Annotated in this window: 106 protein-coding genes and 1 pseudogene (1 of these 107 cut by a window edge); 66 read left to right on the forward strand and 41 right to left on the reverse strand. The window is 72.0% G+C overall.

Annotation, left to right across the window (positions count from 1 at the left end):
* Positions 1-200: 200 nt before the first annotated feature.
* The 3 genes and pseudogenes from Q7A36_RS03575 to Q7A36_RS03585 all read right to left on the reverse strand — a co-directional run.
* Positions 201-359: pseudogene (locus Q7A36_RS03575) on the reverse strand (transposase); the annotation flags it as partial.
* Between the two features lie 116 nt (positions 360-475).
* Complete coding sequence (locus Q7A36_RS03580; RefSeq protein WP_305102285.1) at positions 476-1,264, reverse strand: aldolase; 789 nt, start codon at positions 1,262-1,264, stop codon at positions 476-478.
* A 37-nt stretch (positions 1,265-1,301) separates the two neighbouring features.
* Entirely contained in the window at positions 1,302-1,571 is a 270-nt protein-coding gene (locus Q7A36_RS03585) for a hypothetical protein (RefSeq protein ID WP_305102286.1), read from the reverse strand.
* A gap of 79 nt (positions 1,572-1,650) precedes the next feature.
* Between Q7A36_RS03585 and Q7A36_RS03590 the strand changes: the two genes are divergently transcribed.
* Genes Q7A36_RS03590 through Q7A36_RS03600 form a run of 3 tightly spaced genes read left to right on the forward strand, consistent with a single transcriptional unit; the run spans position 1,651 to position 3,888 of the window.
* A complete protein-coding gene (locus Q7A36_RS03590) occupies positions 1,651-2,073 on the forward strand; it encodes a VOC family protein (RefSeq protein WP_305102287.1) in 423 nt (140 codons plus the stop codon).
* A gap of 43 nt (positions 2,074-2,116) precedes the next feature.
* Complete coding sequence (locus tag Q7A36_RS03595; protein ID WP_305102288.1) at positions 2,117-2,908, forward strand: enoyl-CoA hydratase/isomerase family protein; 792 nt, start codon at positions 2,117-2,119, stop codon at positions 2,906-2,908.
* 11 nt (positions 2,909-2,919) lie between these two features.
* Entirely contained in the window at positions 2,920-3,888 is a 969-nt protein-coding gene (locus Q7A36_RS03600) for a tripartite tricarboxylate transporter substrate-binding protein (RefSeq protein WP_305102289.1), read from the forward strand.
* Positions 3,889-4,060: 172 nt separating this feature from the next.
* Here Q7A36_RS03600 and Q7A36_RS03605 read toward each other — a convergent pair whose 3' ends face one another.
* Positions 4,061-4,897, reverse strand: coding sequence for an NAD(P)-dependent oxidoreductase (locus tag Q7A36_RS03605; RefSeq protein ID WP_305102290.1), 837 nt, complete (start codon positions 4,895-4,897; stop codon positions 4,061-4,063).
* 47 nt (positions 4,898-4,944) lie between these two features.
* Between Q7A36_RS03605 and Q7A36_RS03610 the strand changes: the two genes are divergently transcribed.
* The 11 genes from Q7A36_RS03610 (at position 4,945) to Q7A36_RS03660 (ending at position 15,036) form a co-directional block, all read left to right on the forward strand.
* Entirely contained in the window at positions 4,945-5,844 is a 900-nt protein-coding gene (locus tag Q7A36_RS03610) for an ABC transporter substrate-binding protein (RefSeq protein ID WP_305102291.1), read from the forward strand.
* A complete protein-coding gene (locus Q7A36_RS03615; RefSeq protein WP_305102292.1) occupies positions 5,844-6,584 on the forward strand; it encodes a maleate cis-trans isomerase family protein in 741 nt (246 codons plus the stop codon). Before Q7A36_RS03610 ends, Q7A36_RS03615 begins: the two co-directional genes overlap by 1 nt.
* An 84-nt stretch (positions 6,585-6,668) precedes the next feature.
* Complete coding sequence (locus tag Q7A36_RS03620; RefSeq protein WP_305102293.1) at positions 6,669-7,526, forward strand: hypothetical protein; 858 nt, start codon at positions 6,669-6,671, stop codon at positions 7,524-7,526.
* 116 nt (positions 7,527-7,642) lie between these two features.
* Complete coding sequence (locus Q7A36_RS03625) at positions 7,643-8,812, forward strand: CaiB/BaiF CoA transferase family protein (protein ID WP_305102573.1); 1,170 nt, start codon at positions 7,643-7,645, stop codon at positions 8,810-8,812.
* A 10-nt stretch (positions 8,813-8,822) separates the two neighbouring features.
* A complete protein-coding gene (locus Q7A36_RS03630) occupies positions 8,823-9,695 on the forward strand; it encodes an HpcH/HpaI aldolase/citrate lyase family protein (RefSeq protein ID WP_305102294.1) in 873 nt (290 codons plus the stop codon).
* Between the two features lie 14 nt (positions 9,696-9,709).
* Positions 9,710-10,987: a fumarylacetoacetase gene (gene fahA, locus Q7A36_RS03635; RefSeq protein ID WP_305102295.1), complete on the forward strand. Its 1,278-nt coding sequence runs from the start codon at positions 9,710-9,712 to the stop codon at positions 10,985-10,987.
* Positions 10,984-12,126, forward strand: a complete 1,143-nt coding sequence (locus Q7A36_RS03640) for a CaiB/BaiF CoA transferase family protein (RefSeq protein ID WP_305102296.1) — start codon at positions 10,984-10,986, stop codon at positions 12,124-12,126. Before fahA ends, Q7A36_RS03640 begins: the two co-directional genes overlap by 4 nt.
* A 51-nt stretch (positions 12,127-12,177) precedes the next feature.
* Positions 12,178-12,540, forward strand: coding sequence for a nuclear transport factor 2 family protein (locus Q7A36_RS03645; RefSeq protein WP_305102297.1), 363 nt, complete (start codon positions 12,178-12,180; stop codon positions 12,538-12,540).
* A gap of 5 nt (positions 12,541-12,545) precedes the next feature.
* A complete protein-coding gene (locus Q7A36_RS03650) occupies positions 12,546-12,947 on the forward strand; it encodes a hypothetical protein (RefSeq protein ID WP_305102298.1) in 402 nt (133 codons plus the stop codon).
* Positions 12,948-12,986: 39 nt separating this feature from the next.
* Positions 12,987-14,042 (forward strand): Ldh family oxidoreductase, encoded by a 1,056-nt coding sequence (locus tag Q7A36_RS03655; protein WP_305102299.1) that lies wholly within the window; start codon positions 12,987-12,989, stop codon positions 14,040-14,042.
* 28 nt (positions 14,043-14,070) lie between these two features.
* Entirely contained in the window at positions 14,071-15,036 is a 966-nt protein-coding gene (locus Q7A36_RS03660) for a Bug family tripartite tricarboxylate transporter substrate binding protein (protein WP_305102300.1), read from the forward strand.
* Positions 15,037-15,040: 4 nt separating this feature from the next.
* Here Q7A36_RS03660 and Q7A36_RS03665 read toward each other — a convergent pair whose 3' ends face one another.
* The 3 genes from Q7A36_RS03665 to Q7A36_RS03675 all read right to left on the reverse strand — a co-directional run bounded on the left by Q7A36_RS03665 (position 15,041) and on the right by Q7A36_RS03675 (position 18,102).
* The gene (locus Q7A36_RS03665; RefSeq protein WP_305102301.1) at positions 15,041-15,430 is read right to left on the reverse strand and encodes a hypothetical protein; all 390 of its coding nucleotides are present in this window, start codon (positions 15,428-15,430) and stop codon (positions 15,041-15,043) included.
* 77 nt (positions 15,431-15,507) lie between these two features.
* The gene (argH, locus tag Q7A36_RS03670) at positions 15,508-17,013 is read right to left on the reverse strand and encodes an argininosuccinate lyase (protein ID WP_305102302.1); all 1,506 of its coding nucleotides are present in this window, start codon (positions 17,011-17,013) and stop codon (positions 15,508-15,510) included.
* Positions 17,014-17,055: 42 nt separating this feature from the next.
* Entirely contained in the window at positions 17,056-18,102 is a 1,047-nt protein-coding gene (locus tag Q7A36_RS03675; RefSeq protein WP_305102303.1) for a glycosyltransferase, read from the reverse strand.
* 282 nt (positions 18,103-18,384) lie between these two features.
* Between Q7A36_RS03675 and Q7A36_RS03680 the strand changes: the two genes are divergently transcribed.
* Complete coding sequence (locus Q7A36_RS03680; protein ID WP_305102304.1) at positions 18,385-19,506, forward strand: mandelate racemase/muconate lactonizing enzyme family protein; 1,122 nt, start codon at positions 18,385-18,387, stop codon at positions 19,504-19,506.
* A 69-nt stretch (positions 19,507-19,575) separates the two neighbouring features.
* Here Q7A36_RS03680 and Q7A36_RS03685 read toward each other — a convergent pair whose 3' ends face one another.
* The gene (locus Q7A36_RS03685) at positions 19,576-20,031 is read right to left on the reverse strand and encodes a MaoC family dehydratase (RefSeq protein ID WP_305102305.1); all 456 of its coding nucleotides are present in this window, start codon (positions 20,029-20,031) and stop codon (positions 19,576-19,578) included.
* Between the two features lie 85 nt (positions 20,032-20,116).
* Here Q7A36_RS03685 and Q7A36_RS03690 point away from each other — a divergent pair, with 85 nt between their 5' ends.
* Complete coding sequence (locus tag Q7A36_RS03690) at positions 20,117-20,830, forward strand: metallophosphoesterase family protein (protein ID WP_305102306.1); 714 nt, start codon at positions 20,117-20,119, stop codon at positions 20,828-20,830.
* 54 nt (positions 20,831-20,884) lie between these two features.
* The gene (locus tag Q7A36_RS03695) at positions 20,885-22,147 is read left to right on the forward strand and encodes a serine hydrolase domain-containing protein (protein WP_305102307.1); all 1,263 of its coding nucleotides are present in this window, start codon (positions 20,885-20,887) and stop codon (positions 22,145-22,147) included.
* Positions 22,148-22,204: 57 nt separating this feature from the next.
* On the opposite strand, the gene Q7A36_RS03700 is transcribed toward Q7A36_RS03695, so the two are convergent.
* The gene (locus Q7A36_RS03700; protein ID WP_305102308.1) at positions 22,205-22,573 is read right to left on the reverse strand and encodes a hypothetical protein; all 369 of its coding nucleotides are present in this window, start codon (positions 22,571-22,573) and stop codon (positions 22,205-22,207) included.
* Positions 22,574-22,816: 243 nt separating this feature from the next.
* Positions 22,817-23,716, reverse strand: a complete 900-nt coding sequence (locus Q7A36_RS03705; RefSeq protein WP_305102309.1) for a DMT family transporter — start codon at positions 23,714-23,716, stop codon at positions 22,817-22,819.
* Positions 23,717-23,973: 257 nt separating this feature from the next.
* Here Q7A36_RS03705 and Q7A36_RS03710 point away from each other — a divergent pair, with 257 nt between their 5' ends.
* On the forward strand, positions 23,974-26,421 hold the full coding sequence (locus Q7A36_RS03710) for a helicase-related protein (RefSeq protein ID WP_370655628.1): 2,448 nt from the start codon (positions 23,974-23,976) through the stop codon (positions 26,419-26,421).
* 141 nt (positions 26,422-26,562) lie between these two features.
* Complete coding sequence (locus Q7A36_RS03715; protein ID WP_305102310.1) at positions 26,563-28,251, forward strand: DEAD/DEAH box helicase; 1,689 nt, start codon at positions 26,563-26,565, stop codon at positions 28,249-28,251.
* A gap of 117 nt (positions 28,252-28,368) precedes the next feature.
* On the opposite strand, the gene Q7A36_RS03720 is transcribed toward Q7A36_RS03715, so the two are convergent.
* The gene (locus Q7A36_RS03720) at positions 28,369-29,430 is read right to left on the reverse strand and encodes an alpha/beta fold hydrolase (protein WP_305102311.1); all 1,062 of its coding nucleotides are present in this window, start codon (positions 29,428-29,430) and stop codon (positions 28,369-28,371) included.
* Positions 29,431-29,515: 85 nt separating this feature from the next.
* Between Q7A36_RS03720 and Q7A36_RS03725 the strand changes: the two genes are divergently transcribed.
* The gene (locus Q7A36_RS03725) at positions 29,516-30,130 is read left to right on the forward strand and encodes a glutathione S-transferase family protein (protein ID WP_305102312.1); all 615 of its coding nucleotides are present in this window, start codon (positions 29,516-29,518) and stop codon (positions 30,128-30,130) included.
* A gap of 50 nt (positions 30,131-30,180) precedes the next feature.
* The gene (locus Q7A36_RS03730) at positions 30,181-31,068 is read left to right on the forward strand and encodes a polysaccharide deacetylase family protein (RefSeq protein WP_305102313.1); all 888 of its coding nucleotides are present in this window, start codon (positions 30,181-30,183) and stop codon (positions 31,066-31,068) included.
* 3 nt (positions 31,069-31,071) lie between these two features.
* Here the strand turns inward: Q7A36_RS03730 and Q7A36_RS03735 are convergent, their stop codons facing one another.
* The 10 genes from Q7A36_RS03735 to Q7A36_RS03780 all read right to left on the reverse strand — a co-directional run bounded on the left by Q7A36_RS03735 (position 31,072) and on the right by Q7A36_RS03780 (position 41,036).
* Complete coding sequence (locus tag Q7A36_RS03735) at positions 31,072-31,860, reverse strand: SDR family NAD(P)-dependent oxidoreductase (RefSeq protein WP_305102314.1); 789 nt, start codon at positions 31,858-31,860, stop codon at positions 31,072-31,074.
* Complete coding sequence (locus tag Q7A36_RS03740) at positions 31,857-32,540, reverse strand: amino acid ABC transporter permease (RefSeq protein ID WP_305102315.1); 684 nt, start codon at positions 32,538-32,540, stop codon at positions 31,857-31,859. The genes Q7A36_RS03735 and Q7A36_RS03740 overlap by 4 nt, the downstream gene beginning before the upstream one ends.
* The gene (locus Q7A36_RS03745; protein WP_305102316.1) at positions 32,537-33,208 is read right to left on the reverse strand and encodes an amino acid ABC transporter permease; all 672 of its coding nucleotides are present in this window, start codon (positions 33,206-33,208) and stop codon (positions 32,537-32,539) included. Before Q7A36_RS03745 ends, Q7A36_RS03740 begins: the two co-directional genes overlap by 4 nt.
* A gap of 10 nt (positions 33,209-33,218) precedes the next feature.
* On the reverse strand, positions 33,219-34,064 hold the full coding sequence (locus tag Q7A36_RS03750) for an ABC transporter substrate-binding protein (RefSeq protein ID WP_305102317.1): 846 nt from the start codon (positions 34,062-34,064) through the stop codon (positions 33,219-33,221).
* Between the two features lie 76 nt (positions 34,065-34,140).
* A complete protein-coding gene (gene hemC, locus Q7A36_RS03755; RefSeq protein ID WP_305102318.1) occupies positions 34,141-35,142 on the reverse strand; it encodes a hydroxymethylbilane synthase in 1,002 nt (333 codons plus the stop codon).
* A gap of 19 nt (positions 35,143-35,161) precedes the next feature.
* Positions 35,162-36,349 carry a geranylgeranyl diphosphate reductase gene (locus Q7A36_RS03760; protein WP_305102319.1) on the reverse strand — a complete coding sequence of 396 codons (1,188 nt, stop codon included), beginning with the start codon at positions 36,347-36,349 and terminating at the stop codon, positions 35,162-35,164.
* An 11-nt stretch (positions 36,350-36,360) separates the two neighbouring features.
* Positions 36,361-37,695, reverse strand: a complete 1,335-nt coding sequence (locus tag Q7A36_RS03765) for a BCD family MFS transporter (RefSeq protein ID WP_305102320.1) — start codon at positions 37,693-37,695, stop codon at positions 36,361-36,363.
* 35 nt (positions 37,696-37,730) lie between these two features.
* On the reverse strand, positions 37,731-38,621 hold the full coding sequence (gene chlG / locus Q7A36_RS03770) for a chlorophyll synthase ChlG (RefSeq protein WP_305102321.1): 891 nt from the start codon (positions 38,619-38,621) through the stop codon (positions 37,731-37,733).
* 6 nt (positions 38,622-38,627) lie between these two features.
* Positions 38,628-40,058, reverse strand: a complete 1,431-nt coding sequence (gene ppsR / locus Q7A36_RS03775; protein WP_305102322.1) for a transcriptional regulator PpsR — start codon at positions 40,056-40,058, stop codon at positions 38,628-38,630.
* A gap of 57 nt (positions 40,059-40,115) precedes the next feature.
* Positions 40,116-41,036, reverse strand: coding sequence for a cobalamin B12-binding domain-containing protein (locus Q7A36_RS03780; protein WP_305102323.1), 921 nt, complete (start codon positions 41,034-41,036; stop codon positions 40,116-40,118).
* Positions 41,037-41,292: 256 nt separating this feature from the next.
* Between Q7A36_RS03780 and bchF the strand changes: the two genes are divergently transcribed.
* The 17 genes from bchF (at position 41,293) to Q7A36_RS03865 (ending at position 58,020) form a co-directional block, all read left to right on the forward strand.
* Complete coding sequence (gene bchF / locus Q7A36_RS03785; RefSeq protein ID WP_305102324.1) at positions 41,293-41,880, forward strand: 2-vinyl bacteriochlorophyllide hydratase; 588 nt, start codon at positions 41,293-41,295, stop codon at positions 41,878-41,880.
* Positions 41,877-43,154, forward strand: a complete 1,278-nt coding sequence (locus tag Q7A36_RS03790) for a ferredoxin:protochlorophyllide reductase (ATP-dependent) subunit N (protein ID WP_305102325.1) — start codon at positions 41,877-41,879, stop codon at positions 43,152-43,154. Before bchF ends, Q7A36_RS03790 begins: the two co-directional genes overlap by 4 nt.
* A 4-nt stretch (positions 43,155-43,158) precedes the next feature.
* Positions 43,159-44,739 (forward strand): ferredoxin:protochlorophyllide reductase (ATP-dependent) subunit B, encoded by a 1,581-nt coding sequence (gene bchB, locus Q7A36_RS03795; RefSeq protein WP_305102326.1) that lies wholly within the window; start codon positions 43,159-43,161, stop codon positions 44,737-44,739.
* 9 nt (positions 44,740-44,748) lie between these two features.
* A complete protein-coding gene (bchL, locus tag Q7A36_RS03800; protein WP_305102327.1) occupies positions 44,749-45,663 on the forward strand; it encodes a ferredoxin:protochlorophyllide reductase (ATP-dependent) iron-sulfur ATP-binding protein in 915 nt (304 codons plus the stop codon).
* A gap of 10 nt (positions 45,664-45,673) precedes the next feature.
* A complete protein-coding gene (locus Q7A36_RS03805; RefSeq protein WP_305102328.1) occupies positions 45,674-47,098 on the forward strand; it encodes an MFS transporter in 1,425 nt (474 codons plus the stop codon).
* Between the two features lie 19 nt (positions 47,099-47,117).
* Positions 47,118-47,891, forward strand: coding sequence for a photosynthetic reaction center subunit H (puhA, locus tag Q7A36_RS03810; RefSeq protein WP_305102329.1), 774 nt, complete (start codon positions 47,118-47,120; stop codon positions 47,889-47,891).
* Positions 47,888-48,544, forward strand: a complete 657-nt coding sequence (puhB, locus tag Q7A36_RS03815; RefSeq protein WP_305102330.1) for a photosynthetic complex putative assembly protein PuhB — start codon at positions 47,888-47,890, stop codon at positions 48,542-48,544. The genes puhA and puhB overlap by 4 nt, the downstream gene beginning before the upstream one ends.
* Positions 48,545-48,560: 16 nt before the next feature.
* Complete coding sequence (gene puhC, locus Q7A36_RS03820; protein ID WP_305102331.1) at positions 48,561-49,013, forward strand: photosynthetic complex assembly protein PuhC; 453 nt, start codon at positions 48,561-48,563, stop codon at positions 49,011-49,013.
* A gap of 1 nt (position 49,014) precedes the next feature.
* Positions 49,015-49,323 (forward strand): hypothetical protein, encoded by a 309-nt coding sequence (locus Q7A36_RS03825; RefSeq protein WP_305102332.1) that lies wholly within the window; start codon positions 49,015-49,017, stop codon positions 49,321-49,323.
* Complete coding sequence (gene acsF, locus Q7A36_RS03830) at positions 49,320-50,393, forward strand: magnesium-protoporphyrin IX monomethyl ester (oxidative) cyclase (protein ID WP_305102333.1); 1,074 nt, start codon at positions 49,320-49,322, stop codon at positions 50,391-50,393. The genes Q7A36_RS03825 and acsF overlap by 4 nt, the downstream gene beginning before the upstream one ends.
* Before the next feature lie 6 nt (positions 50,394-50,399).
* Positions 50,400-51,242, forward strand: coding sequence for a putative photosynthetic complex assembly protein PuhE (puhE, locus tag Q7A36_RS03835; RefSeq protein WP_305102334.1), 843 nt, complete (start codon positions 50,400-50,402; stop codon positions 51,240-51,242).
* A 77-nt stretch (positions 51,243-51,319) separates the two neighbouring features.
* Positions 51,320-52,531: a 5-aminolevulinate synthase gene (hemA, locus tag Q7A36_RS03840; protein WP_305102335.1), complete on the forward strand. Its 1,212-nt coding sequence runs from the start codon at positions 51,320-51,322 to the stop codon at positions 52,529-52,531.
* 125 nt (positions 52,532-52,656) lie between these two features.
* Positions 52,657-52,920 (forward strand): high-potential iron-sulfur protein, encoded by a 264-nt coding sequence (locus Q7A36_RS03845; RefSeq protein WP_305102336.1) that lies wholly within the window; start codon positions 52,657-52,659, stop codon positions 52,918-52,920.
* Positions 52,921-52,999: 79 nt separating this feature from the next.
* Complete coding sequence (gene bchI, locus Q7A36_RS03850) at positions 53,000-54,031, forward strand: magnesium chelatase ATPase subunit I (protein WP_305102337.1); 1,032 nt, start codon at positions 53,000-53,002, stop codon at positions 54,029-54,031.
* Positions 54,028-55,821: a magnesium chelatase subunit D gene (locus Q7A36_RS03855; protein ID WP_305102338.1), complete on the forward strand. Its 1,794-nt coding sequence runs from the start codon at positions 54,028-54,030 to the stop codon at positions 55,819-55,821. The genes bchI and Q7A36_RS03855 overlap by 4 nt, the downstream gene beginning before the upstream one ends.
* 10 nt (positions 55,822-55,831) lie before the next feature.
* Positions 55,832-56,704 (forward strand): alpha/beta fold hydrolase BchO, encoded by an 873-nt coding sequence (gene bchO, locus Q7A36_RS03860; RefSeq protein WP_305102339.1) that lies wholly within the window; start codon positions 55,832-55,834, stop codon positions 56,702-56,704.
* A complete protein-coding gene (locus tag Q7A36_RS03865) occupies positions 56,701-58,020 on the forward strand; it encodes a DUF3422 family protein (RefSeq protein WP_305102340.1) in 1,320 nt (439 codons plus the stop codon). The genes bchO and Q7A36_RS03865 overlap by 4 nt, the downstream gene beginning before the upstream one ends.
* 52 nt (positions 58,021-58,072) lie before the next feature.
* Here Q7A36_RS03865 and Q7A36_RS03870 read toward each other — a convergent pair whose 3' ends face one another.
* The gene (locus Q7A36_RS03870; RefSeq protein ID WP_305102341.1) at positions 58,073-59,587 is read right to left on the reverse strand and encodes an alpha/beta hydrolase family protein; all 1,515 of its coding nucleotides are present in this window, start codon (positions 59,585-59,587) and stop codon (positions 58,073-58,075) included.
* Between the two features lie 125 nt (positions 59,588-59,712).
* On the opposite strand from Q7A36_RS03870, the gene Q7A36_RS03875 reads away from it, so the two are divergent.
* The 4 genes from Q7A36_RS03875 to bchJ all read left to right on the forward strand — a co-directional run bounded on the left by Q7A36_RS03875 (position 59,713) and on the right by bchJ (position 63,831).
* Entirely contained in the window at positions 59,713-60,777 is a 1,065-nt protein-coding gene (locus Q7A36_RS03875; RefSeq protein ID WP_305102342.1) for a phytoene/squalene synthase family protein, read from the forward strand.
* Positions 60,778-60,859: 82 nt separating this feature from the next.
* The gene (locus Q7A36_RS03880) at positions 60,860-61,420 is read left to right on the forward strand and encodes a TspO/MBR family protein (protein ID WP_305102343.1); all 561 of its coding nucleotides are present in this window, start codon (positions 60,860-60,862) and stop codon (positions 61,418-61,420) included.
* A 97-nt stretch (positions 61,421-61,517) separates the two neighbouring features.
* Positions 61,518-63,212 carry a magnesium-protoporphyrin IX monomethyl ester anaerobic oxidative cyclase gene (gene bchE / locus Q7A36_RS03885; RefSeq protein WP_305102344.1) on the forward strand — a complete coding sequence of 565 codons (1,695 nt, stop codon included), beginning with the start codon at positions 61,518-61,520 and terminating at the stop codon, positions 63,210-63,212.
* Position 63,213: 1 nt separating this feature from the next.
* Positions 63,214-63,831, forward strand: a complete 618-nt coding sequence (bchJ, locus tag Q7A36_RS03890; RefSeq protein ID WP_305102345.1) for a bacteriochlorophyll 4-vinyl reductase — start codon at positions 63,214-63,216, stop codon at positions 63,829-63,831.
* A gap of 19 nt (positions 63,832-63,850) precedes the next feature.
* Here the strand turns inward: bchJ and Q7A36_RS03895 are convergent, their stop codons facing one another.
* A complete protein-coding gene (locus tag Q7A36_RS03895; protein WP_305102346.1) occupies positions 63,851-64,642 on the reverse strand; it encodes a DUF2189 domain-containing protein in 792 nt (263 codons plus the stop codon).
* Between the two features lie 254 nt (positions 64,643-64,896).
* On the opposite strand from Q7A36_RS03895, the gene Q7A36_RS03900 reads away from it, so the two are divergent.
* The 12 genes from Q7A36_RS03900 (at position 64,897) to Q7A36_RS03955 (ending at position 76,921) form a co-directional block, all read left to right on the forward strand.
* Positions 64,897-65,766: a polyprenyl synthetase family protein gene (locus Q7A36_RS03900; RefSeq protein ID WP_305102347.1), complete on the forward strand. Its 870-nt coding sequence runs from the start codon at positions 64,897-64,899 to the stop codon at positions 65,764-65,766.
* Positions 65,767-65,796: 30 nt separating this feature from the next.
* Complete coding sequence (locus Q7A36_RS03905) at positions 65,797-66,918, forward strand: methyltransferase (RefSeq protein WP_305102348.1); 1,122 nt, start codon at positions 65,797-65,799, stop codon at positions 66,916-66,918.
* An 81-nt stretch (positions 66,919-66,999) separates the two neighbouring features.
* Positions 67,000-67,953, forward strand: coding sequence for a chlorophyll synthesis pathway protein BchC (gene bchC / locus Q7A36_RS03910; RefSeq protein ID WP_305102349.1), 954 nt, complete (start codon positions 67,000-67,002; stop codon positions 67,951-67,953).
* Positions 67,950-68,969 (forward strand): chlorophyllide a reductase iron protein subunit X, encoded by a 1,020-nt coding sequence (locus tag Q7A36_RS03915; protein WP_305102350.1) that lies wholly within the window; start codon positions 67,950-67,952, stop codon positions 68,967-68,969. Before bchC ends, Q7A36_RS03915 begins: the two co-directional genes overlap by 4 nt.
* A 3-nt stretch (positions 68,970-68,972) precedes the next feature.
* Positions 68,973-70,478: a chlorophyllide a reductase subunit Y gene (bchY, locus tag Q7A36_RS03920; RefSeq protein WP_305102351.1), complete on the forward strand. Its 1,506-nt coding sequence runs from the start codon at positions 68,973-68,975 to the stop codon at positions 70,476-70,478.
* Between the two features lie 164 nt (positions 70,479-70,642).
* Positions 70,643-72,091: a chlorophyllide a reductase subunit Z gene (gene bchZ / locus Q7A36_RS03925; RefSeq protein WP_305102352.1), complete on the forward strand. Its 1,449-nt coding sequence runs from the start codon at positions 70,643-70,645 to the stop codon at positions 72,089-72,091.
* A gap of 157 nt (positions 72,092-72,248) precedes the next feature.
* On the forward strand, positions 72,249-72,434 hold the full coding sequence (locus tag Q7A36_RS03930) for a M14 family metallopeptidase (protein ID WP_305102353.1): 186 nt from the start codon (positions 72,249-72,251) through the stop codon (positions 72,432-72,434).
* Between the two features lie 56 nt (positions 72,435-72,490).
* Entirely contained in the window at positions 72,491-72,691 is a 201-nt protein-coding gene (gene pufA / locus Q7A36_RS03935) for a light-harvesting antenna LH1, alpha subunit (protein ID WP_305102354.1), read from the forward strand.
* A gap of 115 nt (positions 72,692-72,806) precedes the next feature.
* The gene (gene pufL / locus Q7A36_RS03940; RefSeq protein WP_305102355.1) at positions 72,807-73,631 is read left to right on the forward strand and encodes a photosynthetic reaction center subunit L; all 825 of its coding nucleotides are present in this window, start codon (positions 72,807-72,809) and stop codon (positions 73,629-73,631) included.
* A gap of 18 nt (positions 73,632-73,649) precedes the next feature.
* Complete coding sequence (gene pufM, locus Q7A36_RS03945) at positions 73,650-74,633, forward strand: photosynthetic reaction center subunit M (protein ID WP_305102356.1); 984 nt, start codon at positions 73,650-73,652, stop codon at positions 74,631-74,633.
* The gene (pufC, locus tag Q7A36_RS03950; protein ID WP_305102357.1) at positions 74,630-75,706 is read left to right on the forward strand and encodes a photosynthetic reaction center cytochrome PufC; all 1,077 of its coding nucleotides are present in this window, start codon (positions 74,630-74,632) and stop codon (positions 75,704-75,706) included. Before pufM ends, pufC begins: the two co-directional genes overlap by 4 nt.
* Positions 75,707-75,934: 228 nt before the next feature.
* Entirely contained in the window at positions 75,935-76,921 is a 987-nt protein-coding gene (locus Q7A36_RS03955; protein WP_305102358.1) for a c-type cytochrome, read from the forward strand.
* 90 nt (positions 76,922-77,011) lie between these two features.
* Here Q7A36_RS03955 and Q7A36_RS03960 read toward each other — a convergent pair whose 3' ends face one another.
* Together Q7A36_RS03960 and Q7A36_RS03965 are read right to left on the reverse strand one after the other, a co-directional pair.
* The gene (locus Q7A36_RS03960; protein WP_305102359.1) at positions 77,012-78,196 is read right to left on the reverse strand and encodes a vWA domain-containing protein; all 1,185 of its coding nucleotides are present in this window, start codon (positions 78,194-78,196) and stop codon (positions 77,012-77,014) included.
* Between the two features lie 141 nt (positions 78,197-78,337).
* On the reverse strand, positions 78,338-79,186 hold the full coding sequence (locus Q7A36_RS03965) for an AAA family ATPase (protein WP_305102360.1): 849 nt from the start codon (positions 79,184-79,186) through the stop codon (positions 78,338-78,340).
* Between the two features lie 94 nt (positions 79,187-79,280).
* Between Q7A36_RS03965 and Q7A36_RS03970 the strand changes: the two genes are divergently transcribed.
* The gene (locus tag Q7A36_RS03970; RefSeq protein ID WP_305102361.1) at positions 79,281-79,838 is read left to right on the forward strand and encodes a DUF1003 domain-containing protein; all 558 of its coding nucleotides are present in this window, start codon (positions 79,281-79,283) and stop codon (positions 79,836-79,838) included.
* Between the two features lie 133 nt (positions 79,839-79,971).
* Here Q7A36_RS03970 and Q7A36_RS03975 read toward each other — a convergent pair whose 3' ends face one another.
* The 3 genes from Q7A36_RS03975 to Q7A36_RS03985 are packed head-to-tail and all read right to left on the reverse strand — an operon-like array spanning position 79,972 to position 83,004.
* Positions 79,972-80,961, reverse strand: a complete 990-nt coding sequence (locus Q7A36_RS03975) for a Bug family tripartite tricarboxylate transporter substrate binding protein (protein ID WP_305102362.1) — start codon at positions 80,959-80,961, stop codon at positions 79,972-79,974.
* Positions 80,962-81,017: 56 nt separating this feature from the next.
* Positions 81,018-82,529 carry a tripartite tricarboxylate transporter permease gene (locus tag Q7A36_RS03980; RefSeq protein WP_305102363.1) on the reverse strand — a complete coding sequence of 504 codons (1,512 nt, stop codon included), beginning with the start codon at positions 82,527-82,529 and terminating at the stop codon, positions 81,018-81,020.
* Between the two features lie 7 nt (positions 82,530-82,536).
* Positions 82,537-83,004: a tripartite tricarboxylate transporter TctB family protein gene (locus tag Q7A36_RS03985; RefSeq protein WP_305102364.1), complete on the reverse strand. Its 468-nt coding sequence runs from the start codon at positions 83,002-83,004 to the stop codon at positions 82,537-82,539.
* Positions 83,005-83,167: 163 nt separating this feature from the next.
* On the opposite strand from Q7A36_RS03985, the gene Q7A36_RS03990 reads away from it, so the two are divergent.
* Positions 83,168-84,124: an AAA family ATPase gene (locus tag Q7A36_RS03990; RefSeq protein ID WP_305102365.1), complete on the forward strand. Its 957-nt coding sequence runs from the start codon at positions 83,168-83,170 to the stop codon at positions 84,122-84,124.
* The gene (locus tag Q7A36_RS03995; RefSeq protein ID WP_305102366.1) at positions 84,124-85,485 is read left to right on the forward strand and encodes a VWA domain-containing protein; all 1,362 of its coding nucleotides are present in this window, start codon (positions 84,124-84,126) and stop codon (positions 85,483-85,485) included. Before Q7A36_RS03990 ends, Q7A36_RS03995 begins: the two co-directional genes overlap by 1 nt.
* Positions 85,486-85,549: 64 nt before the next feature.
* Here the strand turns inward: Q7A36_RS03995 and Q7A36_RS04000 are convergent, their stop codons facing one another.
* Positions 85,550-86,848, reverse strand: a complete 1,299-nt coding sequence (locus tag Q7A36_RS04000; protein ID WP_305102367.1) for an alpha-hydroxy acid oxidase — start codon at positions 86,846-86,848, stop codon at positions 85,550-85,552.
* A gap of 179 nt (positions 86,849-87,027) precedes the next feature.
* Between Q7A36_RS04000 and Q7A36_RS04005 the strand changes: the two genes are divergently transcribed.
* On the forward strand, positions 87,028-87,660 hold the full coding sequence (locus tag Q7A36_RS04005) for a hypothetical protein (protein WP_305102368.1): 633 nt from the start codon (positions 87,028-87,030) through the stop codon (positions 87,658-87,660).
* 18 nt (positions 87,661-87,678) lie between these two features.
* Here the strand turns inward: Q7A36_RS04005 and Q7A36_RS04010 are convergent, their stop codons facing one another.
* The 4 genes from Q7A36_RS04010 to Q7A36_RS04025 all read right to left on the reverse strand — a co-directional run bounded on the left by Q7A36_RS04010 (position 87,679) and on the right by Q7A36_RS04025 (position 92,431).
* On the reverse strand, positions 87,679-89,358 hold the full coding sequence (locus Q7A36_RS04010; protein ID WP_305102369.1) for a thiamine pyrophosphate-binding protein: 1,680 nt from the start codon (positions 89,356-89,358) through the stop codon (positions 87,679-87,681).
* A 28-nt stretch (positions 89,359-89,386) separates the two neighbouring features.
* Positions 89,387-90,571 (reverse strand): acyl-CoA dehydrogenase family protein, encoded by a 1,185-nt coding sequence (locus Q7A36_RS04015; protein WP_305102370.1) that lies wholly within the window; start codon positions 90,569-90,571, stop codon positions 89,387-89,389.
* Positions 90,572-90,666: 95 nt separating this feature from the next.
* Positions 90,667-91,656, reverse strand: a complete 990-nt coding sequence (locus Q7A36_RS04020; RefSeq protein WP_305102371.1) for an isopenicillin N synthase family dioxygenase — start codon at positions 91,654-91,656, stop codon at positions 90,667-90,669.
* An 85-nt stretch (positions 91,657-91,741) separates the two neighbouring features.
* Positions 91,742-92,431 (reverse strand): alpha/beta fold hydrolase, encoded by a 690-nt coding sequence (locus tag Q7A36_RS04025; protein WP_305102372.1) that lies wholly within the window; start codon positions 92,429-92,431, stop codon positions 91,742-91,744.
* A gap of 104 nt (positions 92,432-92,535) precedes the next feature.
* On the opposite strand from Q7A36_RS04025, the gene Q7A36_RS04030 reads away from it, so the two are divergent.
* Both Q7A36_RS04030 and Q7A36_RS04035 read left to right on the forward strand, forming a co-directional pair.
* Entirely contained in the window at positions 92,536-94,242 is a 1,707-nt protein-coding gene (locus Q7A36_RS04030; protein ID WP_305102373.1) for an N-acyl-D-amino-acid deacylase family protein, read from the forward strand.
* Positions 94,243-94,290: 48 nt separating this feature from the next.
* Positions 94,291-95,487: a Zn-dependent hydrolase gene (locus Q7A36_RS04035; protein ID WP_305102374.1), complete on the forward strand. Its 1,197-nt coding sequence runs from the start codon at positions 94,291-94,293 to the stop codon at positions 95,485-95,487.
* Between the two features lie 153 nt (positions 95,488-95,640).
* On the opposite strand, the gene Q7A36_RS04040 is transcribed toward Q7A36_RS04035, so the two are convergent.
* Positions 95,641-97,974, reverse strand: coding sequence for a xanthine dehydrogenase family protein molybdopterin-binding subunit (locus tag Q7A36_RS04040; protein WP_305102375.1), 2,334 nt, complete (start codon positions 97,972-97,974; stop codon positions 95,641-95,643).
* 86 nt (positions 97,975-98,060) lie between these two features.
* On the opposite strand from Q7A36_RS04040, the gene Q7A36_RS04045 reads away from it, so the two are divergent.
* On the forward strand, positions 98,061-98,669 hold the full coding sequence (locus tag Q7A36_RS04045) for a TetR/AcrR family transcriptional regulator (RefSeq protein WP_305102376.1): 609 nt from the start codon (positions 98,061-98,063) through the stop codon (positions 98,667-98,669).
* On the opposite strand, the gene Q7A36_RS04050 is transcribed toward Q7A36_RS04045, so the two are convergent.
* From Q7A36_RS04050 to Q7A36_RS04060, 3 genes are read right to left on the reverse strand one after another with little or no spacing between them, the layout of a single operon-like run.
* Positions 98,670-99,923: a cytochrome P450 gene (locus Q7A36_RS04050; protein ID WP_305102377.1), complete on the reverse strand. Its 1,254-nt coding sequence runs from the start codon at positions 99,921-99,923 to the stop codon at positions 98,670-98,672.
* Positions 99,924-99,942: 19 nt separating this feature from the next.
* Positions 99,943-100,263, reverse strand: a complete 321-nt coding sequence (locus Q7A36_RS04055) for a 2Fe-2S iron-sulfur cluster-binding protein (protein ID WP_305102378.1) — start codon at positions 100,261-100,263, stop codon at positions 99,943-99,945.
* Between the two features lie 25 nt (positions 100,264-100,288).
* Complete coding sequence (locus tag Q7A36_RS04060; protein WP_305102379.1) at positions 100,289-101,521, reverse strand: NAD(P)/FAD-dependent oxidoreductase; 1,233 nt, start codon at positions 101,519-101,521, stop codon at positions 100,289-100,291.
* A gap of 188 nt (positions 101,522-101,709) precedes the next feature.
* On the opposite strand from Q7A36_RS04060, the gene Q7A36_RS04065 reads away from it, so the two are divergent.
* Both Q7A36_RS04065 and Q7A36_RS04070 read left to right on the forward strand, forming a co-directional pair.
* Positions 101,710-102,045: a response regulator gene (locus Q7A36_RS04065; RefSeq protein WP_305102380.1), complete on the forward strand. Its 336-nt coding sequence runs from the start codon at positions 101,710-101,712 to the stop codon at positions 102,043-102,045.
* A gap of 80 nt (positions 102,046-102,125) precedes the next feature.
* Complete coding sequence (locus Q7A36_RS04070) at positions 102,126-104,063, forward strand: PAS domain-containing protein (protein ID WP_305102381.1); 1,938 nt, start codon at positions 102,126-102,128, stop codon at positions 104,061-104,063.
* Here the strand turns inward: Q7A36_RS04070 and Q7A36_RS04075 are convergent, their stop codons facing one another.
* The 4 genes from Q7A36_RS04075 to Q7A36_RS04090 form a co-directional block, all read right to left on the reverse strand.
* Positions 104,064-105,077 (reverse strand): alpha/beta fold hydrolase, encoded by a 1,014-nt coding sequence (locus tag Q7A36_RS04075; RefSeq protein WP_305102382.1) that lies wholly within the window; start codon positions 105,075-105,077, stop codon positions 104,064-104,066. It abuts the gene before it with no gap.
* On the reverse strand, positions 105,074-105,958 hold the full coding sequence (locus Q7A36_RS04080) for a fatty acid desaturase (protein WP_305102383.1): 885 nt from the start codon (positions 105,956-105,958) through the stop codon (positions 105,074-105,076). Before Q7A36_RS04080 ends, Q7A36_RS04075 begins: the two co-directional genes overlap by 4 nt.
* Before the next feature lie 2 nt (positions 105,959-105,960).
* Positions 105,961-106,725, reverse strand: a complete 765-nt coding sequence (allE, locus tag Q7A36_RS04085) for a (S)-ureidoglycine aminohydrolase (RefSeq protein WP_305102384.1) — start codon at positions 106,723-106,725, stop codon at positions 105,961-105,963.
* Positions 106,726-106,841: 116 nt separating this feature from the next.
* Positions 106,842-108,608, reverse strand: a complete 1,767-nt coding sequence (locus tag Q7A36_RS04090; protein ID WP_305102385.1) for a thiamine pyrophosphate-dependent enzyme — start codon at positions 108,606-108,608, stop codon at positions 106,842-106,844.
* Between the two features lie 181 nt (positions 108,609-108,789).
* Between Q7A36_RS04090 and Q7A36_RS04095 the strand changes: the two genes are divergently transcribed.
* The 3 genes in view from Q7A36_RS04095 to Q7A36_RS04105 are tightly spaced (at most 58 nt apart) and all read left to right on the forward strand, a layout consistent with a single transcriptional unit that may run on beyond the window.
* Positions 108,790-109,491 (forward strand): isochorismatase family cysteine hydrolase, encoded by a 702-nt coding sequence (locus tag Q7A36_RS04095; RefSeq protein WP_305102386.1) that lies wholly within the window; start codon positions 108,790-108,792, stop codon positions 109,489-109,491.
* Positions 109,492-109,549: 58 nt separating this feature from the next.
* On the forward strand, positions 109,550-110,542 hold the full coding sequence (locus Q7A36_RS04100; RefSeq protein WP_305102387.1) for an asparaginase: 993 nt from the start codon (positions 109,550-109,552) through the stop codon (positions 110,540-110,542).
* A gap of 26 nt (positions 110,543-110,568) precedes the next feature.
* Positions 110,569-111,265, forward strand: partial view of a metallophosphoesterase family protein gene (locus tag Q7A36_RS04105; protein ID WP_305102388.1) — the 5' portion only. Its footprint extends 527 nt past the window's final position; only the first 697 of its 1,224 coding nucleotides appear in the window; the start codon lies at positions 110,569-110,571; the stop codon falls past the right edge of the window.

The raw sequence follows: 111,265 nt of genomic DNA on the forward strand, positions 1-111,265 counted from the left end.
TATACGCGGCCAACCTGCACAGGCACGCTGCTATCGTCGCTGCATTGCTGCACGCCGCAGATCAATCTCCTTCCTGCCACCGCGTCGAACGACTTGGGACCGACGGAGATGAGGTTTATTGGATCCATGTCGCGGACCAGATAACCGCGATGCGTCTTCGCCTGCACAACCAGCTGCTCCTGAATGCCTGTCCGCGAAGTTCAAATGCCTTTGCAGCGCCGTCGAACCATGAGGCGGATCGAGGCGAGCCGAACAAAGGCAAGGGCTCTCCGGTTCAGGTTCTCCCAATCTTTGGCCAAGCGGCGACAGCGATTGCGCCAAGCAATCGTCCTCTCAACGGTCCACCGCTTCGGGAGCATTCGTAACGCACCTGATGCTCCTTGGTCCACATCCCGCCAAAATGGTAACTCACTGATCTCGCTTAAGCTCTTCCCAGACGGACACCAAGTGTAGCATGACCGGCCGGGCGGGCCGGCTAGCGCGCGAAGTCCGGCGCCTCCTGCATCAGGATCCGCTTCACGCTCTCGAGGTGGAGCCGCGCGCTCTCGCGGTCGCCCTCGCGCATCTGCTCGTAGGTCCGGCGCGCCATCTCCGGCGGCACGGGCTTCAGTGGCCGTCCCGTGCTCATCGCCAGGCGCTGCGCCTCGCAGGCGCGCTCGAGATAATAGAGGTCGTCCCAGGCCTCGGCGATGGTCGGTCCGAGCACCATGATGCCGTGGTTCTTCATGAAGACGATGTCGGCCTCGCCGATCGAGGCGGCGATGCGGTCGCCCTCCCGCTCGTCCAGCGCCAGGCCGCCATACTCCTCGTCGACCACGGTGCGGCCGTAGAATTTCAGCGCGGTCTGCCCGGCCCAGACCAGCGGCGGGCCTTCCAGCATGGCGAGCGCCGTCGCGTTCGGCATGTGGGTATGGAAGCAGGCCTTGCCGCGCGGGACGTTCCGGTGGACGCGGGCATGGATGTAGAAGGCCGTCGCCTCCGGCACGCCCTCGCCGGCCACGACATTGCCCTCGAAGTCGCAGACCAGCAGGCGGGAGGCGGTGATCTCCGAGAAGGCCCAGCCATAGGGGTTGACCAGGAAGAGGTCGTCCCGGCCCGGCACGACGAAGCTCAGGTGGTTGCAGATGCCTTCGTGCAGGCCGAGCTTCGCCGCCATGCGGAAGCAGGCCGCGAGGTCGATGCGCGCCTGCTGCACGGCATCGGCGTCGAGGTCGCTGTTGCGGAGGATGGCGGGCGCGCTGGCGCCCCCGAAGGCATGGGCCATGGTGTCGTTCCCGGTCGCGTCGCGCGGAACGCTAGCCCTAGTACGGATAGCTCCGCCAGCCCTGGCGCCGGTAGCGCTGGTAGTCCCAGCGCTCGAACTGGTCGCGCGTCAGGGCGCGGCGGGCCTCGCGCGGGCCGTTCCAGAAGCGGTCATTCGCCTCCTTCTCCCGCTGCCGGGACCAGAACTGGTCGTATTGCCGCTGCCGCTCGGCCGGGCTGGCGGGGGCGGGCGGGTCCTGCCGGACCGGCTGCGCCGCACCGCAGGCGGGGAGCAGCAGCAGCGCGGCGAGGAAGGCGCGTCGGTGCATGACAGCGCATATCGGGTGCCGCCCGCCCTCTCGCCAGGGCGTGGCTTGCCCGGGGCGCCGCGGCGCGGGAGGATCGGCCATGGCCGATGCCCCACCGCTCGCCGGCGTGCTCGAGACCGCGCTCTACGTGGACGACATGGCGCGCGCCCGCGCCTTCTACGAAGGGGCCATGGGCCTCTCGCCCATGTTCGCCGACGAGCGGCTGACGGCCTATCCGGTCGGTGGCCGCAGCGCGCTGCTGCTCTTCCTCCGCGGCAGCACGGTGGAGACGGTGCACCTGCCGGGCGGCACCATCCCGCCGCATGACGGGCATGGCCCGGTGCATTGCGCGCTCGCCGTCGCGGCCGCGGACCTGCCGGGCTGGGAGGCGCGGCTGGCCGCCCAGGGCATCGCCATCGAGGGCCGCACGCACTGGCCGCGCGGCAGCATCAGCCTCTATTTCCGCGACCCGGATGGCCACCTGATGGAGCTTGCCACGCCCGGCCTCTGGCCGGTCTGGTAGGGCTCGGCTACATCCCTGGCAGATACGTCCAGGGAACGAGACAATGCCGCTGCCAGGGCTGGAAGGCCTCGAATGCTACCGGGTGGAGGTCGCCGACTTCGTCGCCACCGCCACCATCGACCGCCCGCCGGTGAATGCCCAGAACGGCAAGTTCCGGGAGGAGACCTGCCGCCTCTTCGACGTACTGCATGACAGCCCGGAAGTGCGCGCGGTGGTGCTGACCGGCGCGGGCCGCGCCTTCTCCGCCGGCGCCGACCTGAAGGAGCGGCCGGGGATGACGGAGATCCGCGGCGCCTATCCCCGGCACAACCGCCTGGTCCGCGCCGCCTTCGACAGCCTGATCGAATGCGACAAGCCGATCATCGCCGCCGTCAACGGCGCGGCGATCGGCGCGGGCTGCGCGCTGGCGCTCTGCGCCGACATCATCCTCGTCTCGGAGGACAGCTTCATGTCCATGACCGAGGTGGATGTCGGCCTGGCCGGCGGGGTGAAGCACATCCTGCGGCATTTCGGCCAGTCCGATGCGCGGCTGATGCTCTACACCGCGCGGCGCATCGGCGGGCCGGAACTGTACCGGATGAACGTCGCCTCCGCCTGCGTGCCGGCCGAGGCGCTGCTGCCGACCGCGCTCGGCATCGCCCGGGAGATCGCGGGGAAGGTGCCGCTCGCGGTGCGCGCGGCCAAGCGGTCCTTCACCCTGGTCGAGGACATGCCGCTGCATGAGGGCTACCGCTACGAGCAGAGCCAGACCGTGGCGCTGTCCGCCACCGAGGACACGAAGGAGGCGCAGCGCGCCTTCGCCGAGAAGCGCAAGCCGGTCTTCAAGGGCCGCTGAGGAGGATCCGCATGACCATGCTCACCCGCCGCGCCGCCCTGGCCGGGCTCGGCGCCCTCGCCCTGACGGCGCCCGCCCTTGCGCAGGCGCCGCGCACCATCCGCGCCTTGCTGGGCTGGCCGCCCGGCGGCTCCTCCGACATCGTCGCCCGCACCTTCGCCGAGCGCATGCGCGGCACGCTCAACGCCAATGTCCTGGTGGAGAACCGACCGGGCGCCGGCGGCCGCATCGCGCTGGAGGGGATGAAGGGTGCGCCCGCCGATGGCAGCCTCTACATCCAGACGCCGGCCTCGATGCTGGTGATCTACCCGCATCTCTACCGCAGCCTGCGCTACGACCCGCTGGCCGACTTCACGCCGGTGAGCACGGTCTGCGCCTTCCCCTTCGCCTTCACCGTCCGCGCCGACCACCCCGCGAAGACGCTGGCGGAGTTCATCGCCTGGGCGAAGGGCCGGCAGCAGACGGACTGGGCCAGCCCCTCGCCGGGGACGATGCCGCATTTCCTCGGCGTCGAGTTCGCGCGGCAGGCCGGCATCGCGCTGAACCATGTCCCCTATCGCGGTGGCGCCCCCGTCATGACCGACGTGCTGGCGGGCGTCATCACGGCCGGGATGAACGTGCTGTCGGAGCCGGTGCCCTTCCATCTCGCGGGGCAGATGCGCATCCTGGCGGTCAGCGCGCCGCGCCGGGTGCCGCGGCTGCCCGAGGTGCCGACCTTCGCCGAGCTCGGCTTCCCCGATCTCAGCCGGCAGGAATGGTTCGGCGTGCTGCTGCCGGCGGGCGCAGCACCCGGCGTGGTGCAGCCGCTGCACGCGGCGCTGGCCGCCGCCGCCCGCACTACGGAAGTGCAGGAGGTGCTCACCAAGCTGGAATTCGCGCCCGAGATCATGGAACCCGCCGCCTTCGCCGCGCGCATCCGTGCCGAGCGCGAGAGCTGGGGGCCGATCGTCGCGGCGTCGGGGTTCAAGCCGGAGGAGTGAGGAAGGTTGGGGAGGGAAAAATGTTCCCTCCCCGTTGAACGCCTTCGGCGTTCAACCCACCCTTCCTTTCTGTGAGTCGGGCACTCGCCGCGCGACGGGTGCGAGACTCAGAGAAATAGAGGTGGGGTTGGACGCCAAGGGCGTCCAACGGGAGGATACTTCCTCCCCGATCTTACTTCCTGTCTTGCAAGAAAGCCTTCAGCGCCGCCGTCCTCTCCCGCGGCCCGGCATTGTCGGCCGCCATGCCCTCGTAGAAGCGCGCGATGGCCTGATAGATCGCCGCCGCCTCCGGCCCGGTGAAATCGGCGATCTCCTCCATCTCGCCGATCCAGCGATAGGCCTTGTCGTACATCGGCGGGACCATGCGGTGGAACCAGGCGAGGAGCTGCGGCTGGCTGCGCTCGAGCTCCGTCCGCAGCCCCTCCGCCGCGCCGCCGCGGGTCGCGGCCAGCATCATGGCGGAGGAGAGCGCGACCAGCCCCTTGGTGATGCCGGCATAGGACATCTTCAGTGCCGAGGCGGCGCCGATGGGCCCCGGCGTGACGCGGACATCGAGGCCGTGCTCGCCGAGCGGCGCGAGGCGCCCCGCGGCCTCGCCCGCGACGTAGAGGACGGGGGTATAGCCGTCCTCGCGCGGCGGGCCGCCGATGATGCCGCCATCGACGAAGGGTGCGCCGGTGGGGGCGATGATCGCCGCGACCTCTTTCGCCGTCTCCGGGCTGATGGCGTTGCAATCGACATAGACCGGCTTGCGCGGCGCGGCGGCCAGCGCCGGCGCCAGCCAGGCGGCGCAGGCCCTGGCCTCGGCGGGCGGCAGGACGCTGAGGATGATATCGGCGCCGGCCATATCGGCGGGCGTCGCGTCCCGCATCCCGGCCTCGGCCGCGCGGCTTGCGCTGGCGGCGCTGCGGCCGCCGAGATGGGTCAGCACCGTGGCGCCGCGCTGCGTGAGCCGGCGGCCCATGCCGGCGCCCATGGCGCCCTGGGCCTGGATGGCGATGACGGCCATGGCGTGCTCTCCTCCCCTGCAAGGAACCGTCCCGAGGAAGCGGCATCATGGACCAGCTCACGCTCGCCGTCGTCTCCCGCAATTACTTCAACCTGCCGGCCTGGATCGCCCTGCAGGACGGGCTCTTCGCGGCCGAAGGGCTCGATGTCCGCATCGATCATATCGAGGGCATCGAGGAGGTGAACGAGCGCCTGCGGGACGGCCGCGCCCAGCTCGCCTATGGCGTGACGGAGCACGTGATCCTGGACGCCGAGGCGGGCGGCCGCCAGCGGATCATCGGCGGCAACGTGAACCGGCTGCCCTTCAGCTTCATCGCCCGCGCCGGTATCCGCGACTATGCGGAGCTGCGCGGCAGGCGGATCGGCGTGAGCTCGCTCCGCGCCGGCTCCTCCTCCCTCATCATCCGGCTGCTGGCAAAGCGCGGCCTGCGCTGGCCGGAGGATTTCACGCTGGTGCCCTGCGGCCCGATCCTGGCGCGCTGGGACATGCTGCGCTCGGGCGAGATCGATGCGGGCCTGCAGGGGGCGCCGCTGGACCAGATCGCGCTCGACCAGGGCTTCGTGAGCCTGGGCAATCCGCGGGACGAGGTGCCGGACTTCCAGTTCACCAGCCTCGACCTCGATGCCGGCTGGGCGGAGGCGAATCGCGACCTGGTGCTGCGCTTCTGCCGCGCCTTCCTGCGCGCGCATGAGCGCTTTTATGCGGACCAGGCGACCGCCAGCCGCATCGCCATGCAGGAGAGCGGCATCGAGCGGCGCTACGCCGACCGTGCCTGGGAACAATATGTGCGGGAGGCGATCTTCCCGCGCGACGGGGAGGCGAGCGAGGCCGGCGTCCAGGCGCTGATCGAGACCAGCAGCCTGATCCGCGACCTGCCGCCGCGCGAGCGCCGCGCCGCCGACTACATCGACCGGTCCTGGCTGGCCGCGGCGAGAGGATCGCTGTGATGATCGATTACGGCGACCGCGCCCGCATCGGGCTGCTCGTCCCCTCCGGCAACAGCGTGGCGGAGCCGGAGATCCAGGCCATGCTGCCCGCCGGCGTCACCGCCCTGGTCACGCGCCTGGCGCTCACCGGCAGCTCGGCGGCGGAGCTCGAGGCGATGCTGGAGGCGCTCGAGCCCGCTGCCCGGCTGCTGGCGGATGCGCGGCCGGACCTCATCGCCTTCCACTGCACCGCCGTCTCCACCTTCGCGCCGGAGCGCGCCGGCGGCATCCGGGCGCGCATCGAGGCCGCGTCCGGCCTGCCCGCCTGCAGCACGGCGGATGGCATCCTGGCGGCGCTCGCGGCGCTGCGGGCGCGCCGCCTGCTGCTGGTGACGCCCTATATCGAGGCGGTGCATGCGCGCGAGACCGCCTGGCTGGCGGCGCATGGTATCGAAGTGCTGGGCGGCAGCCATCTCGGCATCAATACCAATGCCGAGATGGCGCGCCTGCCGCCCGCCGTCATCGCCGAGCAGGTCCACGCCGCCGCGCGGGCCGCGCCGGGCGCCGAGGCCTGCTTCATCAGTTGCACCGCCATCCGGTCCGCCGGCCTCATCGCGCCGCTGGAGGCGGAGCTGGGCATGCCGGTCATCACCAGCAACCAAGTGATAGCCTGGCACGCCCTGCAGCGCCTCGGGCTGTCCGCAGCGGCCGCAGGCTTCGGGCGGCTGATGGGTGGGGCAGGGGGGCGGCTGGAGGGCTAGGCGGGACGCATGACCGGGCTAGGATGGGCGCAGGAGACGTCCATGAACCGCCACCAGTCCCTGGTTGCCGAACAGGTCCCACGCATGTCCGAAACGCTGAGCCCCGAGCTGCAATCCTGGGTGGGCCGCACCCGCGTGGTGGAGGAGGATGTCGGCCTGGCCGCCGTGCGCCGCATCGCCGGCATGCTGGACCTGGACCCTGGGGCCTTCCGCCTGGGCGATGCGCTGCCGCCGCACTGGTTCACGCTGTTCTTCGCCGACGTGGCGCGGCAGTCCGATATCGGGACGGACGGCCATCCGAAGCCCGGCGTCTTCCTGCCGCCCATCCCGCTGCCGCGGCGGATGGGCGCGGGGCGGCGCGTGACGATCCATGACTGCCTGCGCGTCGGCGACCTCGCCAGCAAGACGGCGGAGGTCGCGGCCATCCTGCCGAAGCAGGCGCGCACCGGCTTCATCACCGTGCTGACCATGCGCCACACCATTCGGCGCGGGGATCAGGTGGTCGCGGTGGACGAGTTCGACGCCATCTACCGCGAAGCGGTGAAGCCCGGCGAGAAGAGCGGCACCGGCGCGCCCGTGCCGGCACCGGCCGACGCCGCCTGGCGGGTGGAGACGCATCTGAGCGCGCCGCTGGTCTTCCGCTATTCCGCGGTGACCTGGAACGCGCACCGCATCCACTACGATGCGGATTATTCGCGGCAGGAGGAGGGCTATCCCAACACCGTGCAGAATGGCGGCCTGACCATGCAGCTTCTGCTGGATGCGGCGGTGGCGCATACGCCGGGCAGGCTGCGCGGCTTCACGGCGCGGCTGACCCGGCCGATCTATGTCGGCGACACCGTCACGCTCTGCGGCACGGCGCCGCGGGATGGCAAGGTGGCGACCTGGGTGCAGGACCGGGACGGCTGGCTCTGCGCCCAGCTCGACTGCGAGTTCGCCTGATGCCGTCCGATCGCGGAGCGCCGCCCCACCCCGCGACGCAGGGCGTCGCGGGGAACCCCGGGCAGGCGCGCAGCGTGAATCGGCCGGCCGGCACTCCGGGAGGACCGTTGGAGGGCGTGAAGGTCGTGGACCTGACGACGGTCGTCGTCGGGCCGATCTGCACGCGTACCCTCGCCGACCAGGGCGCTGAGGTGATCAAGGTGGAGGCGCCGGGCGGCGACATCCTGCGCTTCCTGGCGGCCGGCTGCCGCACGCCGTCGATGTCCGGCAAGTTCATCAACTTCAACCGCAACAAGCGGGCGATCACGCTGGACATCAAGAAGCCTGAGGGCCTCGCCGCGCTGAAGCGGCTGATCACGGCGGCGGATGTCTTCGTCTCGAACGTGCGCCCGGCGGGGCTGCGGCGCGCGGGGCTCGATCCCGTCGCGCTCGCCGCGCTGAACCCGCGGCTGATCCACTGCGGTATCGTCGCCTTCGGCGAGGGCGGGCGCTACGCCGGCCGCCCGGCCTATGACCCCGTGATCCAGTCCCTCTCCGGCGTCGCCGGCACCTTCCACCGCGCGATCGGCGAGCCGCGCTTCGTGCCGATGGTGATGACGGACCACATCACCGGCCTGGTCGCGGCGCAGGCGATCGGCTTCGCGCTCTACCGGCGCGAGAGGACGGGCGTGGGGGAGGCGATCGAGGTCCCGATGTTCGAGGTCGCCGCGAGCTTCGTCACCAGCGAGCACCTGGGCGCCGCCACCTTCGACCCGCCGGAGGGCCCGACCGGCGATGCCCGGCTGCTGAGCCCGGACTACCGGCCGCTGCCCACCAAGGACGGCTGGATCACGGTGCAGCCCAACAGCAACCCGCAGGCCTTCGCCTTCTTCGACGCCATCGGCCGGCCGGAGCTGAAGGCGGATCCGCGCTTCGACACGCCGATCGCCCGCACCGAGAATGCCGCCGAGTATTTCCGGGTGCGCGTCGAGGGACTGGCGCGGAAGACCACGGCCGAATGGCTGGAGATCTTCGCCGCCGCGGATGTGCCTGCGGCCCGGTACAACACGATCGACGACCTGCTGGAGGATCCGCACCTGCAGGATGTCGGCTTCTGGCGTTACGACGACCACCCGACGGAAGGCCGCATTCGCCGCACCCGCACGCCCGTCACCTTCGCCGCCGGGATGCGGGCGGAGACTCTGCCCGCCCCGCGCCTCGGCGCCCATACCGATGCCATTCTGGCGGAGGCCGGCTACGGCCCGGCGGAGATCGCCGCCATGCGCGAGAGCGGTGCCGCCCAATGAGGACCACGCGATGACCCTGCCCACCTGGCGCTCCCTGCTTTTCGTGCCCGCGACCGCGGAGCGTTTCGTCGCCAAGGCGCATACCCGCGGCGCGGACGTGATCATCCTCGACCTCGAGGACAGCATCCCGCCGCCGGAGAAGCAGGCGGCGCGCGATGCGCTGGCCGCGGCGGCCGCCACCGTGGGCCAAGGGCACAATGGTCCGGGGGCGGAGGTCGCGGTGCGGATCAACCGCCCGCTCGAACTCGCCGTGCCGGACATCGCCGCGGCCCTCATGCCGCAGGTCACGGCGCTGATGCTGCCGAAGGTGATGGGGCCGGAGCATATCCGGCTGCTGTCGGAAGTGGTCGCCGCGCGCGAGGCGGCGCTCGGCCTGCCCATCGGCCGCACCCGCTTCATCGCCCTGGTGGAGACGCCGCAGGCCCTGCCGCATCTGGCGGCCATCGCCGCGGCCGATCCGCGCATGGCGGCGCTCGGCGTCGGGTCGGAGGACCTGTCGACGGAACTGGAAGCCGTGCCGGGCGCCGACATGCTCTATCATTTCGGCATGATGGTGGTGGCCGCGGCGCGCGGCGCCGGCATCCTGCCGCTCGGCAGCATCGGCGCCTTCGCCGATTTCCGCGACCTCGAGGGCTATCGCGCCTCGCTGAAGCGCTCCCGCAGGCTCGGCTTCGCCTGCACCGCCTGCATCCACCCGGCGCATGTGCCCATCATCAACGAGGAATACGGCGTCGCGCCGGAGGAGGCCGACCGCGCCCGCCGGCTGATCGCCAGTTTCGAGGCGGCGCTGGCCAAGGGCGAGGGCGCGGTCGCCTTCGAGGGCGCGATGATCGACCTGCCCGTCGTGGAACGGGCGAAGCGCCTGCTGGCGCGGGCCCGCTGAGAGGAGAGACGAGGATGGACGCGACCCATGATCCGCAGCGGCGCAGCTTCGTCGCCTCCGCCAATGGCCATGCGGATTTCCCGATCCAGAACCTGCCGCTCGGCATCTTCAGCCCGAAGGGCGGCGCGGCGCGCGGGGGCGTGGCGATCGGCGGCTGCATCCTCGATCTCGGCGCGGTGGCGCATCTGCTGGGCGGCGATGCGCGCCGTGCGGCGGAGGCGGCGGCGGGCGATGCGCTGAATGCACTCTTCGCCCTCGGCGCCGGGCCGCGGCGGGCGCTGCGCGCGGCGCTGTCGGACCTGCTCGCGGAGGGCAGCGCGCAGCGGGCGGCGGTGGAGCCCAACCTCTACGATGCCGCCGATTGCGAGATGCACCTGCCTGCGCGCATCGGCGACTACACGGATTTCTTCGCCGGCATCCACCACGCGACGAATGCCGGCAAGCAGTTCCGCCCGGACAACCCGCTGCTGCCGAACTACAAATACGTCCCCGTCGCCTATCACGGCCGCGCCTCCTCCCTGCGCATCTCCGGCACGGATGTCCGGCGGCCGAAGGGCCAGCGCAAGCCGGCGAGCGAGACGGTGCCCACCTACGGGCCCAGCCGGAACCTCGACTACGAGATGGAATTCGGCATCTGGATCGGCACCGGCAATGCGCAGGGCGAGCCGATCCCGATCGCCGAGGCCGCGGAGCACATCGCCGGCTACTGCCTGCTGAACGACTGGTCCGCCCGCGACATCCAAGGCTGGGAGGCGCAGCCGCTCGGCCCCTTCCTCGCCAAGAACTTCTGTACGTCCATCAGCCCCTGGGTCGTCACGCCGGAGGCGCTGGAGCCCTTCCGCATCGCCCAGGCCCCGCGGCCGGAGGGCGACCCGAAGCCGCTCGACTATCTGTGGGACGAGGCGGACCAGGCGCGCGGCGCGCTGGACCTGGCGGTGGAGGTGCTGCTGCAGACGCCGAAGGGCGGGCCCTTCCGGCTCTCGATCAGCAATACCAGCCATCTCTACTGGACCTTCGCGCAAATGGTCGCGCACCACAGTTGCGGCGGCTGCAACCTGGCGCCGGGCGACCTCTTCGGCAGCGGCACCATCTCCTCGCCGACCGAGGACGGCTTCGGCGCGCTGCTCGAGATCACCTATGGCGGCCGCAAACCCATCACGCTGCCGAACGGGGAGGAGCGGCGCTTCCTGGAGGACGGCGACACGGTGATCTTTTCCGCCCGCGCGCAACGGGACGGTTTCGTCTCCATCGGCTTCGGCGAATGCCGCGGCACGATCCTGCCCGCGACATGACGGGGGTTCTGGCTGGCATCAAGGTCGTCGAACTCGGCCAGGTGCTGGCCGGGCCCTTCGCCGGCGCCATCCTCGCCGACCTGGGCGCCGAGGTCGTCAAGGTCGAGAAGCCGGAGGGCGGCGACGATGCCCGCCAGATGGGCCCCGCCTTCCGCCACGGCGACGCGCTGAACTTCCACGAGTTCAACCGCGGCAAGCGCAGCGTCACGCTGGACCTCAAGACGCCGGCAGGCGTCGAGGCGCTGCACGACCTGCTGCGGGATGCCGACATCCTGGTCCACAACCTGCGACCGGGCGTCGCCGAAGCGCTCGGCATCGGCCCGGCCGAGGTCACGGCGCTGCATCCGCGGCTGATCTACTGCGCCATGGGCGCCTTCGGCCACAAGGGCCCGCTCGCCCATCGTCCGGGCTACGAGCCGCTGTTCCAGGCCTTCGCCGGCCTCTCCTCCATCACCGGGGAGCCCGACGGCCCGCCCGTGCGCATGGGCGCGAGCGTGGTAGACCAGGGCACCGGCATGTGGACCGTCATCGGCGCGCTCGCGGCGCTGCAGCAGCGCGCGCGCACCGGGCGGGGCTGCGTGGTCAATACCTCGCTCTTCGAGACCGCGCTGCTCTGGGCGGGGCAGAAGATCAGCGCCTATGTCAACATGGGGAAGCTGCCGGAGCGCCACGCCTCCGGCCATCCCAATTTCGTCCCCTACCAGGCCTTCGACTGCGCCGACGGCCCGCTGCTGGTCTGCTGCGGCAATGACCGGCTGTTCCGCAAGTTCGCCGATGTCGTCGGCCGTCCGGACTGGCCGGAGGATGCGCGCTTCGCCACCAACCGTGCGCGCCTCGCCCACCAGACCGTGCTGCTGCCGGAGATCGCTTCGCTGCTGCGCGCCTGGCCGCGCGCCGCGCTGGCCGAGGCACTGGTCGCCGCCGGCGTGCCCTGCGCGCCGGTGAACAGCATCCCGGAGGTGCTGGCGGAGCCGCAGACCGCGGCCATGGCGATGCTGCAGCCGGTGCCGGGCGAGGATTTCTCCCTCGTCGCCATGCCGCTCTCCTTCGACGGGGAGCGGCCGCGCATCCGCCACGGCGCGCCGCGCCTCGCGCCAATGACCTCCGACGTAATCGATCCCGCGCCCCGCGACGGGTGATCCTGGCGGCGTCGGCGGGGCAGACCCGCCGCGCAACGCAGGAGAGACCCGATGCACGACGCCCTGATCGACCGCTACATCGCCTGCTGGAACGCGACCGATGCCGCGGAGCGGCGCGGCCTGGTCGCCGCCACCTTCACCGAGGACGCGGCCTATCGCGACCCCATGCTGCAGGGCGAGGGCCATGCCGGCATCGATGGGCTGATCGCTGCCGCGCAGCAGCATTTCCCCGGCCTGCGCTTCCGCCGCCGCGGCGGCGCGGATGCGCATCACGACGTGCTGCGCTTCGCCTGGGATCTGGGCCCGGAGGGCGCGGCGCCGATTGCCGGTGGGACGGACATGGCGGTGGTCGCGGCGGATGGCCGCCTCGCCGCCGTCACCGGCTTCATCGACTTCGCGCCGAAGGGGGAGTGAGCGCCATGGACCGGATCATCCCCTCGGCGTTCCTCCGTCGCGTGCTCTGGCTGGATGCCGCGAGCTGCATCGGCATGGGGCTGCTGCTGGCGGCGCTCGCCGCGCCGCTCGCGCGCTGGTTCGGCCTGCCGCAGATGCTGCTGCACGAGACCGGCCTGTTCCTGATCGCCTTCGCCGCGCTGGTCGCGGCGCTGGCCTGGCGGCAGGCCTCGCCGCGGCTGCTGTTCTGGCTGGTGGTCGTCGGCAATGTGCTCTGGGCGCTGGACAGCGTGCTGCTGCTGGTCTCGGGCTGGGTGGCGCCGACTGCCCTCGGCGGCGTCTTCGTGGTGGCGCAGGCGCTGGTCGTCGCGGTGCTGGCGGAGCTGGAATATGCCGGTCTCCGCCGCGCTGGCCCGCTCGCGGCCTGAACGCGGGCGCGATAGGCTTGCGGCCATGGGGAGGACAGCATGGCCGCAGGCACCGTCACCGTCGAACAGCTCCGGGACTTCATCGCCGGCGTCTACCAGGCCGTCGGCGTGCCGGAGGAGCAGGCCGGCATCGTCGCCGGCCTGATGGCGCAGGCCGACCTGATCGGCGCCGATGGCCATGGCGTCTTCCGCCTGCCCCAGTACGTCCGCCGCATCCGCGCCGGCGGGATGAACCCGAAGGCAGTCCCGCATATCGTGCAGGAGCGCCCGGGCGCGGCGCTGGTCGATGGCGACAACGGCCTCGGCCACCTGGCGACGCAGCTCGCGGCGCTGACCGCCATCGAGAAGGCGCGGACCCAGGGCGTCGCCTGGTGCGGCGTGCGGAACGGCAACCATGCCGGCCCGGCCAGCCTCTATGCCCGGATGGTGCAGGAGGCCGGGATGATCGGCCTCTACCTCGCGGTCGGCAGCGCCAACCACCTGCCGCCCTGGGGCGGGCTGGAGCTGCTGCTCTCGACCAACCCGATCGCCGTCGCGGTGCCGGCGGGGGAGGAGCCGCCCATCGTGCTCGACATGGCGACCACGGTTGCCGCCTATGGCAAGGTGAAGGTCAAGGCGCAGCGCGGCGAGACGATGCCCGAGGGCTGGATGATCGACCGCGAGGGCAGGCCGCTGACCGACCCGAAGCGGGCCAATGAGGGCCTGCTGCTGCCGATCGGCGGCTACAAGGGCTACGGGTTGGCGCTGATCTTCGGCCTGCTGGCCGGCACGCTGAACGGCGCCGCCATGGGCCGCGACGTCGTGGACTTCAACGCGGACGACACCACCGTCACCAATACCGGCCAGGCCGTGCTGGCGATCGACATCGCCGCCTTCGGCGACCCGGCCGCGTTCCGCGCCCAGGTCGATCGCCTCGCCCGCGACATCCGCGGCAGCCAGCGCCTGCCGGGCGTGGACCGCATCTGGCTGCCGGGCGAGCAGAGCCGGCTGACGCGCCTCCGGCGCGAGGCGGAGGGCGTGCCTGTCCCGCCGGCGCTGCGGACGCAGCTCGACGCCCTGGCGACAGAGCTTGGCGCGCCGCCGCTTCCCGGCTGAGAATGCCGGAAAGGGGAAGGGAACGACCATGCTGAGACGCGCGCTGCTCGCCGCCGCCTGCCTGCTGCCCGTCGCCGCCGCGGCGCAGGAGGCACCCTTCCCGAGCCGCACCATCACCCTGCTGGTCGGCTTCGCCCCGGGCGGGGGCACGGATATCCTGGCGCGGCTGATCGCGCCGCGGCTGTCGGAGGAACTCGGCCAGCCCGTCGCGGTCGAGAACCGCACCGGCGGCGGCGGCACCATCGCCGTCGTCGCCACGGCGCGGGCGAAGCCGGATGGGCATACGGTGACGCTCGGCACGCTCAGCAACAATGTCCAGGTGCCGCTGGCCATGAAGGCCGCACCCTTCGACCCGGTGAGGGACGTGACGCCGCTGGTGCAGGTGGCGAGCGTGCCGTTGGTGATGACGGTGCCGGCGAGTTCCCCGGCGAAGGACGTGCAGGGCTTCGTCGCCCTGGCGAAGGCCGCGCCGGGCAGGCTGAACTTCGCCAGCAATGGCGTCGGCACCAGCCAGCACATGGCGGCCGAGCTCTTCATGCTGGCGACCGGGACGCGCATGGTGCACGTGCCCTATCGCGGCAGCGGCCCGGCCTCGCTCGATCTCGCGGCCGATGTGGTGCAGGTGAATTTCGACACGCTGTCGACCGTCTTGCCGCATATCCGGGCGGAGCGGCTGCGCGGCCTTGCGGTGACCACCCGCGAACGCTCCGAGCAATTGCCGGGCGTGCCGACGATGATCGAGAGCGGCATCGCCGGCTACGACATCGACCTCTGGTACATGCTCTGCGGCCCGGCCGGATTGCCGGAGGCGGTCGCGCAGCGCTGGGCGGAGGCGATGAACCGGGCGCTTGCGGACCAGGGCTTCCGGCGGAAGCTGGTCGAAGCCGGCTTCGGCCCGGCGGGCGGCACGCCGGCCGCGGCCTCGGCGCTGGTCCGCGCCGACATCGCCCGCTATGGCGAGGTGATCCGCCGCGCCGGCATCACGCTGGAATAGCCGGTCAGAACTTCTTCTTCAGGCCGCCCTGGGTGCCGCCGAGCGGCTGCTGGTAGGTGTCCGGCGCGACCCTGACCTGCGGGCGCGGCGGCGCGTAGCCGGCGGGGGGCACGATCCAGGTCGGTGCCGGGGCATAGGACCACGCCGGGGACCACGCCGACGGCGCATAGACCAGGGGCGGCGGGGCAAAGACGACCGCGGGCGGGTAATAGGCCGGCGGACCCCAGAACCCATAGGGCCGCGGCGCGAAGTAGTAGGGCGCCGGCGGGCCGATGAAGACGCCGAAGCCGCCCCGGCCGCCGTGATGCCAGCCCCGGGCGAGCGCATCGCCGGGGGCCAGCGCCATGGCGAGGCCGAGCGCGGCGGCGACACAGGCGGCGTGGCGGATGGACATCGGCAGACCCTCTGGTGCCGCCCCGGCGGGCGGCGCTCCCTGATAGTATACGGTTTCGGCCCCGCGGTTTCGAGGCGTCAGCCGGCCGTCGCCCTGGCCAGGGCGAAGCAGCGGTCCCGCGCCGCGCCGATCCGGCCGGCGATGCCGTCGAGCGCGTCCGCGTCGCGGTCCAGGTCGGTCCGGCGGGCGGCGAGCATCCGGGCCATCTCGGTGGGCGCCGGGCCGCCCCGGACGGTGCGGGCGCGGATATTGGCGGCCGGGTCCAGCGCCGCCGCCACCGCCGCCTCCGGTATGCGCAAGGGCCTGCCGAGCAGCGCCGCCGCCGCGCGGTCCAGGTCGGCACTGCGGATCCGGTCGGCGCTCAGCCCCGCCTCCAGTGCCTCCCGTACCACCTGCGCCACGATGTTGTGCGCCATGCGGAAGGACAGGCCGCTCTCGCGCACGATGACGTCGGCGAGTTCCGTCGCCGTGCCGAAGCCCTCGGCCGCCGCCTGGGCCATGCGCCCGGGGTGCAGGGTGAGGCCGGCGAAGACCTCCTCCATCAGGGCGAGGATCCGGCGCGTGCGCGTGGCGGCGTCCAGCACCGGCTCGTTCACCGCCGTCACGGCATCGTTCACGTCGGCGAAGGCGGTGTTCTTGGTGCAGCCGAGCGCGGCCGCGAGCGCGCCCTGCACCATCCCCGCGGCGGCACGGATGTGCTCCAGCGCCGCCGGGTTCTTCTTCTGCGGCATGATGGAGGAGACGGCGCAGTGCCGGTCCGCCAGCTCGAGGAAGCCGTATTCCCAGGTGGACCAGGCCATAAGGTCGGTCGAGAGGCGCGACAGGAAGGTCGCCAGCACGGCCAGCGCCGCGGCGGCCTCCAGCGCGTCGTCGCGCGAACTGACGGCGTCGTAGGCGATCTCGAGCGGCGCGGCGAAGCCGAGCAGCTCCGCGGCGAGGTCGCGGTCGAGTGGGAAGGCCGTGGTGGTCAGCGCCCCGGCGCCGAGGGGACAGAGATCGGCGCGTGCCAGGGCGCCCGAGAGCCGGGCCCGGTCGCGCGCCAGGACATCCGCGGCCGAGAGCAGCCAATAGCCGAAGGTGACGGGCTGGGCGTGCTGGGCATGGGTGTAGCCGGGCATGACCGTGTCGGCATGGGTCTCGGCCAGCCGCAGCAGCGTGCCGCGCAGCGCGAGCAGGACGCGCTGCACCTCGATGAGATGCGCGCGCAGTGCCATGCGCCAGGTGGTGGCGTTCAGGTCGTTGCGGCTGCGCCCGGTATGCAGCCGCCCGCCGGTATCGGGGCCGAGCGCCTGGATGATCCGCCGCTCGACATAGGAGTAGAGGTCCTCCGAGCGATGGTCGACGGGCACGCTCTCCGGCCCCTCCGCGGCCATCTCCAGCACCTCGCGCAGGCAGGCGGCAATGGCGTCGCGGGCGACGATCCCCTGGCGTTCCAGCATCAGGCCATGGGCGCAATGCGCCCACATCTCGTGGTCGAAGACCTGCGCCTGGGCGCGGGCGACGGCGGGCCGGTAGTAGCTCTCGACCAGCAGGGCGGAGGGTGGTTCCTTCACCCGCTCGCGCAGGTTCGCGGCCTCGGCCATGTCCTCCTCCCTGTCTTGGCGGCCCGCTGGCTGGGCCGTGGGTCAGCGCAGCAGCGCCTCGAAGCCGGCCGCGACCGCGTCACCGTCCGGCGCCGGCCCGCGCGCCAGCGCGGCATGGTGCATGCTGGACCAGGCGGCGTCGTCCGTCAGCAGGCGGATCGCGGCCTCGGCGAAGGCGGCGGCATCGCGCGCCACCAAGCCGGTCTCGCCATCCACCACCCGCTCGGCGACCGAGCCGCTGTCGGTGACGATGCAGGGCAGCCCGGCCGACTGTGCCTCGGCGAGGGAGAGGCAGTAGGTCTCGTTCGGGTCGCCGGGATAGAGCATGGCCCGCGCGCCGCGATAGGCCCGGGCGAGGGCGAAGCGGTCGGTCGGCGGCAGCAGCCGGACGCCGGCGGAGGAGAGCGCGCCGGCGCGCGCCATCACCGGCGCGGCCCGCGCGGCGAGGCGCGGGTCGCCGCCATAGGTCGCGGCGCCGGTGTAGCAGTGCAGTTCCGCGCCGGGCACGGCCGGGAGGATCCGCCGCTCCCAGAGGTCGAGCAGCCAGTCGAGCCCGCGCAGTGGGTTGGAGGCGAAGACGGCGACCGGCGGCGGGGGCGGCTGCACCGCCCCGGCGGGCGCGGCATCGAAGGGCGGCGCGACGGGCAGCGGCAATTGCGCGCGGCCGGCGAAGGGCATCCAGCGTGGCAGCGTGCCGTCGTGGTAGCGGCCGAGCGTCACGGCGATGGGGCGCAGCCGCAGGATCGGCCAGAGATAGCGGGGCTTGCGGAGGTAGCGGCAGGGGTTGAACAGCCACAGCACGCGGCGGGACCCGCGCCCGCGCGGCGGGGGCAGGGCGGCGAAGAGGTGCGGCACGCGCGAGGCGATGACGAGGTCCGCCGGCGCGCCCGTGCCGGCGCCGATCGGCCGCCAGTCGATTCCCGCCTGGCGCTCCGGCGGCTCCTCGCCCATCAGCGCTTCCACCGTGTGGCCGCGGCGGGCGAAGGCCTCGGCGAGGACGGCGAAGGCGGCCTCCGTCCCGCCGACCGGCCGGCTGCGCAGGGTGTCGGTCGTCACGCGCGCGCCTTGCAGTGCCATGGCGATGCGCATCAGCCGGTTCTCCCGCCGAAGGACGGCCGGCCGCGGCGGCGCCGCGCCTGCCCCGCCCGCACCGATGGCCCTGTCGCATCCCCGCCCATGCGGCCCCCGCTGCTCCGTGAGGTCGTGCCGACGGGCGCAGCAGACCGCCGCGGCGCGGGCCTGTCCACCGGCGGGCCGCTGCCGCCCCGGCTTGTGATGGCGGGGGTGGCGGCGCCGCCGGCGGCAGGCCGTCTTCGCGCGCGCCGCGGGCGGTGGCAGGCTGGCGGCAGGGATGGGAACGGGACCAGCGCCATGCGCATCGAACGCGTCGAGGCCATCGCCATCGAGATCCCGCTGCCGCGGCGCTTCGCCGGCAGCGTCTATGCCATGACCACGCGCTGCGCCGTCATCACGCGCATCCGCACCAGCGATGGCCTGGCGAGCGAGGTCTACAACGGCGACAACCGCGAGCACGGGCCGGAGATCGTCCGCATCATCACCGAGGAAATCGCGCCGCAGATCCTGGGCGAGGATGCCGTCGCCTATGAACGCCTCTGGGACCGGGCGCACGCCATCACCATCCCGAACCGCGACCGCAAGCTGGCGATGGAGGCGATCGCCTGCGTCGATACCGCGGTCTGGGACCTGCTGGGCAAGCGGGCGGGGCTCTCGGTGCGGCAACTCCTCGGCGGCTACCGGAGCGAACTGCCGATCATCTCCATCGGCGGCTACTACGCCGAAGGGAAGACGCTGCTCGACCTGGCCAGGGAGATGGAGCAGTTGCGCGCCTGGGGGATGGGCGGCTGCAAGGTGAAGGTCGGCGGCCTGGCGCCGGAGCAGGATGCGGAGCGGGTGCGCGCCGCGCTGGACGGCGCCGGCGAGGGCTTCCTGATCGCCGTGGATGCCAATCGCGGCTGGTGCACGGCGGATGCCATCCGCTTCGCGCGGCTGATCGAGGACCTGCCCATCGCCTGGTTCGAGGAGCCCTGCCACTGGTATGACGAGGCGCGCGGCATGGCGGAGGTGCGCCGCGCGACGCGCATCCCGGTCAATGCCGGGCAGAGCGAGTACACGGCGCGCGGCGTGCGGCGGCTGCTGGACGCCGGCGCGGTGGACATCGTGAACTTCGATGCCTCCGAGGCCGGCGGCATCACGGAGTGGCGCCGCGCGGCGGCGGCCTGCGCGCTGGTGGATGTGCGCATGGCGCATCACGAGGAGCCGCAGATCGCCGCCCATATGCTGGCCGGCATCCCGCACGGCATCTGCGTGGAGTGCTTCGCCGATCCGGCGCGCGACCCGCTCTGGCCGCATCTGCTGCCGGAGGCGCCGCGGCCGAAGGACGGCATGCTGGCCGTCCCCGACCGTCCCGGCTTCGGCATCGTCCTCGACGAGGACGCGGTGAAGAAGTTCACGATCGCGTCCGCCGCGGCGTAAGACTCAGGCCGGTCCAGGGGTCGCTTGACCCCTGGTGGGGGAGTTTGAGGGGGCAAGGCCCCCTCATTCTTATTCGTAGACCAGCGATAGCGTCTCCGCGACCAGCGCCGGCCGCTCGCTGCCCTCGACCTCCACGGTCGCCTCCATGGTCAGCCGTGCGCCACCCTCGATCTTCTCGACGTTCTTCAGCGTGAGGTGCCCGCGCACGCGCGACCCCGCCGGCACCGGCGCGGTGAAGCGCACCTTGTTCGAGCCGTAATTCACCCCGCGGCTGCGCTTCTTCACGCGCCAGATGCCGGCATTCAGCTTCGGCAGCAGGGAGAGCGTGAGGTAGCCATGGGCGATGGTCTTGCCGCCGGGCATCTCCTTCTTCGCGCGCTCCACATCCACGTGGATCCACTGGTGGTCGCCGGTCGCCTCGGCGAACTGGTCGATCATCCTCTGGTCCACGACCAGCCAGTCGCTGCTGCCGAGCTTCTTGCCGATATGGTTCGGCAGGTCGGCGATGGACTCCACTTCCAGCATCGTTCCCTCCGCGCGTGCTTGGCCGGAATTCCTGCCATGGCCCGGCGGGCTTGGCCAGACGGGCGCGCCGGGGGATCATCGCGGGATGATCGCCTTCCAGCCCGCCCCCGGCCGCCTGCCGCCCGGCCAGCGCGTCTATGCCATCGGCGATGTCCATGGCTGCGACGACAGGCTTGCCAGGCTGCATGCCATGATCGCCGAGGACCTCGCGGCGCGGCCGGCGGAGGCGCCGCTGCTGCTGCATGTCGGCGATTTCGTCGATCGCGGCCCGGACAGCGCCGGGGTGGTGCAGCGGCTCGCCGGCGGGTCGCCGCTGCCGGGCCTGCCCATGGTGAACCTGATGGGCAACCACGAGCGCACCATGCTGGACGCGCTGGCGGGCGAGCGCGCCGCCATCACGGACTGGCGCATCAGCGGCGGGCGGGAGGCGCTGGCAAGCTGGGGGCTGGATGCCGATGCCGACCCGGCCGGCTGGATCGAGGGCATCCCGGGCGCGCATCTCGATTTCCTGAACCGGCTCGACCTGCATCACCGCCTCGGCGGCTACCTCTTCGTCCATGCCGGGCTGCGGCCGGGTATCCCGCTGGAGGACCAGGCGGAGGACGACCTGCTGCGCATCCGCGGCAGCTTCCTCAACTCCGATGCCGAGTTCGGCGCGGTGGTGGTGCATGGCCATTCGCCGAGCCGCGGGCCGGTGGTGAAGCGCAACCGCATCGGCATCGACACCGGCGCGGTCTTCGGGCGGGAGCTGACCTGCCTGGTGCTGGAGGCGGACCGGCTGGCCTTCCTCTCGGCCTGAGCCCTACCCTGCCGTCGCCGCCGGCCGGGAGAGCCGGCCCGGAGGAGGACGCCCATGCTGCACCGACGCGCCGCCCTGACGCTTGCCGGGGGGACCGCCCTTGCCGCCGCCCTGCCGCCGCCGGCCCGCGCCGCCCACCTGGCGCGGGCCGAGCCGGCCGAGGTCGGGCTGCTGCCCGACCGGCTCGCCCGCATCCCGGCCTGGCTCTCGGCCGAGGTGCAGGCGAACCGCATCCCCGGCGCCGTCGTCGCCATCGGCCGCAAGGGCAGGCTGGCCTATCTGGAGAGCATCGGCTTCCGCGACCGGGAGGCGAATGCCGCCATGACGCCGGACGCCGTCTTCCGGCTGGCCTCCATGACCAAGCCCATCGTCTCGCTCGGCCTGATGATGCTGGCGGAGGAGGGGCGGGTGCAGCTCGAATACCCCATCTCCCGCTACCTCCCGGAATTCGCGGAGCAGCGGGTGGGCCCGAACGGGGAGAAGCCGCAGCGGCCGACGACCGTGCAGGACCTGCTGCGCCACACCTCGGGCCTCACCTACGGGCTCGGCGACGACCCGGTGGCGCGGGCCTATGCGGATGCGAAGCTGCGGGAGAAGGGGATCACCGGGCCGGAGTTCATCCGGCGGCTGGCCGGCCTGCCGCTCGCCTCCCATCCCGGCAGCACCTGGGCCTACAGCTACTCGACCGACGTCGTCGGGCGGATCGTGGAGGTGGTGAGCGGCGAGGACCTGAACGCTTATGTGACGCGGCGCATCACCGGGCCGCTCGGCATGGCGGACACCGCCTTCTTCCTCGGCGAGCGCGCCCGCGGTCGGGTGGCGGAGGCGATGGCCGACTCGCAGACCGGCCGCAAGCCGGCCATGCCGGACCCGGCGGTGCGGGCCAGCTTCTTCTCGGGCGGCGGCGGCATGTCCGGGACGGCGCTCGATTATGCGCGCTTCTGCCAGATGTTGCTGGACATGGGCCATACGGAGGAGACGCGGCTGGCGACGCGGCACACCGTCGCGCTCATGCGTGCCAACCACCTGCCGCCGGGCATCGGCTACAGCGCCGATACGCCCGGCCGCTTCGGCGCGCTGGCGCCGACGCCGGCGATGGGCCAGGGCTTCGGGCTCGGCTTCTGCGTGCGGACGGAGGCGGGGCGGAACCCGCTGCCGGGGAGCGTCGGCGACCACTACTGGGGCGGCGCCTACGGCACCTTCTTCTGGGTGGACCCGGCCGAGGAGATGTACGTGGTCTTCATGATGCAGGCGCCGGAGCAGCGGCTTCAGACCCGCTACGTGCTGCGGCAACTCGTCTATCAGTCGCTCGCCTGAGCGGGCGTCACCGGGCCGCCCGGCCGCGGGGGCCGGGCGATCCGGGCAGGACGGCGCTCAGCGCCGGCCCGTCGGGTTCATGTAGACCACCTGGGAGTCCTCGCCCCCGCCCATCAGCCAGGCCTCGCGCCCCGGGCCGCTCGGCGCCGGCGTGCTGAAGGTGAAGGCCGGGTTGCCGCCGGTATTGCCGGCGAAGATGCCGACGCGGCCCGTCTGCTCGAAGCTGCCGCCACCGCCGGCGCCGCGGGCGCTGTAGGTGATGGTCATGTCGTCGGCACCGCCGCTGAGGCTGGCGCCGCCGCCGCCGATGACGTTGCCGCCGCGCGGGGCGAGGCTGCCGCCGTCCATCGGGGCCTGGGCCAGGGCGGGCATGGCCATCAGCGTGCCCAGGATGGCGAGGGATGCGAAGGCGTTCCTGCGTGTCATGTCGTCCTCCATCGCGGCGGGAGTGCCGCGGCTTGGGGAGCGGTCTCAAATGCGCCGTTCTCCAATGAGGATCGGTATACGATTCGGCCTGTCGCAATTCTGTGCCGCGGCGCACGATCTGATACCGGCGGCAGAAGTCTTCATCTGCCGCCCGGTATTGCGCGCAGGGTTGGTGTGGCGGCTGCGCGCCAAACAGCAAGCCATGCGGGCCAGCGTTCATGCTGGCACGCATGGGGCGCGCGCTCAGCCCGCCCGCGTCTTCCGCGTCTGGCTCCAGCCGATCCAGAGGCCGGCCGACACGATGACGGCGGCGCCGATCCAGATGCCGGCATCCGGCCAGTCGCCGAAGACCAGCCAGCCCACGGCGACCGAGCCGAGAAGCTGGAAATACTGGAAGGGCGAGATGATGTTGGCCGGCGCGAGGCCGAGCGCCTTCGCCACGCACCAATGCCCGACCGCGCCCAGCACGCCCATGCCGCAGAAGAGCGCGAGGTCGAACAGGCCCTGCGGCGTGATCCAGCTGAAGGGCAGCACCAGCAGCATGCCGAAGGCGCCGATGACGGAACTGAAGATCGCCGAGGTCTCGGGGCTGTCGAGGCCCGCCACGCGCCGCGTCAGGATCTGGTAGATCGCGTAGCAGGTCGCGCTGCCGACGACGAGGAGCGAGGCCCAGTGGAACAGCGCCGTCCCGGGCCGGATGACGATGAGCACGCCGAGGAAGCCGAGGCCGAGCGCCGCGATGCGGCCGGGCGTCGTCCGCTCCCCCAGCATCGGCCAGGCCAGCAGCGCGACGATCAGCGGCGCGGTCAGGCTGATCGCCGCCGCCTTGGCGATCGGGATGAAGGTGATGGCGAAGAAGTGGCAGAGGTTGGAGGTGAAGAGCATGCAGGAGCGCAGCACCTGCGTGCCCGGCCGCCGCGTCCTCAGCACGCCCAGGCCGTAGCGTGGCAGGAAGACCGCGAGCAGGAAGAGGATATGCCCGAAGGCCCGGGCCCAGGAGACCTGCAGGCTGGAATAATCCGCGCCGAGGATCTTCGCGAAGCTGCTCATCACGGGAAAGAGCAGGCCGGCGAGGCACATGAAGGCGATGCCGAGCAGGACGCGCTGGGCGGGGCCGGCCGCGGGCCTGGGCTGATCGGTCACGCGCGCTGCTGCCCGGCTATTGCATGGCTGGACAGGATGGAATGCGACGCTTTTCCTGGCAACGGCGCGGCGGCGACCTATATAAGACCCGTGCCGGCAGGGGCCTCGCGCCCCGAAGGAAGCCTGGACGGCCTTTGGGTGGCCGGTGGGCTTGCATCCGGCAGCCCCTCTGGCCCGTTCCATGGCGTGGCCTCCGGCGCGGATCGTCGCTGTCGCCCGGGCACTGAGCCCGGCGCTCCGCCTTTGCCCCGCCCGCCATGGCCGGATCGTTTTCAGGCTGGTCCCGCCCGCGCTGCCGCGCGGCCGGGCCGCGGAGAGTTTCGGTTTTGGATACACCTTTCGACGTTGCCTATGAACCGGCGGAGACGCCGGAGGCCGATCTGCGGCACGGCGTCTCGCCGGCCGAGGCGGCCATCCTCGCCTCGGGACTCGAGGTCGAGGCGCGGGAGATGCCCGCCCTGATCCGCCGCGTGGAGCGGCGGATGCCGGCCGATGCGGAGTCCGTCCGCGCCGCGCTCTGCGAGGTGCGGCGGCGCGGCTGGATCTCGCGGTTGAACGACCTTGCCAACCGCGCCGGCCGGGTCTGGGTGCGCCGCGCCGACAACGAGACCGCGGCGGGGACGATCCGCGACATCCTCCCGGCGGACGAGGCCCTGCTGGCCGCGCTGGACGCGACGCTCGCCAACCGCTTCCGCGCGCTCGGCCCGACGCCCGAGGCCGCGCTGGAGGCTGTCGTGGCCGAGCTGACCGAGGCGGGCCAGGGAAACCTCTCGGCCGACCGCCATGCCCAGCTCGCCCGCGAGGTCGCCGCCGCCTTCGGCCTCGCCGGCGATGCCTCGCTGCCCTTCCTCGAGGAGGTCGGCAGCCGCGAATCCCGCCGCCGGCGGGAGGTGCGGGAGGCCGAGACGGCCGCGCGCGCCAAGCGCCGGGAGGAGGTCGCGCGCCTCCGCGCCTGGGAGAAGAGCCTCGTCGAGTTCCGCGAGGTGCCCGGCCTGCTCGGCGTCGGGGAGCGGGAGGCGCTGCGCTGGATCGCCGCCGGCCTGATCCCGGTCGCCCGCCGCATCCCGCAGCGGGGCGGGCGGGAGCGCTGGGAATTCGATCCCGCCGAACTCGCACCGTTGCGCGCCGTGGTGCCGCAATGGCGCGAGGCCGACAAGACGGCGCTCGAGGCCCGCAAGCGCGGCCCCGCGGCGCCGGCGCTGAAGCTCGGCAAGGGCGCGGTCGCCGCCATCGCCCGGGTCGCGGCGCTCGACCGCTATGCCGGCCATTTCGCCACGGCGCGGGCGCTGAACCGGCGCATCACGCTGGTCACCGGCCCGACCAATTCCGGCAAGAGCCACACCGCGCTCGATGCCCTCGCCAAGGCCGAGAACGGCATGGCGCTGGCCCCGCTGCGGCTGCTGGCGCACGAGTTCCGCGATGCCCTGGCGAGCCGCGGCGTCCCCGCCTCCCTCTCGACCGGCGAGGAGCGGATCCCGGTGCCCGGCGCGCGGCACCTGGCCGCCACCGTCGAGATGTGCCCCTTCCACCTGCCGGTGGACGTGGCCGTGGTGGACGAGGCGCAGATGCTGGCCGACCGCGACCGCGGCGCCGCCTGGACCGCGGCCATCATGGGCACGCCGGCGCGCGACGTCTACGTGCTGGGCGCGCCGGAGAGCGCGACGCAGGTCAAGCGCATCGCCGCGCTCTGCGGCGACCCGGTCGAGGAGGTCAGCCTCAAGCGCAAGAGCCCGCTGGTCGCAGCCAAGGCGCCGGTGGGCATGGGCGACCTGAAGACCGGCGACGCACTGGTCGCCTTCTCCCGCCGCGACGTGCTCGACCTCCGCGCCGAGCTGGTCCGCCGCGGCAAGCGCGTGGCGGTGGTCTATGGCGCGCTGAGCCCCGAGGTGCGGCGCGCCGAGGCCGCCCGCTTCCGCGAGGGCGAGGCCGATATCCTGGTGGCGACGGATGCCATCGGCATGGGCCTGAACCTGCCGATCCGCCGCGTCGTCTTCTCGACCCTGCGCAAGTTCGACGGCGAGGAGCGCCGCGAGCTGAACACGCAGGAGGTCAAGCAGATCGGCGGCCGCGCCGGCCGCTTCGGCCGCTTCGAGGAAGGCGTCGTCGCGGTGCTGGCCGGCGGCGGCAGCCCGGAGTTCGTCCGCATGATGCTCGACGCGCCGCCGGCGCCGCCGGAGGATCCGCGGCCGCTGGTGCAGCCCGATGCCGACATCATCGCCAATGTGGCGCAGGAGATCGGCTCGGACAGCCTGTTCGGCGTGCTGGCGCGCATCAAGCGCGCGGTGCTGCGGCCGGACGACCCGAACTACCGGCTCGCCGACCTGACCCAGGCCATGGCGGTGGCGAGCGCGATCGACGGCGTCGCCGGGCTCGACCTGCTGCAGCGCTGGACCTATGCGCTCTGCCCGGTGGATGAGCGGGACAACGGCGTCGCGCGCCTCGCCCGCTGGGCCATCGAGCATGGCGCCGGCCGTGGCGTGCAGCCGCCCAATGCCGGACGGCTGCCGGCGCCCGAGAAGGCCAGCCGCGACGAGCTGGAGCGGGCGGAGAAGACGCACAAGCGCCTGGTCGCCTGGCGCTGGCTCTCGCTGCGCTTCCCGCAGGCCTATGTCGCGCGGGAGGAGGCGATGGCCGAGACCGAGCGGCTGGACCGCTGGATCGAGGACGTCCTTCGCCAGCAGCGCCGCGCCAAGCTGGTCGCGTGATCCACACCCTCCCCCGCTGCGGCGGAGGAGGGCCGGGGTGGGGGGCTGCCTCCACCCGAAGCACATTCGCCGGGGCGTCGCGCCCCACCGCACCCCCACCCCAACCCTCCCCCGCCAAGGCGGGGGAGGGGGAGTATTCCAATGCCTTTCCCTTCGCTGCCCGCCCCGCTCCTCGCCGCCCTGACCGAACGCGGCTATGCCGAGCCCACCCCCGTCCAGGCGGCCGTGCTGCAGCCGGACACCATCGGCCGTGACCTGCTCGTCTCCGCGCAGACCGGCTCCGGCAAGACCGTCGCCTTCGGCCTCGCCATGGCCGCCGAACTGCTCGGCGAGGAGGAGCGCCTGCCGCCGCCCGGCGCGCCGCTGGCGCTGGCCGTCGCGCCGACGCGTGAGCTCGCCCTGCAGGTGCAGGCGGAGCTGACCTGGCTCTATGCCAAGGCCGGTGGCCGCGTGGTCTCCGGCGTCGGCGGCACCGACCCGGTCGCCGAGCGCCGGGCCCTGTCGCGCGGCGCCCATATCGTCGTCGGCACGCCCGGGCGCCTGCGCGACCACCTCGAGCGCGGCAACCTCGACCCCTCCTCGATCCGCGCCGTCGTGCTCGACGAGGCGGACGAGATGCTCGACATGGGCTTCCGCGAGGAGCTCGAGGCCATCCTCGAGACCACGCCCGCGGAGCGCCGCACGCTGATGTTCTCGGCGACCGTGCCCAAGGGCATCGCGCAGCTCGCCAAGCAGTACCAGCGCGACGCGCTGCGCATCTCGGCCGGCGACGAGGGCTCGCAGCACGGCGACATCGACTACCGCGCCCTGCTGATCGCCCCGCACGAGACGGAGCGCGCGGTGGTCAATGCGCTGCGCTTCTTCGAGGCGCGGGCCTCGCTGGTCTTCTGCCGCACGCGGGCCACCGTCACCCGGCTGCACGGCAACCTCGCCGAGCGCGGCTTCGCCGCCGTGGCCCTCTCGGGCGAGCTGTCCCAGGCCGAGCGCAACCGCGCGCTCCAGGGCCTGCGCGACGGGCGTGCCCGGGTCTGCGTGGCGACCGATGTCGCGGCGCGCGGCATCGACCTGCCCGATCTCGGCCTGGTCATCCATGCCGAGCTGCCGAACGATCCGGAGACGCTGCTGCACCGCTCCGGCCGCACCGGCCGCGCCGGGCGCAAGGGCACCAGCGTGCTGCTGGTGCCGCACAACCGCCGCCGCAGCGCGGAGCGGCTGCTGGCCGAGGCTCGGGTGAAGGCCGAATGGGGCCCGGCGCCCTCGGCCGAGGCGATCCGCGGCCAGGACGATACCCGCATCCTGGCCCAGGCCATGGAGACGACGCAGGAGGAGCCGGCCGACGGCGACCTCGAGCTGGCGAAGAAGCTGCTGGCCGAGCGCAGCGCCGAGGCGGTCGCCGCCGCCCTGGTGCAGGCGCTGCGCGCGCCGCTGCCGGCGCCGGAGGAGCTCTCGGCCGTCAACGACCGCGGCCCCGCCACGCCGCGGGTGCCGCGCGAGCCGGGCCAGGAGGGCGTCTGGTTCCGGATGAATCTCGGCCGGGCCAATGGCAATGCCGACCCGCGCTGGGTGCTGCCCTTCCTCTGCCGCCGCGGTCATGTGACGCGGCAGGAGATCGGCCGCATCCGCGTCATGGACCGCGAGACGCAGTTCGAGGTCGCGCCCTGGGCCGCCCAGCGCTTCGCCGCCGCGGCGCAGCGCCCGGGGGAGGGGGAGGACGCGCATGTCCTGATCGTCCCGATGCAGGGCGGCGAGGGGGCGCGCCGTCCGCCGGCGCGCGGCCCGCGACCGCAGCACCATGCGGGCGAGGAGCGCAAGCGCCGCGTGGCGCGGTAGCGCCGCGCCCGGCCGGAGCATCCATTCGCCGGTCGTGCGGCGTGAGGATGCGTCCGGCCACGCGTTCCCACCTTGCGGCGGCCTGCCCTGATCCGCTCCCGCGCCGCGGCGGTCGCCCTATTCCATCTCGCGCAGGAAGCCGCGCAGCGCCTCCGCCCAGACGCGGGCATAGCCGGTGGTGCCGTGGCCCTGGGTCTGCTCGCTGGCCGGGATCAGCAGCAGGCGGCTGTTCGGGATGCGCGCCATGGCCGCCTGCATCAGCCCCGTCTCGGGCGGGTTGCGCTCGTCATCGGCCGCGTTGATGGCCAGCACGCGCGCCCTGATCCGCTCCAGCAGCGGCGCCGGGTTGTAGTCGCGCGAGGAGTCCCATTGCCAGATGAAGTCGTTGGCATCCGCCGGCGCATTCGCGGCGAGCCGCTGGTCCACCAGCCGGTCCGCGGCCTCCCGCGTCGGCGCCGCGGCCTGGGTGGCCAGCGTCCCGCCGCTGGTCGCGGTGGCGTAGAAGACGCTGGCGATCCGCAGCGAGGGCGGCTGCTGCGTGTAGTGGCCGTCGGCATAGGCCGGGTCGCGGCGGATCGTCTCCACCAGCAGCCGGCGCAGCATCCAGTTGCGGCTGGCCATCTCGGTCGGCTGCGCCGCCATGGGCACGACGGCATCCATCATCTCCGGCCAGGTCACCGCCCAGAGCCAGGCATGCATCCCGCCCATGGAATTGCCGAGCACGAGGTGCAGGTGCCGGAGGCCGAGGCCCTCCGTCACCAACCGATGCTGCGCCTGCACCATGTCGGCATAGGTGTAGCGCGGGAAGCCGGCGCCCAGCCCGTCCGAGGGCTTGGCGGAGCGGCCGGCGCCGAGCGCATCGGGGATGATGACGTAGTAGCGCGTCGCATCCAGCGGCTGGCCGGGCCCGAACAGCTCCCCGGCGAAGGCCGGCGTCAGCAGGCCGCGGGCGGAGCCGCCGGTGCCGTGCAGCACCAGCACCGGCTTGCCCGTCGGCTCGCCGATGGTGACGTAGCCGAGGCGGAGCTCCGGCAGGGTCTCGCCGGTCCGGAAGCGGAAGTCGCGGGCGGTCCAGCTTCCCTCCCGCGGCGCGGGATAGTCGGCCGCGAGGGCCGGCGCGGCGACGACGGCCAGGCCGAGCAGGAGCAGGGCGCGCCGCAGCAGGCCCGGTGCAGTCATGGCGGTATCCTCCCCGATGCCGGAGGAGGCTAGCCGGAGCCCGCATGGCTGGGCCAGTCGTCCGGATGGGCCTAGCCTTCGATCCATGCGCCTGTTCTTCTCGTCCGGCTCGCCCTTCGCCCGCGCGGTGCGCGTCGCCCTGCGCGAGACCGGCCTGCTGCCGCGGGTGGAGGAGGTGGAGACGACCCTCCGCGACCCGCGCTCCAGCCTGCTGCCGCACAACCCGGTCGGCCGCGTGCCGACCCTGGTGCTGGCGGACGGCACCGCGCTGACCGAGACGGCGCTGATCCTGCCCTTCCTCGACACGCTCGGCGGCGCCTGCCGGCTGCTGCCGCCGGGCGACCTGCGGGCGCTCGCCGATCTCGGCCGGGTGCTCGGGACGATGGACGGCATGGCGGTCTGGAACCGCGAATTGCGCCGGCCGGCGGCGGAGCGCTCTCCTGGCGTCATCGCGTTGGAGGCGGTGCGCACCAACCGCGCCGCCGATGCGCTGGAGGCGGAGGCCGCTTCCGGCGGCTGGGCCCTGGACGAGCCGCCGGATGCGCCGCGCATCGCCCTCGGCTGCCTGCTGGGCTATGCCGAGCGCCGCCACCGCGCCTGGACCTGGCGCGAGGGACGGCCGGCGCTGTCGGCCTGGTTCGATGCGATCGCCGCGAGGCCCAGCTTCGCCGCCACCATCCCGCCCGTCAGCGGCATTTGACATCGCCCCTGGCGCCGCCAGACTTGCCGCCGAGCAGGGGAGGTCCCGGGATGTCCATGCAGCCGCGCGAGCGCGTTCCCTATTCCGCCATCGTCGACCGCCCGCCGCTGAAGCTGCCCGGCGGCGCCCGCGTCGCGGTCTGGACCATCGTGAACCTCGAGGTCTGGGACATCGGCAAGCCCATGGCCCGCCAGGTCCTGCCCGCGCCGACCGGCCAGGTGCTGCTGCCGGACGTGCCGAACTGGTCCTGGCACGAATACGGCATGCGCGTCGGCGTCTGGCGCTTCTTCAAGCTGTATGAGCGGCTCGGCATCGCCCCCACCCTCTCGATCAATGCCCGCGTCGTCGAGGATTACGAGCGCGTCGCCGCGCAGGCGCGCGATGCCGGCTGGGAGTTCATGGGCCATTCCTGGGAGCAGGGGCCGATCCACCGGGAGGAGGACCAGCGCGGCATGATCCACCGCTCGCTCGACCGGCTGGAGAAGTTCACCGGCACGCGGCCGGTCGGCTGGCTCGGCCCGGGCCTGACCCAGACCTACGAGACGCCCGAACTGCTGGCCGAGGCCGGCGTGCAGTATATCGGCGACTGGGTCTATGACGACGAGCCGACCACCATCGCCACCGCCAAGGGCCCGCTGGTCACGCTGCCCTATACGGTGGAGCTGAACGACATCCCCATGATGATCGTCCAGCACCACGAGAGCGACTACCTGCTGAAGCGCGCCATCGACCAGTTCGACCGGCTCTATGAGGAGGGGGCGGAGCGGGCGAAGATCATGTCGCTCGCCATCCACCCCTACATCTCCGGCCAGCCGCACCGCATCAAGTACCTCGAGCGGTTCTACGACCACGTCGCCTCCAAGCCCGGCGTGCTGCACTGGAACGGGCCGCAACTGCTCGACTGGTATCGCGGGGAGACGGCGCGGCTGGGACTCTGAACCTCAGAAGGCCATCCAGCCGCCATCGACCATCAGGTTCTCCCCGGTGACGTACTGGGCATCGTCGGAGGCGAGGAAGAGCGCGGCGCCGGCCACGTCCTCCGGCCGGCCGAGCCGCGGCCAGGGCGTGCGGGCATGGGAGTATTCGATCCAGCGCGGCTCCACCGCGCGGCCGGTCTTGCCGGTCAGGATCTTCCCCGGCGCGACCGCATTGCAGAGGATGCCCTGCGCCGCGTAGTCCACGGCGACCTGCCGCGTCAGGTAGGCGACGCCGGCCTTCGAGGTGCCGTAGGCGATGTCCTCCGGCGACGCGACCATGCCGTGCTGGGAGGAGATGTTGACGATCCGCCCGCGCACATCGGGCGGCGCGCTGGCCGGCGGATCCTGCGTCACCATGTGCCGCACCGCGGCGCGGGTCATCAGGAAGACGCCGGTCAGGTTCACCGCCAGCACGCGGTCCCACTCCTCCCGGCTGCAGTCCAGCAGCGGCTTGCCGAGGCCGATTGCCGCGTCGTTGACCAGGATGTCGAGCCGGCCATGGCGCGCGAGGGCCGCGGCGACGGCGGCCTCGCAATCCGTCTCCCGCGACACGTCGGCCGCGACATGGCTGACCGGCAGGCCTTCGGCCGCCAGCCATTCGTGGGTGGGCGTGCCGCCTTCCCGCACGGCGGTGGTGACATCGGCGATGACCACCGTCGCGCCCTCCCGTGCGAAGCGCGCGGCGATCGCGCGCCCGATGCCCGAGGCGCCGCCCGTGACCAGCGCCACGCGCCCCTGCAGCCTGCCGCTCATCGTGCCCTCCCGCGCAGCATGCGCCGCTCCAGCCGCGCCACCAGATGGGCGAAGGGCCAGAGCAGCAGGAAATACAGCGCCGCCGCCGCCATCAGCGGGGTCGGGTTGTAGGTCTGCTCCTGCGCGACGCGCGCGCTGCGCAGCAGCTCGGGCAAGGAGACCATGGCGGCGACCGAGGTGCCCTTGACCAGTTCCAGGCTGTTCGAGGCGAGCGGCGCCAGCACGCCGCGCAGCGCCTGCGGCAGTACGACCAGCAGCATGGCCTTGAGCGGCGGCAGGCCGAGCGCCGCCGCGGCCTCCCGCTGGCCATGCGGCACGCTAGCGAGGCCGGCGCGGAAGATCTCGCCGTAATAGCCGCTGTTGTTCAGCACCAGCGCCAGCACCGCGGCGGCGAAGGTCGGCAGCGTCAGGCCGAGGAAGGGCAGGGCATAGGTGATGAGGATCAGCAGCACCAGCAGCGGGAAGGCGCGGAACAGGTCGATCCAGCAGAGCAGCGCGATGCGCAGCGCCCGGCCGCCGAGGGCGCAGCCGATCCCGATGGCGAGGCCGGCGGCGAGGCCGAGCGGCAGCGCCACCAGGGAGAGTTCCGCCGTCACCAGCAGCCCCTGCGCCAGCAGCGGCCACACCTTCACGAGCGACGGCCAGTCCGCGAAATTCTCGACCAGGTCTTGCCACATCATCGCGGCGTCACCCGCGTCGCCTCCAGCCAGCGGCTGGCAACGACCAGCGGCAGGAAGAGCACGAGGTAGAGCGCCGCGGCCAGGGTGAGCGGGGAGGGGTTGGCGGCGATCGCCATGGCGCTCTGCGCCCGGCCCAGCAGTTCCGGCAGGGAGACGGCGGTGCCGAGCGCGGTGCCCTTGGTGATGGCGATGGCGCGGTTGGTCAGCAGCGGGATGGCAAGCCGCACGGCCTGCGGCAGGATCACCAGGAAGAAGGTGCCGCGGAAACGGAAGCCGAGCGCCCTGGCGGCATCCCATTGCCCCGGCGGCAGCGCCTGGATGGAACTCCGGAAGATCTCGGCGGCGAAGGCCGAGAGCACGGCGCCGAGCGCCCCGACCGTCGCCCAGAAGGGCGAGAGGGTGATGTCCGCATAGGGCAGGCCGAAATAGAGCACGATGATGACCGCGAGCTGCGGCAAGGTGCGGAAGACCTCGATCCACACCACGACCGCCTGGCGCAGCACCGGCACGCGGGCCGCCAGCACCACGGCCATCAGCAGGCCGAGGGTAATGCCGAGCACGACGGTCGCCACCGCGGTGGCCAGGGTCACCCAGAGCCCCGCGACGATGCCGGGGCCGTAGGTCGCGAGGACCCCGAGATTCAGGTAGTGCTCGGCGAGGCGGTCCATGCCGCGCGCGTCACTCGCAGCCCAGCTTGTGGCTGTCCTCCTCGAAGCCCGGCAGGCCGGGCGGGCCGTAGCCGGCATAGATCTGCGTCATGGAGGAGCCGGCATCCGGCGGGCTGCCGTACCACTTCTCGTGCAGCTTCGCGAGGGTGCCGTCCTGCTTCAGGCACTCGATGACGCGGTCCACCTTGTTGCGGTAGTCCCGGCTCTCCGGCCGGAAGGCGATGCCGAAATTGCGGCCGGTATAGTCCTTGAAGGCCACCGTGATCTGCCGGTTCTGGCTGGCGGCATAGACCGTGGTCGGGATCTCGTTGATGGCGGCGAAGGCGCGGCGGGTCAGCACGGCCTGCACGCTGTCGGGGAAGGTGTCGTAGCGCTGCACCTCGAAGCCGTATTTCTCGGCATTCGCCGTCGCCCAGGTATCGCTGATGGTGCCGCGGTTCACCGCGATCATCTTGCCCTTGAGGTCCTCGAGCTTTGCGAGGGAATCGCTGCGGCGGGTGATGAAGCCATTGCCGGTGGCGAAGAAGGGCTCGGTGTAGAGCATCCGCTGCGCCCGCTCCTCCGTGATGTTGAGCGGGTTGGCGGTGAACTCGAAGCGCTTGGCGAACAACGCGGCGAAGAGGCCGGAGAAGTTGACGTCGACGATCTCGACGCCCGGGCGGCCGAGGCGCTTCGCGATCTCGGTCATAAGGTCCACGCCGAAGCCTTCCGGCCCGCCGGCGCCGCGCACCATCCAGGGCGCCACGCCGAAATCGGAGCCGACGACGAGCGGCTTGCCGGCGGGATGGTCCGCCTCCTGCGCCCCGGCCATCAGCGGAAGGAGGAGGGCGGCAGCCAGCAGCAGGCGTCTCGGCACGGGCAGTCTCCGGAATGACTCGGCGCGCAGGGTCCGGAGGTCGGGGCGCGCCGTCAAGCCGGGGCGGCCGGGCCTTTCAGGCCAGGATGTCGGCCGGTGCCTCGGCACGCAGCCGGTCGCCCAGTTCCGTGCCCAGGCGCGCGGCATCCGCCGGCGCGCCCTCCACCCGGTGCCGCAGCAGGAAGGAGCCGTCGGCACGGGCGACCAGCCCCGTCAGCTCCAGCCTGCCGTCCGGCCGCAGCCGGGCATGGCCGCCGATCGGCGTGCGGCAGGAGCCGTCAAGGGCGCCCAGCAAGGCCCGCTCGGCGGTCGAGACCGCGCGCGCCTCCGGGCACTCGATGGCGGCGAGCAGGTCGCGCAACTCCCCGTCCGCCGCCCGCACCGTCACGCCGACGATGCCCTGGCCGGCGGCCGGGACCATCACCGCCGGGTCCAGCACGATCCCGGCCTCGATCTCCAGCCCCAGCCGGCGCAGGCCGGCGAGTGCCAGGAAGCTCGCGGCGAAGTCGCCGTTGCGCACGCGCGACAGCCGCGTCTGGACATTGCCGCGGATGATCTCGCAGCGCAGGTCCGGCCGCAGGTGCAGGATCTGCGACTGCCGCCGGACGGAGGCGGTGCCGACCAGCGCGCCGCGCGGGATGCAGGCCAGCGGGTCGGCCGGGTCCGGCGGGTCGCAGACGGGCCCGAGCACGATGGCGTCCCGCGCATCCTCGCGCGGCAGGGTGCAGGCGAGGACGATGCCGGGGGGAAGCTCGGTCTCGAGGTCCTTCAGGCTGTGCACGGCGAAGTCGATCTCGCCGTCCAGCAGCGCCTCGTGGATCTCCTTGGCGAAGAGGCCCTTGCCGCCGATATCGGCGAGCCGCCGGTCCTGGATGCGGTCGCCGGCCGTGCTGATGACATGCTCGGCGAAGGCGTCCTCTCCCTTCATCACCGGGCAGAAGCCGCCGATGATCGAGAGGAAATGCCGCGTCTGCCAGAGCGCGAGCGGCGAGCCGCGCGTGCCGACGCGGAGCGGCAGGGACCGGCCCCGGCCATGCCGCGTGGCGGCGGGAGCATCGAGGGAGGCGAGGCGGCTCATTGGGCGGACTCCGGGGGGCTCAGGCGCGCGCCAGGCCGAAGAGGTGGGCGAGGTCCTTGAAGAAGATGCGGACATGCGCCATCGGGTCGCGCCGCGTCAGCTTCTTGTTCATGTAGCTCTCCCAGGTCAGGCGCTGCACATCCTTGTCCTGGCAGATGGAGACGAACTTCTCCCGCCGCTTCTCGGAGGAGTACCAGAAATACTGCATGATCCCGAGGATCCAGAAGACCCGGCCGTGCTCCTTCATGAAGCGCTTGCGGGCGAGGCCGAGGGCGCGGGCATCGCCGGTGGCGAGGCAGGCCTCGACCGCCTCGGCCGCGAACTGGCCGCCGACCATAGCGTAGTAGATCCCCTCGCCCGAGGCCGGCGCGACCACGCCGGCGGCATCGCCGGCCAGCACCACGTCGCGGCCATTGTCCCAGCGCTTCGCTGGCTTCATCGGAATCGGCGCGCCCTCGTGCCGGATCAGCCTTTGGCCGTCGAGGCCCGTGCTCTTCCGCAACTCGGCGATCGAGCCGCGCAGCGAGAAGCCCTTATGCGCGGAGCCGGTGCCGATGCTGGTCACCGGGCCATGCGGGAAGATCCAGGAATAGAAATCGGGCGAGTGCCTGCCCTGGTAGAAAACGTCGCAGCGGCGCGCATCGAAGCGGCCGGTCCGGTCGGGCGGCGATTCGATGATCTCGTGATAGGCGAAGACGCAGGGAACCTTGGCCGCGACCGGCACCTCCTGCTTCGCCACCTTCGACTTCGCGCCGTCGGCGCCGATGACGGTGCGGGCGCGCAGCCGCATCTCCCCGCCCGCCCTGGTCGCGTAGACGACGACAGCGGTGCCGTCCGCGTCGCGCTCGATCCGCTCGAAGGTCCCGATGTGGCGCTCGGCGCCTGCCTCGGCGGCACGAACCCGGAGAAACTCGTCGAAATGCTCGCGGTCCACCATGCCGACATAGCCATTGCCCTCGATCGGCATGTCCACCTCCCGCGCCGAGGGGGCGATCATGCGGGCCGCATTGATGCGGGCGACGATCAGGTGATCGGGGATGGCGAAGTCGCGGATCAGGCGCGGCGGGATGGCGCCGCCGCAGGGCTTGATGCGGCCGGCCTTGTCGAGCAGCGCGACATGCCGGCCGGCCCGGGCCAGGTGCTCCGCCGCGGTGGCGCCGGAGGGGCCGCCGCCTACCACCACGACATCGAAGGTCTCGGTCGTCATCGTCGGTCTCCCTAGGGGCGGGACGGCGCCAGCGCGCCAAGGCCGGCCATGGCCGGGGCCGCGCGGCTGATGCGCGTGGCGAGCAGGGCGGAGACGAGGAAGAGCAGCGCCTCTCCGGCGAAGACCGCGCCATAGGCGAGGCCCGGCGAGGCGATCAGGCTGCGCGCCAGGTCGGATGCCGCGGCGCCGGCGAGGCCACCGAGGCCGAAGGCGATGGCCTGGGCCGCGCCCCAGAGCCCGACGCGCATGCCTTCGCGGTTGTCGCGACCCTTACCGGCAAGCTGCATCATGGTGGCGATGGCCGCCGCGGCGAAGGCGCCATTGGCGATGCCGAGCGCGACATAGGCGGCCTTCAGCGGGAAGCCGGGCCCGACCGTGCCGGCCGCCGCCAGCACCGCCAGCGCGGCGGCGGAGGCGAGGCAGCCGCCGATGGTCCAGGCGCGCAGGTTGCCGAAGCGCTCCCCGCCCAGCCCGCCGCCGAGCGCGGCGAGGATCATGCCGAGGAAGACGCCCATGTGCTGGGAGGAGGCGAGCCTCGTCGTCTCGCCGAGCGAGAGGCCGAAGACCTGGCCGCCGAAGGGCTCCAGGATCAGGTCCTGCGCCGAATAGGCCAGCATGGAGACGAAGACGAAGACGGTGAAGCGCCGCGCCGCCGGCTCCGCCCAGACCTGCGCCAGCGCCTCGCGGAAGCTGCCCTTCGGCGCCGGCAGCGACCCGGCGGCGGGCGCCGCCGGCTCCATGCCCCAGACCGCGAGCAGGGTGACGAGCATGACGATGGCGCAGACCGTACCGGTCACGGCGAGGAGGCGCTGCGGCGAATAGGGGTCGAGGAAGCGGCCGGCGACCGCCGTCGTGACGACGAAGCCCGCGATCATCATCAGCCAGACGATGGTCGCCGCCGGCGCCCGCCGCTGCGGCGCGACGCGCGTGGCGAGCAGCGCGAGCAGCGAGGTACCGGCCGCCCCGACCCCCGCGCCGACCAGGAGGAAGGCGAGCACGGCAAGCGCCAGGCCGAGCCCGAGGCTCTCGGCCATGACAGCCGTCGCCGCCGCGGCGCCGAGGCCGCCGAGCGCGAGCACCGCGATGCCGCCGATGATCCAGGGCGTCCGCCGCCCGCCGCGGTCGGAGCCATGCCCCATGGCCGGCCGCGAGAGCTGCACCGCATAGTGCAGCGCCACCAGCAGGCCGGGGATGGTCGCGGGCAGCGCGAGTTCCACCACCATGACGCGGTTGATGGCGGAGGTCGTCAGCACCACCACGGCGCCGAGCGCGGTCTGCACCAGGCCGAGCCGGACGATGCCCAGCCAGCCGATGGGAGCGGCTGAATCTTGGCGCGGCCGATTCACGCTGCGGGCCTTCGGCCCTCCGCGATCGGACGCGCTCACGGCAGCACCGCCGGGCGGAGCGCGAAGGCGGTGACCAGCATGCCGAGCACGTAGAGCGTCGTGCCCGTGCCGTTGTACCAGGGCGCCTTCTCCTTGGGCTGCGCCAGCAGCACGCGCATCAGCGCGAGCTGGGCCAGCAGCGAGGCGGCGATCGCCGCGGCATGCCAGGGCGCGCCCCATTTGAGCAGCAGCCCGACCACGACAACCTGCGGCGCCGCCATCAGCCCGCAGGCGAGCTGCGCCGCGCGCTCCACGCCGAGCTGGACGGGGAGGGAGCGGATGCCGGTGCGCCGGTCGCCTTCCACCGCCTTGAAGTCGTTCAGCGTCATGATGCCGATGGCGCCGAAGCTGTAGAGCCCGGCCATGGCCAGCACCCGCGCGTCCGGTGCGCCGGCGCTCATTACGGCGGCGCCGGTGATCCAGGGCAGGCCCTCGTAGCAGGCGGCGCAGGCGCTCGAGCCGAGCCAGCCGTCGCGCTTGAGGCGCAGCGGCGGCGCGGAATAGGCCCAGGCCAGCGCCAGGCCGACCACCGTCGCGGCGAAGCCCCAGGGACCGAGGATGGTGGCGACCAGCAGCGATACCAGGGTCCAGATCACCGCGATCCGGAAGCCCCAGTCGCCCGGGATGCGGCCGGAGGGGATGGGCCGGTGGGGCTCGTTGATCGCGTCCACATCCCGGTCGTACCAGTCGTTGATCGCCTGGCTGGTGCCGCAGACCAGCGGCCCGGCGATCAGCAGCCCCGCCGCGATCAGGTGCCATCGTCCCTCGCCGCCGAGGCCGGAGGAGACGATGCCGCAGGAATAGGCCCAGACCGGCGCGAACCAGGTGACCGGCTTCAGCAGCTCGAGGCAGGCGGACAGGGCCGGGCGCGCGACGGTGGCACTCATGGGCGTCTATCCCTGGTCTGATCCATCGGCCGGCAGGTCGCCAAGGCCGTAGCGCCGCAGCTTCACGTAGAGGCTCTGGCGGCTGAGCCCGAGCATCTCCGCGGCCGAGGCGCGGTTGTCGCCGGTCAGCTCCAGCGCCGCCTCGATGCAGAGCCGCTCGATGACATCGGTCGCCTCCCGCACCAGGTCCTTCAGCGGCACCTGGCCGATCAGCTCGGTGAGCTGCTCGACGGAGCGGGGCGCCCGGCTGGCGGCGCGCGAGGGCGGGGCGACGCGGGGGCCGACATCGCGGATGGCGAAGCCGAAGCAGGGCCCGACGCCGTTCATGACGGAGACGGCGGAGATCTCGACCTCGGTGGTCGCGCCGAACTCGCCGCGGAGCGTGGTGGCGAAGAGCCGCACCGGGCCGCGCTGGCGGAGGCTCGCCGTCAGCACCTCCAGCTCCACGCCGGGCTGGCCCAGCCAGCGCTCCAGCGGCTCGCCGACCGCCTGGTCCTCGTTGGCGAGCTGCGTCATGTCGAGGAAGGCGGCATTCGCCGTCATGATGCGGCCGTCCTGCCCGGTGACGACGAAGGCGTCGGGCACGGATTCGACCAGCTTCAGCAGCTTCGACTTGGCCTTGGGCAGCAGGATCGCGCTGGCATCCCCGGTCGGGATGCCGAGGCGGATCAGCAGGTAGGTCGTGTTCTCCTGCCGAAAGGGCGAGGCGGAGACGAGGACGTCCTTGCCGTCCTCCTCCATCTGCGCCCGGACCTCGTCGGCCCGGCCGGTGGCGCGGACGCCGGCCAGCAGCAGCTCCACCGCCTCCCGCCCCTTGGCGTCGAAGAGATCGAGGAACTCCCGCCCCTGCGGCCGCCGCGGCGTGCGGCCGAGCAGCCGGTCGGCCGCCTGGTTCGTCTCCGTCACCTTCTGCGCGGCGGTGTCGAGGATCAGCACGGGATCGGACCAGAGCTGGAAGAGCATGCGGTAGCGAGTCTCGGCGTTCCGCAACCGGGAGTAGTCTCGGTCGAGCGATTGCTGCGCCTCCAGCAGCCGCTGCTGCAGCGCCGAGAGCTGGCGGAGGTCGCGCCCGAAGGCGATGGCCCGGCCGCCGTCACCGAGCCGTACCGCGGAGAAGAGGATGGGGACGGAACTGCCGCGCGCCGCCAGCAGGTTGACATGGCGCCATGGCCGGGCGCCCGTGCCGCCGGCCTCCTGCAGCAGCGACTCGACCTTGGCGCGGCTGTCCGGGGCGACCGTTTCGGGCCAGGGCCTGCCGAGCCAGGCCTCCTGACCAGCCAGCTCCTGCGCCAGGCTCTCGCTGTTGAAGGCGACGTCGCGCACCGCGCCGGCCGCATCGACGATGATGGCGACATCCGCGGCCGCGGCGATCAGGCTCGCCGCGGCTTCCGCATCGAGGTCGCCGAGCGACGTCTTCGGGGCTTTGAACGCCTTCACGAGAGCAGATTTCCTTTTCGGCTGAGGGATTTATCCTCCTCTTGATGGCCATCTAGCTCAGTCCCGGCGCGTCAACAATGAGAGCAGGCGCTCGGCCTGCAGGATGGCGTGGTTGCCGTCGCTCGCCGTCGCGTCCGCCCCGACCAGCGCGACGTGCTCCGGCTGCCCGGCGAAGAGCGGCCCGCCCACCATGATCCCGGCATCGCCGTTCAGCAGGCTGCGCCGCACGGTGCGGATCCAGCCCGCGATCGCGTCCAGCCGCGCCGTGGTGCTGGCGGAGATGCCGATCACCTCGAACCTCTGCCGGCGGACGAGGCCGGCAAAGTCCCGGCTGCTGCGCGGCGGCGGGTCCCAGACCGACCAGCCGGCACGGCGGAAGAAGCCCGCCAGCATGTCGCGCCCGAAGCTGTGCTGCTCGCCCGGCGGCAGGACCAGCAGGATGCGGCGCGGCTGCGCCGGCGGGCGGACCTCCTGCAGGAACTCCGCCATGCCGTCGCGGAGCGTATGCTGCAGCCGCAGCAGGCCGAGCGTCACGGTGCCGAAATCGCAGCGGTCCTCCTCCCAGGCGCGGCCGAGCGCGCGGGCGGCGGGGGCGAGCAGGTCGAGGAAGATGCGCCCGATCGGCACGCCGCGGCCGCGCAGCGCCACCACCAGCTGCGCGATGCCGTCGCGGTCGTCGCGGGTCAGCAGGCCGAACAGCGCCTCGGCGTCCCCGGCCGTGGGGGCGGCCTCGCGCGGCGCATCCGGCCCGGGCAGCACGGCCCTGGAGGCGCCGCGCGCGAGCAGCAGGCGCGGCAGCACCGCATCCTCGATGGCGCGCAGGAGCGCCGCCTGCCGGTCTGCGGCATGGTCGGGACCGGGCGGCGGCGTGGCTGCGGCGAGCGGAAGGAGGCCGGCGACGGGGAGGAAGAGCCGCGCCTGGACGGACGGGTCGTCCGCCCCGTGCCTCGCTATGGCGCTCTGTCCCAAGGCGACCATGGGCTTCTCCCCGTTGCGGGTTTTATCCGCCCATTGATCAATCGATGTCAACAATACCTTACGTCAATCGCACTTGACACTTGAGAAGCGGGGGAATTAGCCTTCCCGTCAGCGAGATGATCGCCCGGGAGGGACGCCAGAGCATCGGTTCGGGTCTGCCGCGATGTCGCCTGCAATGGACAGATTGCAGGACGGGCGCGGCCCCTGTGTCGACCGGTGTCGAAGCGGGCCTTCGGGACAGAGGGTTTGTCAAGCGATGTTTACGACCAACGTGCTGGCCCGCTTCACTGCCCCGATCGATTCCTGCCCCTGGGGGACCGTGGCCGGGCGCCACGCGCGGCACGCCGCCCCGCGCCGGCCGCTTTACACCGCCGAGGAACGCCGCCGCCGCGACGGCACGCGCTGGACCCTGGTGCAGGGGCTCCTCGCGCCGCTGCAATTCGCGGTCTTCCTGGTCAGCCTCGGCCTGGTGCTGCACTTCCTGGCGACCGGCGAGGGCTATGCGGCGGCGACCGCCTCGGTCGTGGTCAAGACGCTCGTGCTCTACGCCATCATGGTCACCGGCTCGATCTGGGAGAAGGTCGTCTTCGGGCGCTACCTCTTCGCGCCCGCCTTCTTCTGGGAGGACGTGTTCAGCATGCTCGTGCTGGCGCTGCACACGGCCTATCTCGGCGCCGTCCTCGGCGGCATCGGCGATGCGGAGGGGCAGATGCTGCTCGCGCTCGCCGCCTATGTCTCCTACGTCGTCAATGCCACGCAGTTCGTGCTGAAGCTGCGCGCCGCGCGACTCGACGAGCGCGCCATGCGCGACGACCGGATCGCCGCGCTGGGCTATTCGAAGTGAGCGCGACGGCCCTGGCGCGCCCGGCGGCCGGCTGCGAGGCTGCGCCGGTTCTGCGCGAGCGCGGCCAGCGCGAGGTCTTCTGCGGCCTGACCGGCATCATCTGGCTGCACCGCAAGATCCAGGACGCCTTCTTCCTCATCGTCGGCTCGCGCACCTGCGCGCATCTGATGCAATCGGCCGCCGGCGTCATGATCTTCGCCGAGCCGCGCTTCGCCACCGCCATCATCGACGAGCGGGACCTCGCGGGCCTCGCCGACGCCAATGAGGAACTCGACCGCGTGGTCGGCCAGTTGCTGGCGCGGCGGCCGGACATAAGGCTGCTCTTCCTCGTCGGCTCCTGCCCGTCGGAGGTCATCAAGCTCGACCTCTCCCGTGCCGCGCGGCGGCTGGACCGGCAGCACCATGGCACGCGGGTGCTGAGCTATTCCGGCAGCGGGATCGAGACGACCTTCACCCAGGGCGAGGATGCCTGCCTGGCGGCGCTGGTGCCGGAAATGCCGGTCGCCGCCGCGCGCGCGCCCGAGTTGCTGGTGGTGGGCGCGCTGGCGGAAGTGGTGGAAGACCAGTTGCGCCGGCTCTTCGAGGCGCTCGGCATCAGCCCGGTCGGCTTCCTGCCGCCGCGGCGCGCGGATGCGCTGCCGGCGGTCGGGCCGGAGACGCGCCTCCTGCTGGCGCAGCCCTTCCTCGCGGAGACCGCCCGCGCCCTCGAGGCGCGCGGCGCGCGGCACCTGCCCGCACCCTTCCCGCTGGGCGCCGAAGGCACCACCGCCTGGCTGCGCGCCGCGGCCGAGGCCTGGGGCGTGCCGGCGCCGCGCTTCCGCGCGGTGACGGCGATCGGCGAGCAGCGCGCCCGCGCCGCCATCGACCGGCATCGCGACCGGCTGGCGGGGCGTCGGATCTTCTTCTTCCCCGACAGCCAGCTCGAGATCCCGCTGGCGCGCTTCCTGGCGCGCGAGCTGGACATGCGGCCCATCGAGATCGGCACGCCCTATCTGCACCGTGCGCATCTGGCGGCCGAGCTGCCGCTGCTGCCGGGCGATGCGCTGCTGTCGGAGGGCCAGGACGTGGACCGGCAGCTCGACCGCTGCCGCGCGGCGCGGCCGGACCTCGTCGTCTGCGGCCTCGGCCTCGCCAATCCGCTGGAGGCGGAGGGCTACGCGACCAAGTGGTCCATCGAGCTCGTCTTCACGCCCATCCAGGGCTACGACCAGGCCGGCGACCTCGCCGCGCTCTTCGCCCGGCCGCTGGTCCGGCGCGACGGCCTGCGGGTGTAGCGCCATGCAGCTCGCCGTCTGGACCTACGAAGGGCCGCCGCATGTGGGGGCGATGCGCGTCGCCACCGGCATGCAGGGGCTGCACTACGTGCTGCACGCCCCGCAGGGCGACACCTATGCCGACCTGCTCTTCACCATGATCGAGCGGCGCAGCGCGCGCCCGCCCGTCACCTACACCACCTTCCAGGCGCAGGACCTGGGCGGCGACACCGCGGAGCTGTTCCAGGCGGCGGCGCGCGAGGCCTATGAGCGCTTCCGGCCGCAGGCGATGATCGTCGGCGCGAGCTGCACGGCGGAGCTGATCCAGGACGATCCCGGCGGCCTCGCCCGCGCGCTGCGCCTGCCGGTGCCGGTGGTGCCGCTGGAGCTGCCGAGCTACTCCAAGAAGGAGAACTGGGGCGCGTCGGAGACCTTCTACCAACTGGTCCGCGCCCTGGCCGGCCCGAATGCGCCGGCGCCGGGGTCCCCGCGAAGCGACGCTTCGCGGGGTGCCCCGCCGGGCACGCCGCGTCCCGCGCGCGGCCCGGGCCTGGCGCCGAGCTGCAACATCCTCGGCCCGACCGCGCTCGGCTTCCGCCACCGCGACGACGTGCGGGAGATCGCCGGGCTGCTCGGCCGGATGGGCGTCGAGGTGAAGGTGGTGGCGCCGATGGGCGCGACGCCGGCCGACCTCGCCCGCCTCGGCGAAGCGGATTTCAACGTGGTGCTCTATCCGGAGATCGCGGGGCAGACGGCGGGCTGGCTGGCGCGGGTATTCGGCCAGAAGGCGACGCGCACCATCCCGATCGGCACCGGGGCGACTCGTGCCTTCGTCGAGGAAGTCGCGGCGCTCGCCGGGATCGATCCCGCCCCGGTGCTGGCGGCGGAGGCGTCGCGCGCCGCCTGGTATGCCCGCTCCGTCGACAGCAACTACCTGACGGACAAGCGGGTCTTCGTCTTTGGCGACGCCACCCATGCGGTGGCCGCGGCGCGCGTCGCGGCGGAGGAGATGGGCTTCAGGGTCGTCGGCCTCGGCACCTATAGCCGCGAATTCGCGCGCGAGGTGCGGGAGGCGGCAAAGCTGTACGGGGTGGAGCCGCTGGTCACCGAGGACTACCTCGAGGTCGAGGCGGCGATCCAGGCGGCGCAGCCGGAACTCATCCTCGGCACGCAGATGGAGCGGCACGTCGCCAAGCGCCTCGGCATCCCCTGCGCCGTGATCTCCGCGCCCGTGCATGTGCAGGACTATCCCGCGCGATACAGCCCGCAGATGGGGTTCGAGGGGGCCAATGTCCTCTTCGATACCTGGGTGCATCCGCTGATGATGGGGCTGGAGGAGCATCTCCTCGGCATGTTCCGCGAGGATTTCGAGTTCCATGCGGAGGCCGCGCCCTCGCATCTCGGCGGGGCGGCGCAGCCGGCTCCCGCCGCGGTGGTGGAGCTGCCCCAGGGCTGGACGGCGGAGGCGGAGGCCGAGCTGAAGAAGATCCCCTTCTTCGTCCGCGGCAAGGCGCGTCGGAACACCGAGCGCTATGCCGAGGAGCGCGACATCCGCAGCATCACGCTCGAGACGCTCTACGACGCCAAAGCCCATTTCTCCCGCTGAGGACGAGGCATGAGGATCGAGACGCCGCACGCCGCATTGCACCGCCGCCCCGTCCCGTCCCGCCTGGACGGGGAGGGGAGCGTGCAGGTGCACCAGGACCCCGGACTGAAGATCGGCAACGCGAAGGTCTTCTCCGTCTACGGCAAGGGCGGCATCGGGAAGAGCACGACCAGCTCCAACCTCTCCGTCGCCTTCTCCAAGCTCGGCAAGCGGGTACTGCAGATCGGCTGCGACCCGAAGCACGACAGCACCTTCACGCTGACGAAGTCGCTGATCCCGACCGTCATCGACGTGCTGGAATCGGTGAAGTTCCATGCCGAGGAGCTGCGGCCCGAGGACTTCGTCTTCGAGGGCTACAACGGCGTCATGTGCGTCGAGGCCGGCGGCCCTCCGGCCGGCACGGGCTGCGGCGGCTACGTGGTCGGCCAGACGGTGAAGCTGCTGAAGGAGCACCACCTGCTGGAGGAGACGGACGTCGTCATCTTCGACGTCCTCGGCGACGTGGTCTGCGGCGGCTTCGCCGCGCCGCTGCAGCATGCCGACCGCGGCATCATCGTGGCCGCCAACGACTTCGACAGCATCTTCGCAATGAACCGCATCGTCGCCGCCATCCGCGCCAAGGCGAAGAACTACGACGTGCGGATCGGCGGCGTGATCGTCAACCGCAGCGCCGGCACCGACCAGGTCGACCGTTTCAACGAGGCGACGGGCCTGCGCACGCTGGCGCATTTCCCCGACCTCGACGTCATCCGCCGCTCGCGCCTGAAGAAGGCGACGCTCTTCGAGATGGAGCCGAGCCCGGCGCTCGAGGCGGTGCAGCAGGAATATCTGCGGCTGGCCGCCAGCCTCTGGGCGGGGGCGGAGCCGCTGGATGCGGTGCCGCTGAAGGACCGCGCCATCTTCGACCTTCTCGGCTTCGACTGAGGGGAGCGGCATGCGAATCTCCCGAGCCTGGATGAAGCTGAGCCCGGACCTGCTGCCCTTCGCCGACGCGGCGTCGGAGACGCTGCCGCTCGGCCGCCTGCTGCGGCTGTCCCTGTTCCAGCTCTCGGTCGGCATGGTCGCCGTGCTGCTGATCGGCACGCTGAACCGAGTGATGATCGTCGAGCTCGGCGTGCCGACCTGGCTGGTGGCCGTCATGGTCTCCCTGCCCGTGGTCTTCGCGCCCTTCCGCGCGTTGATCGGCTTCCGGTCGGACCAGTACAAGTCGGTGCTGGGCTGGCGGCGCGTGCCCTATATCTGGTTCGGCTCAGTCTGGATCTTCGGCGGGCTGGCGATGATGCCCTTCGCGCTGATCATCCTCTCGGGTGATACCTTCGCGCCGCCGATCGTCGGGCAGCTCGCGGCCGGCCTCTCCTTCCTCATCGTCGGCGCCGGGATGCACACGGTGCAGACGGCAGGGCTGGCGCTGGCCACCGACCTCTCGCCGGTCGAGCAGCAGCCGCGCGTGGTGGCGCTGCTCTCGGTGGCGCTGCTGCTCGGCATGCTGCTCAGCGCCCTGTTCTTCGGCGCGCTGCTGGCGAATTTCAGCCAGCTCCGCCTGATCCAGGTGATCCAGGGCGCGGCGGTGCTCGCCATCGCGCTGAACCTGGTCGCCGTGTGGAAGCAGGAGGTGCGCAACCCGCAGGCGACGCGCCCGGACCGCGAGCGGCAGCCCTTCCAGCAGGCCTGGGAGGAGTTGCGCCGCACCGACAAATGGGTCCGGCGGCTGACCGCGACCGGCCTCGGCAGCTTCGCCTTCGCCATGCAGGACGTGCTGCTCGAGCCCTATGGCGGGCAGATCCTCGGTCTCTCCGTCTCGCAGACGACGCTGCTGACGGCGGGCTTTGCGGCCGGCGGCATCCTCGGCTTCATCCGCGCGGCCAACCGCATCTCGGCCGGCAGCGATGCGCATCGCGTGGCCGCCCTCGGCGCGCTCTGCGGCGCCGGCGCATTCGCCGCGGTGATCGCCGCGGCGCCGGCCGGCAGCGGCCTGCTGTTTGCCGCCGGCACGGCCGCCATCGGCTATGGCGGCGGGCTCTTCCTGCACGCGACGCTGACGGCCTGCATGCGCGCCGCGCCGCCGGCGCAGATCGGCCTCGCGCTCGGCACCTGGGGCGCGGTGCAGGCGACCTGCGCGGGCGGCGCGGTCGCCATCGGCGGAGTGCTGCGCGACGCCATCTCCGGCCTCGCCATCCGCGGCGCGCTGGGCGAGGCGCTGGCCGGCCCGGTGACGGGCTATGCCCTGGTCTACCTGATCGAGATCGCCCTGCTCTTCGCCACCATCGTCGCCATGGGGCCGCTGGTGCGCCCGATCGGCAATGTCCTGCAACCTGACCACGTGCGGATCGGGCTGGCCGGCCCGCGCGGCGCAGCCTGAGCCCGAGGAGACACGCGTCATGACCTATGTCGCCTATTCCACCCAATTCGATCTGGCGCTGCTGTCGCTCTACACCTTCTACGTCCTCTTCGTGATCCTCATCATGTACCTGCGGAACGAGGACCGCCGGGAGGGCTTCCCGCTGGTGCATGAAGTGAACGGGCAGTTGCAGGTCCTGAACCCGCGCAGCGCGCCGAAGCCGAAGGTCTGGAACCTCGCGCATGGCGGCCCGACCGTCGCGGGGCGCGAGGAGCGGGCCCTCGACGGCCTGCTGACGCCGCCGGCCAGGGTCCCGGGCGCGCCCGCCCTGCCGCTCGGCGATCCGCTCGCGGATGCGGTGGGCCCGGCCTCCTATGCGCTGCGCGCCGATGTGCAGGACCTGACCTACGACGCCAAGGTGGCGAAGATCGTGCCGCTGCGCGTGGCGCCGGAATACAGCATCGCCGCGGAGGATTTCGACCCGCGCGGCTGGTACATGCTGGCCGCCGACAAGCGCGTGGTCGGCGTGGTGAAGGATCTCTGGGTGGATCGCTCCGACGTGCTGCTGCGCTACCTCGAGGTCGAGACCTCCGCACCGAATGCCCGGCAGGTCATGATCCCGATCGGCCTGGTCAATTTCGACCGGCGCAAGCGCGAGGCGATGACCAGCAGCGTCCTCGCCGACCAGTTCCTCGCGGCGCCGGCGCTGAAGACCCCCGAGCAGATCACGCTGCTGGAGGAGGACAAGGTCAGCGGCTACTTCGCCGGCGGCTACATGTATGCCACGCCGAACCGGCAGGAGCCGGCGCTGTGATCCGCGAGCACGACTACGAGCCGGTCTGGGGCCTGCCGGAGCGGCTGCCGGAGGGCGAGACCGTCCTCTGGCAGGGCAGGCCGGACCGGCGCGCCTTCGCCCGCCGCGCCCTGCACCTGCCCGGCCTCGCCGCCTATTTCGGCGTGCTGGTCCTGGCGCGGGCCGTCTCGGTCGTGATGGCGGGCGCGTCCGTCGAGGTCACGGCGATGGACTCGCTGTGGTTCCTCGCGCCCTCCGTCGCGGTGATCGCGCTCGGCCTGCTGCTCGCCTGGGGTGTCGCGCGCAGCACCGCCTATACCATCACCAACCGGCGCGTGGTCATGCGCTTCGGCATCGCGCTGTCGCTGACCGTGAACCTGCCCTTCGCGCTGGTGCATTCGGCGGCGGCCAGGCTGCATGCCGATGGCTCGGGCGATATCAGCCTGGCGCTGCAGAAGCCGCATCGCATCAGCTACCTGTTCTTCTGGCCGCATGTCCGGCCCTGGCACCTGCTGCGGCCGCAGCCGACGCTGCGCGGCATCGCCGATGCGGCGACCGTGGCGCAGGTCCTGGCGCGGGCGCTGGCGGGGGCGGCCGCGCTGCCGGTGCAACCGGTGCCCGTTGCCGGCCAGGCGCCCGGCGCCGGCGAATTGCCGCAGCCGCAGGCGGCCTGAGGGAAGGAGAGGGACCATGTCCGCGCGCGCAGCCCTCCGTTCCATCCCGCGGGTTCCGCTCCTCGCCGGGCTCGGCCTGCTGCTCTTCACGCTCTTCGTCACGGATGGCTTCGGCCTGCTCGGCCGCGCCGATGCCTCGCCACACGGCGCGCCGCTGCGGATGCGCGACTTCCGCTTCGAGGACCGCGCCGATGGCGCCATCGTCGCCCGCGACGCGGCGAGCAATGCCGAGGTGGAGGTCTTCGATCCCGGCACCAATGGCTTCGTCCGCGGCGCGCTGCGCGCCATGTCCCGGCCGCGCCGGCAGGCGGATACGGGGCGCGACGTGCCCTTCCGCCTCGCCGTCTGGCGCGACGGAAGGGTGACGCTCGAGGATCCGGTCACCAGCCGGACGGTTGAGCTGAACGCCTTCGGGGAGACGAACAAGGACGTCTTCCTCAAGCTGCTGCTGATCGAAGGGTCCAAGTGAGATGGCAAGCCTCCTCTCCTGGTTGGCCGGCCGCCGCACCGAGGAGGTGCGCTGCACGGTCGATATCGAGCAGACATTCGACAGCCTGCATGCCCATGCCATCCCGGAGGGCGTCACGCTCCGCCCCGGCGACCGCGTGGTGGTGCATGGGGTGCCGGCGGGCATCGCCTATGGCGAGGCCATGAGCCTCACCTGCCGCGCCACGGTCTACCGCGCGGGCTGGCTGGCGCGGGCCTGGACCGAGGCCTCGGCCATCCTGGAACTGACCGAGCTCTATCACTGCGGCTTCGAGCCGAAGGAGGCGTCATGAACGCCGTCACGCCGACCCCGAAGGCGGGGATGAACGAGACGACCCGGTTCGCCACCACCGAGACGGTGCTGAGCCCGCGCTTCTACACGACCGACTTCGAGGCGATGGACCGCATCGATGTCAGCCCCATCCGCGCGCAATGGGACGCGCTGATGCAGGAGTTCCGCGACGACCTGAACAAGGGCCATTTCGTCCGCACGGAGGCCTTCGACGCCTTCCGGCTGGAGGGCCTGCCCGAGCCGCTGCAGCAGGAGCTGGTGGAGTTCCTGGTCTCCTCCGTGACCGCCGAGTTCAGCGGCTGCGTCCTCTATGCCGAGATCCGCAAGCGGGTGAAGAACCCGGACATGAAGGACCTCTTCGGCTTCATGAGCCGCGACGAGGCCCGGCATGCCGGCTTCATCAACGACGCGCTGAAGGATATCGGGATCGGCGTCGACCTCGGCTTCCTCACCAAGGCCAAGAAGTACCACTACTTCTCGCCCAAGTTCATCTTCTACGCGACCTATTTGTCGGAGAAGATCGGCTATGCCCGCTACATCACCATCTTCCGCCAGTTCGAGCGGCATCCGGAGCTGCGCTTCCACCCGATCTTCAACTGGTTCGAGAAGTGGTGCAACGACGAGTTCCGCCACGGCGAGGCCTTCGCCCTGCTGATGCGGGCGAACCCGCATCTGCTGGAAGGGCGCAACAAGCTCTGGGTGAAGTTCTTCCAGCTTGCCGTCTATGCGACGATGTATGTCCGCGACCACGCCCGGCCGGAATTCCACAAGGCGCTCGGCATGACGCCGACCGACTATGACAACCAGGTCTTCCGCACCTGCACCGCGATCTGCACCCAGGTCTTCCCGGTGACGCTCGACACCGACCGCCCGGACTTCCAGCGCGGGCTCGAGCGGCTGTTCCGCATCAGCGAGAGGCTGACGGCGGCCAAGGCGCAAAAGGGCCTCGGCGCGAGGCTGCAGCGGGCCGGGCTCAGCCTGGCCGCGGCCGCGACCTTCCTGCGGCTCTACCTGATCCCCGGCCGGCATGCCCCGCTGCCGGCCGATGTGCGCATGGCCCCGGCCTGGTAGCCAGCGATGGTCGATATCGCCCTTCCCGCCCTCTTCGCGCTGTTCTTCTGGTGGTTCAGCACCGGCGCGATCCTGTGGCTGGACGGGCTGCCCATGCGCACCTATCCGGCCAGCATGGCGGCGGCCAGCGTCGTGCAGGCCGGGGCCATCTGGGGCCTCGCCGCCAGCAGCGGCGATGCCAGCGTCACCGGCGCCTATTGCGCCTTCTCCTGCGGCCTGCTCGCCTGGGCCTGGCAGGAGATGGCCTTCCTGATGGGCTTCGCCACCGGCCCCTCCCGCGCGCCCTGCCCGCCGGAGGCCACCGGCTGGCGCCGCTTCACCCTGGCGCTGCGGGCGATCCTCTACCACGAGCTGGCGATCATCGCCGGCGCGGTCGCGGTGGTCGCCGTCACCTGGGGCGCGCCGAACCAGGTCGGCACCTGGACCTACCTGCTGATCTGGGGCATGCGGCAGAGCGCGAAACTCAATGTCTTCCTCGGCGCGCGCAACCTGAACGAGCAGTTCCTGCCGGCGCATCTGCGCTACCTCGGCAGCTTCTTCCTGCGGCGGCCGATGAACCTGCTCTTCCCCTTCGCGGTGACCGGGGCGACGCTGCTGACTGCCTTCCTCTTCCATCTCGCGCTCGCGCCCGGCGCGGGCGACTTCCAGGTGGCGGGCTTCACCTTCCTCGGCACCCTCGCGGTGCTGGCGACGTTGGAGCACTGGTTCCTGGTGCTGCCGATCCCGGCGGAGGCGCTGTGGAACTGGGGCCTGAGTTCCCGCCGGGCCGTCGCGGCGCCCGTGCCGGCCATCGAACGCGCGGCGAAGGGGCCCCGCCCACTCCGCCGCCGCATAGCGCCCGCCGCATGACGGGCGCCGACCGAAGCCCCGCGCCCTTGCCGGCGACCGGGACATGTCCAAGGCCCGAGACGGCCCAGGGAGGGACCATGAATTACGAGGCTTTCTTCAGGAAGCAGATCGGGGGCCTCCACCGCGAAGGGCGCTACCGCGTCTTCGCCGACCTGGAACGGCAGGCCGGCGCCTATCCGAAGGCGACGCATCACCGGCCGCGCGGCGCGCAGGAGGTGACCGTCTGGTGCTCCAACGACTATCTCGGCATGGGCCAGCACCCGAAGGTGCTCGCCGCCATGCACGAGGCGCTGGACCGCTGCGGCGCGGGCGCCGGCGGCACGCGCAACATCGCCGGCACCAACCACTACCACGTGCTTCTGGAGCAGGAACTGGCCGACCTGCACGGCACGGAGGCCGCGCTGCTGTTCAATTCCGGCTACATGTCGAACTGGGCCAGCCTCTCGACGCTGGCCGGCCGGATGCCGGGCTGCGTCATCGTCTCGGACGAGCTGAACCACGCCTCGATGATCGAGGGCATCCGGCACAGCCGGGCAGAGCGGCGGATCTTCACGCACAACGATCCGGAGGACCTGCGGCGGCAGTTGCGGGACCTCGATCCGGAGACGCCGAAGCTGGTCGCCTTCGAGAGCGTCTATTCCATGGACGGCGACATCGCCCCGATTGCCGAGCTCTGCGACATCGCCGAGGAATACGGTGCCATGACCTATGTGGACGAGGTCCATGCGGTCGGGCTCTACGGCAGGCGCGGCGGCGGCATCACGGAGCGCGACGGGGTGGCCCATCGGCTCACGGTGATCGAGGGCACGCTCGCCAAGGCCTTCGGCGTGGTCGGCGGCTACATCGCCGGCTCGGCCGCCCTCTGCGACTTCGTCCGCAGCTTCGCCTCCGGCTTCATCTTCACGACGGCCGTCCCGCCCGCGGTCGCGGCCGGCGTGCTGGCCAGCATCCGGCACCTGAAGGAGAGCGATGCCGAGCGGGCGCGGATGCATGAGCGGGTGGCGACCGTCCGCCGCCGGCTGGACGGGATCGGCGTGCCGCATCTCGACAATCCCAGCCACATCGTGCCGGTCATGGTCCGGGATCCCGTGGTCTGCAAGCAGATCAGCGATCTCCTGCTCGACCACTACGGGATCTATGTCCAGCCAATCAACTACCCCACCGTGCCGCGCGGGACGGAGCGGCTGCGGCTGACGCCGGGCCCACTGCACAGCAATGCCGATATCGACCATCTGGTGAACGCCCTGGGCGATATCTGGGCGCGCTTCTCGCTCCAACGGGCGGCGTGAGAGGGCGGCGTGATCCAGGCCCGGCGCCCGGTCCCAGGGCGTCGCTTCCGGTCGGGCGACCGATTGCAAACATCGGTGGCGCACCAATCTGACGCCCGCCGGACCCATACCGAGGAGACATGAGGGTGAAGGACAAGGATCTGATGGCGAAGCCGCGCCGTGCCGTCCTGCAGGCCGCCGGGCTTGCCGCGCTGGCGCCGGTCGCGGTGACCCGTGCGCGGGCGCAGGACAAGCTGCAGCCCGCCATGGTGATGTACCAGGGCAATCCCAAGGACGGCCAGCAGTGCAGCGGCTGCCTGCACTTCCAGCCGCCCAATGCCTGCGCCATCGTCGCCGGCAACATCAGCCCCTCCGGCTGGTGCGCGGTCTGGGCCAAGAAGGAAGGCTGAGGCAGACTTCGCTCCGGCGCGGCCAGGCCGCCGCGCCGGAGCATCCGATGGCCGACCGCGACGTCCCGGAAGGGATCCGATGACCCAGCGCGTCCCGTTCCCCTTCTCCGCCATCGTCGGCCAGGACGAGATGAAGCTGGCCATCCTGGTCGCGGCGGTCGATCCCGGCATCGGCGGCGTCCTCGCCTTCGGTGACCGCGGCACCGGCAAGTCCACCACCATCCGCGCCCTCGCCGCGCTGCTGCCGGAGATCCCGGTGGTGGAGGGCTGCCCCTATCGCTGCGACCCCGGCGACGACCGCACGCTCTGCGAGGACTGCCGTGCCCGCAAGGCCCGGGGCCCGCTGACGGCGCGCATGGCGCCGGTCCCCGTGGTGGACCTGCCGCTCGGCGCCACCGAGGACCGGGTGGTCGGCGCCCTCGACATCCAGCGGGCGCTCGCCAGCGGGGAGAAGGCCTTCGAGCCCGGCCTGCTGGCGCGGGCCAATCGCGGCTTCCTCTATATCGACGAGGCGAACCTGCTGGAGGACCACCTGGTGGACCTGCTGCTGGACGTCGCCGCCTCGGGCGAGAACCTGGTGGAGCGCGAGGGCCTCTCCATCCGCCATCCCGCCCGCTTCGTGCTGGTCGGCAGCGGCAATCCCGAGGAAGGGGAGCTGCGGCCGCAATTGCTGGACCGCTTCGGCCTCTCGGTCGAGGTGCGGACGCCCGAGGACCTGCCGACCCGGGTCGAGGTCATCCGCCGCCGCGACGCCTATGACCGCGACCCCACTGGCTTCGCCGCCCGCTGGGCCGGGGCGGAGGCCGAGTTGCGGGGCCGGCTGGTCGCGGCGCGGGAGGGGCTGGCCCAGGTGGTCGTGCCCGATGCGGCCTATGAGACCGCCGCGAAGCTCTGCCTCGCGCTCGGCACCGACGGCCTGCGCGGCGAGCTGACGCTGATCCGCGCCGCCCGGGCCCTGGCCGCGCTCGAGGGACGGGGCGAGGTCGGCGATGCCGAGCTGCGGCGGGTGGCCCCGCCCGCGCTGCGTCACCGCCTGCGCCGCAACCCGCTGGACGAGGCGGTGGCCGGCACGCGGGTGGAGCGCGCCATCCAGGACCTCTTCGGCCCGTGAGCGAGGCCGCGGGCCCGGGCGCCGCGGCGCGCGACGGTCCGGGCATGCCCGATGCGCCCTCGCCCTGGGCGGAGGCGGTGCAGGCGGCCGCGCTGCTGGCCGTGGATCCCCTGGGCCTCGGCGGCGCCGCGCTGCGCGCCATGCCGGGCCCGGTGCGGGAGGCCTGGCTGGCGCTGCTGCGCGGGCTGCTGCCGGAAGGCGCGCCCTGGCGCCGCCTGCCGCTCTCGGTCGAGGACGGCAGGCTGCTCGGCGGCCTCGACCTCGCTGCCACGCTGCGGGCCGGGCGGCCGGTGGCGGAGCGTGGCCTGCTGGCCGAGGCGGATGGCGGCGTGCTGCTCCTCGCCATGGCGGAACGCGTCGCGCCCGGCACCGCCGCCCATCTCGCCGCGGCGATGGACAGCGGCGAGGTGGTGGCCGAGCGCGACGGCCTCGCGCTCCGCGCCCCTGCCCGCTGGGCGGTGGTGGCCCTGGACGAGGGGCTGGCGCCCGAGGAGGCGCCGCCCGCCGCGCTGCTGGAGCGCCTGGCCTTTCGGCTGGACCTGCACCGCATCGCGCCGCGGGAGGTGCCGGGGACGGTGGCAATCGAGGCGCCGGGCCCGGCCGCCATCGCCGCAGCACGGGCGCGCCTGCCCGGCATCGCCGCCCCGGACGGGGTGACGGAAGCGCTCTGCGCCACGGCGCTGGCCCTCGGCATCGGCTCGCTCCGCGCCCCGGTGCTGGCGCTGCGCGCCGCGCGGGCCGCCGCGGCGCTGGCCGGGCGCGAGGCGGTGACGGAGGCGGATGCGGCGCTCGCCGCCCGGCTCGTGCTCGCCCCGCGCGCCACCCGCCTGCCGGCGCCGGAGACGGACGACCCACCCCCGCCCGAGCCGGAGGCCGAGGAGCGGCCAAAGGACAGCCCACCCCCCGGCGAGGAGGACCTGCCGGACCCGCAGGCCCTGCAGGACATGCTGCTGGCCGCCGCCGCGGCTGCCGTGCCGCCGAACCTGCTGGATGGCCTCGCGCTGGCCGAGGTCTCGCGCGCCCGCGCGCCCGGCAAGGCCGGAGCGGAGAAGGGCTCGCCCCTGCGTGGCCGCCCCATCGGCGTCCGCGCCGGCGAGCCGCGCGGCGGCGCCCGCCTCGCGCTGGTGGAGACCCTGCGCGCCGCCGCGCCCTGGCAGCGGCTCCGCGGCCGCAGCGGGTCGCGCATCGAGATCCGCCGGGACGACCTGCGCATCCGCCGCTTCCGGCAGCGCAGCGAGACGGCGACGATCTTCGCGGTGGATGCCTCCGGCTCGGCCGCGCTGCACCGGCTGGCGGAGGCCAAGGGCGCGGTCGAGCTGCTGCTGGCCGATTGCTACGTCCGCCGGGACAAGGTCGCGCTGCTCGCCTTCCGTGGGAGGGGGGCGGAGCTGCTGCTGCCGCCGACCGGCTCCCTGGTCCGGGCCAGGCGCAGCCTCGCCGGCCTGCCGGGCGGCGGTGGCACGCCGGTCGCAGCCGCGCTCGACGCGGCTCTCGCGCTCGCCGATTCGGTGCGCCGCAAGGGCCAGACGCCGCTGCTCGTCGTGCTGACCGATGGCCGCGCCAATGTCGCGCGCGACGGCGCCGGCGGCCGCGCCCGGGCGGAGGCGGAGGCGCTGCAGGCCGCCCGCGCGCTCCGCGCCGCGCGCATCGCCGGCGTGCTGGTCGATGTCTCGCCCCGCCCGGCCGAGGCCGGCCGGCGCCTCGCCGCCGAGATGGGCGCGAAATACCTCGCGCTGCCCTATGCCGATGCCGTCACCCTCTCCCGCGCGGTGCGGGCCGAGGCGGCATGACCCCCGCCGGATGATTCCCGCGGACTGGCCGAACCGCGCGCAGAGCCGCATCGTCGCGGCGGGCGGGCTGCGCTGGCACGTGCAGGTGGCCGGCAGCGGCCCGGTGCTGCTGCTCGTGCACGGCACCGGCGCCGCCACGCATTCCTGGCGCGACCTGCTGCCGGTGCTGGCGCGGCGCTTCACCGTGGTGGCGCCCGACCTGCCCGGCCATGGCTTCAGCGAGCGGCCAGAGGCCCGCGGCCTGTCGCTGCCCGGCATGGCGCGCGGCCTCGCGGCGCTGCTGCGCGCCCTCGGCCTGGCCCCGGCACTGGCCGCCGGGCATTCCGCCGGCGCCGCGGTCATCGCCCGGATGACGCTCGACGGTGCCATGGCGCCGCGCGCCCTGATCGGCCTGAACGCCGCGCTGCTGCCCTTCGAGGGGCTCGCCGGCCAGCTCTTCGCCCCCATGGCCCGCATGCTGGCCGGCGTGCCGGCGGTGCCCTGGTTCTTCGCCTGGCGCGCCGGGGACCGCAGCGTGGTGGAGCGGCTGCTGCGCGACACCGGCTCGACGCTCGATGCCCGCGGAGTCGAGCTCTATGGGCGGCTGGTGCGCCAGCCCGGCCATGTCGCCGCGGCGCTCGGCATGATGGCGAGCTGGGAGCTGCGGCCGCTGCTGCGCGACCTCCGCGGGCTGAAGGTGCCGCTGGTCCTTATCGTCGGGGGCCATGACCGCACCGTCTCGCCCGCCGATGCGCGGCGGATCCGCGCGGCGGTGCCGCAGGCGCGCATCATCGACTTGCCAAGCCTCGGCCATCTGGCGCATGAGGAGCGGCCGGAGGAGGTCGCCGCCATCATCGCCCGGGTGGCGGCGGAACAGGGCCTGCTCGCCACCGAGACCGCATGATCCTCCCGCCTTCCCACGCCCAGCGACTCGAGCTGAACGACGAGGTGCATGCGCGCCCGCCGGAGGCGATGGTGGCGCCGCTGCGCGTCAGCTACCTCGCCCTGCTGCTGGACCCGGCGCAGCGCGAGGCGAGCTGGGAGGCGGTGGTCGCACTCGCGCAGCGCTCCGCGGTCGCGCCGCCGCTGCCCGGCGCCAGCCATTTCGTCGCGGATTTCGGCACCTACCGGCTGAAATGGGAGCGGCACACCGAATTCCACCGCGTCATGATCATCGCCCCCGATGCCAGCGAGGATGGCTTCGCCGAGCCGGCGATCACGGCGGTGCCGGAGGACTGGGTCGCTGCGCTGCCCGGGCAGCTCATGGTCGCGACCCACCTCGCCCTGCTGCCGGCCGGGGAGGGCGTGCCGGACATGGAGGCGATCGCCGAGCGGCATTTCGGCGGCAATGTCCTGGTCGGCGGCAAGATCGCCGGCGGCGCCGGCCATGCCTTCACCGATTTCCGCATCCATCCCGGCGGCTTCAGCCGCATCCTCGTGCTCGACCGCAGCATGTCGCAGCGCCAGGCCGGGCGGATCGTGCAGCGGCTGCTGGAGATCGACACCTACCGGATGCTCGCGCTGCTCGCCCTGCCCCTGGCACGGGAGGTCGGACCCTTCCTGACCGCGAGCGAGCGGGAACTGGCCGGCATCACCGCCGCGCTGGTGCGGGCGGAGGAGGCGGACGAGCCCGCGCTGCTCGAGCGCCTGACCGAGCTCGCGGCGACCATCGAGAACCGCGAGGCCGCGACGCTCTACCGCTTCAGCGCGGCCGATGCCTATTACGACCTGGTGCAGCGCCGGATCGCCGAGCTGCGCGAGGTCCGCGTCGAGGGCTCCCAGACGCTGCAGGAGTTCACCGAGCGGCGGCTGGCCCCGGCCATGGCGACCTGCCACGCGGTGGCGAGGCGGCAGGACGCGCTCAGCCGTCGCGTCGCCCGCGCGACGACGCTGCTCTCCACCCGCGTCGACCTGACGCGGGAGCGGCAGAACCAGGAGGTCCTCGCCTCCATGGACCGCCGCGCCCGGCAGCAATTGCGGCTGCAGCAGACGGTGGAAGGCCTCTCCGTCGCCGCCATCACCTACTACGTCGTCGGGCTGATCGCCTATCTCGCGAAGGGGCTGAAGGTCGGCGGCTGGAAGGTGGAGCCGGATGCCGTGACAGGCATCGCGGTGCCGGTCGTCGCCATCGCCATCGCGCTCGGCGTGCGGGAGGTGCGGCGCATCATCGCCCGCCGGGCCGGCGCCCCGCGCAAGGCCCGCAGCGCCGAGCGCGACTGAAACGCCCGGCGCGGAGCGCGACTGAGCCCCCGGCGCGGAGCGCCAGGGAGCTTCAGCGCGGCACCATCGGGAAGGTCGCCGCCATGGCCCAGGCCAGCGCCAGCGCATTGGCCAGCGCGGCCGGCACCGGCGAGTTGGTGGCGCGCCAGGACCAGCGGCTGATCAGGCCGAAGACCAGCAGGAAGAGCAGCATCACCGGCACGATGATCGCCAGGAAGAACAGCCGCGGCGGGTCCAGCGCGACCGCGCCGATCAGCGAGAGCAGGAAGAGCAGCTTCGTCGCGGCATAGCCGAAGCGCGCCGCGCCCGGCCCGCGCGTCGCCCATTCATCCGCGAGGAACCAGGGCAGCGTGCCGCAGAGCAGCACCGGCACCAGCCAGAGCCGGTGCGCCGCCGGCAGGAAGGAGAGCACGTAGCGGTCGATCGCCGTGCCGATGCCGAGGACGGCATAGGCCGCGAGCGCCGCCGTGGCGACGGCGGTGGCGCCCGCCGAGACCGCGATGCGCGGCCGCGGCACCCGCGCCCACCAGAGCCCCGCCGCCGTCAGCAGGCCATAAAGCCCGCAATGCACCATCAGGTAGTCGCCGAGCAGCAGCGGCAGCGCATGCGGCGGGAAGAGCCGCAGCAGCAGCGGCGTGGCGATGGCCGGCAGCAGGGCGACGGGCCAAAGGCGGCGCCAGGGCAGGCCGGCGCCCATCGGGGCCGCCGCCGCGCGCGGCAGCAGCCGGGCGAGCGGCCGCGCCAGCAGCACCAGCCCGCCGAGCAGCAGGCCGATGGCGCCGCCGCGCGCATCCACCCGGCCCTCGCCGCCGCGGCCGAAGGCGGCGTTCAGCCAGGCGCGCGCCTCGATCAGGCTCTCCCGCGCATAGAGCACCGCGATGTGCTCGACGCCCGCGACCAGCACCAGGCGGCGCGCGGTGCCGGCGGCGAAGTCGCCATAGGTCATGCGCTCCGCCGGCGCGCCACCCGCGGCCTCGGCCACGATGCGCCGCGCCGCGTCCTGCAGGAATTCCGGCTCCCAGGCGCCGGCCGCGACCAGCAGGTTGCGCGGCTGCGTCGCGGTCACCTCCGGCCCGAAGCCGGAGAAGGCGACGACCGCCGCGACCTCCGGCCGGGCGAAGGCGTAGCGGATGACGATATCGGCCGCCATGGAATGGCCGAGCACCGCGAGGCGCCCGTCGCCGAGCGGCCGCGCCGCCTCCGCCACCCGCCCGAGCGCATCGAGCAGCACGCCCGAGGCCGCCTTGTCGTCGGTCAGCCCGCCGGCGAGCGGCGTCGGGTTCCGCGCATGTCCCGGGAAGTCGAAGGTGACGGCGACGTAGCCGGCCTGCGCCAGGGTGGTGGCGAAGGGCTGCATCATCTGCTGCGCGCCGGCGAAGCCATGGGCGATGACGACGACCGGCGCGGGGCCGCCTCCGGCCTGGCGGTAGACGGCCGCCGGCACCTCCCCGACCCGGAGCGGCGAGACGGCCAGCCCCTCGGTCGCCGCGGTCAGGCGCAGCAGGCCGAAGAGAATGGCCGCCACCGCCAGCAGGGCGATCGCCGGGTCTGCCAATCGTCGCAGCACGCGCACCCTCCATCCCCGCCGCGCCGATTTGCGCTTTCCGCCACTGTCAGGGTCGCTTTACAGTATCGCATGATTGGGTTCCTGACAGTCCGGGGCGCGGCCCGCGATCCGCGAGGGGAGTGACGATGCGCCTGTCCCGCTCCGAGCCTGTCCTGAGCGCCGAAGACCTGGCGGCCTGCCGCAGGCTGCTCGCCGGCGGGTCGAAGAGCTTCCATGCGGCGTCGAAGCTGCTGCCGCGCCGGATCGCGGAGCCGGCGACGGCCCTCTATGCCTTCTGCCGGGTGGCGGACGATGCCATCGACCTGGATCCCGGCCCGGCGGCGCTGGCCGGGCTGCGGGAGAGGGTGGGGCGGGCCTATGAGGGGCGGCCGCTGCCCTTCGCCGCCGACCGGGCGCTGGCCGCGGTCATCGCCCGCTACGGCATCCCGCGGGCGGTGCCGGAGGCGCTGCTGGAGGGATTCGCCTGGGACCGGGAGGGGCGGCGCTATGCCACCCTCTCCGACCTCACCGCCTATGCCGCGCGCGTCGCCGGCACGGTCGGCACCATGATGGCGCTGCTGATGGGCGAGCGCCGGCCGGCGGTGCTGGCGCGGGCCTGCGACCTCGGCGTCGCCATGCAATTCTCCAACATCGCGCGCGACGTCGGCGAGGATGCGCGCGCCGGGCGGCTCTATCTGCCGCTGGACTGGATGCGGGAGGCCGGGCTGGACCCGGAGTCCTGGCTGGCGGCGCCGGCCTTCGATGCGCGCCTCGCCGCCGTGGTGCGGCGGCTGCTGGCGGAGGCCGAGACGCTCTACGCGCGCTCGGAGGCCGGGATCGCCCGGCTGCCGCTCGCCTGCCGCCCGGGCATCGGCGCGGCGCGACGGATCTATGCCGAGATCGGGCATGAGGTGGCGCGCGCCGGCTGCGACAGCGTCTCGCGCCGCGCCGTGGTCTCCGGCCGCCGCAAACTCGTGCTGCTCGCGCGCAGCGTCGCGGCGATCGCCCTGCCGGCGCGCGCGGTCGAGGCGCCCTGCCTGCCGGAGACGCGCTTCCTGGTGGAGGCGGTCGCGGCCGAGCCCTGGCGCGGCCGGCCGCCCCTGCCGGAGCGCAGCCTCGGCGAGCGGGTCGGGTGGATGCTCGAACTCTTCGCGCGCCTCGAGCAGGAGCGCGCCATGGACCGGCGGCTGCAGACGCCCGCGGCGGAATAGGGCGCGGCCCGCCTCCCGGCGCCCTCTGCAACATCGGCGGTCCGGTCGCGTTGCGCCTGTGGTCAGGCGGAGGCGAGGATCCATGCAGCAGGCCCTGGTGGAGCGGGCGCGCGGCGCCCTGGTGCCGCGGCAGGCGCGGCCCGTCGGCGATGCCGACATTGCCACCGCGCTCGCGGTCTGCGGCGGCGCTGTGCTCGCCTCCGGGCTGCTCTCGGCGCGCTGGTCGCCCTCGCCGACGCAGGGCCGCATCCGGCGGGACTACGAAAGGCTGGAGAAGCCGCCCTTCAACCCGCCCGATTCGGCCTTCGCCATCTGGGGCCCGCTCTATGCCGCGCTGACCGTCTCCGGCGCCCGGATCTGGAACGCGCCGCGCAGCCGGGCCCGCACCCGCGCCCTGGCCCATTGGTTCGGCATCCAGGGCCTCAATGCCTTCTGGCTGTGGCTCGGCTTCGGCCGGCGGCTGCGCGGCGCGGCGACGGCCGAGGCGGCGATCACCCTGGTCAATGCCGCGGCCTATGTGGAGGAGGCCCGCAAGGTGGACCGCCCCGCCGCCTGGCTCGCCGCGCCCTATGCCGCCTGGATCGGCTTCGCCGCGCTGCTGACCGAGGAACTCTGGCGGCGCAACCGCGGCCGCGTGGAGTAGTGTCAACCGTCGTTGCTTTGACCTTCGTCAAGGAAGCCTGACAGTTCCCGGCGCAGCCTGGATCCTCACCGGCAACGACCCGGGGGAGGGAAGCGGCGTGCGCATTGTCCTGATCCATCCGAACTACCACTCGGGCGGCGCCGAGATCGCCGGCAACTGGCCGCCCGCCTGGGTCGCCTACCTCTCCGGCTACCTGAAGAATGCCGGCTATGGCGACGTCACCTTCATCGACGCCATGACCGACCACCTCTCGCCGGAGCAATTGCGCGATGCGCTGGCGCAGTTGCGGCCCGACCTGGTCGGCACGACAGCCATCACGCCGGCGATCTACGAGGCGGAGGCGGTGCTGAAGCTCGCCAAGGAGACCTGCCCGCAGGCGGTGACGGTGCTGGGCGGCATCCACGGTACCTTCATGTTCCCGCAGGTGCTGGCGGAGGCGCCCTGGATCGACTGCGTGGTGCGGGGGGAGGGGGAGCAGGTGCTGCTCGACCTCGTCCGCTGCCTGGACGAGGGCCGCTGGCCGGCGGAGCGGGACACGGTGAAGGGCATCGCCTATCACGACGGGACGGAGGTGGTGGCGACGCCCGCCGCGCCGCCGATCGCCGATGTGGACAGGATCTCGCCGGACTGGGGCATCCTCGACTGGGGGAAATACGTCTACATCCCGACCGGCACGCGCGTCGCCATCCCCAACCTGGCGCGCGGCTGCCCCTTCACCTGCAGCTTCTGCAGCCAGTGGAAATTCTGGCGCGACTATCGCGTGCGCGACCCGAGGAAGGTGGTGGATGAGATCGAGACGCTGGTGCGCGACCACCAGGTCGGCTTCTTCATCCTCGCCGACGAGGAACCGACCATCCACAAGAAGAAATTCGTGCAGTTCTGCGAGGAGCTGATCGCCCGCGGCCTGCCGGAGAAGGTGCGCTGGGGGATCAATACCCGCGTCACCGACATCCTCCGCGACGAGGCGCTGCTGCCGCTCTACCGCCGCGCCGGGCTCGTGCATGTCTCGCTCGGCACCGAGGCGGCGGCGCAGCTCAAGCTCGACCGCTTCAACAAGGAGACGACCGTCGCCCAGAACAGGAAGGCCATCCAGCTCCTCCGCCGGGCCGGCATCGTGACCGAGGCGCAGTTCATCGTCGGGCTCGAGAACGAGACGGTCGAGACGCTGGAGGAGACCTACCGGATGGCCCGGGACTGGAACCCGGACATGGCGAACTGGGCGATGTACACGCCCTGGCCCTTCAGCGACCTCTTCCAGGAGCTCGGCGACAAGGTCGAGGTCTACGACTTCAGCAAGTACAACTTCGTCACGCCGATCATGAAGCCCGATGCCATGGACCGGGCCACGCTGCTGGACCGTACCATGGCGAACTACCGGCGCTTCTACATGCGCAAGGCCTTCCTGGGCTACCCGTGGGAGCGGGACCGGCGCCGGCGCAGCTACCTCGTCGGCTGCCTCAAGGCCTTCCTGAAGAGCGGCTTCCGGCGGACCTTCTACGACCTCGGCAAGGTCGGCTACTGGGGGCCGCAGACCAAGACGCGGGTCGACTTCCATTTCGACGAATCGCGCCGCCTCTCCGCCCCGGCGGCCAAGGCGCCGCACAATGCCATGTGGAAGACCATGCACCGGCCGAAGGCGAAGCTGCCGGCGGCCAATGCCGCGATGCAGTCGGCGCTGGCCGCCAGGGCCTGCGGCGGCGGGACCGAACAGCTTGAGGAGAGCCTGGAGCCGGTGACGCCTTGTGGCAGTGGCACGCGGCCCTTGCCCGAGGGCATCGGCGGGCAGGGCTGAGATGGACGGCGGCATCGCCCCCGGCGGCCGCATCGGGCCAAACGCCATCATCCAGGCGGCGGCGGCGCTCGATGCCGCCCTGTCGGTGGCGGAGGTCGATGCGCTCTTCGCCGAGGCGGGCCTCGCGCGCTACCGCCGCGCGCCGCCCGATGGCATGGTGGAGGAGCGCGAGGTCACCGCGCTGCATCGCGTGCTGCGCGCCCGGCTGCCGGAGGACCGGCTGGCGGCGCTGGTGCGGGAGGCCGGGTGGCGCACCGGCGACTACCTGCTCGCGCACCGCATCCCACGCCCGGTCCAATGGGTTCTGAAGCGGCTGCCTGCGCCGCTCGCCGCGCGCCTGCTGCTCTCGGCCATCCGCCGCCATGCCTGGACCTTCGTGGGCAGCGGCCGCTTCGAGGCGAGGCCGGGCCGGCCGCTGCGGCTTGCCATCGCTGGCTGCCCGCTCTGTCGCGGCGCGCAGGTCGCGCGCCCGGCCTGCGACTACTACGCCGCGAGCTTCGAGCGGCTCTTCGCCGCGCTGGTGCATCCGCGCGCCCGCGTCACCGAGGTTGCCTGCGAGGCGATGGGCGATGCCGCCTGCCTCTTCGCGGTGGAGTGGCGCGGGCCGGCGGCGCGGTGACCCGCGCCGCCGCGCAGGGCTACTGCACCACCCGCTTGTAGAGGTGCCAGGTGGCATGCCCCAGCACGGGCATCACCACCGCGAGGCCGATGAAGGCCGGGATGCTGCCCAGCAGCAGCAGCGCCGCGACGATCACGCCCCAGATCGCCATCGGCAAGGGATTTTCGAGGCAGGCGCGGAAGGAGGTGGCGATCGCCGTGCCGATATCGACACGGCGGTCGATCAGCATGGGCACCGAGACCACCGTCAGCATCAGCACGACAAGGGCGAAGAGGAAGCCGGCGCCATTGCCGAAGAAGAGCAGCCGCCAGCCCTCCGGCGTGGTGAAGGCCGCGTGCAGCATCCCGCCCATGTCCGTCACCGGCAGCTTGCCGAGGGTGGCGTCGTAGATCGACCGCGCCACCGCGATCCAGGCGACGAAGATCGCCATCAGCATGATGCCGAGCATGGCGATGAGCGGCAGGTTCGGGTGCCGCAGCACCTGGAAGGCGGTCAGCCAGGACACCGCCTCGCCGGCCTCCCGCCGCCGGCTGATCTCGTAGACGCCCACCGCGGCGACCGGCCCGACCAGGCTCAGCCCGGCAATCAGCGGCCAGAGCAGCGGCAGCAGCTCCCCGCCGGACATGGCGCGGGCCGCCACCAGCCCGACGATGGGGTAGAGGACGCAGAGGAAGACGAGCTGCGTCGGGTTGTTGAGGAAATCCTCCCAGCCCTCGCGCAGCGCCGCCCGCAGGTCATCCGTGCCGATGCGGCGGATGCCGACGGCCGACTCGCCGGCAGCCAGGCGGTCATTCGTCCAGGCTCGAGCCATTACGCACCTCCCTGTTGCGCCGCGCACAGCGCGGACATGCCGTGGTCCATGCGGACCCGCGCGGGGGGAGCGCCGGCCTTGGGGGCGGGAGCCGCCACGCGAGCCTCAGCACCGCTGATATGGCCCCGCCTTGCGGCCTGCCGTGGGTCACGAGGCTGCGAGGCGTCGAATCCGGTTGACGCTCATGTCCATTAAGATTGACAGTTGGATCTGACAATCAGGCCCGACACACGGTCCGGGCCGGGGGAGGTCTCATGGACGCCGTCACGCGCATCGAACGGGCCCTCGCCGCCGCCCTCGCGCTCGCGGAGGGGCCGGGCTGTCCGCCCCGCCTCGCCCAGGCCATGCAGCATGCCGTCTTCCCGCGCGGCGCCCGCGTCCGCCCGCGCCTCTGCCTCGCCGTCGCCGGCGCCTGCGGCGACGATGCGCCGGCGCTCTCCGAGGCCGCGGCGGCGGCGATCGAGTTGCTGCACTGCGCCTCCCTCGTGCATGACGACCTGCCCTGCTTCGACGATGCCGCGACCCGCCGCGGCCGGCCGAGCGTCCACCGTGCCCATGGCGAGCCGCTGGCGGTACTGGCCGGCGATGCGCTGATCGTCCTCGCCTTCCAGATCCTCGCGCGCGCCGCGCCGGCGGCGCCCGCGCGCCTCGCGCCGCTGCTGCTGACCATCGGGGATTCAGTCGGCGTACCGCGGGGCATCGTCGCCGGCCAGGGCTGGGAGAGCGAGCCGCGCTGCGACCTCGCGGAGTACCAGCGGGAGAAGACCGGCAGCCTCTTCGCCGCGGCCACCGCCGCCGGCGCCGCCGCGGCGGGCGCCGATGCGGCGACCTGGCGACGGCTCGGCGACCGGCTGGGCGAGGCCTATCAGGTCGCCGACGACATCCGCGACGCCATCGAGGACGAGGCGGCGATGGGCAAGCCGGCCGGCCAGGACGCCGCGCATGCGCGGCCGAGCGCGGTGCTGGAACTCGGCCTCTCCGGCGCCATCGCCCATCTCGAGGACCTCGCGGCCGAGGCGGTAGCGGCCATCCCGCCCTGTCCGGGCGGCGGCGAGTTGCGGGCGGTCATCCTGTCCGAGACGCGCCGGCTGCTGCCGCGCAAGCTCGACGTCAGCGCGGCCTGACACGGGGGATCCATGTCGGGGATTGCGACCATGGCGCCGCCGGGCCTGCCGGAGCGCCTCCGCGACGCCTATGACCGGCTGCTGGCCAGCGCGCGCTTCCGCGCCTTCGCCACGCGCTTCCCGCTGACGCGGCCCCTGGCGCGGCGGCGGGTCCGTGCGCTCTTCGATCTCTGCGCCGGCTTCGTCTATACCCAGACGCTGCTGGCCTGCGTGCGGCTGAAGCTCTTCGAGGTCCTGCGCGAGGGGCCGCAGCCGCATGACCTGCTCGCGGCGCGCCTCGGCCTCTCGCCGCAGGCAGCCACCACCCTGCTGAACGCCGCGGAGTCGCTGCGCCTGGTCGCGCGCCGGCGCGGCGGCCGCTGGGGCCTCGGCCCGCTCGGCGCCGCCATGGTGGACAACCCAGGCGTGACGGCCATGGTCGAGCACCATGCGCTGGTCTATGGCGACCTCGCCGATCCGGTGGCGCTGCTGCGCCGCGACCGCGGCGGCAACCGCCTCTCCGGCTACTGGCCCTATGCCGGGACGGAGCAGCCGGAGACGCTGCCGCCCGAGCAGGTCGCGGCCTATACCCAGCTCATGGCGGCCTCCCAGCCCTTCATCGCGGAGGAGGTGCTGGCTGCCTACGACTTCTCCCGCCACCGCTGCCTGCTCGACCTCGGCGGCGGCGACGGGTCCTTCCTCCGCGCGGTCGCGGCGAGGCACCCGTCGCTGCGCCTGATGCTCCTCGACCTGCCGGCGGTGGCCGAGCGGGCGCGCGAGCGCTTCGCCACGGCCGGCCTCGGCGACCGGGCCGAGGCCTTCGGCGGCGACTTCACGCGCGGCCCCATGCCGGCGGGCGCCGACATCGTCTCCCTGGTCCGCATCCTGCACGACCATGACGACGCGCGCGCGCTGGCAATCCTGCGCGCCGCCCGCAGCGCCCTGCCGCCGGGCGGCACCTTGCTGGTCGCCGAGCCGATGGCCGGCACGCCGGGCGCCGAGCCGATCGCGCAGGCCTATTTCGGCTTCTACCTGCTGGCCATGGGCACCGGCCGGCCGCGCTCCCCGGAGGAGCTTTCGGCCCTGCTGCGCCAGGCGGGCTTCGCCGATCCCCGGCTGCTGCCGACCCGCACGCCGCTGCTGGCGCGCGTCATGGTCGCGCGGGCGGCATAAGGCCGGCCTATGTCCAACATGCTTGACACTTTCTTGCGTCATTCTATCCTGACAGAAATCGGCCATGGGGAGGCCCAAGGCATGGACACCATTGCCGTCTTGCTGCGGGGACCCGAGGAACTCGGCCTGGAACGGCTCGAGCTCCTGCCTCCCGGCGCGGAGGACGTCGTCGTCGCGGTGGAGTGGAGCGGGATCAGCACGGGCACGGAGCGCCTGCTCTGGTCCGGGCGCATGCCGCACTTCCCCGGCATGGGCTATCCGCTGGTGCCCGGCTACGAATCGGTCGGGCGTGTCGTGCAGGCGGGCCGTGCGGCGGGCCGACAGGTCGGCGACCGTGTCTTCGTCCCCGGCGCGCGCTGCTTCGCCGACCATGCGGGCGCGCCGGTGCGCGGCCTCTTCGGTGGCGCCGCCTCGCGCCTCGTCGTGCCGGGCCCGCGGGCCATCCGGATCGGCGAGGGGCTGCGCGAGCAGGGGGTGCTGCTGGCGCTCGCCGCCACGGCCTACCACGCCTATCCGGGCGGCCTGGGGCATCCCGACCTGATCGTCGGGCATGGCGTGCTGGGCCGGCTGCTGGCGCGCATCGCGCTCGCGCTCGGCGCGCCCCCGCCGGTGGTGTGGGAGACCAATCCCGCCCGGCGCGACGGCGCCGAGGGCTACCGGGTCCTCGATCCCGCCGCCGATGACCGCCGGGACTACCGCGCGATCTGCGACGTGAGCGGCGATCCGGGGCTGCTGGACACGCTCATCGCCCGCCTCGCCCCGGGCGGCGAGGTGGTGCTGGCCGGCTTCTATGCCGAGCCGCTGCGCTTCGCCTTCCCGCCCGCCTTCATGCGGGAGGCGCGGATCCGCATCGCCGCCGAATGGAAGGCGCCCGACCTCGCCGCCGTGCAGGCGCTGCTGGCGGAGGGCCGGCTCTCGCTCGACGGCCTGATCACCCACCGCGAACAGGTGGCGCGGGCGCCGGAGGCCTATCGCACGGCCTTCAGCGATGCCGCCTGCCTGAAGATGGTCCTGGACTGGAGGGAATGTGCATGAACGCGTCCGTCGGCAAGACTCCCTCCGATCCGCCCAAGGCGTCCCTGACGGAGGCGCTGCGCGCCGAGGCCGCAATCGGCCCCGATCCGGTGCATAGCGGCCCGGTGCGGCGGCAGGCGCAGGTGATCGCCATCTACGGCAAGGGCGGGATCGGCAAGTCCTTCACGCTGGCCAATCTCAGCTACATGATGGCGCAGCAGGGCAAGCGCGTGCTGCTCATCGGCTGCGACCCGAAGAGCGACACGACCAGCCTGCTCTTCGGCGGCAAGTCCTGCCCGACCATCATCGAGACCAGCTCGCGCAAGAAGGCGGCCGGCGAGCCGGTGCAGATCGGCGATGTCTGCTTCAAGCGCGACGGCGTCTTCGCCATGGAGCTCGGCGGGCCGGAGGTCGGGCGAGGCTGCGGGGGCAGGGGGATCATCCACGGATTCGAGCTGCTGGAGAAGCTGGGCTTCCACCAGTGGGACTTCGACTACGTGCTGCTCGACTTCCTCGGCGACGTGGTCTGCGGCGGCTTCGGCCTGCCGATCGCCCGCGACATGTGCCAGAAGGTGATCGTCGTCGGCTCCAACGACCTGCAGAGCCTCTACGTCGCCAACAATGTCTGCTCGGCGGTCGAGTATTTCCGGAAGCTCGGCGGCAATGTCGGCGTCGCCGGCATGGTGGTGAACAAGGACGACGGCACCGGCGAGGCGCAGGCCTTCGCCAATGCCGCCGGCATCCCGGTGCTGGCCGCCATCCCGGCGCATGAGGACATCCGCCGCAAGTCGGCGAATTACGAGATCATCGGCCGGCCGGGCGGGCAGTGGGCGCCGCTCTTCGAGCAGCTCGGCCTCGCGGTCGCCGAGGCGCCGCCGCTGCGCCCGACGCCGCTGAGCCAGGAGGGCCTGCTCGGCCTCTTCAAGGGCGAGACGGTCGGCCGCGACGTGGTGCTGCAGCCCGCGACCATGGAGGACATGTGCGCCGCCGAGCTGCTGGCCAGGCCTTCCCTCGAAGTCGTCTACGAGGGGGGCTGAGGCATGGACTCGCTTCCGCCCAGCGCCCTTCCGGACGGGGCTGGCTGCCATGGCGGCCGGGAGACCATGCTCGACGCCGCCCGGGCCGCGGGCAAGACCGCGGCGATGGAGCGGCTGATGGCGGACTACCCGCGCGGCCCGCATGACCAGCCGCAGAGCATGTGCCCGGCCTTCGGCTCGCTCCGCGTCGGGCTGCGCATGCGGCGGGTGGCGACCATCCTCTCCGGCAGCGCCTGCTGCGTCTATGGCCTGACCTTCACCGGCCATTTCTACGGCGCGCGCCGCAGCGTCGGCTACGTGCCCTTCAACTCGGAGACGCTGGTCACCGGCAAGCTGTTCGAGGATATCCGCGACGCCGTACAGGCCACGGCGAAGCCCGAGGAGTATGACGCCGTCGTCGTCATCAACCTCTGCGTGCCCACCGCCTCCGGCGTGCCGCTCGACCTGCTGCCGAAGCAGATCGACGGCGTGCGCATCATCGGCATCGACGTGCCGGGCTTCGGCGTGCCGACGCATGCGGAAGCCAAGGACGTGCTGGCCGGCGCCATGCTGCGCTATGCCAGGCAGGAGGCCGAGGCCGGTCCGGTCGCGCGGCCGAAGAGCCTGGTCGAGGGCGAGCCGACCATCGCGCTGATCGGCGAGCTCTTCCCGGCCGATCCGGTCGGCATCGGTGCGCTGCTGGCGCCGATGGGCCTCTCGGTTGCGCCGCAGACGCCGTCGCGCGAATGGCGCGACCTCTATGCCGCGCTCGACTGCGTCGCCGCCGCGGCGGTGCATCCCTTCTACACCGCGAGCATCCGCGAGTTCCGCGCGGCCGGGCGGCCCATCGTCCCGTCCGGCCCCGTGGGGGTGGAGGGCACGGCGGACTGGCTTGAGGCGGTGGGGCGGGCTGCCAACCTCCCGGCCGCGCGCATCGACCTCGCCAGGTCCCGTGCCCTTCCCGCCCTGCAGGGCGCGCTCGGCGCCAACCCGATCCAGGCGCGCGTCACCGTCTCGGGCTACGAGGGCAGCGAATTGCTGGTGGCGCGGCTGCTGGTCGAGGCCGGCGCCGAGGTGCCCTATGCCGGCACCGCCTGCCCGCGGACGGAGTGGTCGGAGCCCGACCGCGCCTGGCTGGAGGCGCATGGCTGCCACGTGCAGTACCGCGCGAGCCTCGAGCAGGACATGGCCGCGATGGAGGAGGTGAAGCCCGACCTCGCCATCGGCACCACGCCGCTGGTGCAGCGCGGCAAGGAACTCGGCATCCCCGCGCTCTACTTCACCAACATGGTCTCGGCCCGGCCGCTCTTCGGCCCCGCCGGCGCGGCCAGCATGGCGGCGATCGTCGCGGCGCAGACGCGCGGGCGCGAGCGCTTCGGCCGCATGGTGAGCTTCTTCGAAGGCGTCGGCACCAAGGACGGCGCCGGCTACGGCTTCGCGGGCAAGCCCGTGGACCCGCCGGGCTTCCGGGAGCGGCAGCGGAAGATCCGCGCCGCCCGCGCGAAGGCCGAGGAAGCGGTGGGGACATAGACCATGCCCCTGCACCTCATCGCCGCGCTCCGGCGCGTCTGTTCCGTCCTGGCGGCGTCAGGCCGCTTGCCGATGCTGCCGGCATCGGCTGCGCGTCCTTCCTGGCCAGCCCGAAACATCCGCTGCCGGCGCATCGGCGTGCGGCACAGGGGCACGGTTTAGCCATGCTCGTCCTCGACCATGATCGCGCCGGCGGCTACTGGGGCGCCGTCTATGCCTTCGCTGCGGTGCGCGGGCTGCGCGTCGTCATCGACGGCCCGGTGGGCTGCGAGAACCTGCCGGTGACGGCGGTGCTGCACTACACCGATGCGCTGCCGCCGCACGAGCTGCCGGTGGTGGTGACGGGCATCGACGAGGATGCGCTGTCGCAGAGCGGGACGGAGGCGCTGATGAAGCGCGCCGCCGCCACCCAGGACCCGGACCTGCCGGCGGTGGTCGTCACCGGCTCGATCGCCGAGATGATCGGCGGCGGCGTGACGCCGGAGGGCAGCAACCTGCTGCGCTTCATCCCCCGCACTATCGACGAGGACCAGTGGCAGGCGGCCGACCGCGCCATCAACTGGCTCTGGTCCGAGTTCGGCGCCAAGCGCGGCAAGCCGAAGCCGCGGGTGCGGAAGGAGGGCGAGAGGCCGCGGGTCAACATCATCGGGCCGATCTACGGCACCTTCAACATGCCGAGCGACCTCGCCGAGGTCCGCCGCCTGGTGGAGGGCATCGGCTGCGAGGTGAACCTGGTCTTCCCGCTGGGCTCGCATATCGACGACGTGGCGAAGCTGCCGAATGCCGATGTCAATATCTGCCTCTACCGGGAGTTCGGGCGGAAGCTCTGCGAGGAGCTCGACCGGCCCTATCTGCACGCGCCCTTCGGCATCTTCGCCACCACCAATTTCCTGCGCAAGCTCGGCGAGCTCACCGGCCTCGACCCCGAGCCCTTCATCGAGCGCGAGAAGCACACGACCATCAAGCCGGTCTGGGACCTCTGGCGCAGCGTCACGCAGGACTTCTTCGCGACCGCGAGCTTCGCGGTGGTGGCGACCGAGACCTATGCGCGTGGCCTCCGGCGCTTCCTCGAGGAGGAGCTGGGCATTCCCTGCGCCTTCTCCTTCGCCCGGCGGCCCGGCCTGAAGCCTGACAATGCCGCGGTGCGGGAGGCGATGCGGAAGACTCCGCCGCTGGTCCTCTACGGCTCCTACAACGAGCGGATGTATGCGGCCGAGACGCGGGCGCGCTGCACCTACATTCCGGCCAGCTTCCCCGGCGCCATCGTGCGCCGCGCCACCGGCACGCCCTTCATGGGCTATGCCGGCGCGACCTACGTCCTGCAGGAATACTGCAACGCGCTGTTCGACGCGCTGTTCCACATCCTGCCGCTGGCGACCGACATGGACCGCGTCGATCCGACGCCGGCCCGCCCGGCCGAGCGCTGGGAGCCGGAGGCGCAGGCGCTGCTGGAGCGGCACCTGGAGCACGAGCCCTTCCTGCTGCGCATCTCGGCCGCCAAGCGGCTCCGCGAGCGGGCCGAGCGCGAGGCGCGCGAGGCCGGCGAGACGCGCGTGACCGCGGCCCGCATCGGGCACCTGCTGCAGGCCGTGCCGGAAGGCAGCCTCGCATGAGCCCGCGGTGTCCCGACGGATCCCCTTCACCGGAGACAAGCGCGCCGGCCGTCCCGGCCCGCGCGCGTCCCGCATCGCGCGCGGCGGTTGCCGCTGCGCCGATCCCTGCCGCGCGGGACCTGCGCGGTAACGGCCGCAAGGCCAGGTAGGAGGTCCGATGATGGCCGATACCAGGGGACCCTCCGGTCTGACGGAGGAAGAGGCGAAGGAAGTCCACAACCTGCTCATCAAGGGCTGGGCTTTCTCCGTCTTCGCTTCGATGGGTGCGCACATCCTCGTCTGGCTGTGGCGCCCGCTCGTCTACGGCGGCCAGGCGGTCCCGCCGGATTGGCGCTTCTTCTGATGGGACACGGGGCGGCAGGCTCGCTGCCCTGACGCCCGCTGCTTGGGGAGAGACAGATGCTGAACCTGCACAAGATGTGGATGCTGTTCGATCCACGTCGCTCGCTGGTCCTCGCGGCCATCGCCGTCGTGGTGATCGCGCTGGTCATCCATTTCGCGGTGCTCAGCTCGCCGCGCTACTGCGACCATCTCGGCTGGTGCGCGCCGACGGTGAACGCCCAGCCGGGCGCGGTCGCCGCCCGTCCGCCAGCGCGGTAACGCGCCGGCGTCCGCTTCGCGACAGGGGGTGGGACGGGCGCAAGCCCGCCCTTGCCCCTGTCGGGAGGCACCCTGCGGCGGACCGGCGCCGCCGCGCGGATGAGGGGATCTTGCGATGTCCATGCTGAGCTTTGAGCGGAAGTACCGGGTCCGCGGCGGCACGCTGGTCGGGGGCGACCTCTTCGACTTCTGGATCGGGCCGTTCTGGGTCGGCTTCTTCGGCATCACCACGGCGTTCTTCACCGTGATCGGCACCGCGCTGATCCTCTATGGCGCGGCGATCGGTGGCACCTGGAACCCGTGGCTGATCAACATCGCGCCGCCCGACCTGAAATACGGTCTGAGCCTGGCGCCCATCCGGGAAGGCGGGCTGTGGCAGGCCATCACGGTCTGCGCCATCGGCGCCTTCGTCTCCTGGATCTTCCGGCAGGCGGAGATCTCCCGCAAGCTCGGCATGGGGTACCACATTCCCGTCGCCTACAGCTTCGCGGTCTTCGCCTATATCTCCCTCGTGGTCATCCGTCCGGTGCTGATGGGCGCCTGGGGGCATGCCTTCCCCTACGGCATCTTCAGCCACCTCGATTGGGTCTCCAACGTCGGCTACCAGTACCTGCACTTCCACTACAACCCGGCGCACATGATCGCGGTGACCTTCTTCTTCACCACGGTGCTGGCGCTGTCGCTGCACGGAGCGCTGGTGCTCTCGGCGCTGAACCCGCCGCGCGGCGAGACGGTGAAGACCTCCGAGCACGAGAACACCTTCTTCCGCGACTTCATCGGCTACTCGATCGGCACGCTCGGCATCCACCGCCTCGGCCTCTTCGTCGCCCTGTCGGCCGGGTTCTGGAGCGCGGTCTGCATCATCATCAGCGGCCCCTTCTGGACGCGCGGCTGGCCCGAATGGTGGGGCTGGTGGCTGAACCTGCCGATCTGGCGCTGAGCGGGGAGGAAACGATCCATGGCTGAGTACCAGAACATCTTCACCCGCATCCAGGTGGTGGGGCCGGCCTATCCGGGCGTGCCGCTGCCCAAGGGTGACGCGCCGCGCAAGTACATGCCGGGCCATTGGCACCTGCTCGGCCGCCTCGGCGATGCGCAGGTCGGGCCGCTCTATCTCGGCTGGCTCGGGCTGCTCTCGATCTTCTTCGGCTTCGTCGCCTTCGAGATCATCGGCCTGGTCATGCTCGACAGCGTGAACTGGGACATCCGGCAGTTCGTCCGCCAGCTCTTCTGGCTGGCGCTCGAGCCGCCGGCGCCGAAATACGGGCTGCGCATCCCGCCGCTGAACGAGGGCGGCTGGTGGATCGTCGCCGGCTTCTTCCTCTCGGTCTCGGTCCTGCTGTGGTGGGCGCGCACCTACCGCCGCGCCCGCCAGCTCGGCATGGGGACGCATGTCGCCTGGGCCTTCGCCGCGGCGCTCTGGCTCTACTTCGTCTGCGGCTTCCTCCGCCCGCTGGCGATGGGAAGCTGGTCGGAGGCGGTGCCCTTCGGCATCTTCCCGCATCTCGACTGGACCGCGGCGCTGTCCATCCGCTACGGCAACCTGTTCTACAACCCCTTCCATGCGCTCAGCATCGTCTTCCTCTACGGCGCGACGCTGCTGTTTGCCATGCACGGCGCGACCATCCTCGCGCTCGGCCGCTTCGGCGGCGAGCGGGAGATCGAACTGGCGATCGACCGCGGCACGGCGGCCGAGCGCGGCGGCCTGTTCTGGCGCTGGTGCATGGGCTTCAACGCCAGCTTCGAGAGCATCCACCGCTGGGCCTGGTGGTTCGCCGTGCTCTGCCCGCTGACCGGCGGCATCGGCATCCTCCTGACCGGCACGGTCGTCGACAACTGGCACCAATGGGCCATGCAGCACGCCTTCGCGCCCTCCTATCCGCCGGAGGCCTGGAACGCGCTGCCCGACCCGCTGACCGTGCCGCAGGGAGGTGCGAGATGAGCTACGCGGTCAAGGCCGCCGCCACGGTCGCGGCGGCGCTGGGCGGCTTCGCGCTGCTCTTCACCTTCGAGCGTCCGCCGGTGGACAGCGTCCAGACCGGCTACCGCGGCCTCGGCATCGAGCAGGTCTACAACCCGCGCTCCACGCCGGTCACGCTCGCGGCCAACCAGGTGCCGGAGGTGATCGCCCGCGTGCCGGCGGTCGGGCCGAAGGCCGGGCAGGTCTACCAGAACGTGCAGGTGCTGGGCGACGTCACGGTGACGCAGTTCGCCCGCACCATGGCGGCGCTCACCACCTGGGTCGCGCCGCAGCAGGGGTGCAATTACTGCCACAACCCCAACAACATGGCCTCCGACGAGATCTACACGAAGGTGGTGGCGCGCCGCATGCTGCAGATGACGGCGCGCATCAATGCCGAGTGGAAGAGCCACGTGCAGGAGACGGGCGTCACCTGCTACACCTGCCACCGCGGCAACCCGGTGCCCAACTACTCCTGGGCGCGGAACGACACCCCGCCGCGCGCGGGCGGCCTCTCGGTCGGGACGGCCGGCCAGAACTTGGCCTCGGCCTCGGTCGACCTGACCTCGCTGCCCTACGACCCCTTCACGCCCTATCTCAGCAGCGACGCCTACATCCGGGTGCAGACCCCGGCGCCGAGGGTCACGCCCGTCAAGCCCGGCATCAAGGATGCCGAGTGGACCTATGCGCTGATGATCCACATGTCGACCTCCCTCGGGGTGAACTGCACCTACTGCCACAACACCCGCGCCTGGTATTCCTGGGAGGAGAGCCCGCCGACCCGGACCAATGCCTGGCACGGCATCCGCATGGTGCGCGACATCAACAACAACTACATCGACCCGCTGCAGCCGAACTGGGCCGCCAACCCCTATGGCCCGCCCACCGGCCCGAACCAGCCGCGCGTCGGCATCCATGGCGACCCGCTGAAGGTGAACTGCGGCACCTGCCATCAGGGCGCCTACAAGCCGCTGCTCGGCGTCTCCATGCTCCGCGACTATCCGGAGCTGAACGCGGTCACCAAGCTCGACGCCCCGCCGCCCATCCGGGAGTGAGGCGCGGCCGGCCCGCATCCGCGGGCCTTGCGGATACCAGGGCCGGCCCCCGCGCATCGGGGGCCGGCCCTTTCCTTTCAAGCCCCTCGCGGCGACTTCCGCCCCCGGGATGGGTTGCGGGCTCCGGCGCTTCGGCTATATCGGTCCCCGGCCCCCGTCCGTGCCTCCCCGGCGCACGGTGCCGCTCGTCCGTTGCCCCCTCGAGGCCCATCAGGGACGCCATCGCCGATGAATTCGCTTGAACTGAACAAGGCCTTCGCCGCGGTCCTCACGGCCGGCATCACCTTCATGGTGGCCGGCCTGATGGGCAAGGTGCTGGTGCATGGCGAGGCGCCGCACGAGAGCGCCATCAAGATCGGCGACGTCGCCGCCACCAACCCGGCCTCGGCGCCGGCCGCCGCCGCGCCGGCCATCGAGCCGATCTCCGGCCTGCTGGCGAATGCGAATGTCGAGAACGGCAAGTCCATCGTCCAGAAGCAGTGCGCCGCCTGCCACACGCTGAACGAGGGCGGGAAGGCCGGCGTCGGCCCGAACCTCTGGAACGTCGTCGGCGCGCCGCACGGCCATATGGAGGGGTTCAACTACTCCGCCGCGATCAAGGGCAAGCAGGGTCCCTGGGATTACGAGGAGCTGAACCACTGGCTCTACAAGCCGGCGGCCTATGCGCCCGGCACCCGCATGGGCTATGCCGGCCTGACCAACACGCAGCAGCGCGCCGACGTCATCGCCTATCTCCGGACGCTGTCGGGCAGCCCGAAACCCCTGCCGCCGGCCGGCCAGGCCGCCGCCCCGGCGCCCGCGGCGGCGCCGGCCGCCGCCGCAGTAGCGGCGCCCGCCGCTGCCCCGGCCGCCGCCGAGGCGCCGATCGGCACCTTGCTGGCCAATGCCGACCCGGCCAAGGGCGAGGCGCTGTTCAAGCGGCAATGCGCGGTCTGCCACACGGCGAACCAGGGCGGCCGCAACGGCGTGGGCCCGAACCTCTACGACGTGGTCGGCAAGCCGCATGGCCACCTGGAAGGCTTCAACTATTCCGCGGCGCTGAAGGGCAAGCAGGGCCCCTGGAACTACGACGAGCTGAGCGCCTGGCTGACCAGCCCGGCAACCTATGCCCCGGGCACCCGCATGGGCTTCGTCGGCCTGAAGAACCCCGAGGACCGGGCGAACGTCATCGCCTATCTGCGCAGCCTGTCGCCCAATCCGCAGCCGCTGCCCTGAGGCGCGGCCCAGGCCCCATGCCAGCCCCCGGCGGCCGCGAGGCCCCGGGGGTTTTTCATGCGGGACGGAATTGCCGGAGAGCCGGCAATCCTACCGGCTGAGCTCGCGGGTCATCTCCTCGATACCGCCGAGCGTCAGCGGGTACATCCGCTGCTCCATCAGACGGTGGAGGACCTGGGCGGACTGGTAGCGCGGCCAGGCCTGCTCCGGCATCGGGTTCAGCCAGGCGCTGCGGCGGAAATGGCCCATCAGGCGCTGCAGCCAGACCTGGCCCGTCTCCTCGTTCCAGTGCTCCACGCTGCCGCCGGGCTGGATGATCTCGTAGGGGCTCATCGCCGCGTCGCCGACGAAGATCAGCTTGTAGTCCGGCCCGTATTTCCGCAGCACCTCCCAGGTCGAGACCTCGCTCTCCCGGCGCCGGCGGTTGTTGGTCCAGAGCCGCTCATAGGGGCAGTTGTGGAAATAGAAGTGCTCGAGGTGCTTGAACTCCGCCCGCGCCGCCGAGAAGAGCTCGGCGCAGACCTGCACGTGGTCATCCATCGACCCGCCGATATCGAGGAAGAGCAGCACCTTCACCGTATTGTGCCGCTCCGGCACCAGCTTCAGGTCGAGCGTGCCGGCATTGTTGGCGGTGGCGCGGATGGTGTCGGGCAGGTCGAGCTCGGTGGCCGCGCCCTGGCGGGCGAAGCGGCGCAGCCGGCGCAGCGCCAGCTTCATGTTGCGGGTGCCGATCTCGATGTCGCCGTCGAGGTCCCTGAACTCCCGCTTGTCCCAGACCTTCACCGCGCGGCGATGGCGCGATTCGTCCTGGCCGATGCGCACACCTTCCGGGTTGTAGCCATAGGCCCCGAAGGGGGAGGTGCCGCCGGTGCCGATCCACTTGCTGCCGCCCTGGTGGCGGCCTTTCTGCTCCGTCAGGCGCTGCTTCAGGGTCTCGATCAGCTTCTCGAAGCCGCCCAGCGCCTCGATCTGCGCCTTCTCCTCCTCGGTCAGCAGCTTCTCGGCGAGCTTGCGCAGCCACTCCTCGGGGATCGCGGCCTCCGCCTGCGGGTCGCCCTCGGGCGGCTCGAGGCCCTTGAAGACCTCGCCGAAGACGCGGTCGAAGCGGTCGAGGTGGCGCTCGTCCTTCACCAGGGTGGCGCGGGAGAGGTGGTAGAAGTCGTCCACGCTGTAGTCGGCCACGCCCTCCCGCATGCCGCGCAGCAGCGTCAGGTATTCCGTGATGCTGGCCGGGATGCCGGCGGTGCGCAGCGCGAGGATGAAGTGGGCGAGCATGGGACCTCTCCCGGGAAGAGCGGGGGGAGAAGGTATTCTCCCCCCGCGCCCCCCTCATCTATTTCTATAAGTCAGCAAAACCCACAGAAAGCGGTGAGTGGGGGTTTAGGGGAGAGAGGTAGCCCTCTCTCCCCCAAGGTCTCAGCGCTGGCGTTGCCGCGACAGGAAGGCCAGCCGCTCGAACAGGTGCACGTCCTGCTCGTTCTTCAGCAGCGCGCCATAGAGCGGCGGGATGGCCGTCTTCGGGTCCTGGCTGCGCAGCACTTCGGGCGGCAGGTCCTCGATCATCAGCAGCTTCAGCCAGTCCAGCAGCTCGCTGGTCGCCGGCTTCTTCTTCAGCTCCGTCACGCCGCGGACCTGGAAGAAGACGTTCAGCGCCTCCCGCGCCAGCTCCTGCTTGATGTCGGGGAAGTGGGCCTGGACGATCTTCTCCATCGTCTCGCGGTCGGGGAAGCGGATGTAGTGGAAGAAGCAGCGGCGCAGGAAGGCGTCCGGCAGCTCCTTCTCGTTGTTCGAGGTGATGATGACGACCGGCCGGTGCTTCGCCACCACCGTCTGCCGCGTCTCGTAGACGAAGAACTGCATGCGATCGAGTTCGAGCAGCAGGTCGTTCGGGAACTCGATATCGGCCTTGTCGATCTCGTCGATGAGCAGGACATGCGGCCTGTCGGCCTCGAAGGCGTCCCAGAGCTTGCCGCGCACGATGTAGTTGCCGATCTCGTGCACCCGCGGATCGCCGAGCTGGCCGTCGCGCAGGCGCGAGACGGCGTCGTATTCATAGAGGCCCTGCTGCGCCTTGGTGGTGGACTTGATGTGCCACTCGATCAGCGGGTAGCCGAGCGCCTTCGCCACCTCATGCGCCAGCACGGTCTTGCCGGTGCCGGGCTCGCCCTTGACCAGCAGGGGGCGCTGCAGCGCGACGGCGGCATTGACCGCGACCTCCAGGTCGCGCGACGCGATGTACTGCTCGGTGCTCCTGAACCCGGCCACGCCAGCCCCCCTCGGGTGTTTCCCGCCAGAGGGTGGCGTCTCACCCGGCTTCGGGCAAGGTGGCGCCTTCTGCCATCCGCCCCGGAGTTGCCGCATGACCGAATCGTCCGCCACCGAAGCCGCCGCCCATCGCTGGTTCGGCCGCCCGGCCCAGGCGCTCGGGCAGGTCGAGCGGGCGGTGCTCTCGGCGACCCGGTCGCGCAACGTCATCAGCCGCAACCTGGAGGACAGCTTCGCCGGCCGGCTCTCCTTCGGGCAGCGGCTGGCCGACCGGGTCGCGGAGTTCGGGGGATCCTGGACCTTCATCATCGGCTTCGGCGTGGTCCTGGCGCTCTGGGCCGGGCTGAACGCCCTGGTGCTGGCCCGGCCCTTCGACCCCTATCCCTTCATCTTCCTCAACCTCATGCTCTCCATGCTGGCGGCGGTGCAGGCGCCGATCATCATGATGAGCCAGAACCGCCAGGCGGCGCGGGACCGGCTGGACGCCGCGCATGACTATGAGGTGAACCTGAAGGCCGAGATCGAGATCATGGCGCTGCACGACAAGCTCGACCGCATGCGCGCCGAGCAGATCGAGGCGCTGCTCGTCCGCCAGCAGGAACAGATCGACCTGTTGACGCGGCTGCTGCAGGAGCGGCGGCCGCCGGGCTGAGGGCGGCCGCCCCGGCGCTCATACCGGCCAGCATAGATGCTGGCCGGTATGGCTTTTCGAGTAGCGCGCAGCCGCCACACCAACCCTGCGCGCGATACCGGCCCGCAGAAGTCAGGAATTCTGCGGGCCGGCATCAGGCCTTGGCGAGGCCGGCGGCCTTCATGGCATCGCCCAGCACCTGGTCGGCCTTGGCCAGTTCCTGCCCGGCGGCGGCCGCATCGGCATAGACCAGGCCGAAGCCGCGGGCATTCATGAAGTCCTGGTACTCCTTGGACTCGTAGACCTTCTTCAGCACCGGCTCGACCGCCGCCTTGACCTCGGCCGGCAAGCCGGCCGGCCCGACAATCACGCGCATGGCGCCGGCGCTGAAGCCGATCCCCATCGCCTCCTGCAGGGTCGGGATGTCGGGGAAGGCGGAGAGCCGCTGCGGCGCCATGACCGCTAGGCTGCGGGCCCGGCCGGCATCCAGCATCGCCCGCGCCTCCGGCACCGAGCAGGTGGTGAAGTCGAGCCCGCCGGCCGCGAGGTCCTGCATGGCCGGCGCCGCGCCGTTGGAGGGCACCCAGCGCACATGGTCCGCCTTCAGCCCCATGGCGTTCAGCCAGCCGGCCAGCGCCAGGTGCCAGATGCCGCCCTGGCCGGTGCCGCTCGCCTTCATCTTGCCGGGCGTGCTGGCCTTGATCGCCTCGGCCAGGTCCTTGACCGTCTTGTAGGGCGAGGAACTGTTCACCTGGATGCCCGGCGGATCGTTGTTCATCAGGCCGAGCGGGGCGAAGTTCTTGTAGGTGACCTCCGTCAGCCCCTGCCAGTGCAGCATGCAGATCTCGGAGGTGATGATCCCGAGCGTGTAGCCATCCGCCGCTGACGTGGCGAGGGCGGTGTGGCCGACCACGCCGGAGCCGCCGGTGCGGTTCACCACGTTGAAGGGCTGGCCGAGTTCCTTCTCGAGCAGCGTGGCGACGATGCGCACCACGGCATCGGTGCCGCCGCCGGCGGCCCAGGGGCAGATCATCTGCACCGGGCGCGACGGCCATTTCGGCTGGGCGAGGGCAGGGGTCGCCAGGGGGGAGACGATCAGCGCGGCGCCGGCGCCCAACAGGCTGCGGCGGGGAAGGGTGGTCATCGGTTCGCGTCCTCCTCTCGCGCCCCTCCCGGCGGGGCGCGTCGTTGCGGAAACAGCTAGCCCGCTGTCTTGCCGGCCGGCAAGCGCCGCCCCTGCATCCGGTTCCAGACCCATACCCCCGCCGGCCAGAGCAGCGCGCCGAAGGTCATCGCCGCCAGCACGCCGGAGACGGGCCGCTCGAAGAAGGGCAGCAGGTCGCCATCGGACTTGATGAGGGAGGTGATGAAGTTCTGCTCCACCATCGTCCCCATGACGATGCCGAGGACGAGGGCCGCGACCGGATAGCCGTTGCGCTCCATGACGAAGCCGAGGCAGCCGAAGACCCCGACCAGCAGCACGGAGAACAGGTTGTTGCCGGTGGCGAAGGCGCCGACGGCGCAGAGCACCAGGATCACCGGCATCACGGCCGCCCGCGGCGCGCGCAGCACGGTGCTGGCGAGGCGGATCATCAGGATGCCGAGCGGGATCATGATGATGTTGGCGAGGATGAAGATGATGTAGAGCGCGTACATCGACGACGCGCGCTCGGTGAAGAGGGTCGGGCCGGGGTTCAGCCCCTTCATGTAGAGCACGCCGATGGCGATCGCCGTGATGGTGTCGCCCGGGATGCCGAAGAGCAGCGAGGGGACCCAGCCGGAGGCCAGCGAGGCGTTGTTGGAGGCGCCGGCCTCCACCAGCCCTTCCGGATGCCCGGTGCCGAACTTCTCCGGCTCCTTCGAGAACCTCTTCGACATGGCGTAGCTGACCCAGGCGGCCATGTCGGCGCCGGCGCCCGGCAGCACGCCGATGATGATGCCGATGATGTTCCCCCGCCACATCGGCCACTGGTACTTCTTGGTCAGCATCCACTGGTTCGCCAGGATGCTGCCGAACTTCCGCCTGGGCAGGGGCGGCGGCTCCGGCGTGATCATCGCCCGCATGACCTCGGAGACCGCGAAGACGCCGACCAGCGCCGGGATCGGCTCGATGCCGCCGAGCAGGTCGGTCAGCCCGAAGGTGAAGCGCGGCGTCCCCGCCGGGTTCTCCATGCCGATGCAGGAGACCAGCAGGCCGAGCAGCATGGAGGCGATGGCCTTGATCGGCGAGGAACGCGCGACCAGCGTCGCGCACATCAGGCCGAGGAAGGCGAGCCAGAAATACTCGAAGGTCGAGAAGGAGAGCGCCATCTCGGCGAGCAGCGGCGCCATCAGGACGAGCGAGAGGGTGCCGACGATGCCGCCGATGGCGCTGAACCAGAGGCCGGCGCCGAGCGCCATCTCCGCCTGGCCCTTGCGGGTCATGGCATAGGCCTCGTCCGTATAGGCGGCGCTCGCGGGCGTGCCGGGGATGCGCAGCAGGCAGCCCGGGATGTCGCCCGAGAAGATCGCCATGGCGCTCGCCGTGATGATGGTGGCGATGGCGGCGATGGGCGAGAGCCAGAAGGTGACCGGCACCAGCAGCGCCGTCGCCATGGTGGCGGAGAGGCCGGGCAGCGAGCCGACGACGAGGCCGTAGATGGCCGAGGCCAGGATGGCCAGGAGGACGTCGGGCGCCGCGACCAGCGCGAAGGCCTGGATCATGTCGTGCATGGCGCGCCTACCACGGGGCCGGGAGCACGCCGGCGGGCAGGGGCACGCGCAGCAGCTTGTAGAAGGCGAGGTGGATGAGCGGCGGCATCGCCAGCGCGAGCGGCACCGCCAGCACCGGCCGGGCGCCGAGCGCGAGGGCGCCGACCAGCACCATGATGGCGGCCGTCAGCAGGAAGCCCAGCGGCTCCGAAGCCAGGACGTAGAAGAGCAGCAGGGCGGGCGGCACCAGCGCCCGCAGCCCGCCGAGTCGCCAGGGACCGGGGCCCGCGGCCTCCTCCTCCGGCACCTCGAAGCTGCTGCCGATGCCGAGGGCGATGAGGCCGCCGCAGAGGACGAGGCCGAAGCCGATGAGCATGGGGAAGGCGGCGGGGCCCACATCCTGGCCGGGCACCGCCGGCAGGCGGGAGCCGCCGAGGGCGGCCGCCCCGCCGAGGGCCACCAGGACCGCGCCGGTCACCCGGTCGGACAAATGCACCGGACTCTCTCCTGAACTGTTTCCTTCCCGGCCAGTCTAGCGGGGTGTGCGCGGCGTCACAGGCCCCCCGGCGCGGATTTGTCGGCGGCGGCCGGACGCGTCATCATCACGTCCAAGCGGCAACGCCGCAGCCGGAGACGTCCCGCATGAGCCGAACCACCGCATGAGCATCGCCTGGCATGGGCTGCTCGACTCCATCGAAGCCACCGAGGCCGGCCTGCAATCCGCCGGCTACATCGCGAGCCGCCCGATCTCGACCGCGCTCTACCTGGCGCACCACCTGCGCAAGCCCATCCTGGTCGAAGGCCCGGCGGGCGTCGGCAAGACGGAACTGGCCAAGGCCGCCGCCGCCTGGCTCGGCCTGCCGCTGATCCGCATGCAGTGCTACGAGGGGCTGGACGAGAGCAAGGCGCTGTACGAGTGGAAGTACGGCAAGCAGCTCCTCTATACCCAGATCCTGAAGGACCGGATGGGCGCCGTGCTGGGCGAGGAGCCCGGGCTGGACGCCGCCATGCGCCGGCTGCACGGCGTCAGCGACCTCTTCTTCTCCGAGGAGTTCCTCGAGCCGCGGCCGCTGCTGCGCGCCCTGCGCGAGCCCGGCGGGGCGGTGCTGCTGGTCGACGAGGTCGACAAGGCCGACCAGGAATTCGAGGCCTTCCTGCTCGAGCTGCTGTCGGACTACCAGGTCAGCATCCCGGAGATCGGCACGGTGCGGGCGGAGGTGGCGCCGATCGTGCTGCTGACCTCGAACTCCATGCGCGACCTGGGCGATGCGCTGAAGCGGCGCTGCCTGCACCTGCATATCGGCCTGCCGGATGCGCGGCTGGAGGCGCGGATCATCGCCAGCCGCGTGCCCGACGCGGCCGAGGACCTGCGGCGGCAGCTCGTCGCCTTCGTGCAGCAGCTCCGCACGCTCGACCTGAAGAAGCTGCCCTCGGTCAGCGAGACCATCGACTGGGCGCGGGTGCTGGTGCTGCTGCATGCGCCGCAGCTCGACCATACCCTGGTGCGGGAGACGCTGAACGTCCTGCTCAAATTCGAGAGCGACATCGAGGCGGTGGCGCCGCAGATCGGCGACCTGCTGCTGAAGGCGAAGCGGGAGGCGGTGCCGATACGCTGATGGAGGGACCGCTCCTCGACTTCTTCCGGGCCGCCCGCGGGGCAGGGATGCGCATCTCCCCGGCCGAGAGCATCGACGCGACCCGCGCCGCGCAGGTGGTGGGGTTCGCGGACCGGGCGGTGCTGAAGGACACGCTCTCCCTCGTCATGGCCAAGACGGTGGAGGAGAAGCGCGCCTTCGCCGAGGTCTTCGACCTCTTCTTCCGGCGCGGCGATTTCGCGTCCGCGCCGGCGGAGGAGGAGGCGGCGGGCGAGAGCCCCGCGCCCCCCGGGCAGTCCGGGGAAGGGGAGGGCGGCCAGGGCCAGGGCGGCGAAGGGGAAGGCCGCGGCGGCGGGGACCTCGCCCGCATGCTGCTCGCCAACGACCAGGCGGCGCTGGCCGCGGCGGTGGAGCGGGCGGCGCAGGAGGCCGGCCTCTCCAACATCGCGCTCTTCACCCAGGTGAACCTCTTCACCCGGCGCATCCTGGAGCGCATGGGGCTGCAGGCGCTGGAGCGGGAGATCGCCCGCGGCGGCGATGCGCGGCTCCGCCAGGGCCGCGACCGGCTGCGCGACCAGGTCCGCGATTTCGTCGAGCAGAACCTGCAGCTCTTCGCCCGCGGCGAGAACGAGGCCTTCCGCGAGCGCATGCTGCAGCAGACGCGCCTCTCGGCCATCGACCGGCGCGACCATGACCGCATGCGCGCCCTGGTGCGCGCCATGGCCCGGCGCCTGGCGACGCAATACGGCCGCAACCGCAAGCGCGACCGCCGCGGCGTGCTGGATGTCCGCCGAACCCTGCGGCGCAACATGGGCTGGGAGGGCATCCCCTTCCATGTCGTCTGGAAGCAGGAGCGGATCGAGAAGCCGAAGCTCGTCGTGCTCTGCGACGTCAGCGGCTCGGTCGCCGCCGTCGCGCAGTTCCTCCTGCTCTTCCTCTATTCGCTGAACGAAGCGCTGTCCGGCCTGCGGTCCTTCGCCTTCTCCGGCAACCTGGTCGATGTCTCCGACATCCTGGAACGCCACCCGATCGAGACGGCGATCCCGGAGGTCATGGCGCGGGCGGGCTTCGGCTCCTCGAACTACGGCATGGCGCTGGCGGATTTCGAGCGGGAGCACATGCCCCTGCTCGACAGCCAGAGCACGGTGATCGTGCTGGGCGATGGCCGCGGCAACCGCACCGACCCGCGCACCGATATCCTCGCGCGCATGGCCGATCGCTCGAAGCAGGTCGTCTGGCTGAACCCGGAGATGCGCACGCTCTGGGGCACGGGCGATTCCGACATGCTCCGCTACGCCCCGCATTGCCGGGTCGCCGCGGTCTGCAACACGCTGCAGCACCTCGAGCGCATCATCGGTGAGCTGCTGCGGGACGGCGGCTGACCCAGGCCGGTCCAGGCCAGGCTCCTGGCCTGGTGGGGGAGCGCGAGGGGACGGCGTCCCCTCGCTAGGCCATCCGCCGACGCGGCGCCTCGATACCCGCGACGTTCCCCTCCGGCTCGAACCGCACCGCATTCGGATGCAGCACCGTCGCCCGGTGTGCCTCCTCGATGCTGCGGATGCCGGCCTGGCCGAAGGTGCTGCGGATCTCCTCCGCGAAGGCGGCCGTCGCGTGGTCGCCGCCGGCCTCGCCGATCGCCGCGACCGAGAGCAGGAAGGCCCGCCCGGCGAAGCAGAAATCCGCCCCCACGGCGAGCGTCCGCAGCACGTCGAGGCCGGAGCGGATCGAGCCGTCGTAGAGGATCTTCGCCCGCCCGCCGACCGCGGCGGCGATGGCCGGCACCGTGTCGATGGAGGCCGGCGCGGCATCGAATTGCCGCCCGCCATGGTTGGAGACCCAGATGCCGTCGACGCCGAGCGCCACGGCACGCTCGGCATCCGCCGGGTGCTGGATGCCCTTCAGCACCAGGGCGCGCGGCCAGACCTCCCGGAAGCGGGCGATGTCGTCCCAGGTGATGCCGGTGGTCATGTTCTGCGTGACGAAGCTGGCGAGCTCGCCGACCGAGGCATTCTCGCCCACGTATTTCCGCATGTTCTCGAAGCGCGGCTGGCCCTTCTGCAGCATCTCCAGCGCCCAGAAGGGCGCGCGGGCGATGTCGAGGATGGTGCGCGGCCGGTAGCGGAAGGGCACGACCAGGCCGTTGCGCACGTCGTGGACGCGCTTCTGCCGCATGGGCACGTCGAGGGTGACGACCAGCGCATGCGCGCCGACGGCCGCCGCCCGCCGGATCAGGTCGATGGAGAGGCGGTGGCCGTCCGCCGGCAGGCCATAGAGCTGGAACCAGAGGCTGTCCGGCGCGATCCGCGCCAGCTCCTCCATCCCGACATTGGCGACGGTGGAGGAGACATAGGGAATGCGTGCCTTCTGCGCCGCCGCCGCCAGGATGGCATCCGCCCGCGGCCAGACCATGCCGACATTGCCCATCGGCGCCACGCCCACCGGCGCGGCATAGTCCCGGCCGAAGAGCGACGTCGCGATGTTCACGCCGGAGAGATCGACGGCGTAGCGCGGCACGATCCGGACCGCGTCCATGGCGGCGCGGTTGTGCGCCACGTTCGGCGCGCCGTCCCCGACGCCGCCGGCCACGAAATCATAGGCGAAGCGCGCCACGCGCCCCTTCGCCCGGCGCTGCAGGTCGTTGAAGGTGGGGAAGCGCCGCCGCAGCCGGCCCGCCGGCGTCTCCGCGGCACCCGCCGCGCCCCAGCCCGCCGGTCGCCCCGTATTGCCCGTGCTGCTGCCGCTCATCCGACCTTCCCCCGTGATTTGGCTCGATTATGCACCCTTGCGGCGGGGCGGAAAGACGGCACGGGCTTGACCGCTCACGCCGACATGACACATCGGACCGTTACGATCCGCGACATTCTGGCCCGAGGCCCGTTCAGGCCAGTCGAACGCCGGGCCAAACCCAGGAGGATGCCCGTTCCATGGCTGACACTGCCTTCATGCGTAAGCCTTGCCTGCGCGGCGCGCTCCTCGCCCTGTCGCTATTGGCGGGCTGCACCACCATCCCCAACCAGCCGGCGAACGGGTGGGCGACGCTGCCGAACGATGCCGTGGTCGGCGCCGGCGATCCGGTGCGCGCGGCCATCATCAATGCCGCCTATGTCTTCCCGACCCCGGCCTCCGTCGCCGGCAAGCCGGACGACGCGGCGCGGGCGGTGGCGAATTACGAGTTCCTGACGGTCGAGATTCCCTATGGCGCGCGCTGGCGCGGCTTCAATCCGAATGTCTCGACCGAATTGCTGACCGGGCAGCAGGAGGTCGCGCAGGCCTTCGGCATCGCGCCGAACGCGCCGACCCAGCAGGTGGTGGACGCCCTCTATGGCGCCTCGCGCGCGCTGCGGGCCGGCGACCAGGCGGCGGCGGAGCGGCTGCTCTCCGGCCCCGCCTTCACCTATGGCGGGCCGGCGACGCTGCAGCGGCTCACGGCCATGCCGCTGATGCCGCGCGCCGCCGCGGCGGCGGCGCTGACGGCGCAGGAGATGGACCGCAACGACCGGCTCGGCTCGCCGCGCGGGGTCGGCGGCGGGGGCGGTGGCGGTGGCGGGTATCGCTGACCCGGCCGTTGCGGGCGGCTATTCCGCCGCCTGCTTCGCCCAGATGCCCATGCGGTTGTAGGGCGCATAGGGCGGGAAGGCGCCGATCGCGGTCATGTCCACTTCGACCAGGCTCGGCCCCGGGGTGGCGACCGCCTTCGCCACCTGCGCCGCCAACTCGCCAGCCGCGGCGACCCGGAAGAAGGGCAGGCCGGCCAGCGCCGCGAGCTTCGGCAGGTCCGGCCCCTGCGGATCGGCGAAATAGAAGCGGCCGTCCTGGAAGGCGCCCTGGATGTGCTTGATGACCCCGTAGCCGCGGTCGTTCATCACCATGATGACCAGCTCCGCGCGTTCCTGCACCGCGGTCCAGAGCTCCTGCAGGTTCACCTGGAAGCCGCCATCGCCGACCATGGCGATGGTCTTCCGCGTCCCACCGGCCATCGCCGCGCCGATGCCGAGAGGCAGGCCAGGCCCGATCGCGGCGCTGACCGGATGCACCGCGTCGCGCGGACCGTAGACGGGGAAGATGCGGTTCCCCCAGGAGGAGTTGCTGATGGTGACGTCGCGCACCCAGAGCGCCTCGCGCGGCAGGGCGGCGCGCAGCGTCGCGGGGAACTCGGCATAGGGGCCGAGCTGGCCTAGGTATTCCGCCACCGCCTCCCGCTTCATGGCGGCGAATTCCTCGGCATAGCCGGCCGCCACCTGCATGCGGCCCTGCAGCCGTTCGGCGAGCGCGGCCATGGTCAGCGCCGCGTCGCCGCAGACGAAGGCGCGGCTGGCATAGCCGCGGCCATCCGCGCGCGGGTCGAGGTCCACGCGCACCAGCGTCTCCGGCAGCTTCAGGGAGAAATCCATGGTCTCGTGCCCGCGCAGCCGCGAGCCGACGACGAGCATGGCGTCCACGCCCCGGTAGAATTCCTGCACGCGCGGGGAGCCGTTGCCGTGCAGCCCGCCGAGGGACATCGGGTGGTCCTCCGGCACGATCCCCCGCCCGTTCCAGGAGGAGACCGCGCCGAAGCCGAGCGCCATGAGGCGCATGGCGGCGGCGCCCGCATCCTTGGCGCCATTGCCGAGCCAGAGCATCGGCCGCTTCGCCCGCGCCAGGATCTCGGCCGCCTCGTCCAGTGCGGCCGCGGCGGGCGGCAGGGGCGGCGGCACGGGCAGGACCAGGCTGTCGAGCGCCGCGGGGCGCTCGATCGCGGTGCGCTGGATGTCGATCGGGATCTCGAGGCTGACCGGCCCGCGCGGCGCGGTCAGGGCGAGCGTCGCGGCCCGGGTCAGCACGCCCAGCGCTTCGGCCGCTGCGCGGATCCGGAACATGCCCTTGCAGACCGCGGCCAGCATCTGCGGCTGGCCCGGCAGGTCGTGCACCGTGCCGAGGTCGCGGTCGAGGAACTTCGTCGGCGTCTGGCCGGTGATGTGCAGCACGGGGGAGCCGGCGAATTGCGCTTCCGCCAGTCCCGGCACGGCATTGGCGGCGCCAGGCCCGGTCGAGGAGAAGAGCACGCCGAGATGGCCGGAGACGCGCGCATAGGCATCCGCCATATGCGCCCCGCCCATCTCGCCGCGGGCCATGACGTAGCGGATGGCGTTGCGCCGCCCGATCCCGTCCAACATCGGGATGTTGTGGACGGAGACGATGCCGAAGCAGGTGGTGACGCCGATGCGCGAGAGGAACTCCGCCACCAGGTCGCCGACGTAATAGGCGCTGTCCGCCATTCGCGTTTTCCTCCCCTCGTGGCCGGGTTCAGATCCCGTTCTTCAGCACCCGCCGGGCGATCGCCATGCGGTGCACCTCGCTCGGCCCCTCATAGATCCGCTGCACGCGCACCTGGCTGGCCATGAGCTGCAGGGGCAGTTCCTTCGTCATGCCCATGGCGCCGAAGGTCTGCATGGCATTGTCCAGCACCTCCTGCGCCATCTCGGTGGCGAAGACCTTCAGCATGGAGGCTTCGGTCCGCACATCCTCGCCGGCGCCGAGCTTCGCCGCGGCGTCGCGCACCATCAGGCGGCAGATATGGATCTTCGTCGCGGCCTCCGCGATCCACCACTGGATCGCCTGCCGGTCGGCGAGCTTCACGCCGAAGGTCACGCGGTTCTTCGCCTGCTCGCACATCATGGCCAGCGCGCGGCGCGCCATGCCGGTGCAGCGCGCCCCCATCTGCAGGCGGCGGACATTGAGCCGGAGCTGCATCGGCGCATAGCCCTGGCCGAGCTCGCCCAGCACCTGGCTCTTCGGCACGCGGCAATCCTCGAAGACCAGCTCGTAGGTCCGCCGGCCGCCGATCATCGGGATCTCGCGATCGATGACGAAGCCGGGCGTGCCGCGCTCGACGATGAAGGCGGTCACGCCCTCCTGCCGCTTGCCCTCGCCGGTGCGGGCCATGAGGATGATGAAGTCGGCGCGCGGCACGCCGCTGACCCAGATCTTGCGTCCGTTGATGACCCAATCGTCGCCGTCCTGCACCGCCCGCGTCGTCATGCCGGCCGGGTCGCCGCCGGCGCCGGGCTCGGAGATGGCGATGGAGGAACGCGCCTCGCCGCGGGCATAGGGGTCGAGGTACTTCTTCCGCTGCTCGGCATTCGCCACCGCCTTCAGCATGTGCAGGTTCGGGCTGTCCGGCGGGAAGAGGAAGGGCGTGACGGTGCGGCCCATCTCCTCCTCGATCGCCATCAGGGCGGCGAGCGGCAGGTCGGCGCCGCCGAACTCCTCCGGCACGTCGAGGCCCCAGAGGCCGAGCTCCTTGCACTTGGCCAGCAGCGGCGCCTCTTCCTCGGGCGTCAGGCCGTAGCGCTGGCCCTCGGCCTCCCGCTTCAGCACGGCGGGCTCGAGCGGCATGAGGTCCCGCTCCACGAACTTGACCACGAGGTCGCGCACCATCCGGTGCTCCTCGGCCAGTCCCGGGATGCCGCCGATATCGAAGCCGTCCATGGCCCGTTTCCCCATCCGTTCACGCTTGGGCGGCAGGATAGACCCGGCCGGCGGGGGGCGAAAAGGTCGCGCCCCGCCCATTGCCTTCCGCGCGGTCAGGCCTCCGCCGGCTGCGGCTGCCGGTGCGCGAAATTGCGCAGGTTCAGCATGCGGCGATGGTCCTCGTAGAGCAGGGGCTCGAAGCGGCAGGGGTTCTCCGCCGAGATGCAGCTCGGCACCGGGCGGATCACCGCGTCGTTGTCCGGCCCGAAGAAGAAGGGGATGGCGTAGCGCATCGCATCGTTCTGGTTCAGCACGCGGTGCGGCGTCGGCGTGAAGCGGCCATTGGAATAGCGCCCGAGCATCTCCGCCGTGTTCACCACGAAGGTGCCCGGGATGGCCGGCGGCCGGATCCAGTCGCCCTCGGCCGTCCGCACCTCGAGGCCCGGCAGCGCCGACTGCGCGAGGAAGGTGAGCAGGTTCGTATCGATATGCGGCGCGAAGCCGAAGCGGCCCGCCTCCGGCGCCGGCTGCGGCTGGTAGCGGATCAGCCGCAGCGTGCAGGTCGGGTCTCGGAAGTCCCGTGCCAGATGGTCGGGCGGCATGCCGAGCGCCATGGAAACCGCCGGCAGCAGCCGCTGCGCCAGCGCCTCCATGGCGGTGAAATAGGCCAGCGTCGCCTCCCGGAAGCCCGGCAGGTGCGGCGGCCAACGGTTCGGCGCGACGAAGGGGCGCTTCTCCAGGATGGCCGGATGGTCCGGCGGGTAGTCGCGGATGATGTAGAAGCTCTCGTTCAGGTTCGGCTGCTTCACCTCGGCGACCTTCGAGGTGCGGATGACCTGCGCCCCGGTCGGCAGGTAGCCGATGTTGTACTCGCCGATCCTGAGGGCGAGCTTGTCTTCCTCCGGCAGGGCGAAGAAGCGCGCCGCGGCCTCGAAGCAGGCGGCGGGCAGGGCGGGGTCGATGCCATGGCCGGCGATGACGAGGAAGCCGGTATCCTCGCAGGTGCGGGCGATGCGCGCGGCCAGGTCCTCGGCGGCGCCGGGCGCCCCGGCCCGGGCGGGGCCGATGTCGAGGACGGGGATGCGGCCTTCGGCGAGGCTCATGGTCTGTCTCCGCGCTGCGTCCCACGGAGTGCAGCATGGGTCGCGCATCGGCGCCACTCCGCGGCGGGCCTGGCGGGGACGGGCGCTATCCGGCCAGGATCAGCCGGGCCAGCGCCTCCGGCTCGCTCAGCATCGGGTAGTGGCCGGTGTCCAGCTCCTGCCAGTCGGCCTCCAGCGCCTCGGCCAGCCGGCGCTGGTGCGCGCGGGGCGGGTTGGCGCTGCGGCGGCACCAGACGACGCGCGCATCCCAGGCCCTGGACCAGAAGGCGGGCAGCACGACCGGCGCGGTCATGGGGGCGATCGGGTGCTGGGTGATGCGCGCCACTGCCCAGGCGCGGGTTTCGGCATCGAGCTCGGCGAAGAGCCGCCCCTCCGCATCCGCCCGGCTGGGGCCGCTGGTCAGCGCCGTGTTCACCGCCGTCGGGCGGGCGACGATGTCGGGCAGCGCCTCGCCATGGCGCAGTGCGAGCGCATCGGCGAAGACCAGGCGCTGCAGCCGCTGCGGCGCCAGCTCCGCCAGCCGGCAGAGCACCATGCCGCCGGTCGAGGTGCCGACGGCCACCACCTCCTGCCAATCCTCGAGGAAGAGCAGGGAGGCGAGCTCCGCCGCCTGGCTCTCGGTGGTGATGCCGGGGCGGACGGCATGCGCCCGCTCCCCGCAGCCGTCCAGGCTCGGCGCCAGCACCTCGTGCCCCGCGGCGCGCAATTGCGCCGCGACGCGCGTCCAGATCCAGCCGCCCTGGTAGGCGCCGTGGATGAGCAGGATCCTTGCCATGCCCGTTCCCTCCCGTCCTTTCCGGGCATGATGCCCCGCGCGCATTCCGGTTGACAGGCCCGGCGCTGGCCGCAAGCTGGCGGCCAAGAGACGGAGGACGTTCCATGGCCGATCTGGACCTGGTGATCCGCGGCGGGACCGTGGTGGATGGCAGCGGGGCCAGGCCCTTCGAGGCCGATGTGGCGATCGCCGGCGGCAGGATCCTGCAGGTCGGCCGGGTCGCCGGCCGCGGCGCGGAGGAGATCGACGCCCGCGGCAAGCTCGTCACGCCCGGCTTCGTCGATATCCACACCCATTACGACGCCCAGGCGACCTGGAGCAGCCGCATCGACAGCAGCAGCTACAACGGCGTCACCACGGCGCTGATCGGCAATTGCGGCGTCGGCTTCGCCCCCTGCCTGCCGGAGCGGCGCGACGCCCTGGTCAAGCTGATGGAGGGCGTGGAGGACCTGCCGGAGGTCGTGCTGACCGAGGGCCTGCCCTGGACCTGGCAGAGCTTCCCCGAGTTCATGGACGTCCTCGGCGCCCGTCGCTGGGACATGGACATCGCCGCCCAGGTCACCCATGCGCCGCTGCGCATCCACGTGATGGGCGAGCGCGCGGAAGCCCATGCGGAAGCGACCGAGGCCGAGGTCGCCGAGATGGCGCGCCTGGCCGCCGAGGGCATCCGCGCCGGCGCGCTGGGCTTCTCCACCTCCCGCGCCATCGCCCATCGCACGCTGGATGGCCGGCACACGCCGACGCTCGGCACGCCCGAGGCGGAGCTCGAGGCGATCGGCCGCGCGGTCGGCGCCGCGGGCGCGAGCTGGCTGCAGGTGATCTCCGACTTCGATGACCCGGAGGACGAGTTCGCCCGGCTGCAGCGGATCTGTGCCGCCTCCGGTCGTCCCATGACCTTCTCCCTGCTGCAGCGGGAGAGCCGGCCCTGGCTCTGGCGCTTCCTGCTGGAGAAGATCGAGGCGGCGAACCGCGAGGGCGCGCAGATGACCGGTCAGGTCATGGCGCGGCCGGTCGGGCTGATGTTCGGCTTCGAGCTGTCGCAGCACCCCTTCGTCGCGCGCCCCTCCTGGCAGAAGATCGCGCATCTGCCCTTCGACGCCAGGATGCAGGCGCTGCGCGACCCGGCGCTGAAATCCGCGCTGCTCTCGGAGGAGATCGCCGACCCGATGCTGCGGGCGCGGCTGAACACCTGGGACATGATCTTCCCGCTGGGCGACCCGCCGGACTACGAGCCGCGGCCGGAAACCAGCCTTGGCGTCGTCGCGGCGCGGCGCGGCGTGGCGCCGGCGGAACTCGCCTGGGAGTGGCTGATGGAGCGGGGCGGCAAGGCCATCCTCAACCGCCCCATCATCAACTACGCCGATGGCGACCTGGAGGCGGTGCGGGCGATGGTCGAGCATCCGCAGACGCTGATGGGCCTCGGCGACGGTGGCGCGCATGTCGGCATCATCTGCGATGCCTCCTCGACCACCCACATGCTCTCCTACTGGACCCGCGACCGCAGGCGCGGGCCGAGGCTGCCGCTGGAATTCGCGGTGAAGCGCCTGACGCGGGACAATGCGCTGGCGCTCGGCCTCGGCGATCGCGGCCTGGTGGCGGCGGGGAAGAAGGCGGACCTCAACGTCATCGACTACGACCGGCTGCAGGTGCGCGTGCCCGTCATGCAGTACGACCTGCCGGCGGGCGGCAAGCGGCTGGTGCAGAAGGCGGACGGCTATGTCGCCACCATCCTCGGCGGCGCGGTGACCTACCGCGACGGTGAGCCGACCGGCGCGCTGCCCGGCCGGCTGGTGCGCGGGGCGCAGCGCTGAGCGGGCGAATCGGCTAGCCTCTCCTCACGCAGCAGAGGAGAGGTGGCGATGCAGCTCGATACGGACCGATTCCTGCAGGACCTGGACGCGCTTCGGACCATCGGGACCTACAGGACCGGCGTGCATCGCCCGACCTTCTCGCCGCAGGACATGGAAAGCCGGCACTGGCTGGCCCGGCGGATGGAGGAGGCGGGGCTGGATGCCACGATCGACGGCATCGGCAACGTCTTCGGCCGCCACCGCGGCCGCGGCCCGCACCTGCTGGCCGGCAGCCATATCGAGACACAGAACCATGCCGGCTGGCTCGACGGCGCGCTGGGCGTCATCGGCGCCCTGGCGCTGGCCCGCGCCGGCCTGCCGGTGGATGTCTGCGCCTATGCCGACGAGGAAGGGCATTGGGGCGACTTCCTCGGCAGCCGCAGCCTGGTCGGCGACCTGACCGAGGCCGATCTCGATGCCGCCCGCAACCGCACCACCGGCGCGCCGCTGCGCCCGGCGCTGGCGGAGGCGGGCCTCGCGGGTCGCCCGCGTCTGGCGCTGGAGGAGGGCCGCCACAAGGGTGCGCTCGAGATGCATATCGAGCAGGGCACGCAGCTCGAGACCGGCGGCCTGCGCATCGGCGTCGTCACCGGCATCGTCGGCATCCGGCAATGGCGCATCGTGATCGAGGGGCAGCAGGACCATACCGGCGGCACCACGATGCGGGAGAGGCGCGATGCCGGCCTCGCCGCGGTGCGCCTGCTGGCAGCGATCGACGCGGAGTTCCCCAAGGTCTGCGCCGAGCGCAGCGTCTGGACCACCGGCCGCATCCTGCTGGAGCCGAACCTGCCGATGATCATCCCGGGCCGGGCGGAGCTGGTCTTCTCCTTCCGCGACCTCTCGGTCGAGGTCATGGACCGCATGGAGGCCTGCCTGCATGCCCTGGTGCGGGAGAGCAACCGGCGGGAGCGCTGCCCGGCGCGGCTGGAGGCGATCGGCCGCTCCGAGCCCGCGCCCTGCGACCCGGCGATCCAGGCGGCGCTGCGGGGCGCGGCCGAGGCGCTGTGCCCCGGCGCCTGGCAGGAGATGCCGAGCGGCGCCATCCATGACAGCCAGGTCCTGGCGCGGAAGCTGCCGGTCGGGATGCTCTTCGTTCCCTCCATCGGCGGCATCAGTCACCACTGGAGCGAGGACACGAAGCGGGAGGATCTGGAACTCGGGATGCGGGTGCTGGCCGAAGGGGCGCGGCGGTTCCTCCAGGCCTGAACCGGAAACGGGGGACGCCGCCCCCGTCCTGCCTGCTGCGATGGCGAGGTCCAAGCAAACCCCTTGGGATTTGCGCTGCAACAACATCCTGAGCAGGCTTTCGTCTCAAGGCGTTGGGCCACACTTCGTGCGGCCCAACCCGCGAAAGCCTGCTTAGCCGCCCGGCCGTGCGGCGCGGATCGCCTGCCAGACCCGCTCCGGCGTCAGCGGCATGTCGAGATGCGTGACGCCGAAGGGCCGCAGCGCATCCACAACGGCGCCGACCAGCGCCGGCAGGGCGCCGACCGTGCCGGCCTCCCCCGCCCCCTTGACGCCGAGCGGGTTGGTCCTGGTCGGCACCGGGTTGCTCGTCACCTGCATGGCGCAGAGATCGGCGGCGCGCGGCATCGGGTAGTCCTGGAAGCTCGCGGTCAGGATCTGCCCGTCGCGGTAGAGGATCGCCTCGCCGAAGACCTGGCCGAAGCCCTGCGCGACGCCGCCATGGATCTGACCCTTCAGCAGCAGCGGATTGATGACCGTGCCGACGTCGTCCACAACGGTATAGGCCAGCAGCCGCGTCTCGCCCGTCTCCGGGTCGATCTCCACCTCGGCGATGTGGCAGCCATTGGGGAAGGTGCCGTCGCCCGGGCGGGTCACCAGCGCGGCGCCGAGGCCGAGTTCCGCCCCGTCCGGCAGCGCGCCGGGCAGGTAGCTCTGCCGCGCCACCGCCTCCAGGTCGATGCCGCGGTCGGTGCCGGCGATGCGGAAGCGGCCGGCCTCGAACTCGATGTCCGCCTCCGCCGCCTCCAGCAGATGCGCCGCGATCTGCCGGCCGCGCGCGATCACCTTCTCCGCCGCGCCGACCAGCGCGGCACCGCAGGCCATCATGCTGCGCGAGCCGATGGTGCCGCGGCCATGCGCGACGCTATCCGTATCGCCGAAGCGGATCTGCACCCGGTCGGGCGCCAGGCCGAGCTTGGTCGCGACGATCTGCCGGAAGACCGTCTCGTGCCCCTGGCCGTGGTTGTGGCTGCCGACCAGCAGCGTCGCGCTGCCGCCGGAATCGAAGCGGATCTCGGCGCCTTCCTCCAGCGGCTTGCGATGCGGCCCGCCGGCGATCTCGATGGCATTGGCGATGCCGATGCCGCGCAGCATCCCGCGCGCCGCGGACTGCGCGCGCCGGGCGGGGAAGCCGGCCCAGTCCGCCGCCTCCAGCGCGAGTTCCAGGTTCCGCGGGAAGTCGCCGCAGTCATAGGTATAGTCGAGGCCGGTGCGGAAGGGCATCTCCTCCGGCCCGATCATGTTGCGGCGGCGGAGCGCGACGCGGTCCATGCCGAGCCGCTCGGCCGCGAGGTCCACCAGCCGCTCCATGGCATGGATCGCCTCCGGCCGCCCGGCGCCGCGATAGGGCGCGGTCGGCTGGGTATGGGTGAAGAGCCCCGTCACCTCGGTGCAGATATGCGGCGTGCGGTAGACGCCGGCGAGGCCGCCGACATTGTTGGTGGAGGAGACCGGCCCCTGCCAGGCGAGATAGGCGCCGAGATTGGCGAGCGTGCGCACACGCATCGCGAGGAAGCTGCCATCCGCGGCCAGGGCGAGTTCGGCCCGCGAGAGGTTGTCGCGGGCATGGCTGTCGCCGAGGAAGCTCTCCGTCCGCGTCGCGGTCCAGCGCACCGGCCGGCCGAGGCGCCGCGCCGCGAGCAGGCAGAGGACATGCTCGGGGAAGGGGCTCTCCTTCATCCCGAAGCCGCCGCCCACATCCGGCGAGACCAGCCGCAGCCGGTTGCTGGGCACACCGAGCGCGAATTCCGCGATCTCGTTCCGCATGACGTGCGGCAACTGCGTGCCGGTGTAGAGGGTGTAGCGGTCCTCGATGGGGTCGTGCAGGGCCAGGGCGTTGCGCGGCTCGAGCGGGTTCGCCGAGACGCGGCTGATCCGGTAGTCCAGCGAGACGACATGCGCCGCGCGGGCGAAGGCGGCCTCGACCGCGGCGACATCGCCGAGTCGGAAATGGAAGCACTCGTTGCCGGGGGCGAGGCCGGGCCAGACCTGCGGCGCATCGGGCCGGACGGCCTCGGCCAGGTCGGTCACCGCGGGCAGGGGCTCGTAGGCGACGGCGATGCGCTCGGCCGCGTCCTGCGCCTCCGCCGGCGTCTCCGCCACCACCGCCGCGACGACGTCGCCGACGAAGCGCACCATGTCCCTGGGCAGCACGCGCCATTCCGGCTGCACCAGCGGCGAGCCGTCCCGGCGCTGGCGCGGCGTGACGCAGCGCAGCCGCGCCGGGATGTCGAGATCGGCGGCGGTCAGCACCAGCCGGACGCCGGGCATGGCGCACGCCGCCGCGGCGTCGAGCGACAGGATCCGCGCCGCCGCATGCGGCGAGCGCAACACATGCAGGTGCAGCGCGCCCGGCGCAGGGATGTCGTCCACGAAGCGGCCGGCGCCGCGCAGGAAACGCCGGTCCTCCACCCGCCGCACCGGGGCGCCGATGCCCATGCCGTCCATGCCGTTTCCCCCTTCGCTTCGCCGGGGATGCTAGACCGCGCCGAAACCCCTTGCCCACCATGTCTCCTGCGGGCGAGGCTGGCGGCATGTCCGCAGTGATCGAGACTGCCGAGGCCGGACGCCGCGCGCAGACCAAGGCCCGGAACCGGGAGGCGATCCTGGCCGCGGCGCGGCGGGTCTTCGCCGAACTGGGCTACGAGGCGGCGAGCGTGCGCGACATCATCCGCCGCACCAACCTCGCCTCCGGCACCTTCTACAACTACTTCCGTTCCAAGGAGGAGATCGCCCGCGCGCTGGCCGCCGATGCGGCGGAGCGGCTGCGGCCCCTGCTGCGGGCGGAACGCGAGCGCGCGGCGGACCTGGAGGGCTGGCTGGACGGCGTCATCGGCGCCTATTTCCGCTACCTCGTCGAGGATTACGGCGGCCATGCCGCGGCGCTGCCGCATGTGCGCATCGACGCGACGCCGGCGCAGCGCGCGGTCTTCGAGGAGGTGCGGGAGAGCCTGACGCGCATCCTCGGCGACCGCCTCGCCCCGCAGGCCGACATGGCCTATCTCACGGCCGGCGCCATCGGCATCGCCCGCTATGTCGGGGAGCAGATGCTGCGCCGCACGCCGCCCGACCCGGACGGCGCCGCGCGGATCGCGGTGCGGCTGATCCTGCACGGGCTGCCTGCGGCCGCCCGCACGGCGTGATCAGGCGGGGATGCGCACCGGCAGCTCCGTGATGCCGTGCACGAAGGAGGAATAGACGCGCTTCGGCTCACCCACCACCTCGATCACCGGGAAGCGCCGCAGGATCTCCTCCCACAGGATCTTCAATTGCAGCTCCGCCAGGCGGTTGCCGACGCAGCGATGGATGCCGAAGCCGAAGGAGAGGTGCTGGCGGGGCCGCTTGCGGTCGATGATGAAGCGCTCGGGATCCTCGATCGCGGCCGGGTCGCGGTTGCCGGAAATGTACCACATCACCACCTTGTCGCCGGCGCGGATCCGCTGCCCGCCCAGCTCGAAATCCTCGACCGCCGTGCGGCGCATATGCGCGAGCGGCGTCTGGTAGCGGATGATCTCCGGCACCATGCTCTCGATCAGCGCCGGGTTGGCGCGCAGCTTGGCGTATTCCTCCGGATTCCGGTTCAGGAAGAGCAGCCCGCCGCTGATCGAGTTGCGCGTGGTGTCGTTGCCGCCGACGATCAGCAGGATGAGGTTGCCGAGGAACTCGCGCGGGGTCATGTTCCGCGTCGCCTCGCCATGCGCCATCATGGAGATCAGGTCGGGCCGCGGCTCGGCATTCACCCGCTGGTTCCAGAGCTCGGTGAAATAGGCGAGCACCTCGGCGAAGACCTCCTCGCGCTTCTCCTCCGAGGTGACGTAGCCGCCGGCCTCGATCGGCATGGTCGCGCAGTCCGACCAGAAGGACAGCCTGCGCCGGTCCTCGAAGGGGAAGTCGAACAGCGTCGCCAGCATCTGCACGGTCAGCTCGATGGAGACATGCTCGACCCAGTTGAAGGTCTCGCCCCGCGGCAAGCCGTCGAGGATGCGGCAGACGCGCTCGCGGATGATGCCCTCGAGCTTCGCCAGGTTGCCCGGGGCGACGATGGGCTGCACGACCTTGCGCTGCTCGTCGTGCCGCGGCGGGTCCATGGCGATGAACATCGGCAGCCGCAGGTCCTTCGGCCGGTCCCGGATGGAGATGCCGCCGAAGCCGCTGTCGGAGGAGAATACCTTGTGGTTCACCTCCACCGTCATGATGTCCTTGTAGGTCGTCACCGACCAGTAGGGCCCGAAGAAGGGGCTGGTGGTGCTGTAATGCACCGGCGCCTCGCGCCGCAGCCGTTCGAAATACGGCCACATGCCATGGGTCTGGAACAGCGCGGGGTGGCTCGGGTCCAACTGGTCGAGCGGCGTGGTCCAGGCCGCGGAGGCCGGATCGGGGCTGACGGGCGCGTTCATGGCCTTCCTCTCCCTCCTGTCAGTGCTGGGCTTCGGGCAACCGGACCACCAGGCCGTCGAGCTCCGGCGTCATGGTGATCTGGCAGGAGAGGCGGGAATTGGGCTGCGCCGTCGCGGCGAAGCTCAGCATGCTCGCCTCCTGCTCGGAGGGCGTGCCGGTCTTCGCCAGCCAGGGCTCCTCCACGAAGACGTGGCAGGTGGCGCAGGCGCATTCGCCGCCGCAATCGGCATCGATGCCGGGCACGCCGTTGTCGACGGCGCCGCGCATGACGGAGAGGCCTTCCTCCAGCTCGATCCGGTGCTCGGTGCCGTCGTGCTCGATATAGGTGACTGTCGGCATGGCCTGTCCCTTTGCTGCCCGCCCCTCAGGCGGTGAGATCCTTGAGCGGCTGCGCGGGGTCGCCGAGCAGCGCGGGCGCGACGCGCGCCTGCTTCGCCACCAGCATGCGGCCCGCCATGAACTCGGCCGGGGCGTTCACCGCCTCCACGGCCAGCACCCGGTGCCCGGCATCCAGGTGGAACACCGCGAAGCCGGGCGCGTCCGTGCCGCCGCGCACCACCGTTTCGTGCGCGTCGAAGGCGAGGCCCGCCATCTGCAGCCGCAGGTCGTACTGGTCCGACCAGAACCAGGGCACCTCCGGCGGCGGCGGCGGGCGGCCGCAGATATCGGCCGCGGCCTGCTTCGCCTGCTCGATGGCATTCGGCACGCTCTCCAGCCGCCCGGTGCGGCCATAGAGCGGCAGGGGTCGATGCGTGCAGTCGCCGATGGCGTAGATGAAGGGGTCGCTGCTGCGGGCCGCGAGGTCGACCACGATGCCATTGGCGCAGTCGAGGCCGGCCGCCTCGGCGAGTTCGACATTCGGCACCGCGCCGACGCCGACCAGCACCGTGTCGCAGGGGATGCGGGTGCCGTCGGCCAGCAGCACCGCGCAGGCCGCGCCACCCTCGCCTTCGATGCCGAGGACCTGCGCGCCGGTGATGATCTCGACGCCGTGCCCGCGATGCTGCGCGGCGAGGAAGTCCGACAGCGCCCGGCCCGCGACGCGCGCCAGGACCCGGCTCTCGCGCTCGATCACCACCGCCTCGGCGCCGAGGGCGCGGGCGGAGGCCGCGACCTCGAGCCCGATATAGCCGCCGCCGATGACCGCGAGGCGCCTGCCCGGCCTGAGCGCGGCCTGCAGCGAATCGGCATCGGCCGTGCCGCGTAGCGCGAGCACGCCGGCGAGGTCGGCCCCGGGCAGGGGCAGGGCCCGCGGCCGCGCCCCGAGCGCCAGGATCAGCCGGTCGTAGTCCAGCGCCGTCCCGTCCGCGAGCGTGACGCGCCTGCCCGCGCGGTCGAGCGCGGCGACGCGGGTGCCGAGGCGCAGCTCGATCCTCTGCTGGGCGTAGAAGCGCGCCGGGCGCAGCGCCAGGCTCTCGGCCGTCGCCTCGCCCTTCAGCCAGGCCTTGGAGAGCGGCGGGCGCTGGTAGGGCGGGTTCGGCTCCTCCCCCACCAGGGTGATGTCGCCCTTCCAGCCATATTGCCGCAGGAAGGCCGCGGCCGAGCCGCCGGCATGGCCCGCCCCCGCGATGACGATGCGTGGCTGGTATTCGCTCACGCCCCTGGTGCCTCCTCCCGATTTGGGGGAATGACACACCGAAGGTGACACAGGCGTCAAGAATGGGCTCGGGCCGCGGTCACGTTCCGCTGCACCCGCGAACCTCCGGTTGCCGCCGGCGTTGTCGCGGATCGAACCCCATTGGGACTGCAACAAGGCGAGCGATGCAGCGACGGCGTGTACTGATCGTGGAAGACGATCCCCTGGTGGCGCTCGACCTGGAGGCGATCGTGACCGCGGCGGCAGACGCCGAGGTTGCGGTGGCGCATTCCGTCAACGATGCCCGACGGGCCCTCGGCCGTGCCTCCTTCGACGCGGCCTTCCTCGACATCGACGTGACGGATGGCAAGACCTTCGAGGTCGCAAGCCTGCTGGCCGCGCAGGGTACCCCCTTCGCCTTCGTCTCGGGCGCGAAGCGGGAGGAGGTGCCGCCGCCGCTGCGGCAGGTGCCCTTCCTGCCGAAACCCTATGATCCCGAGGATATCGAGCGAACGTTCCTGGCCAGGTTGGCCACCAGGGGCTGAAGATGGGGGCGGGGGTGGCCACCTGGCGTGATGCCGGGCCCGACAGGACCGATGCAGGGGCCGGAAGGAAAGACACCGATATGACACCGGCCGGCTTCGAGGCAGGGCAAGGCCGGACCAGACCGGTCTGGGACGAAAGGGCGCGTCTTGCCGCGCTCGACAGCTACGCCATCCTGGACACGCCGCCGGAACGGGCCTTCGACGAGGTGGTGCGCCTGGCGGCGCAGATCTGCGATGCGCCGGTCGCGCTCGTCTCCCTCGTCGCCGGGGACCGGCAGTTCTTCAAGGCGGAACTCGGGATCGGCGTGCGGCAGACGCCGCTCGAGGTCTCGATCTGTGCGCATGCGATCCTGCGGCCGGGCCTCTTCGTCGTCCCGGACACCGCGGAGGACCCGCGCTTCGCCGGCAATCCGCTGGTCTGCGGCTCCCCGCATCTCCGCTTCTATGCGGGCGCGCTGCTGGAGACCGCGGAGGGCCTGCCGCTCGGGACGCTCTGCGTGCTCGATTACGTCCCGCGGCCGGAAGGGCTGACGGCGCAGCAGGGCTTCGCGCTGCAGGTGCTGGCGCGGCAGGTGATGTCGCAGCTCGAGCTTCGCCGCGCGCTGAAGGCGCGGGAGGAGGATGCGGCGCGCCTGGCCGAGAGCGAGCGGCAGTTCCGCGTCCTGGCCGATTCCATGCCGCAGATGGTCTGGGCGACCCAGCCGGACGGATACCACGACTACTACAACCGCCGCTGGTACGAGTTCACCGGCGTGCCCGACGGCTCGACCGACGGCGAGGGCTGGAACGGCATGTTCCACCCGGAGGACCAGGAGCGCGCCTGGATCCGTTGGCGGCACTCGCTGGCGACCGGCGAGCCCTATGAGGTCGAGTACCGGCTGCGGCGCGCCGACGGCGTCTATCGCTGGACGCTGGGCCGCGCCCTGGCGGTGCGCGATGCCGGCGGGCGCATCGTCCGCTGGTTCGGCACCTGCACCGATATCGAGGAGCAGAAGCAGACCGAGGAGCGGCTGCGGAGCAGCGAGGAGCGGCTGCGCCTGGCGCTCGGCGCGGCCGAGATGGTGGGGACCTGGGTCTGGGATGTCGGCACGAACCGTATCACCGCCGATTCCGGCTATGCCCGGCTGTTTTCCGTGGCGCCGGAGGCGGTGGCGGAGGGCCTGCCGATCGAGATGCTGCTGCCGGCGATCCACCCCGAGGACCTGCCGGCGACCGAGGTGGCGATCAACCGCGCGCTGGCCGGCGAGCATGACGGCGTCTTCGAGGCCGAGTACCGCGTGCTGCTGCGCGACGGCACGATCCGCTGGGTGAATGCCCGCGGCCGTTGCGAGCATGACGCGACCGGCCGGCCCACGCGCTTCCCCGGCGTGGTGATGGACATCACCGAGCGCAAGCAGGCCGAGGAAGGCAAGGAATTGCTGGCGCGGGAGCTCTCGCACCGCATCAAGAACATCTTCACCGTGGTGGGCGGGATGGTCTCGATCTCCGCCGCGGGTGCGCCGGCCGAGGTGCGCAGCTTCGCCGGCGTGTTCCGGCGGCGGCTGAACGCGCTGGCCGCGGCGCATGAATATGTCCGGCCGCACAGCCCCGAATCGCGGCCGGTGGCGATCGAGACGACCCTGCACGGGCTGCTGGGCACGCTGCTGGCGCCCTATGAGGAAGCCGGGGCGGAGCGCGTGCGGCTAGGGGGCGACGACGCGCCGATCGGGGTCAAGGCCGCGACCTCCCTTGCCCTGATCGTGCACGAGCTGGCGACGAATGCCGCCAAATACGGCGCGCTGGCGGCGACCGAGGGCCGCGTCACCATCGCCGGCGAACGCCGCGACGGCAATTTCGCGCTGACCTGGCAGGAGCGCGGCGGCCCGCCGGTGGAGGGGCCGCCGCAGCGCCGCGGCTTCGGCACGGTGCTGGCCGAGCGGGGCGCCATCACCCAGCTCGGCGGCACCGTCGCGCATGACTGGGCGCGGGAGGGGCTGACGCTCCGCCTGGAGGTGCCGCTGGAGCGGCTCGCCCACTGATCAGCTCTCGAGCAGCGCCCGCACCGCCGCCTTGACGAACGCCGCATCCGGCGGGTTGGGCTGCGGATTGCCGGCGCGGTGGCCCCAGATGCTCGGGATCGGGGCAAGGCGGCCATGCCTGAGGTGCGGCAGCTCGGCCTCGTTGTCGGCGACGCGGAAATAGAGGTCCGTCTCGCCCGGCATCAGCAGCACCCGCGCCTCGATCGCCGACAGCGCCTTCGCCAGGTCGCCGCCGTAGCGCGGATGGTCGCTGATGTCGCCGGCATCCCAGGTGCGGAGCTGCGCCAGCAGGTCGGCGGCGGGGCGGCGGGCGAAGCGCTGCTCCCAGTCCCGCACCAGGAAGGTCTCGAGGTCCGGCGCGCCGAGCGCCGAGAGGTGCAGGCCGGCGCGGTAGAAATCCTGGCTCAGCGCCCAGCCGGCATAGATGCGGCCGAAGGCGCGCAGCGCCTTCTGCGGCTGCGCCGAGAAGAGCGCCGTGCCGTCGTATTCCGGCGCCGCCTCCAGCGCCGCCATCAGGCCGGCGAGGAAGACGCGGTTGTGCACGGCGGTGCGGGCGCTGCCGCAATTGACGACGATGCGCGCGACCTCCGCCGGATGGGCCGCCGCCCAGTGATAGGCCTGCTGCGCGCCCATGGACCAGCCATAGACGGCGTGCAGCCGCTCGATCCCGAAGACCTCCCGCAGCAGGCGCCGCTGCGCAGCCACGTTGTCCCAGGCCGTGACCAGCGCCGGCCAGGGCGCGGTATTGGACGGCGAGGAGGACAGCCCGTTGGTGAACATGTTGGGCTGGACGATGAACCAGCGGGTCGGGTCGAGGATGCCGTCGGGCCCGATCAGCCATTCCAGGTCCGGGTGCTGCGCCCCGTAGCTGGTCGGGTAGAGCACGGCATTGTCCCGCGCCGCGTTCAGCGTGCCGTGCGTCTTCCAGGCGAGCTTCGCATCCGGCAGCACGCCGCCCTTGTGCAGCGGCAGGTCGCCGAGGGCGAGGACGCCCTCCTGCTGTGCCCAGCTCATGCGCGCAGCGTCCGGATGTAGTCGCGGTGGAACCGGGCATAGCCCGGCTGCAGGTAGCCCAGCCTCTCCTTCAGCACCCGGTGCGCATCGCCCAGGCGATGGAAGGGGATGAAGGGGTAGAGGTGGTGCTCGGCATGGTAGGGCATGTTCCACATCAGCAGGCGGATGAGCGGCGAGGTCAGCACGGTCCGCGTATTGGTCAGCCCGTTGCGGTCCGTGCTGCAGCCGGTGTGCTCCGCCAGCAGGTAGAGGCGCAGCAGCGGCTGGGCCATGAGCTGCGGCAGGACCCAGAACAGGAAGGGCGTCGCCCAGCCGAAGAGCGCGGCCGAGACCAGCGCGCCGCCCGCCATCACCGCGACCTCCGCCCGGATGCTGCGGATGACGCGCGGCGCCTGCGCCTCGCCGATATAGGGATAGGCCGAGAGGTCGCAGCGCAGCCCGGCCGCCAGCACCGTCAGGCGGAAGCGCCAATAGGGGATGGACAGCACGCGCAGCAGGTAGCCGTCCAGGGTCGTCGGCGGCGGCGTCGCCAGTTCCGGGTCGCGCTCCGGGTCCTGGGTGAAGCGGTGATGCGCGGTGTGGTAGAGCTGGTAGAAATGCCAATTATAAAGCGCGGGCAGGCCGGACAGCCAGCCGATCGCGGCATTCGCCCGCCGGCTGGCGAAGGCGGTGTAGTGGCTGGTCTCGTGGAAGGGCGCGAAGAGCGCCGCCTGCACGATGCCGAGCAGCAGCATGGCAGGCACCACCCACCAGCCCGGCGCGAGGGCGACCAGCGTCCCGGTCGCCAGCAGCAGCGCGGCGTGGATCGCCAATTGGCGCCAGCCTTCGGTATCGCTGCGCCCGGCGAGCCCCTTCATCTCGGTGGCGGATGGTGCCTCCATCGTCAGACCTCCACGTCGCGATTGACGTCCTTGTAGAGAAGGTAGGCAGCGTCGCCCCAGCCCGTGCAGTAGAACTGCTGCGGCACGAAGCTGCCCAGCCAGACGAAGTCGCCCGTCCACAGCTCGTGCCAGTCGCGATCCAGCAGTTGCAGCCCCTGGCCTTCCAGCATGACCAGCCCGTGCTCGAAGACATGCGTCTCGACGCAATGGAAATGCGAGCCGGGCGAGAAGCCCATGACGTTCATCTCGAAATCCATGGTCATGTCGGCGGTGCCGAGCAGGTATTGCCGCCAGCGGCCGCTGTCATCGACGGTCGTGCGCGGCGTCGCGTCGCGGCTGCCGAAGCGGACCCCCGGCGCATCGAAGCCCTGCGCCGGGACGTAGCGGCGCTTGATCCAGACGGCGCTGACCGGCCCCGCACCCTTGTTGACGAAGCCGAAGCCGGTGCCGGCCGGGACATAGGCGAAGCCGCCGGGCGCCAGGCTCTCCGTGCCGCCAGCCGTCACGGTCAGGGTGCCGGCGAGGACGTAGAGGAAGTGCTCCAGCCCGTCGTCGCGGGTGCCGCGCGTGCCGCCACCGGGGAAGACCTCCAGCCTGCCTTGCGCGAAGCGGGCGCCCATCAGCGGCGTCGCCTGGTAGAAGACCTGGGCATCCTTCAGGCCCGGCAGCAGGCTCGGGAACATGCCGTCCGGCGGCAGCACGGCGTAGTTGCGAGTGACGAGGCTGCGGTTGTGGCCGATGACGCCGGGCGGGACGAAGGCGGGCATGGGTGGCTCCGGGCAAGGGGCGCGCCGCGGCGGTCCAGCAAGAACGGGGCCGCCCGGCGCCGCGCCTCCATTCCACGAATGGAGCCGCGATGCCAGGGGCGGCCGCGGGGGCCCGGTCAGACCGTGTGGCCGGCCATCATGCTGAGGGCGGGCTCGCGCGCCAGCGCCTCCCGGATCGCCGCCGCATCCCGCCCGCCCTTGTCCAGCGCCTGCTTCAGATGCGCGGCATAGGCGTCGGACACCACGGCGGGCAGCAGCGGTTCGTTGCCATCCACGATGGCCTGGATGAGGGCGGGGCCAGGTGCGGCCAGCGCCTCCTCCAGCACCCGCCCGGCCTCCTCCGGCCGCTCGATGGTGAAGCCGCGCGCGCCCATGGCCTCCGCGGCCTTGGCGAAGTCGATGCCCGGCACCGTCACGCCATGGTCCGGATTGCCCAGGAACAGCATCTGCTCCCACTTGATCTGGCCGAGCGTGCCGTTGCGCAGCACCAGCAGCTTGAGCGGCAGCCGCATCTCGACCGCGGTGGCGAACTCGCCGAGTTGCATGGACAGCCCGCCATCGCCGATGACGCCGAAGATCGGCCGGCCCGGGAAGGCGCAGCCGGCCGCGACCGCATAGGGAATGGCGCAGGCCATGGAGGCGAGCAGGCCGGAGACGCCGAAATCATGGCCCGGCTGCAGGCGGATGTGGCGCGCGACCAGGCCCGTGTGGTGCCCGCTGTCGGCCACCACCACCGCATCCGGCGGCAGGCGCCGGCCGAACTCCGCAACGGGGACGGAGGGGTTCATCGGCAGCCGCTCGCTGGTCTCGGCGGCGCGGATGGTGTCGTACCAGCGCCGCGTCTCGGCCTGCGCCATCTCCAGGAACCCGCGGTCCTCCTTGCGGCGGAGCTGCGCATTCAGCATCTCGAGCGCCGCGCGGGCATCGCCGACCAGCCCGGCCTCCGCCGGCTGGCGCAGCCCGATCCGCTGCGGGTCGCGGTCGATCTGCACGACGCGGGCCTGGCCCGGCTTCGGGTAGTACTCGGCATAGGGGAAGGTGGAGCCGACGATCAGCAGAGCGTCGCATTGCGCCATGACGGCATGGGTACCGAAGGTGCCGTAATAGCCGATGCCGCCAGTGGTGTAGGGGTGGTCGTCGGGCAGCACCGCCTTGCCGAGCAGCGCCTTCGCCACCGGCGCGCCCAGCATCTGCGCGGTCTGCTCCAGCTCCGCCCGCGCCTCCAGCGCGCCGCGGCCGGCGAGGATGGCGACGCGACGCGCGCCGTTCAGGATCTCCGCCGCGCGCCCGACCTCCCCGGCATCGGGCAGGCAGAGCCCGTCCTGCCAGCGCGGCGCGGTCTGCTGCGCCTTGCCGCGCGGGGAGGGCTTGTCCTCCTCCGCCTCTTCCTCCTGCACGTCGGTCGCCAGCGCGAGATGGGCGACGCCGTGCCGGGCGAGGGCGCTGCGGCAGGCGAGGCTGGTCACCATCGCCGCATGCTGGGCGCCCATGACGCGGGCGTTGTAGACCGCGACATCGGCGAAGACGCGGTCCAGCGGCACGTCCTGCTGGGTGAAGGTCTCGGCGAGGTCGTGATAGGGCAGGCCGGTCAGCGCCACCACCGGCGCCAGGTCCAGCTTGGCGTCGTAGAGGCCGTTCAGTAGGTGCAGCCCGCCCGGACCCGTCGTGGCGAAGCAGCAGCCGATCCTCCCCGTCCACTTGGCATAGGCGGCGGCCATGAAGGCGGCGCTTTCCTCATGCCGGACGGGGACGAAGCGGATGCGGTCTTGGCGGGTCCTGAGCGCCTCCACCACGCCGTTGATGCCATCCCCGGCCAGGCCGAAGATGGTGTCCACGCCCCAGGCGTGCAGCGTGTCGATGACGATCTCGCTGGCGTTCGGCATGCATCGGGCTCCCGTTGTTCCGGGGCGAACGCCGGCGAACCGTGGCGGATGCGGCGGCAGGCGTGGAACGTCCCGGCTTGCCGGCCGCCCGGCCGGGCCCTAGCGTGCCGCCACCCGGCCGGAAGAGCCGGGCCCGAGGATCGCCGCGCCGGCCCGTACCCCTGCCGAAAGGGCCCCGCCCATGCACCCCTTCACGATGCCCGAGGGCATCCAGGCCCGCGTCGCCGCGCGCTGCGGCACCCCGCATCCCTTCGCGCAACTCGACCCGAAGCGCACGGCGCTGGTCGTCGTGGACCTGCAGAACGGCTTCATGCGGCAGGACCTGGCGCATGCCTGGTGCCCGATGGCCGAGCACGTCGTGCCCGCCGTGAACCGCCTGGCGGCAGCGCTGCGCCGGGCCGGCGGCGCGGTCTACTGGATCCAGAACACCTTCGACGCCCGCTGCGAGACCGAATGGTCCATCATGCAGGAGATGGTGACCCCCGAGGCGCGCGCCCGCCGCGCCGCCGCCATGAGCGAGGGGACGGAAGGCAACCGGCTCTGGCCCGCCCTCGATGTCCGGCCGGAGGACGAGGTGGTGCGGAAATACCGCTACAGCGCCTTCATCCAGGGCGGTTCCGACCTGCCGGCGCGACTGCGCGCTCGCGGCCTCGACACGGTGCTGATCACCGGCACTGTGACCAATGTCTGCTGCGAGAGCAGCGCCCGCGACGCCATGATGCTGAACTTCCGGACGGTGATGGTCAGCGACGGCTGCGCCGCGGTGACGGACGAGGAACACGCGGCCAGCCTGATCGCCTTCTACCTGCAATTCGGCGACGTGCTGACGGTGGACGAGTGCATTGCGGGCTTCGGGACGGCGGAGGAGAAGGAAGCGGCGTGAGGCCATCCGATGGTCGGAGCGCGCTAGGCGCGGAGAGCTGAATCGGATGGGGAATCCTATGAAGAAGGTTGCGTTCATCGGCACGGGCGGGACGATCAGTTCGATCGGCAAGGGCCCGCTGGATTACGTGAACTACGGCGCCAATGGCGTCATGCTGCAGGCCGGCGGCATCCTCGACCGCTTCCCGGAGGTGCAGGAGGTCGCCGAGGTCTTCGCGGTGCCCTACCGCAACGTGCCCTCGCCGCAGATCGGCTGGCCGGAGTGGAAGGAACTGGTCCTGCTCTGCGACCGGATCCTCGCGGAGACGCCGGATGTCGCAGGCATCGTCATCGGCCACGGCACCGCCTCGCTCGAGGAGACGGCGTATTTCCTCTCCCTCACGCTCAAGGTCCCGGTGCCGGTGGTGGTGGTGGGATCGCAGCGCCCGGCCTCCTCGCTCTCGACCGATGCCGGGCTGAACCTGGTGAATGCCGTGCGGGTCGCGGCCAGTGGGGAGGCGCGCGGCCTTGGCGCGCTGGTGCTGCTGAACGACGAGATCCAGGCGGCACGGGAGGTGACCAAGACCTCCACCGGCCGGATGCAGACGTTCCGCAGTCCGGATGTCGGCGTGCTCGGGCATGCCGATGGCGACACCCTGGCCTGGTATCGCCGGCCGATCCGCCGCACCGCGCCCGACACCGAGTTCGACATCCGCGGCCTCGATTCGCTGCCGCGGGTGGACATCGCCTATAGCTACGCCAATGCCGACGGCACGGCGGTGCGGGCCTTCGCCGCGGCCGGCGCCGCAGGGATCGTCGCCGCCGGCTTCGCGCCCGGCTTCGTCACCCCCGGCGATGCGGCGGCGCTGAAGGCGGCGCGGGAGAAGGGCATCGTCGTGATGCAATCGACCCGGGCCGGCAGCGGAAGGGTCTTCCCGACCACCAAGCTGGCCGAGGCGGGCTTCATTCCGGCCGACAACCTGAACCCGCAGAAGGCCCGCATCCTGCTCGCTTTGGCCTTGACGGTCACGAAGGACCCGCAGGAGATAGCGAGGATCTTCGCCACCTACTGAGACTCGGGAAGGATGCCGGCCGCCGCATGAAATTCCTCCATGCCGCCGACATCCATCTCGACAGCCCGCTCGCCGGCCTCGCCGCCCGGTCGGACCTGCCGGGCGAGCTGATCCGCAACGCGACGCGCCGGGCCTTCGCCGCCATGGTGGACCTGGCGATCGCCGAGGACGTGGCCTTCGTCGTCATCGCCGGCGACCTCTACGACGGCGACTGGAAGGACTTCTCCACCGGCCTCTTCTTCGCCGAGCAGATGCGCCGCCTCGGCCGTCCCTGCTTCCTGCTGCGCGGCAACCACGATGCGAAGTCGGTCATCACCAGGTCGCTGAAGGCGCCGGGGAATGTCCATGAATTCTCCGCCCGCACCTGCGAGACCGTCGCGCTGCCGGACCTCGGCATCGCCCTGCACGGCCATTCCTTCCCCAACCGCGCCGTGCCCGAGGACCTCTCGGCCTGCTACAAGGACCCGGTCCGCGGCCTGCTGAACATCGGCGTGCTGCACACCTCGGCCGAGGATCCGGGCGAGCACGAGACCTATGCCCCCTGCCAGGTCGGGGCACTGCAGCTCAAGGGCTATGGCTACTGGGCGCTCGGCCACATCCATGCCCGCCGCGTGCTCTGCGAGCGGCCCTGGGTGGTCTTCCCCGGCAACCTGCAGGGGCGCCACGCGAAGGAGACCGGCGCCAAGGGCTGCAGCATCGTCCATGTCGAGGATGGCGAGGTCA

The sequence above is a fragment of the Paracraurococcus lichenis genome (genome assembly GCF_030657435.1).
GTDB classification, from domain to species: Bacteria; Pseudomonadota; Alphaproteobacteria; order Acetobacterales; family Acetobacteraceae; genus Paracraurococcus; species Paracraurococcus lichenis.

Excerpts from the sequence above, each read along its gene's own strand:
- puhE (WP_305102334.1), top strand. The coding sequence starts at position 50,400 with ATGGTCGATATCGCCCTTCCCGCCCTCTTCGCGCTGTTCTTCTGGTGG.
- Q7A36_RS03955 (WP_305102358.1), top strand. The coding sequence starts at position 75,935 with ATGAATTCGCTTGAACTGAACAAGGCCTTCGCCGCGGTCCTCACGGCC.
- Q7A36_RS04070 (WP_305102381.1), top strand. The coding sequence starts at position 102,126 with ATGACACCGGCCGGCTTCGAGGCAGGGCAAGGCCGGACCAGACCGGTC.
- Q7A36_RS03695 (WP_305102307.1), top strand. The coding sequence starts at position 20,885 with ATGCTGCACCGACGCGCCGCCCTGACGCTTGCCGGGGGGACCGCCCTT.
- Q7A36_RS04005 (WP_305102368.1), top strand. The coding sequence starts at position 87,028 with ATGGCTGACACTGCCTTCATGCGTAAGCCTTGCCTGCGCGGCGCGCTC.
- Q7A36_RS03715 (WP_305102310.1), top strand. The coding sequence starts at position 26,563 with ATGCCTTTCCCTTCGCTGCCCGCCCCGCTCCTCGCCGCCCTGACCGAA.
- Q7A36_RS03645 (WP_305102297.1), top strand. The coding sequence starts at position 12,178 with ATGCACGACGCCCTGATCGACCGCTACATCGCCTGCTGGAACGCGACC.
- hemA (WP_305102335.1), top strand. The coding sequence starts at position 51,320 with ATGAATTACGAGGCTTTCTTCAGGAAGCAGATCGGGGGCCTCCACCGC.
- Q7A36_RS04000 (WP_305102367.1), bottom strand. The coding sequence starts at position 86,848 with ATGAGCGGCAGCAGCACGGGCAATACGGGGCGACCGGCGGGCTGGGGC.
- pufC (WP_305102357.1), top strand. The coding sequence starts at position 74,630 with ATGAGCTACGCGGTCAAGGCCGCCGCCACGGTCGCGGCGGCGCTGGGC.
- argH (WP_305102302.1), bottom strand. The coding sequence starts at position 17,013 with ATGGCCGAGGCCGCGAACCTGCGCGAGCGGGTGAAGGAACCACCCTCC.
- bchL (WP_305102327.1), top strand. The coding sequence starts at position 44,749 with ATGAGGATCGAGACGCCGCACGCCGCATTGCACCGCCGCCCCGTCCCG.
- bchZ (WP_305102352.1), top strand. The coding sequence starts at position 70,643 with ATGCTCGTCCTCGACCATGATCGCGCCGGCGGCTACTGGGGCGCCGTC.
- Q7A36_RS03605 (WP_305102290.1), bottom strand. The coding sequence starts at position 4,897 with ATGGCCGTCATCGCCATCCAGGCCCAGGGCGCCATGGGCGCCGGCATG.
- Q7A36_RS03620 (WP_305102293.1), top strand. The coding sequence starts at position 6,669 with ATGTCCGAAACGCTGAGCCCCGAGCTGCAATCCTGGGTGGGCCGCACC.
- pufM (WP_305102356.1), top strand. The coding sequence starts at position 73,650 with ATGGCTGAGTACCAGAACATCTTCACCCGCATCCAGGTGGTGGGGCCG.
- Q7A36_RS03960 (WP_305102359.1), bottom strand. The coding sequence starts at position 78,196 with ATGCTCGCCCACTTCATCCTCGCGCTGCGCACCGCCGGCATCCCGGCC.
- Q7A36_RS03980 (WP_305102363.1), bottom strand. The coding sequence starts at position 82,529 with ATGCACGACATGATCCAGGCCTTCGCGCTGGTCGCGGCGCCCGACGTC.
- Q7A36_RS03610 (WP_305102291.1), top strand. The coding sequence starts at position 4,945 with ATGGACCAGCTCACGCTCGCCGTCGTCTCCCGCAATTACTTCAACCTG.
- Q7A36_RS03780 (WP_305102323.1), bottom strand. The coding sequence starts at position 41,036 with ATGGTCGCCTTGGGACAGAGCGCCATAGCGAGGCACGGGGCGGACGAC.
- Q7A36_RS03680 (WP_305102304.1), top strand. The coding sequence starts at position 18,385 with ATGCGCATCGAACGCGTCGAGGCCATCGCCATCGAGATCCCGCTGCCG.
- Q7A36_RS04040 (WP_305102375.1), bottom strand. The coding sequence starts at position 97,974 with ATGGACGGCATGGGCATCGGCGCCCCGGTGCGGCGGGTGGAGGACCGG.
- Q7A36_RS03665 (WP_305102301.1), bottom strand. The coding sequence starts at position 15,430 with ATGTCCATCCGCCACGCCGCCTGTGTCGCCGCCGCGCTCGGCCTCGCC.
- Q7A36_RS03905 (WP_305102348.1), top strand. The coding sequence starts at position 65,797 with ATGGCGCCGCCGGGCCTGCCGGAGCGCCTCCGCGACGCCTATGACCGG.
- bchY (WP_305102351.1), top strand. The coding sequence starts at position 68,973 with ATGGACTCGCTTCCGCCCAGCGCCCTTCCGGACGGGGCTGGCTGCCAT.
- Q7A36_RS04010 (WP_305102369.1), bottom strand. The coding sequence starts at position 89,358 with ATGGCGGACAGCGCCTATTACGTCGGCGACCTGGTGGCGGAGTTCCTC.
- hemC (WP_305102318.1), bottom strand. The coding sequence starts at position 35,142 with ATGAGCCGCCTCGCCTCCCTCGATGCTCCCGCCGCCACGCGGCATGGC.
- Q7A36_RS03825 (WP_305102332.1), top strand. The coding sequence starts at position 49,015 with ATGGCAAGCCTCCTCTCCTGGTTGGCCGGCCGCCGCACCGAGGAGGTG.
- Q7A36_RS03640 (WP_305102296.1), top strand. The coding sequence starts at position 10,984 with ATGACGGGGGTTCTGGCTGGCATCAAGGTCGTCGAACTCGGCCAGGTG.
- Q7A36_RS04090 (WP_305102385.1), bottom strand. The coding sequence starts at position 108,608 with ATGCCGAACGCCAGCGAGATCGTCATCGACACGCTGCACGCCTGGGGC.
- Q7A36_RS03725 (WP_305102312.1), top strand. The coding sequence starts at position 29,516 with ATGCGCCTGTTCTTCTCGTCCGGCTCGCCCTTCGCCCGCGCGGTGCGC.
- Q7A36_RS03990 (WP_305102365.1), top strand. The coding sequence starts at position 83,168 with ATGAGCATCGCCTGGCATGGGCTGCTCGACTCCATCGAAGCCACCGAG.
- puhC (WP_305102331.1), top strand. The coding sequence starts at position 48,561 with ATGTCCGCGCGCGCAGCCCTCCGTTCCATCCCGCGGGTTCCGCTCCTC.
- Q7A36_RS04025 (WP_305102372.1), bottom strand. The coding sequence starts at position 92,431 with ATGGCAAGGATCCTGCTCATCCACGGCGCCTACCAGGGCGGCTGGATC.
- Q7A36_RS04055 (WP_305102378.1), bottom strand. The coding sequence starts at position 100,263 with ATGCCGACAGTCACCTATATCGAGCACGACGGCACCGAGCACCGGATC.
- Q7A36_RS03865 (WP_305102340.1), top strand. The coding sequence starts at position 56,701 with ATGATCCTCCCGCCTTCCCACGCCCAGCGACTCGAGCTGAACGACGAG.
- Q7A36_RS03690 (WP_305102306.1), top strand. The coding sequence starts at position 20,117 with ATGATCGCCTTCCAGCCCGCCCCCGGCCGCCTGCCGCCCGGCCAGCGC.
- Q7A36_RS03720 (WP_305102311.1), bottom strand. The coding sequence starts at position 29,430 with ATGACTGCACCGGGCCTGCTGCGGCGCGCCCTGCTCCTGCTCGGCCTG.
- Q7A36_RS03650 (WP_305102298.1), top strand. The coding sequence starts at position 12,546 with ATGGACCGGATCATCCCCTCGGCGTTCCTCCGTCGCGTGCTCTGGCTG.
- Q7A36_RS03975 (WP_305102362.1), bottom strand. The coding sequence starts at position 80,961 with ATGACCACCCTTCCCCGCCGCAGCCTGTTGGGCGCCGGCGCCGCGCTG.
- fahA (WP_305102295.1), top strand. The coding sequence starts at position 9,710 with ATGGACGCGACCCATGATCCGCAGCGGCGCAGCTTCGTCGCCTCCGCC.
- pufL (WP_305102355.1), top strand. The coding sequence starts at position 72,807 with ATGTCCATGCTGAGCTTTGAGCGGAAGTACCGGGTCCGCGGCGGCACG.
- bchO (WP_305102339.1), top strand. The coding sequence starts at position 55,832 with ATGATTCCCGCGGACTGGCCGAACCGCGCGCAGAGCCGCATCGTCGCG.
- Q7A36_RS03880 (WP_305102343.1), top strand. The coding sequence starts at position 60,860 with ATGCAGCAGGCCCTGGTGGAGCGGGCGCGCGGCGCCCTGGTGCCGCGG.
- Q7A36_RS03585 (WP_305102286.1), bottom strand. The coding sequence starts at position 1,571 with ATGCACCGACGCGCCTTCCTCGCCGCGCTGCTGCTGCTCCCCGCCTGC.
- Q7A36_RS03895 (WP_305102346.1), bottom strand. The coding sequence starts at position 64,642 with ATGGCTCGAGCCTGGACGAATGACCGCCTGGCTGCCGGCGAGTCGGCC.
- Q7A36_RS03615 (WP_305102292.1), top strand. The coding sequence starts at position 5,844 with ATGATCGATTACGGCGACCGCGCCCGCATCGGGCTGCTCGTCCCCTCC.
- pufA (WP_305102354.1), top strand. The coding sequence starts at position 72,491 with ATGCTGAACCTGCACAAGATGTGGATGCTGTTCGATCCACGTCGCTCG.
- Q7A36_RS03740 (WP_305102315.1), bottom strand. The coding sequence starts at position 32,540 with ATGATGTGGCAAGACCTGGTCGAGAATTTCGCGGACTGGCCGTCGCTC.
- Q7A36_RS03730 (WP_305102313.1), top strand. The coding sequence starts at position 30,181 with ATGTCCATGCAGCCGCGCGAGCGCGTTCCCTATTCCGCCATCGTCGAC.
- puhA (WP_305102329.1), top strand. The coding sequence starts at position 47,118 with ATGACCTATGTCGCCTATTCCACCCAATTCGATCTGGCGCTGCTGTCG.
- Q7A36_RS04015 (WP_305102370.1), bottom strand. The coding sequence starts at position 90,571 with ATGGACGGCTTCGATATCGGCGGCATCCCGGGACTGGCCGAGGAGCAC.
- Q7A36_RS03655 (WP_305102299.1), top strand. The coding sequence starts at position 12,987 with ATGGCCGCAGGCACCGTCACCGTCGAACAGCTCCGGGACTTCATCGCC.
- Q7A36_RS03580 (WP_305102285.1), bottom strand. The coding sequence starts at position 1,264 with ATGGCCCATGCCTTCGGGGGCGCCAGCGCGCCCGCCATCCTCCGCAAC.
- Q7A36_RS03660 (WP_305102300.1), top strand. The coding sequence starts at position 14,071 with ATGCTGAGACGCGCGCTGCTCGCCGCCGCCTGCCTGCTGCCCGTCGCC.
- Q7A36_RS03930 (WP_305102353.1), top strand. The coding sequence starts at position 72,249 with ATGATGGCCGATACCAGGGGACCCTCCGGTCTGACGGAGGAAGAGGCG.
- Q7A36_RS04050 (WP_305102377.1), bottom strand. The coding sequence starts at position 99,923 with ATGAACGCGCCCGTCAGCCCCGATCCGGCCTCCGCGGCCTGGACCACG.
- Q7A36_RS03900 (WP_305102347.1), top strand. The coding sequence starts at position 64,897 with ATGGACGCCGTCACGCGCATCGAACGGGCCCTCGCCGCCGCCCTCGCG.
- bchF (WP_305102324.1), top strand. The coding sequence starts at position 41,293 with ATGTTTACGACCAACGTGCTGGCCCGCTTCACTGCCCCGATCGATTCC.
- Q7A36_RS04035 (WP_305102374.1), top strand. The coding sequence starts at position 94,291 with ATGCAGCTCGATACGGACCGATTCCTGCAGGACCTGGACGCGCTTCGG.
- Q7A36_RS03600 (WP_305102289.1), top strand. The coding sequence starts at position 2,920 with ATGACCATGCTCACCCGCCGCGCCGCCCTGGCCGGGCTCGGCGCCCTC.
- bchC (WP_305102349.1), top strand. The coding sequence starts at position 67,000 with ATGGACACCATTGCCGTCTTGCTGCGGGGACCCGAGGAACTCGGCCTG.
- Q7A36_RS03710 (WP_370655628.1), top strand. The coding sequence starts at position 23,974 with ATGGCCGGATCGTTTTCAGGCTGGTCCCGCCCGCGCTGCCGCGCGGCC.
- Q7A36_RS03760 (WP_305102319.1), bottom strand. The coding sequence starts at position 36,349 with ATGACGACCGAGACCTTCGATGTCGTGGTGGTAGGCGGCGGCCCCTCC.
- Q7A36_RS04045 (WP_305102376.1), top strand. The coding sequence starts at position 98,061 with ATGTCCGCAGTGATCGAGACTGCCGAGGCCGGACGCCGCGCGCAGACC.
- chlG (WP_305102321.1), bottom strand. The coding sequence starts at position 38,621 with ATGAGTGCCACCGTCGCGCGCCCGGCCCTGTCCGCCTGCCTCGAGCTG.
- Q7A36_RS03735 (WP_305102314.1), bottom strand. The coding sequence starts at position 31,860 with ATGAGCGGCAGGCTGCAGGGGCGCGTGGCGCTGGTCACGGGCGGCGCC.
- Q7A36_RS04080 (WP_305102383.1), bottom strand. The coding sequence starts at position 105,958 with ATGGAGGCACCATCCGCCACCGAGATGAAGGGGCTCGCCGGGCGCAGC.
- Q7A36_RS03595 (WP_305102288.1), top strand. The coding sequence starts at position 2,117 with ATGCCGCTGCCAGGGCTGGAAGGCCTCGAATGCTACCGGGTGGAGGTC.
- Q7A36_RS03700 (WP_305102308.1), bottom strand. The coding sequence starts at position 22,573 with ATGACACGCAGGAACGCCTTCGCATCCCTCGCCATCCTGGGCACGCTG.
- Q7A36_RS03675 (WP_305102303.1), bottom strand. The coding sequence starts at position 18,102 with ATGCGCATCGCCATGGCACTGCAAGGCGCGCGCGTGACGACCGACACC.
- Q7A36_RS03745 (WP_305102316.1), bottom strand. The coding sequence starts at position 33,208 with ATGGACCGCCTCGCCGAGCACTACCTGAATCTCGGGGTCCTCGCGACC.
- Q7A36_RS03995 (WP_305102366.1), top strand. The coding sequence starts at position 84,124 with ATGGAGGGACCGCTCCTCGACTTCTTCCGGGCCGCCCGCGGGGCAGGG.
- allE (WP_305102384.1), bottom strand. The coding sequence starts at position 106,725 with ATGCCCGCCTTCGTCCCGCCCGGCGTCATCGGCCACAACCGCAGCCTC.
- acsF (WP_305102333.1), top strand. The coding sequence starts at position 49,320 with ATGAACGCCGTCACGCCGACCCCGAAGGCGGGGATGAACGAGACGACC.
- Q7A36_RS03630 (WP_305102294.1), top strand. The coding sequence starts at position 8,823 with ATGACCCTGCCCACCTGGCGCTCCCTGCTTTTCGTGCCCGCGACCGCG.
- Q7A36_RS03685 (WP_305102305.1), bottom strand. The coding sequence starts at position 20,031 with ATGCTGGAAGTGGAGTCCATCGCCGACCTGCCGAACCATATCGGCAAG.
- Q7A36_RS03915 (WP_305102350.1), top strand. The coding sequence starts at position 67,950 with ATGAACGCGTCCGTCGGCAAGACTCCCTCCGATCCGCCCAAGGCGTCC.
- Q7A36_RS04075 (WP_305102382.1), bottom strand. The coding sequence starts at position 105,077 with ATGAGCTGGGCACAGCAGGAGGGCGTCCTCGCCCTCGGCGACCTGCCG.
- Q7A36_RS03805 (WP_305102328.1), top strand. The coding sequence starts at position 45,674 with ATGCGAATCTCCCGAGCCTGGATGAAGCTGAGCCCGGACCTGCTGCCC.
- Q7A36_RS04020 (WP_305102371.1), bottom strand. The coding sequence starts at position 91,656 with ATGAGCCTCGCCGAAGGCCGCATCCCCGTCCTCGACATCGGCCCCGCC.
- bchI (WP_305102337.1), top strand. The coding sequence starts at position 53,000 with ATGACCCAGCGCGTCCCGTTCCCCTTCTCCGCCATCGTCGGCCAGGAC.
- bchJ (WP_305102345.1), top strand. The coding sequence starts at position 63,214 with ATGGACGGCGGCATCGCCCCCGGCGGCCGCATCGGGCCAAACGCCATC.
- bchB (WP_305102326.1), top strand. The coding sequence starts at position 43,159 with ATGCAGCTCGCCGTCTGGACCTACGAAGGGCCGCCGCATGTGGGGGCG.
- Q7A36_RS03590 (WP_305102287.1), top strand. The coding sequence starts at position 1,651 with ATGGCCGATGCCCCACCGCTCGCCGGCGTGCTCGAGACCGCGCTCTAC.
- Q7A36_RS03875 (WP_305102342.1), top strand. The coding sequence starts at position 59,713 with ATGCGCCTGTCCCGCTCCGAGCCTGTCCTGAGCGCCGAAGACCTGGCG.
- Q7A36_RS04095 (WP_305102386.1), top strand. The coding sequence starts at position 108,790 with ATGCACCCCTTCACGATGCCCGAGGGCATCCAGGCCCGCGTCGCCGCG.
- Q7A36_RS04030 (WP_305102373.1), top strand. The coding sequence starts at position 92,536 with ATGGCCGATCTGGACCTGGTGATCCGCGGCGGGACCGTGGTGGATGGC.
- Q7A36_RS04100 (WP_305102387.1), top strand. The coding sequence starts at position 109,550 with ATGAAGAAGGTTGCGTTCATCGGCACGGGCGGGACGATCAGTTCGATC.
- Q7A36_RS03970 (WP_305102361.1), top strand. The coding sequence starts at position 79,281 with ATGACCGAATCGTCCGCCACCGAAGCCGCCGCCCATCGCTGGTTCGGC.